The sequence below is a fragment of the Bacillus sp. 22190 genome (assembly GCF_052045575.1).
GTDB classification, from domain to species: Bacteria; Bacillota; Bacilli; order Bacillales; family Bacillaceae; genus Bacillus; species Bacillus altitudinis.
Map to the genome: position 1 here is coordinate 1 of NZ_JBQEPF010000009.1, position 115,343 is coordinate 115,343.

Genomic DNA, 115,343 nt, shown 5'->3' on the forward strand with positions numbered 1-115,343 from the left:
TTGAAGTGACCCCCTAAATTTAGACGCGGTTTTTTTATGAGACAGCTTTCGAGGCATGAGTTCTATATTGTATCGGACTCATGCCTTTTAGTTTTGTCTTTATACGTGTGTGATTGTAGTAGTCAATATATTGTTCAAGTTCTTGCTTGAAGTGTTCGATGTTCTCAAATTTTTTTAGGTATAGAAATTCAGACTTTAAGATACCAAAAAAGTTCTCGATAACTGCGTTATCGTAACAGTTACCTTTTCGGGACATAATCTGTGTAATCCCACGCTTTTTTAAGGCGTGTCTATATTGCTTCATTTGGTAATGCCATCCTTGATCAGAATGTATCATTGGTTTCTCCTCTTCATTTAAACGGTTGAACGCCTGATGAAGCATCGTTGAGACGAGTGAATAAACAGGTCTTGAACCGACTGTATAGGTAATGATCTCACCATTAAATAGATCTAATATGGGCGAAAGATAGAGCTTCTGACCAAATAACTTGAACTCCGTTATATCTGTGACCCATTTCTCATTTGGTCTATCAGCTTGAAAATGCCGAGCCAAAATATTAGGCGCTATTTTGTTCACTGTGCCTCTGTATGAACGATATTTCTTCACTCGGACCATGCATTTTAGCCCTAGAGCTTTCATGATGCGCTGGACTTTTTTGTGATTCACCTTTTGTCCCCGGTTGATTAGTTCATCACGAATCCGGCGATATCCATAACGTCCTTGATGTTCCTGATAAATGGTTTGAATCATCTTTTTCAGTTCGACATCCTGATCAGGACGGTCTAAATGCTTGATCAAGTAATAGTAGGTACTGCGTGGAATACATGCGAGCTTAAGAAGTGATTTCACCGGATATTGATGCCTTAAATCATAGACTACTTGCGCTTTGTCTTGTTTGGTGATTGTTCCTTGTTTTGAACTAAGGCATTCAACTTTTTTAAATACTCATTTTCCATGCGCAAATGTTCTACTTCTGCCTGTAACGCTTCCATTGATCCTTTCGTTATGTCTTGTTTTCCAGTTTTCTTTTTCATAGACGGACGCCCCTTTTTCTTAGATTGAAGGGCGTCTACTCCTTGTGTTTTCAAGATGCGCTTCCAGTTCCAAAGCGTGGTATCAGAAGGCAGGTTAAAGAGTGCAGCTGTTTCCAAGATAGACGTCCCATGTTCATTCATATAATCAAGTACGTCTAGTTTATATTGGACTGGATAATTTGTATATGACTTTGAAAAAGCTTTTTCGCCATGATATTGATACTTTCTGACCCAATATTGAAGTATGCTTTTGTGCACGCCAATCTGTTTTGCAATTCCAAGCAGGGGTTCGCGGTCAACGAGGTATCGTTTTACAGCTTTGATTTTATCTTCAATTGTAAATTTAGCCAAAAGAAAAGCACCTCCAAATGTTAGACTGTGTCTAATATTTGGGGTGCACTTCAATTTCACTTGGGCGGCCTTTAGTGCTATTGAAACAGGACATGCATCAGCTCATCAAATGTCTTTGCATGTGTCAAGGATTGAAGGCGGTCAGGACTGTCTAACAAATCGACAGCTTGTTCAAAAAATTGATTCATGCAGGCAGCGTCATCTTTCTGAATGGCTAATAAGAAAATCAGAGATACTTGATCTCCCTGCCAATCAATCGGCTGTTTCAATCGTGCAATTGCCACGCAGGAGGTGCCTTCATTTGTGATGAGCGGGTGAGGCATTGCAATTCCCTTGCCAAGATAGGTCGATGACATTTGCTCCCGCTCCAGCACGGAGGAACGAAAAGAAGATGAAACAAGCTGATGCGCCTCCAGCCGGCTGCAAAGCGTATCTAATACCTCTTCTTTGCTGGAAAGGTTCACATCCAACAAGGTCAATCGTTCTTGGAAAAAAGCCATCAGCTCCTGCGAAGGGAAACTGTGTCCGTTTAACAGGTGAATGACCTCACTCACACGCTGGACATCATGATGTTCAAAAAAAGCATTCACTTGAATGATTGGTTTCCCTTTTGGTGCGAGAGGTACGGTTGTAATAATCACATCACATGGCAAAGTGGTGCTAAAAGCGTAATCCTGATAAGAATAAAGCTCAACAATCTCAAGCTCATGTTGAAAGGCCGCCTTCAATTTAATTTCAAGCAGCCGTGCCGTTCCTAGTCCAGACCCGCATACAATAATGGCCCTCTTTTTTTGTGAGGTGTCAAGATGACTTCTTTCAAATGAAGCAGCAATATGTAAGGCAACATATGCAGCTTCATCTTCATTTGGCGTCCGCACCAGCTGTAAGGCATTGAGTCCGCTGACAGCCAAATCAAACGGATAAGGATAAGAAGTTTTGATCTCATGCAAAAGCGGATTTTGTAAAGACACGCCGTATTGAATTCGATTTAATAATGGCTTCATATGCAGCATCAAATCTTGACGCAGGATATCGTCATCTACAAAACGATGACCGCTTGTTTTTTCAATGTGCTGGAGAAATCGTGTCACCGCCTGACGCACTTCTTCTGTCGTTTGGTGCTCATCGATTTCTTTCCACGTTTGATTCGCTAAGAGATGCATCACCAAGTAATCTGTTTCATCCTCTGATAAGGTGACGTGAAACGTGTCACTTATTTGATGAGTGATCTTTTGAGCGATTCTTGTTAACACTGGCGGTCTTTGTGTGTGAGTGGTACTGGCGGGTATCCGCTGTTTTTTTTGCGTTTGCTGAATGGCAATCGCTAAGTGAATCACTAAATTCTTTAGGGCAATATCTTTAATGAGCAGTGATTCTTGATATAGATTTGTCAGCACAATGGATCGAATGGTTTCAAGTGAAATGTCAGGGAAATGAAGCTGTTCCCGCTCAGTTATATGAGATAGGGCGGGTTCTTCTTCAAGCAGTAAGTCTGCGTAGCACGTCCTTTTTTGCAATTCGTCTCCGTCTACTTTTAAGCCAAATCCGGGCTTTGAGACAAGGGTCATACCGTAACGGGCTAACAGCTCCCGTCCTTTTTTTAAATCACTGCTGACCGTCATACGGCTGATGAACAATTCTTCTGCTAATTGATCAATTTTTAAGTAGTCTGATTGAAGCAATAGTTTTCTCATCATAAATCGTATGCGCTCTTCTGCCATGACGGGTACGAGAGAGCGGGCAGGAAGCTTTTGCTGATGAAGCCAAAGCAGGAAAGCGTCTTGGTCACTTGTTAAGAGCGTATACCCTTTCCCGCGGATGGTCTTGATCATGGCTCCAGCTTGTGTTAACAGTTCGTTTGCTTCTTTGATTAAATTGCGGATGGAGCGGTCAGATAAGCGAAAAGAGGCAGTGAGCTCCTCCAGCTTCACGAACCCTTTCGTTTCAAATAGCCGCTGAATGAGCTGGTAGGTTCGAGTATCTGCCGTCATCATCATTGCGCTGCTCCTTGTTCTTTTAAGGCATCAGCTCCAAGGGCGATGGCTCCCATTAAACCAGATAATCCGTCAAAGGAAGGCTTTGTGACGATTTCATTTAATGGCTTTGGTAATTGTAAGTAACCATGAAGGCGCTCGTCTGTTTCTTCAAGGATGAGCGGCAGCAAGGCCGGCTGTTTCATGACACCTCCACCAAAAATAATGCGTTCTGGTGACAGGGTGAGTAATAAAATTGCGGTCATTTGCCCGAGATAATAAGCTTGAAGTGACCAGGCAGGGTGTTCCTCTGGCAGCATTTGTGCCAATGTATGATAGCGGCCTTCTATGGCAGGTCCCGATGCTAGTCCCTCTAAACAATCATGGTGGATCGGACAGCAGCCCCCATAGGTGTCATGAGGGTGGCGCTGAACGGTGATATGTCCCATTTCTGGATGAAGCAGTCCGTGAATGAGGCGGTTTTCAATATAGGCACCGCCGCCGATTCCCGTCCCAACCGTGATATAGATCAAGGAATTTGGTCTGTCTGTTTCTGTTGAAAAACGAGCTTCACCGAGCGCCGCACAGTTCACATCCGTATCAAGCTTCATAGGGAGACCGAGTGCTTGTTTTAAGGTTGAGAGTAATGGAAATTGGCGCCAAGCTGTTTTGGGTGTTTCGAGAATCGTTCCATAGCTGGGGCTGTGTTCTTTTACATCGACAGGTCCGAATGCGCCTATGCCAATCGCATCAACTGGATGCTCTGTAAAGTATTCGATCACTTGCCGGCATGTTTCTTCTGGGTTCCCTGTTGCAAAGGAAGTCATATGTTCAATCGTTCCGTCTGTTGTTCCGTAGCCGCAGACAAATTTTGTACCGCCTGCTTCGATGCCTCCAATTCGCATGATCAATGCCCTCCATTAAAGAGAGGCGGAATCCAAATGGATCCCGCCCCTACATGTTCATTTTTTCTTTACAATGTAGGTTTGTACCTGACAAGGTGTGAGCGGTTCAATGTGTAATGATCCATGTTGTGCTTTCAGTATATGTCCTTCAGGTGTTTCGCCTAAATTCGCTGTTTCTCCATGTTGTAGAGATGAACTATTGATTGAAGCGGCTGTTTGACGTGTTAAATATGGATTGAAGAGACGAATGACAATGCCTGTTCCATGCTCTTCTTTTTTCAAAGCGCTTAGAACGACCCCGTCTGTCTCAATGTCAAGCAGGCTATAAGTAGATTGTAAGTCTTCTTTTTCATCTCGGAAAGAGAAAATTAAACGACCGTTTAAAAAGTCTGCCCGCTCGTAGCACTGAACCGGGGTGGTGTAACGTTTAGCAAGCTGAGCCAAGTGTCCTTCATTCACCGCTTCTTGGCTATAGTGCATGCCAAAGGAGAATGATAGCGATCCTTGAAGCTGGGCGTCAGGTGTTTCTACGATTTTTTCTCCAGAAGCCCGGCCAGGACGATAAAGAAGGTTTTCTTTCCCCATTTTTCCGAAACAGCGGAAGAGTGTGTAAGCAATGGTTGTGTAGCCCGCGCCTGTGATTTGGTATTCTCTGACGCAGTCCGTCAAAAGAGAGACACCATATGCTTCATCGCGAAGTGCAACAAATGATTGCATGGGTTCAATGGTAATCGGTTTTTCTTCCCAATGTTCATTGTTCCACCATTCTAGCTCTTGCGTCAGCTCCGTTGGACGTTCGATGGTGCCAAACTGTTGATCGCTGAGTGATACGTTTGATGCAATACCTGTATCAAAGAGTACCCGTAGACGGTGGTCTAGCGCATGGTTGTCAACATTTACATGAAAACGGATGACCGCTTCATCTTTATTTAAAGCCACCTTCGCTGTGATCGGAAGGGAAGTCGTCACCTTTTGCTCCGAACGTTCCTCTAAATCATATGGGACAGTCAATTGAAGCTTGATGGTGAGCTCTTCCTGTAAACTGCTTTTAGATACGGTGATGTCAGCTGATGAGATATCTTTAGACGATACATAATGATCCTCACGCGGTGGTGAATAGTTATAAGAATCCCCATCATCTCCGTTGTCTTCAAAGATCATTTGCTCAGAGAAAGTTCGTCCGGTCTGTTTATCCGTAATTTCTAATGACCCATTGTCATTTGCTGCAATGCGGTAAAACGTATTTTCAATGACACGACCTTCTGTTTTTTCCAAAATGGATTCACTAAATTCATCGAACACCATGCTGACTTGTGTATAACCAACGGATGGCAAGTCGACTGCTTCAATGAGTAAAACAGCTTTCCATACTTGCTTTGGCATGTACACCTCTTTGCTTGGGTTAAGTGAAATCTGCTGTGCTAAGACATAATCTGTCACATCGGTTTTGCTTTTGACTGTGTAGTGAAGAGTTCGTCCATCAGCGTCTTTTAGTGTAAATGGACGTTCTGTGATAAAGGTTTCGACTTCAATGACTTCAGAGCGCTTTGAAGGCAGTGTGTTAAATAAAGTGAACGTGATTTCTTGCTCAGTTTGCAGCCGGATGGCGATGAGACGCATGTGTAAGTCCACAAGATTCTCGGCGATTTCCTTTGCCTGTTTATAGCGGAAGAAGACATCTTGATTCGTCGTATCACTGTTACAGCCACCAACGCTATCATGCGCTGCATTTTCAAACATGAGGTACCAAATATCACGTACGGTGTCATGCGGATAATCGTGTCCGAGAGAATAGCTGATTGTAAGGATCGGCTCCATCACATTGACAAGATAGTTTTCAATTTGATTGTTTAAGATTTTCAAATCTGCTCTTGTTGAAAAAATGGACTTATGAATTCGCATATGCTTGGCATGAATGAGCTCTCCTTCTAATGTCTCAAAAGAAGTCCGCTCTTTTTTCACTGCTGCAATGTAGTCTTCTAAACTGCTGATTTGATAGTGGTGCTCGTCTATTTCATTGGCTTTTTCTAATAAGTCAGGCAGGTTTTTACGAATAGGCGCCTGGTCAAAGCCATTTGGGAAATAGACATTCTTTGTCGTGGCTTTTGCTTGCAGCGCCCCGATTTTTTCAGAAAGAAAGGCTTGCAGGTCTTCATCCTTTTCAGGAATATTTCCTCCGTAGTAGTAGCCAAATGGCAGATTCACTGCAAACACTTCACTGCCATCAGCCCCGCGCCAATTAAATTCTGTGTGATTCGTCATATGATCAGAAACGCCGCGCCAAAAGGCTGTGTCGACAATACCAAAGCCTTGATAAATTTGAGGCATTTGTGCAGATTGACCGAAGGAATCAGGGACATAACCGACCTTCATGACATGTCCAAACTGCTGACAGCGCTCAATCCCATATTGCAGGTTTCGTACAATCGATTCCCCAGAAATAACGAGCTGATCCGTTTGTGTATACCACGGACCGATGATGAGGCGTTTTGCTGTGACGAGCTGTTTGATTCGATTTTCATCCTCTGGGCGCCATTTTAAGTAATCATCTAGCAAGGATGCTTGTGCATCGAGCATGAAGTAATGGAACCGTTCATCTGTTTCGAGGGTGTCCAATATGTCCATTACGCTTTTCATTAAGTAGATACGGGAGCGGGAGGTGGTAAAATACCATTCCCGGTCCCAGTGAGTATGTGGAATCACATGTACATTGACAGTCATTGTGTAACGACACCTTTCTTTGTTCAAATTATCCTTCTAGCACAAGGTCAAAATCATCTTCTTCTTTCTGCTTCTGATCATGTTCTGGCTTTTGGGGTTCTTTTTTCTCAGAGAAGTTCACAAGCAAGTTGGCGCCAATTCCAATAACAAGTGCGCCAGTTAGCGCGCCGATTAAATATGCCCACCAGTTTCCTACTGAGAAGAATCCGTATAGTCCGCCAATTGGCGGCATAATGTCATGGACACCTAATAAGGCAGCGACTCCGCTTCCAGCAGCACAAGCGACGACATTCAGCGGAATCAATTTCAAAGGATTGACGAGTGTAAAGGGAATGGCTCCTTCTGTAATCCCGATAATCCCCATCACAAGGCCGCCTCGTCCGGCTTCTCTGAAGGTAGGAGAGAAGTTGCGTTTTCGAATTAATGTCGCAAGCCCATATCCTAGCGGCGGAATGACAATCGCGATATTGACGAGAATGGCAGGAAGATAGACACCTGATAGGAAAAGCGCGTTACCAGCCATCCAAGCTGATTTATTCACTGGGCCGCCAAGATCAAAGCCAATCATGGCGCCTAGAATGAGAGCAAGTGCGAGTGTACTTGTTCCATCTGCGACCATGCCTTTGATCCATTCAATTAATGCGGTGTTCAAAGCCCCTAATGGACCGCCTAGCAGAACGGACATGAGAAGTCCGGTTAAGCCAACAGTAATGAGCGGTAAGATGAGCAGAGGGACGAGTCCAGCTGCGGAGCCTTGAATTTGAATTTTTCTTTTCACAAAGAGAGCGACATATCCGGCAAAGAAACCTGCAATGACGGCGCCGATAAAACCAGCATTTGTTGAGCTGGCAAGAGCTCCGCCGATAAAGCCGGCCGCAAGACCTGATTTATCCGCAATCGAATAGGCAATAAAGCCAGCGAGCAGTACGTTCATTAAGCCAATGCCTGTCCAGCCAACCTGTTCCATCAAATAGGCACCATGTAAAATGCCGCCTGCATCTTTATAGGCGTTTAAATCTGACACACCAAAACCTAACCCGACTAGTTTGGCTAAACCAACGATAAGTGAAGCTCCGATGATCACCGGAAGAATATAAGAAATACCGGTCATGAGGTGGCCTTCAATGACTTTTAATTTTGCTTTCATTCTGCTTTGCTCCTTTCTATATGGCATTGCTCTTGTTTATTGGGATTCAGATTTTTTCTTTTCAACCAGCGCAACGGCTTTTGTAATGATTTGCTCGGCATTTTTTAGGGCGCGTCCGATTTCGACACGAACAGTAGGAATACCTGAGAAGCGTTCAGCGTCGTTAATGTGCTGATTGGAGGCGATAATGCAAAGGTCTGCCTGCTTGGCTTCCTCTGCTGTAATGCCATTCACCTGTCCCATAATTCCTTGCTGTTCGATTTTAATCTCGTGTCCAAGCTGTTTACCCGCATTCTCTAATGCTTTTGCTGCCATTGGTGTATGAGCTAACCCTGCTGGGCATGAAGTGACACCGACAATTTTCATTGTGTAATCCCCTCTTTCAATTGTTGTTCAATGACTTCGTAATAATAGTCTGCTGTTTGACCGGGTTGAATCTTTTCGATGAAAGCAGGCTCCATTAAACTTGTGGCAATGCCAGACAGTAATTTGAGGTGTGTGACATTGGCCTCTTCAAGTGGAACGAGCAGTGTAAATAAATAACTTGTTGGCAAATCGTCGAAGCTTCCCCATTCAATGGGTTGTTCAAGTTCTAAAAAGAGAAGTGAAGCCGTTTGAACAGCAGAGCTTTTTGTATGAGGAATCGCAAAACCTTGCTGAAGTCCTGTTGAGACTTCGTCTTCGCGTTTCAACAAATCTGTTAATAACCCTGACTGATCGTTTGTAATGTGAAGGTCTTCAGCTTTCTCGGAAATGTATTGTAAAATCTCATTCTTTGATCGACCGTTTACTTGTGTAAAAACATGATCTTTTTGGAACAAGCTGATCCCTTCTCTCTTGTTTGTTAAGCGCTTACAATTTGATTGTAATGTACTTTTCGACATGGTTAAATAGCATCATTTTCCGTTTGAAATGGCAAAAAGTTTATGAAGCGATCAGACTAGCCATCTGAATATCTCAAATCCTAGCTTAAAACGAGTTTAATTATGTCAAAAATAGATTCTACTAAAAAGGATTCTGTGATATTCTTCCAAAATATTGTAAAAGATAAGGGGGTCTTTTCATGTTTAAAAAGCAGGTCAAATCCTGTGTGGTTGTACTCATGGCCATCATTCTATGTATGGCTGCATTACCTGGGTACGAAGCATCAGCAGTTAGTAAAGGCACAAGTGTCAATGAAGCCATTGGGTTGAAAGATGGTGAAGTCATCTCAGGTACATTACAGAATGAAAAAGAAGAGTCATGGTACCAAATCACGCCATCTGCGGATGATGTGGCAAAACATACACATATGCAAATTTCTGTCAAAAGCAAACAAGTGTTATCTGTATCGGTCTACCCAAGTAAGGATAGAGCGATAAAGGATGACACTTATTCGAGATATCGTGTGGACACAGCAAGTGGAGAGACAGAAATCAACTTCCCGCATGCATGGTCAGGTCCTTACTATGTCAAAGTGCTGTATTTAGGTTCAGAGGAAGACAGTCGTGATGAGGAAGAGGATGCAGCATATACAATCGGGTATAAAGGTGCGGATCTTCCGCCATCTGAACCGATTTTTCCTGAAGAAGAAGAACCAACGATCATCATTATTGAGAAAAAGCATGGACGTGAAATTCTTCAATCCATTCGTACGATCGAAGACAAACGATTCAATGAAACAGCCGATGGTCAGAAGCTTACACGTCTGCTACAAAAAACAAAGCCGTTTCTCAAATCTAAACTCATCAACAATCAAAAAAAGCAGCAAACGGTGTATAATCATTTGTTTACATTGAAATCATTGCTAAATGACGTAGAGAAAAATGGTGCATTCAGCGGTCATATCGTCACAGAGAAAGAGCAACAGGCAATCCGTTCCCTTTTTGATATGCTCAAAGAGGCGAGTCCAGCCTATTTAAAAAAGGAATTAGAAACAGTGGGGCAAAAAGTAGGAATCGATCAGCTTGAAGGAAAATCGATCGGTTATGTCCTCGAGAAACAAAAGCTTGTTCCAGAAGAAAAGGTCAACACAAACAAAATCATCTTTAAATTAAAGGATGGACAAACACTTCAATCCGCAAAAAAGAAGATGAAAAACTACGGAATTCAAGAAAATCGTGTGACATCTCAATCAGTAAATCCTTTATTTAAAGGAATGTATGTTTATGATGTACCGGCAGGGAAAGAATCAGCTGGCAAAACGCTTAAAGCAGGCAAAGCTGTGATCAAAAGCACGGCGAGAAAGCTTTCTAGTATGCCAAATGTTGAATTTGCAGAGCCTGTACAAACGTATCGTGCCCTCAGCAATGACGCGCAGTATGGTTATCAGTGGCCGCTGAAAAACAGTGCGCAGAACAGTGGGAAAAAAGGCGCTGATGTGAAGTTTGAACAAATGAATACATTGATTGGCACAAGCAAAATGAAGCAAACGTTAATCGCTGTTGTGGATACAGGTGTCGACAGCCGTTTGTCCGATTTAAGCGGAACGGTTCGCACAGACTTAGGTGCCAATCTGATCGGCCGTAATAAAGATGCAATTGATGACAATGGCCACGGTACCCATGTGGCAGGTATCATTGCAGCAAAAGCCGACAATCATTACTCCATGGCAGGGCTGAACCAACATACAGGTATCATCCCAGTCAAAGTACTGGATGCGTATGGAAATGGAGATACAGAGCATATTGCTCTTGGCATTAAACATGCAGTGGACAAAGGTGCAAAGGTCATCAACATGAGCCTTGGCGGCTACTACAGCAAGGTCATTGAATATGCGATGAACTATGCTGCACAAAAAAATGTATTAGTGGTAGTGGCGAGCGGAAACGATGGCATTCCAGAAATGGGTTATCCTGCGACTTCCAAATACGCCATGGCAGTTGGTGCAAGTAATCGCATGGATATTGCCGCTGAATTCTCAAGCTATGGGAAAGGATTAAGCATGTCTGCACCAGGGTCTGATATCCCAAGCTTAATGCCTGATGGGAATGTTTCATACCTGAGCGGGACATCGATGGCTACACCGTATGTTGCAGCAGCAGCAGGATTACTGCTTTCTAAAAATCCAACCCTGAAACCAAATCAAGTGAGAAATATTTTACAAAATACAGCGGATGATATTTCATTTAAAGCTGTTGATGGAACAGATGACGTTTTCTATGATGAAAATGACGAGCCTGTTGTCGATCCGAAAATTCCGGGTATCGATTGGATGACAGGACATGGCAGACTCAATGCTTTTGCCGCGTTAAGTGCTGTTGAATTAAACGCATCAGTTAACAAAGTAGAAGATCAGCATCAAAAGGTGACAGGAAAGGCGAAAGCCGGCGCTGCCATTTCTGTATATAGAGGCAAAACCCTGCTTGGAAAAGGCACGGCAAGCAAAAAGGGAACCTTTAGTGTGAAGATCAAGCATCAAAACAAAAATAAAGTGCTTCACATCAAGATATCAAAAGGAAAGGCTGCGACTTCGCTCAAAACGGTCGTGAAAAAGGGCAAAGCGCCAGCTAAGCCAAAGGTGAATCGAGTAACAGTGAAAAGTAAAACGGTCAAAGGAACTGCGGGTGCAGGCTTGACGATCAAGGTGAAGAACAAATCAAAGAAAGTCATTCAAACGGTCAAAACCAATAGCAAAGGCGCATTTACGGCTAAAATCAAGCCGCAAAAAGCCAAAACCGTCTTGTATGTGACGGCTTCAGATGTGAGAAAAAGAGAAAGTAAAGCAGTGAAAGTTGTTGTGAAAAAATAGTCTTGTAGCTTCCCTTTTGAATAAAAAGGGGAGTTTTTTGTTTTTTACTGGAAAAATGACAATAACTGTCGATAGTAATATAGTAGGAAAAAAAAGGAGGATTTATCGATGAAAAAAATCATGTTTGCTTTCTTTCTATCATTGCTTCTCGTCTTCCCAAGCTTTGCACATGCAGAGGAAACAGGAGCAGTACCAGCATCCGTACAAGTAACAGGCGTCACAGCAGCAGACGGTGGTATGGTCAATTACGGTTCTGGCAGTAAATATCGTGTAGGTTCATATTATCCAGCTACTTTTAAAGGAACATTAAAGGACACAAGTGGTCAACTCATGGCGAATCAGCCAATTCAGCTTTATTTTGAAGCAGCAATCAAATCATATGCTCAAACAGCGACAGGTACAACAGACGAGAATGGACAATTTTCACTAACGATTCAAGTTCCTGCAGGTGCAGGCTACCGTACATACAATAATGCAGGCTGGTCTACACATTACTACGATATCGTTCCAGTGACTTTCACTTCAAACGACATCACGCTATCTTCAAATGTGACAAGTGTGTACCATTTGGCATATACATCACGTTACTAATCTGCTAGAAGAGGCGACTTGGCGCAAGCCCTGTCGTTTTCATAGAAAAAAGGATGTCAGTTAGTGACATCCTTTTCTTTTTGTTAGCAAACCTGCTGGGCGGCAACCGAAAGAGTCGATAAACAAACACTCATGAGCCGTTTCTCCCAGATTCGATCGAGCGTTGAGCTTTACATCTTGAGCTTTGATGGATAAGAACTTTGAATACTTGAGCTTTCAGCTTTGAACGTTCAGCTTTGAGCTTTTATCATGGATCATCCTAAGATGATCATCAGATGAGGAGGGAATGACCTTTCCCTCGGAGGTGTTTAGTCCTATCGATTTTCGGCTCACTAACAAAATCGACTAGTCGATCTGTATTTTTGTCAAGGTATTGCTTTCTGACAAGGAGAAATCCACTTCCATTTGGAAATCTTCAATCTCTTTCGAAAGCTGTTCAATCTTCACTCGAAGACGAAGAGGGTCAATGATCGCCGCCTCATTTTCAGCTAGGAATGACTTGACGATCTCTTGGTTGGCAGCGGCTTGTGTTTTTCCGTCTTTCCCAAATAGTGTTTCTAAATGTTGATCCAGTCTCTTTTTCACATCCTCATTGATTTGTTCTGACCGGTCAACCAGCTCTGTATAGACCTTTTTTAATTTTCGTAAATAACGAATATCGTAATCTATGGATGTCTTGCGTTCAATAGCTTCTGCTACGGTCATGCTAACACCCGCCACCTCAATCGTTGTCGTAGCATTCGACACAACGATGGCTGATTTAATGGCATTTCGGCGTTTGATTAATGCTTGAATCGATTGGTCATCTGCTTTTGCCTTTTTTTCTACTTCTTCTTGATTTTGAAATCCGTTCTGTATATGTTTCCCGATGACCAAGCCACCGAGTACAGCTTCATCAATTGTTCGGTTGATTCTTTTATCTAACATTTTCAGTTCACTTAATGCTCTTGTAATGGTCATTTCCATATTAAAAACAGCTCCCTTGATTCGTCCTGAAAATCATAGATTCCTATCATATACCAAAATGTATTTGTTTTGCTAGTGATATCCTTTTTTGGGACAAACAAAAACCCTGGTGCTATACACCAGGGTTTTCTCGTTTTTTCTGAATCCATGTTGTCACGTAATAGGCAGCATAGCAGAGTGCGATAAAAGGGATACCGCAGATGAGAGCGATGCGCTGATTTGGATCAAAAGCAATGCCGATCACAGATGCAAGGCATAGGAGGAAGGCAGCAATCGGAACCACCGGATAGAGCGGGGTTCGGAAAGATAAATCATGAAGCTGTCCGCCATCCTGTAAGAATTTTTTGCGAAACATGAACTGTGAAGCTGCAATTCCCATCCATACAACAACAACGGCGAGTCCAGAGATTGAGACAAGAACCAGATACACCGTTTCAGGTGCGATGACACTCGATAGCAAAGAGAGAATGCCTCCAATCATACTCAAAATGAGTGCATTCAAAGGAATTCCCTTTGACGTCAATTTTGCCAGCTTTTTAGGTAATGTTCGTTCTTCAGAAAGGGACCATAGCATACGAGATGAGGCGTATAGCCCTGAGTTTGCAGCAGATAAAATCGCTGTCAGAATGACAAAATTCATGAAATCTGCCGCATAAGGAATACCGATGCGGTCAAATACCACAACGAAAGGACTTTTGATCACTCCGGCTTCTTCTACTGGAATTAAGCCGGCTAAGACCACGATCGTTCCGACAAAAAACAGGACAAGACGTAGCACAGTCGTGCGAATCGCCCGGGGAATGGTCTCATCTGGATTGACACTTTCGCCCGCAGCAATCCCAATCAGCTCAGTACCCGAAAAAGCAAAATTAACAGCCAACATGGTCATTAAAATCGGTAAAAAGCCGTTTGGGAAGAGACCCCCATCTCCAGTGAAGTTAGAGAAGAACGGAGCGGCCTCACCGCCTTTTAGTGGAATCAATCCAAACATCGCGGCTCCGCCAAGGATAATAAAGAGAATAATAGCCATGACTTTAATGCTAGAAAACCAAAATTCCGATTCTGCAAAAAATTTAACTGTAAAAGCATTGAGTAAAAAGATGAGAAGTGCAAAAACACCGCTCCACATCCAAACCGATGTGTCTGGGAACCAGCGCTGCATTAAAAGACCTGCCGCTGTAAATTCTGAACCAAGTGCCACGGTCCATGTCAGCCAATAAAGCCAAGCCACTGTATAGCCAGTGCCGGGCCCAATGTATTTTGTTGCATATGTGTGAAAAGCGCCTGTAACCGGCATTGCGACAGACAGTTCACCTAAACAGAGCATCACGAGGTACACAATTAATGCCCCAACCAGATAAGCTAAAATCGTTCCCGCAGGTCCGGCCTGATTGATCGTATATCCTGAACTTAAAAAGAGTCCTGTGCCAATCACGCCACCTAAAGAAAGCATGAACAGGTGACGGCTGGTCATTTTTCGTTGATATTGTTGTGACTGATCTTTTGCTTGTTCCATGTCTTCCCGCCCTTTTGCTTAGAAGTATGTGTGTTGAGTCATGATGCTACGATGTTGCCTGTTTTAAGATATCGGTAATATCCTCTGGTGTCGTCCGGCAGCAGCCGCCGATGATTTGTGCGCCGTCTTTATACCATTGCTGCGCACATTCACCAAATGTATGGTGAGACGTATCTCCGCTCCAAACCTTTTCTTCAGGATCATATAATTCCCCTGAGTTCGGATACACGACAATCGGTTTGCTCGTCCCTTTTTTCATCTCCTGAATAAGAGAAGACATATATTGCGGTGGTGTACAGTTTACGCCAACAGCAGCGATCTGCTCATATGGCTCGAGTGCTTGTACACAGTCTCTAAGTAAATCTCCTTCACTAATGTGCCGACCATCCTTTGCACTAAATGTAATCCACGCATATACACCGCTGAACTCATCCTCCAGCAGTTTAGCGATGGCGATTGCTTCAATGAGACAAGGGATGGTTTCACAAGCGAGAATATCTGCACCAGCCTCTACCAATGCTTGAATTCTTGGTCTGTGAAAATCAATGAGCGCCTGTTCTGTGAGTCCGTAATTTCCCTTATATTCTGAACCATCAGACAAATAAGCGCCGAAGGGCCCCACAGATCCAGCGACAAATGGTTTTGTCCGCTCTTTACGTTGTGTCTCATCCTGCCAAAACTGCTCGCACGCTTCTTTTGCTAACGTGACAGATCGTTTCATTAATTCGATGGCTTCTTCTTTTGTATAGCCTTTTTCAGCAAAGCCATCAATTGTCGTTTGGTAGCTGGCTGTTGTTGCACAGTCAGCACCTGCTTGGAAGTAGTCCAAGTGTACTTGCTGAATCAATTCTGGCTGTTCAATGAGGATTTTGGCTGACCATAAACTGTCGTTTAAATCACAGCCCTTTCGTTCAAGCTCCGTTGCAAGTGCACCATCTAAAATCAAAGGTGCGTGAGCCTGTAAACGGCTTTGAATAGGATTCATATAAATCAAACAGCCTCCTTTGTCGATCGGAAATAATGGATATGATATGAGGCAGTAGTTTAAATGACTAAAGTGTTTTTGTCAAGGAGAGGAATAAGCATCATATGACGGAAAAACCCTGAAAACATGCGGGTTTGAGTGCATAAACATACAGTTGAAATAATAGAAAACCAAGTCATTGACAGCCTTTAAAAAGAGATATATATTATGGAAAGGTTCATTTCAGAAAGCTTCATCAAAAGGCGCCGTCTTTTGATTTTTATTTTGTCCAACGACTGTCTTCTTTCGTGCAGAAAGAGGGTTTTTTATATGCTTAAAAAAAGGAGGAAAGAAGAAATTGAAAAAATGTGTAAAAGATATTGCAATGATTCTAGTTGGTTCTTTTTTATTTGCTGCAGCTGTGAACATGTTTGTCATTCCACTTGAGTTTGGTGAAGGCGGCGTAACGGGGCTGTCCATCATTTTCTACTATATGTTTGAGATTGCGCCGTGGCTGACAAACCTTGTGTTGAATGCGATTTTATTACTTGTGGGGTATAAATACTTGGACAAGAAGACCACGATCTACACAGTGGTAGCTGTCGCAAGTAACTCTCTATTTTTACATTTGACCACTACATGGGTGGTGAATGTCCATGAATTGATCATTGGTTCTATTTTCGCTGGGATCATCATTGGGATTGGTATTGGTCTTGTTTTAAGAGCGGGCGGTACAACAGCGGGATCTGCCATTCTTGGTCGAATTGCGAATAAGTATCTAGACTGGAACGTGAGCTACGCCATCTTGTTCTTTGATCTGATCGTTGTTTTTGCTTCTTACTTTATTATTGGTGCGGAAAAATTAATGTTTACGATTGTGATGCTGTATGTGGCGACTAAGGTGATGGACTTCGTCATAGAAGGGCTTAACACGAAAAAAGCGGTCACGATTATTTCTACATGCAAAGATGATATTGCAGAAGAAATCAATCACACCTTGGATCGAGGCGTGACCATTTTAAACGGTCGAGGTCACTATTCGAAGGAATCGAAGGAAATTCTCTATGCGGTCATTCAAAAACAGGAGCTGATGCGTTTAAAGAAAATCATTAAGAAAATTGATCGAGACGCATTCGTTGTTGTCCATGACGTGCGGGATGTGTTTGGAGAAGGATTTGTGAATATATAAAAAGTAAAAAAAGACACCTCCACTATAAAGTGGCGGTGTCTTTTCATATGTTGAGTGATCTTATGTTTAAGGGACTATTTTTTCAAGGTATCATCTTTTTTCTCGTTACTTTTCAGAAAGAAAAAACGTATACACTCAGCAATGGCGGCTCCCAGCACAAACAGGATGATGGGTGTAATGGTAAAAGGTTGTTTGAAGATGAACAAATACACGATATAACACAAAGTTAGTGTAATGACTAAAGTGAGATAATTACTCCACATTTTTTTCAAGGTTATCAGCTCCTCGTTTTTTAAGGTCTACCATTATTCGGTATTGGTTGGGTTGAAAAGAACTAGCCACTTTCAGCTGTTCTCATCACTTTAATTCGAGTTGAGTGTTCGTAAAACTTAGTATGATGATCATAAGGATAAGCCATTGTGAATGAACTTCTTAATTCCATAAAATTCAGCTTATCCCTTTAAAATAAAGAGATTAAATGAGTTGTTTCCTAATTTATTGATATTCGTTCTTGTTTATGTTTGTTGTTTACAATAGACACACGCTAGATTTATCTTGATCAGGTGAAGCCTTGAAGAAAGAGAAACTTCCTGTATGAATATTTATAGGGACGTTGAGTGTGAAAAGTTGCTAAATATACCTCTTGTCACATTATACTATGTATTGTATAGTATAAATGGTTAGGAGTTGTAATCATGAATGCACAATTAAAAAAAGGTTTACTTGAATTCTGTGTACTGGCGGTATTAAAGAAAGGCGATTCCTATGGTTATCAAATGATTAAAGATATGTCCCATTGTATTGAGATTTCAGAATCGACATTATATCCGATATTAAAGCGGTTAGAGCAAAACAATTATGTGGAGACCTATTCACAGGAACATAACAGTCGATTAAGAAAATACTACCGGATGACAACAAGTGGCCGTGAGCATATGGCACAGTTTTTAGCGGAATGGGATCAAGTGATGGCGATTTACGACTTTATTTCTGGAGGACAGAGCAATGAATAAAAAAGAATTTTTAGCCAGCTTGGAGAAGCATCTGCATCGTCTAGGCGAAAAAGAAAGTGATCGGTTCATCGAGTATTACGATGAAATAATCGAGGATTATCAGGAAGATGGCTACAGTGAACAGGAGGCAGTTCATCAAGTCGGTCAGCCTGCCATTATTGCTGAAGGGATTCTGAAGGAACAAGGAATCAAAACCATTCAGGTGCCGACGTTTGGAGAAAAAGCCACAAGACTCTCCATCCTCATTTTAGGCTTTCCGTTATGGGGCAGCATTCTAGCAACAGTCTTCCTGCTGTTTCTTTCTGTGTATATGGTGATTTGGTGCATTCCACTCGTGACAGGTACAATGACGCTAGTTGGTCTGCTCGGCGGTTTTTGGAGCATCATTGGTTCTCCGTTTATCTTTCAAGACGGTTTGCATGTGGTGGTGACGCAGATCGGAGTTGGTATTCTTCTATTAGGTGTCGGATTATTAAGCGGCATAGCCACGGCGTATTTGACAAAGCTATTTGTGCAAGGGACTGTTCAAACCACTAAGGCATTCATGGGAATGTTTAAAAAGAAGGTCGTGAGAGTATGAACGTGAATGATTTAAAAAAGCAATGCATCAAATGGGGGATCATCTTCACCGTTGTTGGAGGCATGATCATGGCAATTGGTTTTGGACTTTCAGGCTTTGACCTAGATGCATATCAAAACAATGACCAGAACAATGTGTTCCGCACGATCAATTGGAGCAAGCCATAAATGAAAGACCCGCTTATGCGGGTCTCAGCGTGTAGACAAACCCTCGCATTCGGTGTCAGTCCTGCGCTTCGGTGCTCACGAATGTCAAATTCGCTCCGCGCCGGTACTCGTCTTTCCTAGAATTCAAAGGTTTTCTATCACGCTGAAAAGAAGACAAAGGGCTAAAATCAAGTTCATTTTAGCCCTTTGTCAACAATCTGCGACCCGCTTATGCGGGTCTTTTTTTCGCTCTGGCAACAAAGAAAAAATAACAGCAAAGTGCGCCAAGGTCACAGAGCATAATAATCAGCCCCATGGGAAAGGCAGTCTGGCTTCCAGCTAAGCCGACAAGGGGTGTCATGCATGCGCCAAGAAGCATTTGTGCCACACCGATGAGGGCAGCGGCACTTCCAGCATGTGCGCCGTGATGCTGCATCGCAAGAGACGGTGCAGACGTGCCGACAATCCCAACGCTTGAGACCACAAAAAAGAGCGGAATGAGGATGCCATAAAGTCCTGCATCAATAGAGATCATTACACACAAGGTGACGCCTCCTAAAGCAGCTGTCAGCAGCCCAATGCGAAGAACTTTCTCCTCACCAATTTTCGCAGCAACGCGGGCAAATACTTGTCCGGCTGTGATGATGCCAAGACTATTCACCGCAAAGGCAGCGCTGAAGCCCTGCGGAGAAAGGTTGAAAATCTCCTGCAATACAAACGGTGATCCAGAGATATACGCAAACATGGCGGCGAAGACAAGTCCTTGTGAGAGAGCATATCCGACAAAGAGTCGATCGCTCGCTAGAATTTTCATCGCACCTAGGATCTGTTTGAAGCCTCCAGTCTGTCTACGTTCCACAGGTAAGCTTTCTTTCAATGAAAACATCGATCTTAGGAGCATGAGCGCCCCGAGGATTCCTAGCAGAACAAACACCCCCTGCCACGTCGTGAACCGTAACATTTGTCCGCCCACGATCGGTGCCGCTGCTGGAGCCACTCCGTTGACTAACATGAGCAAAGCAAAGAATTTCGTCATTTCTGAGCCTTCATAATGATCTCGCACGATGGCTCGTGCAATGACAATGCCTGCTGAACCAGCAAGTCCTTGAATCAGCCTTAAAAGAATGAATGTCCAAATTGATGTGACCACTGTACATAAAAGAGAGGCCGCAATAAAAATGATCAATCCAACCATCAGCGGCTTTCTTCTGCCAACTGTATCACTGATTGGACCTGCAATGAGCTGTCCAAGCGCAAGTCCAATCAAACAAGCCATGAGACTTAACTGAGACAGCGCCGTGCTTGCTTCAAAGTCACGGGCGATATTAGGTAAAGCAGGTAAATACATATCCATTGCCAGCGGTGCAAGGGCTGTTAAAGAGCCAAGAAGCGCGGCAAGGAGGAATCGATTTTTTTTCGATTCTTGGGGATAAGATAAAGAATTCATATGATGACACTCCTCGTATATGTCCTCAAATCAGCATAATGAATCAAGCTTTCCATTTCAATCAAAATTTTCAAAGAAAATTTCGTGCAAAATAATTGATCTTTAAAAGAAGACTCTTTACATTGAATGAGTAGAGAAAAGAATCAGATCATCGGCATGCAGTGATTGCATGATACGTATATCCATTCATAGACAAACAGGAGGTGCTGGCATGGAGCAGCAAGAGTTGATCATTCGTCAAGCGGTGAGTGAAGATCATGAGGCGATCACACATGTGCTGATCAAATCATACGCACAGTATGAGCCTCAATTTACAGAGGAAGGCTGGCAAAATTATTCTGCAGCGCTGCGAGCGGCTGTAGATAACCCAAACATGGAGTTGATGCTTGTGGCCGAGCTTGAGGGCAAGATCGTGGGGACCCTTCAAATGTTCCGATCATCAGAACAGGCATATGACAAGCCGGAGATGGGCATTACTTCAGCGATTGTCCGGTTTTTAGGGGTAGATCCTGATGTGAGAGGAAAAGGTATTGCAGAGTCATTGTTGCGTAAAAGTATAGAACTGACGCAATCGTGGGGCGAGAACGTCCTATATCTTCATACGTCGGATAAAATGCAGACCGCCATTCGTTTATATGAAAGAATGGGCTTTGAACGGGCACTTGATAAAGAATTTGTGAATCAAAATGGGACGCATGTGAAGAGCTATCAGTATGTGATCAAAAAAGAACAGCCGGCTGGCTCATAACACGCTGCATAAGAAGAGGAAGAGCATGTCCTGCATGGACGGGACTCTTCCTTTTTCTCATGACGCCCATACGTTCAGTGCCATATATGATAAGCACCATGAGATTAACCCGAACATGACAAAGAATTTCAACACATGTTCATAAGGGGTTAGCTTTCGATCTCTTTTCGTTTTCACAAGCCGCCAGTAAAGGGCATAACCACAAAAAACCAAGATGATTTGTCCGAGTTCTGCTACGGTTTCGATGATTGTGATTCCGTTCATTTGTTTTCACCTCACCATATGTCTTCCATAGGCAGCAGCAGTGAACCTTTATTTCTTCAAAAGAAAGCAGTGTATACTAGAATAAGAAGTAGATGCAGAAGGGGTTGTGACCGATTGTTTCCGCTATATGCAAATTCTTGGGATGACGTCATTGAGAGAAAAATCAAATACGATGATCAGGTTGTGGAACATACGTGTCAGCTGTTAGACGCACAGGAGCAGCAAGTCGTGTTGTTTCATAAAATTCAAGAACCATTTACAATGGTTGCTGGTGATGGCACTGTCACGATTCCAAAAGGGAGTTATACGACCGCCTATTATTGGACGGACCGGCCTTACAATGTCTATTTTTGGCGAGATGATCAAGGTAATGAACTTGGCTCTTATGTGAATATCGTCAGACATACATGGTTTGAAGAACGGGCGGTTGTTTTTGAAGATTTATTGATTGATCTACTCGTTCTTCCGAGTGGTGATTTCTTTGTTTTGGATGAAGATGAACTGCCGGAGAGTTTAGCTTCCTTTGAGCAGGGCTCGGTTCATCGGGCACTCCGTGATGTCATCCATTCGTTAGCGCACATCCTCGATCAAGTGAGGATGGATGCGAAAGGGAAATATCCTCACACCTTGTTTCAGAAGATGTTGAAATAGAAAAAACGATTCCTTTCAGCAAGGAATCGTTTTTTTATCAAACCTTGATCCGGTTTAGTCGTTTTTGTAAATCAGTTTTTGTTTTAGATGCTTTTAGTTGTTTGACCGCACTTTGAGCGGTTGCTTTTGTTTTCTTTGTTCGTTTGGCTTCGGCTTTTTTGACTTTTTGTTTGGCATCTGTCACTTTCTTTTGATAGGCGACTTGTTTTTTGACTTTGTCGAGCCGGTTTTGCAGGCTTGTTTTTTCTTTGCCTTTGGATAGCTTTTTAATGGCCGTTTGGGCACTTTTAATCGAGCCTTGGGTTTTATTTTTTTCAGCTGATTTGACCTTCGCTCGTGCGTCACGAATATCAATGGCTGTTTGGACTTTTTTGACTCGGTCAGTGAGTGCGGTTTTTTGCTTGCTGGCAGTCAGTCTGCCAATTTTCGTTTTGGCTTGATCAACATCTGTTTGTTTTTTAGATGTTTCGGCTGTCTTGACTGCGCTTGTCGCAGCCTTTAAAAAGGTTGACTGCGGCACATATTGCACGCGGCCATAGCCGAATTGTGGATCTTTTCCTTTTGCACCAAGATCCACTGTATAGCTGCGCAATAAAGTGCGGAGCTGAACATTTGTTTTCTTAGGATGTAGCTGTTTTAAGAGCGCCAGCATCCCTGTGACATGCGGTGCCGCTTGTGATGTACCCGTGGCATACCAATATTCATTTTTCAAATAGGTACTGATGACGTTCTCGCCGGGAGCGGAAAATTCAATTCCTTTCCCCGTATTAGAGATGGAGGCGAGTTTGTCTTTGTCTGTCGTTGCGGAAACAGCAATGACGCTATTGTATGCGGCAGGATAACTAATCCCATTCTTCTTTCCATCATTTCCACTTGCAGCAACGACCAGCAGTCCTTTTTTGTATGCTTCATCAACTGCTGAACGTAAAATCGGAATGTTATCTTCAAAAGCTAGACTTAGGTTGATGATGTCCATCTTATTGCTAATCGCCCAATCAATGCCTCGGAGCAGACTGTATAAGTCGCCTTCTCCTTTTTTATCTAATACTTTTACAGCATACAGCTTCACACCAGAAGCGACACCGACCGTACCGTAATCATTATTGAGCGCCCCAATTGTACCGGCGACATGTGTTCCATGTCCTTCATCATCTTTGTAAGAAGACGTGTAATTGACGAATGATTTACCGCCGGCTACCTTTAAATCTTCATGTGGGAAAATACCAGTATCGAGAACGGCTACTTTCACATTTTTCCCTGTCACGCCTTCTTTGATTGCTTGCTTTACATTGAGCTTATGCAGGTTATAAGATTTTTGTACCAAAGCATCCTGGCCAGTAGCAGCAGCCGTTTTTTTTACGGTAGTAGCAGCGAGTTTGACCCTAACGTTTTTTGAAACATAAGCGATGTTTGGGTCTTTTTTAAGTGAGGTGACAGCTTGCTCATCTGCTGTCACTGCTACAGCTGGAAGATGTATGTATTGAGCGTTCACTTTTTCACTTTCTTGAATAGCCGTCTGTTTTCCTTTTTGATTTTTATAGACGATGATGACATCTGTTTCTTTTGGTGGTGCAGCTGCCTGCGAATGGAAGGGCAAAGCAGTTGTCAAAGCAAGAAGAAACGCGATGACCACGACGATTTTCTTTTTCAAGGCAATGGCTCCTTGCATATGAGGTGACCTCCGTCTTTTTTTCTTTATTATATCGGAGAAATAAGATAGATGGTTAGAAGAATCATAGTCTAGAAAGAAAGTTTTTTTCACACGTATCCCGAAATTGAATTTCATAGAATTCTAGTAGACAATAGAGAGATCATAATATGAGAAAGAAGGACATGCCGATGAATGTAAAAGAGTATATGACGTATGATGCAACGGGACTGGCGTCACTTGTGCAGAAAAAGCAGGTCACGCCCGAAGAGCTTGTACAAGCTGCATTTACTAGATTGGAAGAAGTGAATCCAGTACTAAATGCGGTGATTCAGACAAGGCGAGATCAAGTGTTCAAAGACATGAAGTCACTAGATGCGGATCAGCCGTTTGCTGGTGTTCCGTTTGTGTTGAAAAATATATCGCAGGGGCTGGAACATGAACCTTTGACGGCGGGTGCTTTGCTGTTAAAGGATGTAAAGGCGCAAACAGATTCCCACTTTGTCCGTCGATTGAAGCAGGCTGGACTCCTCATGATCGGTCATACAAACACACCTGAATTCGGATTGCGAAATGTGACAGAACCCTTTTTATATGGTCCGACGAGAAACCCTTGGAATGCTGACTATTCTCCGGGCGGTTCAAGCGGCGGGACGGCAGCAGCTGTGGCAAGCGGCATCGTACCGGCGGGTGGAGCGAGTGATGGCGGAGGGTCTATTCGGATTCCGGCATCCTTTACTGGTTTATTTGGACTCAAGCCAACAAGGGGGAGAACACCGGTCGGCCCGGGTGCAGGAAGGCAGTGGCAAGGAGCTTCCATTGACTTTACGCTCACAAAAACAGTTCGAGACAGTGCAGCCCTGCTTGATTTGCTTCAAGTCATTCAGCCAGAGGCTGCGTTCCAAACGCCATTATATGACGGCAGCTATCAAGAGGATTTGGTGAAACGAACCTCTTCTATGCGAATTGCTTACAGTGTAGACTCTCCAGTAGGCACGAAGGTGAGTGAGGAAGCAAAGCAGGCAGTCTTGAACACTGTGAAATGGCTGAGTGAACAAGGGCATCAAATAGAGGAAGCGAAGCCGGACATTGATGGTGTCCATCTGATGCAGCAATATTATGTCATGAACAGCGGTGAAATGTCTGCCTTATTTACCTCTCTGGCTCGTTCATTCGGGCGTCCGGTGAAGCCTGAGGAGACAGATATTGTGGCATGGGTACTGGCGGAAGCAGGAAAAAATGTGACAGCTGCTGCTTATACAGAAAGTCTTGATGCATGGGATATGGCCGCTGCAAAAATGGCCGCATTTCATCAAACCTACGATCTATATGTGACCCCAGCTACTGCCTATTCGGCTCCAAAGGTTGGCGAGCTGATGCATAACGATCAAGAAATTGCTGCATTGTTACGTGTGTCATCCCTTTCAATGCAAGCACAGCAGGATTTGATTTATGAAATGTTCCTCAAGAGTTTGACCTATACACCATTTACACAGCTGGCTAACCTAACCGGCCAGCCATCTATGAGTGTGCCAGTTCATCTCACAGAAGCAGACATGCCTTTAGGCGTACAGGTGACAGCACCGAAAGGAAAAGAGGACTGGCTGCTCAGACTGGCGTCAGAAATAGAATCATCCTCATTATGGAAAGGAACGCATCCATTACTGAATCAATAATACAATGGCATCGACGTTGGTCTATGGAGGAAAGGAGTGTCACACGTGAGTACGAAGGACAAAATCATTCAAACGGCCGCACTTCTTTTACGTAAACAGGGGTATCATGCGACAGGGTTGAATCAAATCATTAGAGAGAGCGGCACGCCGAAAGGATCTCTTTATTATTACTTTCCAAATGGAAAAGAAGAGCTAGCCATAGCAGCCGTTGAATATATGAGTCAAAGGGTCATCGATCAAATTGAAGAAAGCTTTGCCTATTCTGATGACCCATATGTCGCCGTCGATCATTTTATGACAAATATTATTCGGGGTTTTATGGAGCAAGAAAGTGAAAGAGGGATACCGATTGTCTTACTGGCGGCTGAGTCAAAACCTGAACATACAAAACTTCATGCTGCATGCAAACAAGAAATGATCCGCTGGCAAGAGCTTGTCAAAGAAAAGCTGATGAATAGCGGATATGATGAAACAAAAGCGGATGAGCGGGCATCTCTCCTTCATTCAATGGTCATCGGCGGATTATCAATGACTACTGCATTAAAGCAAACGACACCTTTAGAGCACGTAAAATGTTACCTTAGACACTTATTTATGCGAGAAGAGTAAAATCTCTCGCATATTGCCTATCTATTATATCAATTGGTCTATATAATAAAGATAGTCAATTAGTCATGAGGAGTGATGGGATGTCGGAGCAACCACAATCGATCAAGCAATCCGAAGGTACCTCTTTTTATACCGTGTCTGGTTCGGGGGAGCTGTATGGTTTGGAAAATCAGCTTGTACATGTGCTGGCAGAAGCAAATCAAACAAATCAACTGTTTGAGCTTGTCTTAATCACAGGTGGGAAAGGTGCTTACTTTCCGCTGCATTGTCATGAGACGCTATTTGAAACCATCTTTGTGCTGGAAGGGAAGCTGGAAGTGATACTGGACGGTAAAAAGTATATGGTGACGGCCTGTGATTATATTCATATTCCGCCCAAAACAATTCATGGCTATAGAATGCATAGTCACAAAACACGGTTTATTTCTTATACATTGGGCGGGCAAATGACAGATGTCTATCAGCAAATCGGAAAGAGGCTGTTGCAGAATGAATGGCCGATGACTGATCACCCATTTGATGCAGACAGCTTTCATCAGGCTGAAAAAGAAAGCGATATCATGTTGATGCATGGCATTAGAGAGCTATCCAATACAACCAAGCCAGCTGTTTTGTTTCATAGTCAGCTCCCGCGCGCAGTGCAGCCATATGTGCTGGAGGCTGGTGAAGGAAAGCAATACATGGTCGAAGGTCAGCTTCATGAGCTGATTGCGACAACGGAAACAACAGGAGACGGATTTAGTTATTTTGTGATTGAAGGGACAAAGGGAAAAGGGTTACGTTCGCATTATCATGAAATGCATACAGAAGCACTTTATTGTGTTGAAGGCAGAATCAATCTTCAGTTAAACGGAGAAAATATTTGCTTGATGCCAGGGGATTTTGCCTATATTCCTCCAAATACCGTTCACTTGTATGAATTCGTGTCTCATTCAAATAAAATGTTGGTTTTGCTGCTGCCTGGCTATATTGAGCAAGTGTTTGAACAATTTGAAGAAGCACAAAGTCCAGGTATGTGCCCTTATTTTATACAGGACGGGAACAGGATGGAGGGTGGGGAGACCTCTGCTCAGTATGATTTGGTGTTTGTCGAAGAAAAATAGCTGTGTAACGCGTTACACATATTGAAGTAAACAACCTGCTGAATCAATCGGCGGGTTATTTTGTTTTCCCTTATGGAACAGCATCCATATTCATATGCATGAACCATCCATTCAAGGTGAAGCTATAGAAATGATGACTTGAACTAAAGGAGGAAATGCAGATGAGAGCTGTCACCTATCAAGGGAAAAGCCGCATTGCGGTGAAGGAAGTAGCTGCACCATCTATACAAGATCGTGAAGATGTCATCGTTCGGATAACATCTACAGCTATTTGTGGGTCAGATTTACATTTATATCAAGGGAATTTCCCGCTTCCTATCGGCTATGTGATTGGGCATGAACCGATGGGGGTGGTAGAGGAAGTCGGGCCGGATGTCACTGCGGTGAAAAAGGGAGATCGTGTCGTCATTCCATTTACCGTGGCATGTGGTCAATGCCAGTATTGCCATCATCATCTAGAAAGTCAATGCGATCACTCAAACCCCCATTATGATTCAGGCGGACTTTTTGGATACAGTGAGAAATATGGGAATTACCCCGGAGGACAGGCTGAATATTTACGTGTGCCCTTTGGAAACTATACACCATTTAAGGTACCGGATGATTGTGAGCTAGAGGATGAACAATTGCTGTTTTTATCAGATGTTCTGCCAACTGCTTATTGGAGTGTAGAACACGCAGGTGTAAAAAAGGGGGATACAGTCATTGTGCTGGGGTGTGGACCTGTTGGGTTAATGGCACAGCAATTTGCTTGGCAAAAGGGAGCAGAGCGGGTCATTGCTGTTGATTACATAGACTATCGCCTTCACCATGCAAAACGAATGAGCGGCGTAGAAGTATTTGATTTTACAGAAGACCCTGACATGGGAGAAACCCTAAAAGAGCTCACTAAAGGCGGGGCGGATGTTGTCATTGATTGTGTGGGGATGGATGGAAAAAAGTCACCGCTTGAAAAGATTGAACAGAAGCTCAAGCTGCAAGGCGGAACGATAGGGCCCATTCAAATTGCCACAAAAGCCGTGAGGAAATGCGGGACTGTTCAGCTGACGGGTGTGTATGGAGGTCTTTACAATATGTTCCCATTGGGTGCTTTTTTCGCAAGAAACGTCACGCTGAAAATGGGACAGGCACCGGCGAGAGGGTACATGTCAAAGCTTTATCAAAAAGTGACAACCGGGGAAATTGATCCTAGAGCGATCATCACGCATCAATTACCGCTAGATGATGCAGCTCATGCGTATCACATATTCAATGAAAAACAAGATGATTGTATAAAAGTCATCTTAAAGCCATAAAAAGAAGGCTTAGGATATTTCCTAAGCCTTTAATGTGCGCTCGTCCATCATTTTTTCGATTAATTCAAAAAATGTTTTTTTATCTTCTTCTGATAGGTGATTGAACAGTTGATTGACAAGCAGCTGACGATTGTCGATCATTTGTCTGGCGATTTGTTCACCTGATTCAGAGAGTGTAATCCATACCGTACGGCGGTCATTGTTATTTCTAGAGCGGATAATTAGCCCTTCATCTTCTAAGTGATTGAGAGCGGTTGTTGTTGCGGAGGGAGATAATGAAACTTCCTGCAGAATATTTTTCACAGTACATGATTGATGGCGGTAGATGATGCGTAAAATAAACCCTTTTACATTCGTGACGTTTTTGGGGATATTCTCTTCATCTATTCGTTTCGTCGCCTTTAAATACTTTGTCAGTGCATGGTCTAACAAACTTGCCTCTAGCTCGAAATGTTGCATTCTCCATACCTCTTTTCCTATTGCATTCGCATTTTCCGATCAATTACTAGGTCTATCTTATCATAATAAGCATCATCATTTAAACCAAAATGGAAGACGGCTATAAAATTACCTATATTATCAATTAATAAAAGGAACAATTCCAAAATGAAATGATTTTACTTTCACCTCTTTTTATTTTAGAATGTGAATGAGATAAAATCTGCCAATCCAATTCACTGGAAATTGGCTATTGGACATCAAACGTTTGGAGATGAAGATATTGAATACTTTACAGGCATTACTAAACGACAGAATGGAACGCTCTTCACAAATTGAAGCGGTAACTGGCGGAGGTGTGTCTTATACATTTGAAGAATATGCAAAACGCATTGATCAGCTAGCGCATTACTTACATCGTAAAGGAATTCGAAAAGGTGACCGGGTGTGCTTTATTTGTCAAAACCATCATCACTTTTCTACGATTATGCTGGCAGCCATTAAAGCAGGTGCAGTCGCCGTACCGCTTAGCTGGCAGCTTACCTCTTTTGAGCTAGAAGGTATCTTGAAAAAAGCAGAGCCAAAGGCTTTATTTTTTGACCGTGAATTCCGTGACATTATTGCGGCAGTGAATGTGTCTTTAGAAGATTGTCTCATGGTGGAATCTGGTGTCAATGCGAAAACAACACAGCTGTTTGAAGACATATTGGCGTCTAATGATGGAAGTGATCTTGCTGAACAGGTATCAGAAGAAGATTTGGCCATGATTTTATTCACTTCAGGTACAACAGGCAATCCAAAAGGCTGTATGGTCGGACATGGACGAATCTATCAATTTTTAACACGACGTGGGAATCGAGGATTTGATCTGAAAGGAAAACGATACTTGGCAAGTCATCCGCTGTATCATATGAGTTCTATTAATCACCTGATTGCAGCTGCAATTGAAGGGTATACGTTAGTCTTCTTACATGATGCAACACCGAAACGCATTTTAGAAACGATTGAGAAAGAAAGAATTACGTTTATGATGGCTTTCCCATCAGCTTATACGTACATGCTAGAAGAAATGAAGCGCAGTTCGTACGATCTCTCATCTTTTGAAATTGCGATTTCTGGTGGTACGAAGGTACCGGTACGCTTAATTAAAGATTACAAAGAAGTAGGCATTCAGATGATGCATGGCTACGGAAGTACAGAAGCGTGGGTTGTGAGTGCGTGGCATCCAGCGATGGGTGAGGATAAGATGGGCTCTGCTGGTAAAGTGGATCCGGATGTAGAAGTCAAAATCGTGCATCCTGAGACAGAGGAGGCGCTCCCAGCTGGAGAAATTGGTGAGGTCGTCATGAGAAGCCCATTTTATTTCTTAGGCTACTATCATCAACCTGAAGCGACAGAGAAAGTGCTCAAAGATGACTGGTTCCATATGGGAGATGCAGGCTATCTGGATGAAGACGGTTTTCTTTACATCACAGGGAGATACAAAGATGTGATTCTATACGGTGGGGATAATATTTATCCTGACCAAGTGGAAGAGGTCATTGATCAAATTCCAGGTGTAATTGAATCTGCTGTCATTGGGGTACCAGATGACTTATATGGCGAAGTACCAAGTGCGTATATCGTAAAAGACGAATCTGTCGATTTCTGCGAAGAAGATGTGTTGAATTACTGCAAGGAACGTTTAGCAGATTACAAAGTGCCATCCATTCATTTCACGCAGGATCTGCCAAAAAATAAACTTGGTAAAATCATGAAGAAAGATTTACGTGAATTGGTTGTGAATGCGTAGGACCTATTCTGCTATAATGAAATTTGAATGATTTTTTTGTTTTTCTAACGTTTTGGAGGGAAAGGGTTTGCGACATATACTTCGTAAGAAACACATTCACGATTTGTTAGAACAGAGCAGACAGCAAAAGGTAAAGAAAACACTGGGCGGGCTCGATCTCACGCTCCTTGGCATAGGGGCTGTGATTGGGACGGGGGTCATGGTGTTAACCGGAATTACAGCAGCTAAGGATGCAGGACCGGCTGTTATTTTCTCCTTTGCGATCGCAGCGATTGTGTGCAGTTTAGCGGCACTTTGTTATGCAGAAATGGCTTCCGCGCTGCCTGTGTTCGGCAGTGCGTACATTTATTCATATACCACAATGGGTGAGCTCGTAGGTCATCTCATGGGATGGACGTTATTATCTGTTTATATGCTGACTGCTTCAGCTGTAGCGAGTGGCTGGTCGAGTTATTTTAACAGCCTGCTGGAGGGGTTTGGAATCTCAATTCCACATCAATTTTTAGCTGGTCCAGAACAAGGCGGATATATGAATTTGCCAGCAATTATCATTGCTTTACTCATTGCGTGGATCCTATCTAGAGGAACGAAAGAAAGTAAAAAATTCAATAATATCATGGTGTTTGTGAAACTTGGCATTATTGTTCTTTTCATTGTAGTAGGTGGTTTTTATGTAGAACCAGCCAATTGGCAGCCGTTCATGCCGTTTGGTACGGAAGGGATTATTGCTGGTGCCGCTGCTGTGTTTTTTGCCTTTTTAGGATTCGATGCCATTTCGGCTTCTGCAGAAGAGGTGAAAAATCCACAGCGGAACCTGCCAATTGGCATTATTGGTTCATTGCTCATTTGTACGATCATTTATATTGTCGTTTGTTTGGTCATGACAGGTATGGTGCACTATACGAAGTTGAATGTGACAGAGGCAATGTCTTATGTATTGCAAAGTGTCCATCAACATAGCGTGGCTGGTATTATTTCTGTCGGAGCTGTCATTGGATTGATGGCTGTGATTTTCGCCAATAATTATGCGGCAACTCGAATTGCTTTTGCGATGGGGCGGGACGGGCTCTTGCCTAAAGTGTTTTCAAAAACAAACAAAAGTGATACACCTGTTGTAAGTATATGGGTGATTGGCGGGATGACAGCTGTTATTTCAGGGTTTATTGATTTGAAGGATCTGTCCAACCTAGCCAATATCGGTGCATTATTAACGTTTGCGATGGTGAGCTTATCCGTACTCATTTTGAGAAAGACACATAAACAGCTGGAAAGGGGATTCCGGGTTCCGTTTGTACCGGTTTTGCCAATTATCTCGATGGGCTGTTGTGTGTTCCTGATGCTCAATTTACCAGGCCGGACATGGCTGTACTTCGGGGTTTGGCTGATGATCGGTGTCGTCATGTACGCAGCATATTCTAACAAACACAGTGAATTAGCGAAATCTGCTTAAGAAAAAGGTGCAAATCCGTTGACGATTTGTGCCTTTTTTCATACGATTTGGGATAAGCTATATAAGAGATAATGAACGGAACAAGAGGAGGATGAGGGAAATGATCAGCGTTAGTCCTTATATTGTCGTAGAAGACGTCAAAGAATCTCTTCAATATTATCAAGGAATTTTTGGCGGAGATATTCGTATCTTAAATGAACATCAAGACCGTGTATTGCATGCTGAGCTGCACCTTGGAGAATCACTGCTCCACTTTTCAGATACATTTGGCCGCACACCAAAACCGGAGAATCTTCGATTGATCATGCAGTTTGACAATGAGGAAGAGTTAAAGGCTGTATACGAGGCGCTTGAAGCTGACGGAGATGTACTGGTCGAATTACAGGATACGTTTTTTGGCGCACTTCATGGACAAGTACAAGATCGGAAGAATGGTTTGATATGGGTGCTGAATTATATGAAATAAAGACGTTTTGCGTGAAGACAAACCCTCGCATTCGTTGTCAGTAATCTGAGACCTTCACCCTTGTGAAGGTTTTTTTGTGAGTGTTTTTATTTTCTGAAAAATGGAAAATATGCTATGTTGGAAGAATGATAAGACATGGGGAAAGGGTGGAAAAGGAATGGATCAAGTTGAGTTTCAATATATTCAAACAAACGGCATAAAGCTCCATACAGCAATGGATGGTCCTGAAGATGGCCCACTGCTGGTTCTGCTGCATGGATTTCCTGAGTTTTGGTATGGTTGGAAAAATCAAATCCGCCCCCTGGCTGAGGCAGGGTATCGTGTCGTTGTTCCTGATCAAAGGGGATACCATCTGAGTGACAAACCAGAAGGAGTCGAATCATACGTCTTAGACAAATTAAGAGATGATATCGTGGGATTAATTAAGGCACTGAGCCCAAATCAAAAGGCCATTGTCGGCGGACATGATTGGGGCGGAGCGGTTGCTTGGCACCTTGCTTCAACCCGTTCTCAATATGTAGAGAAATTAATCATCGTCAACATGCCGCATCCTCGTGTGATGATGAAGGTCCTTCCGTTTTATCCGCCGCAGTGGAAGAAGAGCTCTTATATCGCGTTCTTTCAGCTTCCAAATGTACCAGAGGCAGCCCTTCAAGAAAATCACTTTCAAAGACTGGATGAAGCAATTGGACTGTCTACAAGACCTCATTTGTTCACGAAGGAAGATGTCTCAAGCTATAAGCTGGCATGGACGCAGCCGGGAGCCATTACGTCCATGTTGAATTGGTATCGAGCGATTAAAAAAGGCGGCTTTGAAAAACCGATTTCCAAACGAATTCTCGTGCCTGTCCGCATGATCTGGGGAATGGAGGATAAGTTTCTAAGCAGAAAGCTCGCAAAAGAAACGATCAAAATTTGCCCAAATGGACAGCTGATTTTTGTCGATGATGCGACTCATTGGATCAATCATGAGAAACCAGATGTCGTGAATAAGCTCATTCTCGAATTTTTAGCATAAAGAAATAAGCTCTGATCATATGACCAGAGCTTTTTTGTTTTATCCGATTTGATTCTTTTTCAAGGAAACAGGTTCGTCGTCCCAGCATTCAATCTCTTCATTGTTTGGAACGGCATTTTTATAGAAAATAGGATCTTTGCCTTCTTTTTTCTGTCTCATGTAATCCTTCAGTGCTGCAAAGGCGACTTTGGACAACATGGTAATGGCAATGAGGTTGACGATGACCATGAGACCCATGAATAAGTCGGCTAGACCCCAAACGAGAGGAACAGTCGCAACAGCTCCGAAAAGAACCATGCCAATGACAGCCACACGATAGATGTTGAGCCAAATTTTATTCGCTCCCAAGAACTCAATGTTCGTTTCACCATAGTAATAGTTACCAATTAACGTACTAAAAGCGAATAAGAAAATCATAATGGCTAGGAATCCAGAAGCCCAAGGGCCAATGTGCTGGCTTAATGAAGCCTGAGTTAGCTCAATTCCTTCCAGATTGGTTGTTTTATACGCATCAGAGAACAAGACGAGAAAGGCTGTACTTGTACAAATAATTAACGTATCTGTTAACACACCAAATGCTTGGATTAACCCTTGTTTGACAGGGTGGCTCGTGACCGCAGTTGCTGCTGCGTTAGGGGCACTACCCATACCGGCTTCGTTTGAGAAGAGACCGCGTTTAATCCCTTGTAACAATGCTCCACCTAATGTACCGCCGGCAAACTGTTCAAATCCGAAAGCATGCTTCACAATCGTACTGATGACACCTGGTAGTTCAGTGATATTTGTGATAATGACAAAGAAAGCAATCCCGATGTAAGCAACGGCAAGAAAAACGACAATATATTCAGATGCTTTTGCAATCGCTTTGATTCCTTTGAAAATAATGAACGCAAAAATAACAGCCATAACGATTCCGACAGTTAAACGATCTAGGCCAAAAGAGTTTTTAAAAGCGACGGTGATTGTATTTGATTGCACTGCGTTAAAGACAATCCCAAAAGAGATCGTGATCAGGATGGCAAATAAAATCCCCATCCAGCGCTTATTTAACCCTTTTTCCATGTAATAAGCAGGTCCACCGCGGAATCCTGTTTTATCTTTTACTTTATACACCTGAGCTAGTGTACTTTCAACAAAGCTTGAAGCAGAACCGATAATCGCGACGATCCACATCCAGAAGATTGCGCCAGGTCCACCGATCGCAATAGCGATGGCAATCCCTGTGATATTCCCTGTTCCTACACGTGCTGCCATACTGATGGCAAAAGCTTGGAACGGTGAGATTCCCTCTTTTTCTTTTCTTCCTTCTTTTAGAACACGCAGCATTTCTTTCAGCATTCTGACTTGCAGGAAGCGTGATCTATATGTGAAGTAGACCCCTACTCCAAGTAACAGAGCAATGATTAGATAAGTCCAAATAAAATCATTTGTAGTTGTTAAATAAGATAGCAAAGCTTTTTCGTTCATAACATCACCTCTTCGAATTCATCACTGTTCTTTTTAAAAAATACTGAGATCCCACTCTTTGGCGAGTTTCTTCAGCATCATGACACCGGTAATACTATTTCCACAATCGTCAATGGCAGGACCATAAATGCCGATACCGCAGCCTGTCTGAAATGGGAATTCTCTTCTTGCGCTTGGCGGAACGCAAGCCATGATTCCTCCAGACACACCACTTTTGGCTGGAACGCCTACGAAAGCGGCAAAATTACCAGACGCATTGTACATGCCGCATGTCAGCATCAATGCCTTTGTTAGTCTTGCGATATCTTTTGGGATGACTTGGACTTGTTTAAAGGGATGGTAGCCATCACTTGAAATAATCAGTCCAATCAAGGCGATGTCCTCTGTTGTGACCTCAATGGAACATTGCTTTAAATACACTTCTAACGTGTCCTCGACATCTGATTCTAAGTAATTGGTTTCTTTTAAATAATAAGCAAGTGCCCGGTTGCGGTGTGCAGTTGCCCATTCTGATTGATAAACCTCTTCATTAACAGAAGGACGCTTACCTATTAAGTTTTCGATTAAATCGAAAATATATGCTAGCTTTTCTGTAGAAGTCTTTCCAGGAAGGATGGAGGATACGGTAATAGCTCCAGCATTAATCATTGGATTAAAGGGCTTCCCTGGTTTATGCATCTCAAGGCGGTAGATGGAATTAAATGCATCACCAGTTGGCTCTACATCTACCCGATCCAAGACGTACGCAACGCCTCTTCCTAAACAGGCAGCTATAAAGCTGATGACTTTTGAGATACTTTGCAGGGTAAAGGGAACGTCCCAATCACCATAACGTACAGATGATCCATCTGGGCCTATCACGCTGATACCAAGTTGAGAGGAATTTACTTTTCCGAGTGCTGGAATGTAGCCAGCGTTCTGCCCGTTTTTGTAATACGGACGTATTTCTTCTGCCCATTGATCAACAGAAGACTGGCATGCGTGTTGTGTATTATTAGAAATTGCTGTTTTCATACGATTCCTCCAATCAAAAATCAAAAAGTACCCTATTGAATTGGCGGATGACAAAAAATGCGATCAAATAGGCACGAAAACATGTTACACATCTTCAAAGAACTTGTCATGCGCTGCTTGTACCACTCCTTTACACCTAAATATATGTTCAAATGAAGGCTTTGGCGGCGAAACAACAAAAAGGGTTTTTAGTGAAAAGTAAGAAAACGCTTACATATAGTTTCACTAAAATTATTTATTCAATTTATCTTGGAAACTACACAATCTGACGAAAATCTACAGAAAAACTTACAAATAAAAAATCAGTCTGCATACAATTATCTAAACAATTCCCATTATTGTAGACAATCTCCAAATCGTAGGATAGCTGAAAGGTCACCATGCCTCCTCGGAGAATAGTCATAAAAAATGATTTTGAAGAGAGAAGTAGCCGTGAAAATAATTTTTTTGCTCATTGTGAAGCAAAGAGTCTCCTTGTATACTGTGGCTATGTAAACAGGGGAAGGGATGTCAGTCATTTGAGTTTAAACCAGCTTGTCAAAAAAGACGCATTTATTTTGATTTTTATGATCGTCATTGTGCCGCTTGCGGGAGAGCTGAAGTTTTATCCTGTGAATGAAACATTTCGCATTAGTTTTGGGGCACCTGCGTTTTTCTTTTGCTTATTACTTTTAAGAAAATCAAGACCATTGCTGCCAGGGTTTTTAACAGGCGCAGCCATTGTTCTATTTCGGGTAGGTTTAGACCTTATTCAGCAAAAAGCTGATTTGGCTCTGTCATTTTATCAGCAGTTTCCGAGCTTCTTTTTTTACTTTACTTATGCTTTTCTTTTCTTTGTTGTCCGTACAGGACGTTTCAAGCAGCGTTCCATTTTTATTGGGCTGATCGGACTGATGATTGAACTGCTTGCTGATTTTGTTGAGCTGTTTGTACAATTTTTAGTGTTTGATACAACCATGACTTTCTCAAAGCTGAGTGATATGATCCTCATTGCATTTGCTCACAGCTTCGTGGTCATCAGCTTTTTTAATATGATGAGGCTGTATGAGGCACAATCAAGAGAGAAACAAATCATGAAGCAAAATGAGCATATGATGATGGTCATTTCAAATTTATATGAGGAAACAGTTCATTTAAAGAAAACGTTAAATCATACAGAGCACATAACGCAAGAATCCTATCGGCTCTATCGTCTGCTGAATGAACATGAGGCAGGAAAGAAAGTGAGTCAGGAGCTGCTGAAACTTGCAGGGGAAATACATGAAGTCAAAAAGGACAATCAGCGTATTTACGCCGGGCTTTCAAAGCTGATTTCAAAGGAAAATATGCAAGATTATATGAGGGCAGAGGATCTTGTTCAAATCGTGATTCGCATTCAAGAGAAATATGCGCTATCTCTCGGGAAGAACATTTCCTTTACATCTGATATAAAAGGCATTCACTTGCATGAGTATCATGTGTTCATTTTCTTATCGCTGATTAATAATTTAATGGCAAATGCAGTTGAAGCAATTAAGCATGATGGAGCCATCTCACTCGTATTAAAAGGCAGTCATGATAAAATAGAGGTTCGGGTCGAGGATGATGGACCGGGTATTCCTGAGAAATTGAGAGAGATTGTATTTGATCCTGGATATACTTCAAAATTTGATGCATATGGAACACCGTCAACTGGGATTGGCTTATCCTATGTGAGAGAGCTGGTTCAAGAGCTGGACGGTCAAATCCAGATTGAGCAGAAAGAAACGAAAGGAACAGCTTTTCAGCTTGTCCTTCCGATAAAAAATTTAATACAGAGAGGGTGAGTGTATGCGATTTTTCATTGCAGATGATGATCGTGCAATACGCTCGATTTTAGGTCAGATCATCGAGGATGAGGATTTGGGAGAGGTCGTGGATGAGGCTGATGATGGTGTTGGATTAGAGGCGCATTCATTGAACCTGAAAAAAGTAGACATCCTTCTGATTGATCTTTTAATGCCAGCTAGAGACGGCATTCAAACCATACGTCATATTCACCCTGAATTCAAAGGCAAGGTCATCATGATATCTCAAGTAGAAGCAAAAGAGATGATGGCAGAAGCCTATGAACTTGGAATTGAATATTATATTCATAAACCTGTCAATCGAATTGAAATTGTCAGTGTCATTCGAAAGGTCATGGAGCGGATCAAGCTGGAAAAATCAATTTACGATATTCAAGCTTCTCTTCGACATGTGCTGCCATTAGAGCCAGTGATTTCTCATGAGACAGGTACTGGATTAAAGCGAAGAACGATGAAAGAGGCAGGAGAATTCCTCCTATCTGAATTAGGAATTGTCGGAGAGAGTGGCTCTAAGGATTTACTAGAGATATTGATCTACTTACATGAAACGCAGACAGCCAATTCTCATGAGGTGAATTTTCCGCCATTAAAGCAGCTATTTATCAAAACGGCGGAACGAAAGCTTGGTCGTGGTGCGTCGGATGTGGAAGTGATGCGGGAAGTGAAAGCAGCAGAGCAGCGAATTAGACGAGCCATCCATCATTCCTTAAATCATTTCGCATCACTAGGGCTTACAGATTTTTCAAACCCTAAATTTGAGCACTATGCGTCGAAGTTTTTTGATTTCACTGATGTCAGCCAAAGAATGAAAGAAATGCAGAAGACTTCTTCATCCGCAGGGTCAACAGGCAGAGTCAATACGAAAAAGTTCGTGCAAATCTTTTATTTTGAAGCAAAGCAGCTATTCGAAGGGATGAGCTGAGGGAAATCTATTGGAATGATTGGAGAAATTAAACAGAGACAGAGTGCTTTTGACTATGAGCCGCCTTGCTCTTTTAGACGTCTTTGTTATTTATCTGATCATTCTGATTTTTCTTTTTTCTTGAAAATAAAACTCTCCTGTGCAATCGTTTGTTAAAATAGTGAGGTTAGACTAGAATGTCGGAGGTTTTATTTTGGGAAAAATTAAACGAAATGCGCTCTGCCCATGCGGAAGCGGAAAAAAATATAAACATTGCTGTGGTCAAAAATCAGGCGGAGAACAAACGTCTGAGCTTGTGTTTAAGGAAGCTGTACAAGTTCAAAAGGATTTAATGAATTATGCGTTCTCTAAGCATCAGAGAGCGATCAATCAATTCATTAATGAGTTTTCTTTCCTAGCAGATATGGATAAAGAAACGCAACAAATCTCAGTCTTTCATTTGAGTGTATGGGGCATTTTCTTCCGCCCATTAACAGATAAGAAAGAGACCATCTTCCAAGAATTCCTGACAAAAAAAGCAGAAGATATTACCCGGCCTAAAACTAGACAAGTGGTTGAATCTTGGACAGATATGGAGCCATCTTTGCTTTTATTAAATGAAAAAACGGACGAATCTCTTTACTTTGAGAATATGGTGACAGCTGAGAAGGTTGAAGTTGATGTGAAGCCGGTTCAAACTGTGCTGCCAGAGAAAGGTAGTCTTGTTCTAGGTTTCCCTGTTCAGTTTGAAGAAAAGGCAGAGTTTTTCATTCAATATACGATGTTTGCGAAAGAGTTTACTGATACGCTTCTTCTTCAGGTTCGCCAGCTCGTTGAAGCACATGAGGTAAACGGAGGAGCACGCAGCACATTTATGAGAGAAGCCTTCCCTGAAGTGCTAAAGTGTATGTTTGCGAAGCAAGAAGTTGAAGAAACAGAAGCGCCTCCTCAAACAGAAGGAAGTACAGTAGGACTATCAGCAGATCGGATGGACTGGGCGAGTGACGTTCAGCTGGAAACAGCCAAGCTGATTGAAGACGGGATGAAAGAGCACGGTGACCAAAGCCTGACAGATGGCGCTTTAACAGTTTGGAAAGCTTACTGTGATCAGAAAGCACCTGTGATCCGTAAAGTGGCGTCATTTGCTGCTGGAATCGAATATTATATTCATTCACTTGCAAGCGATGCCCCGCTTTCTCAAGCACAAGTTGCTAAAAAGTATGGCATTAGTGCGTCCACTGTATCGAGCCGATTTAAAGACATTGAAAAAGCGGTGAAAGAAGAGCAAGAAACGACTGTATAACATTAGAAAAGACGCGGCCTTTAAGGGCCAGCGTCTTTTTTGTAAAACATTATTCTGTGATGATAAAACTGCTCATATATTCTTTTGTTTTAAAGTCGTTTAAATCTATCTTCCACTGACTCTCACCGTTTCGTTTCATTTTCACTTCAAATTCAGTAGGGCTTGATGCTGGAGGAAGCTTATCGAATTCACTCGCATATAGCTTTAAACTTTTTTTGTACAACTCTTTTTTGGTGATGTTCCCTTTGTAAAATTCTTTTGAAATATCGGCTAGCTTCTCCTCTAATTCAGATGCGTCAATGCCTGTAACTTTTGCAGCAACTTCAGCTTCATCATTTTTAATAGCTTTTACACTAGTTTCTACTTTGGTTTTGTTCTTTACTGTATTTTGAATGCTCTTGTACATGTTTAGAATATCTTCATCACTGACTTCGTTACCATAGATGCTTGCACTTCTTCTAAAGTCTTTAATAAACATTTCATTATATTTATTCACAATATCAGCTTTGTTGTCACCAGTTAATTCAGGGAACTGTTTATTCTCCTCACCGAATACAATGACATCTGTGTATGCATTAAGAGCTTTTGCTGGGTTGTCTAATTTTTCGGCTGTATCAAGAATTTTTTTACCGTCAAGGTCAATTTCGATAGGATCATTATTTTTATTGATTCTATTTTCATAAACGAGCTGATATTTTTCACCTTTATCTACCAAATAGTAAAGAGACCCTGTTACAGATTTTCCTGAATTTAATGAATTTGATTTGAGTTTATCTTTACTACTATAAAAATCTAATTCTGATACTTGTGAATCACCTTGATAAAGCGTGAAATGGCTGCTTGATAATGAAAGTGGTTTATTATCTTTGTTCGTAATAGTTAAGTTGACCTTTAATACGATTTCATTATCTCGGAGAGTAGTCGATGTGTCGTCAGGTAAAGTATATTCATAGTTATTCACTTTTATCTCTACCGTATTAGAAGATTGTTTTTCGGAAGCTGTTGTTTTTCCTGAGCTTTGACAAGCTGCAGAGAAAATGACCATTAATGAAATTACGAAAAGTACACTTATTTTTTTTACCATTTGATACTCCTTTTTTTATGTATTTATCCTTCCTTTAATGTCATCAGTCTAATATTAAAGTGATGTATTAAAAGGGATAATCGGGATTTTAAGGGTTAAATATCCTGACCTTAATTTACTTCATTTATTTTATCTATTTTATTCATGGTAAGGAATAGGTTTTAATTCCTATTTTAGTAAGTTTAGTTCCGAAAACGTGTGGATTTAGGAGGGTTTTAAGAGGAAAAGACTAGTAAAAAAGAAATAAATTTTAAATGAAAGCTATCCTTTAACAGAGACAATCGCTATGTGTCAATGGTCTGTCATCATACACACCTTCTATTTTCTCAGCGTCCACCTTCAGATTGATTGTCAGAGAGCAGAATACTTGAATGTTGAAAATGATTCATGGGAAAATAAGGATGATTAAGCAGATAAGGGAGATGAGCTTTTGAAAAAAGTAACGCTTGGACGAACTGATTTACAGGTGAATCCGATAGGGCTTGGAACAAATGCAGTAGGCGGGCATAATTTATTCCCGAATCTGAGTGAAGATGCAGGGCGGGAGCTAGTAGAAACTGCTCTTGATCATGGTGTCAATTTCTTAGATTCTGCTTTTATTTATGGGCTGGGCCGTTCAGAAGAATTGATTGGCGAGATCATTGCCAAAAGAGGCGGCAGAGACGAACTGGTTCTTGCGACAAAAGGGGCTCATAAAGAAGTAAACGGACAAATCGAACTGGATAATAGCCGTGATTTCTTAAGACAGCAGGTCGAAGACAGCCTGAAGAGGCTGCAAACCGATTATATTGATTTGTACTATATGCATTTCCCAGACGGTCGCACGCCGCTGGATGAAGTAGCCGGTACTTTAAAGGAATTGAAGGATGAGGGGAAAATCCGGGCAATTGGGGCATCAAACCTTGATTTTGAACAGCTTCAAACCTTTAATCGAGATGGATACCTAGACGTGCTTCAATCAGAGTATTCTCTGCTGAAACGTCAGGCCGAGCAAGACCTTCTCCCATACTGCGTGGAGCATGGGATTTCCTTTATCCCTTATTTTCCATTGGCGTCAGGCCTGTTGACCGGGAAGTTTACAAAGGATGCGACATTTGATGATATTCGAGCAAAGGACCCGCTTTTCCAAGGCGATGCTTTCCTTCAAAACCTCGAAAAAGTAGACAAACTGAAGGCCATTGCGCAATCAAAACATGCCGAAACAGCACATGTAGCGCTGGCGTGGCTATTGGCGCAGGATGGCATTGATGCCATTATTCCTGGTGCAAAACGAGCCGAGCAAGTCTTACAAAACTTGAAAACAAATGATGTTCAATTAACAAAAGAAGAAATCAACGAAATTGATCAGATCTTTTCATAATATAAAAAATAAGGTGCCAAGTAGCACCTTATTTTTTATGCCATTGTGAGAGGAATCTTGATCACGAGCCTCAGGTTTGGAGAACGATACGTAAAATCAAGCGTGCCGTCTGCCTTTTCAACAAGTTGATGAATGATATAAGTACCCACACCTTGATGATCACCGCCTTTTGTCGAGCGGCCAAACGTCTTGAACAGATGATCTAATACGTGTTTTTCCATTCCCTTCGTACTGTTTTCACAATGAATCAAAAAGAGCCCGCTCCGGATGGAAGTCGTGATCGAGATGCTTCCCTCGTTCCCAGCTTGCTTCGCTTCAATGGCGGCATCTAATGCGTTATCAAGCAGGTTGCCAGTAAAACTCACCTGATCCGCCTTAGAAAAAGGAAGAGAAGAAAAGGGTGCTTGAAGATCTAGTGAAAGGGCAATGTCCTCTTTTTCAGCCCGCTGGAAAAAGGAATGAAGGGTGGAGGCCAAATAAGCATTTTCCCCTTTGATCCAAGGGAAATGTTTCACGTATTGCTGAATCAAATCTTTGATCTCATGCTCGTCATTCGATGCGGAAAAGGCATTTAAATGTCTAGCTGTTTCATGGTGTTTACTTCGCAGCTCAAGCAGCAAGTCATTGGTTCTCGACTCAGCATGAATCAGCTCTTGAAGCCGTCCATTTAATCGTTGCTTTGTTTGCATCACCTTGAAGGAAAGGAGATCGGCTGTCAAAATGATAATGACAGTTAAAAGATGGCTGAGCCCATTTCCGTGATTGAGAAAAAGTGAAATGCCTGAACAGGTGATGAGCACAAAAGCGCCTAATATCACGTAACCACTCATAACTAGCCAAAACCTTTTGTAAATGAAAAAGGTGTAAAGGCACAAGATGCAAAAGGTCAGAAGCCACACTATGCTTGATGACAAAGGCAGAACAGCGTTAGCAGCAGCATGAACTGCAAGACCGAGCCAGATGAGCGTATATATGCGAAATCCAAGATAGAAAGCGTTCACGTTCGTTCTCCTTAAAAGTAGTATTTCTTAAAGTATTCTAATTGCTGCTTCGTCATCATGGCTTTTTTATCAGTCCCTTCAAAAGACACGATAAATGAATTTTTGGCATACGCCGAAAAGTTCTTGATGTAATGAATATTGATGATAAACGAGCGGTGGGAGCGGATAAAGTCTTTCTCAGCTAAATCACCTTTTAACTCGTTGAGAGTTTGGTATGTTTGAATATCTCCTGTTGTTGTGACAATGGTCGTCGACCTGCCAGTACGTTCAACAAAGATGACATCCTTTTTTTGCAGTACATGGATATCTGATTGCTGCTTGATGAGAAGCCGTCCGTGAATGCTTTTCTCCTGCTTGGTGGACATGTAGCGCTCTAAGGATTTGGCGATTCGATCAGCTTGATAAGGCTTCATAATATAATCATGGACATTCAAATCAAAGGCATGGACAGCATACCCACTGTTTCCTGTCACAAATACAACATCTACATTCAGTGCATGAGAGTGAATAAGGTCTGCTAATTCATAGCCTGACATGCCAGGCATCTCAATGTCTGCAAACAATAAATCAATGTCGCCCTGTTTGACCTTCTCATATGCCTCCTCCGCTGACTGCGTCACAAAAACGATGTCAACGGCATCCATTCTGCCGACAATGGCATGCAGCTTTTCTAAATCCACTCGGTAATCATCGACAAGACCTACTTTTATCATAAAAATCACCTATGACTCTTCTTATTATTTGTCTATTTTACCATTTGTTTTTTAAAATGGATCATTTCAAGACAGAAAAAGGACGTTTCGCGACATTTTTATGTCAGACAGGCGGTATTTTTTCTATCATAGACGTAGATAGTCGAAAGGGGCGAACCAAATGATTACTCTCAGCGATTGTAGTTGCTGGTTTACAGATAAGAAAAAAGTCGTAAAGGCGATGAAACATATGACGTTCTCCGTGAAGGAAGGAGAAGTCGTCGGCATCTTAGGAGAAAATGGTGCGGGGAAAACCACATTATTACGCGCCGTTGCGACATTATTGGAGCCTACTCATGGAACAGTCAATGTTGCAGGCTTTGATACAGTCAAAGAAGCAACTGAAGTGAAGAAGCGAATTGGGGTCTTATTTGGCGGCGAGACGGGACTTTATGACCGTTTGACGGCTCGTGAAAACCTTGAATACTTTGGGAAATTATATGGCTTAGATCAGCATGAAATCAAAGCAAGAATTGAGGATTTGGCAAAGCGATTCGGGATGAGGCAGTACATGGATCGCAAGGTAAAAGGATTTTCAAGAGGGATGAAGCAAAAGGTGGCGATTGCCAGAACATTGATTCATGACCCTGACATTATTTTGTTTGACGAACCGACAACAGGTTTAGATATCACATCGAGTAATATTTTCAGAGAGTTTATTCATCAGTTGAAACAGCAAAATAAAACGATTCTATTTTCAAGCCACATCATGGAAGAAGTCAGCCTGCTTTGTGATAGTGTCATGATGATTCATCAAGGGGAGCTCGTGTACAAAGGAACGCTTCCAGAATTATATGCACAGGAACAAAGTGAAGACTTGAATTACATCTTTATGTCGAAGCTCGCAAGGGGGAATGCATAATGTGGAAAACCGTCTTTTTAAAAGAAATGACAGATTCGCTCAGAGACAGGAAAACGTTGCTCTTAACAGTGTTGATCCCTCTTTTGACGATGCTCGGACTCGTGTTTTTCTACGAAAGCATGATCGCTGATCCAGGCGATAAAACGTATACAGTCGCAATCAATGAAAAGCTTCCGTCCGATATGAATGACATGATCAAAGAAGTGAAAAACCTGAAACTTGAAACTTTTGATGACCCGCAGCAAGCCGTTAAAGACGGTGAGGCAAATGCTTATCTAGAAATGCCAAAAGATGCAGGCGATATGCTTCAGCATCAAACATCGTTTGCCATTAAAGTCCATGGGTATCCAACAGATGATGATTCCGTGATTGCGGTTCAAATGCTGCAATCATTGCTTGAACAGTATCAAAACCAAGTCGTAGAAAAGCGTTTGGCACAGGATCAGATCAAATCGTCAGTGATTCATCCATTTGAGGTGCAATCGGTTGATGTGCAAGAAGGAGAGGACGGGGACGGAGAAAACGGTGTGACCACCATGCTGCTGTCGATTCTCCTTCCAATGATTTTAGTGACCTCTGTGATCTCAGGTGCTTTACCAGCTGCGCTTGATATCGTAGCAGGTGAAAAGGATAGAAAGTCAATCGAAGCTTTATTCCTGACACCGGCCAGCAGACTTCAGCTTTTGATTGGAAAATGGCTAGCTGTTTCTATGTTTGGTATATTAAGTGGCATTGTGGCGATTGGCATGCTGCTGCTCTCTACATTGCTCTTTACAGAAAAGCTGAAACAAGCGCTGAACTTCGGAGATCAAGTGTGGAGCATCATCGGTGTTATGTTTGCGGCATTAATTATTTTCTCATTCATGGTATCCATGATTGAACTGCTGCTCAGTGTCGTTTCAAGCTCAGTGAAAGAAGCACAATCGTACATGTCCATGATCATTACACTAGGTGTGATTCCGATGTTTTTCACCATGAGAGCAGGCGCTACGCAGCTAGATACGTATTACTTTGCGATCCCATTCCTTAATATTCACGCACTATGCAAGCAATTGATGTTTGGCATCGTTGATCCAATGTCGATTGGCCTGACGCTCGGCTCCTCGGCGCTGACAGTGATGATCTTGTTTGTCATCGTGAGAAGTTTGTTTATGAAAGAGAAATGGATGCTTGCGAAATAGAAAGAACATTTCATTGATAGAAATGAAGAACTTGTAGATTTTTTCTACAAGTTTTTTGTTTTGTATGTTTAAGTGAGTGATAAAAAAGGGATCACAATGTGAATGAGGTGATAGAATAAAAATGCTCAGTCGTGTAAAATTTTACTTAAAAGGGGTTTTGTATATGAGTTATCAAGTAGAAGACGATGATGTTTTGGGATTATGTAATATATATGCTCAGCAAACACATCATTTTGAAGCTTTCATTTTAGGGAATAAAAAAGGACTGATAGAATTGAGAAATGCAATTGATAGAGCTTTAGAAACAGGTAGTTCTGTTGCACATGTATTCCCATCTGATTATGAAGGCTATGAAACTTATATTGCTTTAGTAAACGATGAGCAAAGGTTCGAGAAATTAATCACTCCTTATGTAGAGGAATACATGCAAGAAGACGATGCCATTGATCCAATTGACATCATAAGAGAATATGATGCTGAAAAAGGGAATGCCTCTTCATAATATGCTTCCTTTTGTCAGTATAAGCCTTCCCGATAAGGAGATGAGAGAATTGCCAACAGTCTTCAGTTATGGAATCGCCTGCTTCATCGCTTTTCTATTAATCACTTTCGTCCATACCCATAAAAAACTAGAAAAGAAACTTGATCTGACGATTTTGATCATAGTAGCCATCATATTATTGATGGTGAATGTCTTGTGGATATGGGTCACGCTTTTCTTCTTTACTTGTATATATGTTGGAATCAAATATAGACATCAATCGAAAAAAGACTAAAAAAACCCCCGGGAACCGGGGGTTTTTCTTTAGTTCTTGATGAACTTTTCAACCAATGAGCTTGTTTTGTAGTCGTTCAAATCAAGTTTCCATTGGTCGATATCGTTTTTCTTCATGTTCACTTCTACTGTTTCTTCAGAAGATGATGGTCCTAATTTTTTAAATTCATCTGGATAGATAGAAAGTAGATATTTCTGTGCATCATCATAAGATGCTGTACGGTTTTTGCTGTAGAATTCAGTTGCTTTTTCTTTTAAACGATCGACAAGCGGGCTTGCATCAATTGGTGTAAGTGTCACAGTCACGACAGCTTTATCACCGCTGATTGATTTTGTTTTCGTTGATACTTTTGATTTTTCAGCTAATGTTTCTTTCACAGCTTTTAGAAGCTTATCAAGGTTTTCGTCTTTTGCTGAGCTAGATGAAATACCAGAAGAAGAAATATAGCCTTGTTTGAATGATTTATCAAATTCGTTTACGACAGTTGATTTGTTATCACCTGTTAGTTTTTCGAAATCGTCATTTTTCTTACCAAAAATCATGACATCAATATAAGAAGAAAGGGCTTTTGCAGACGCTTGAAGTGTATCTGCCTTTTTCATCAAGTCTTTTCCTTTAATATCGAATTCTAGTGTTTTGTCATCTTTTTTCGATCCAGAACCAGGCTCTGTGTAGACAAGTTGATAGTCTTTTTCTTTATCAACTACATAGAAAAGACCACCTTTTGATACTTTACCTGCATTTAGAGAGCTTGAAGATAATACTTCGTTGTAGTCATCAGGAGAGATGGTAGACACCTGAGCGTCATCTTGGTAAAGCGTAAAGTTGCTTTTATCCACATTCAATGGTTCTTTGCTGATGTTTTTTACAGATACATTCACTTTTAGGACATATTGATCATCCTGAACAGATGTATCGTATTGAGGTGGTAAAGTGTACTCAGCACTTTCTACTTTTACTTCAGCTGCATCAAGGGATTTTTTTGTATCGCTTTCTTTCGCAGCAGTTTTGTCTTTTCCACCACTACAAGCAGCAGCGACAACAGTTACACACAAAATCAGAAGAAACAGGGATAATTTCTTTTTAAACATGAGATGTTTTCCTCCTCGGGTTTTATGGTGAATTTCATTGGAAAGCTTTAGTTCATATCGTTCTTTTTGCACAAAAAGAAAAATACTGTATGTTTTTTACTGTAGAATGAAGCGAAAGTACTGTCAATACCTCAGTGCGTTCGAAAGGTTCATCCACTTCAAGTAGTAAAAATGACACTATGTTGAGAGGAGAAATGTGTATTTTATTGTTTGAAATCTCCTGTAAAAACTCAACATTTTATATTTTAAGGTTTTGAGTCGGATTATTGAATAGGTTCAAATGACTGTTTTTGAAGAAGATGTAGCAAATAGAAGGATTTTTATGACTTGTAAATGAGTCGTTAGTAATGAATATTTTTTCCTGTGATGTGTATGATCACTAGGTTTGTGTGTTGTTGACATAGAGACACTTGTCCAGCGAAATGTTGAGGTATTTAGACAGGCTCTCGACACGGAATGTGTCTTTTCCCTTCAAAATGGCAGTCATCTACACAGAAACCCTACATAAAATAAAAGAGAAATGAATGGGAGGTGGATGTATGGCAGTGGTAAGAGCGACAAGCTCTGATATTGATTTAATGGCCAGACTGCTGAGAGCCGAAGCGGAAGGTGAAGGGAAACAAGGGATGCTGCTTGTAGGAAATGTAGGCATCAATCGTTTGCGTGCCAACTGTTCTGACTTTAAAGGGCTGCGTACGATTCCACAAATGATTTATCAGGAGCATGCGTTTGAGGCGGTCACGCATGGCTATTTTTATCAGCGAGCACGAGAAAGTGAAAAGACACTTGCACGGAGGAACATTAATGGTGAACGATTTTGGCCTGCGAAATTCAGTCTTTGGTATTTTAAACCGCCTGGAAATTGTCCATCCACTTGGTACAATCAGCCGTTTGTGGCAAGGTATAAGTCACATTGCTTTTACCAGCCCACAGCTGAAACATGTGAGAATGTTTATAACACCTTTTAGTTTGATGAACAGCACAATCCTTTGTATTCAAGAGGATTGTGTTTTTCTTTTTTTCAAAATGGGTAACCATTGTGTATCAACAAGATGAAGCACGTGATTGGAGGAAATGAGAATGTATCAAGACTTAAAAGGGAAAACAGCCATTGTGACAGGTTCTTCTAAAGGCATAGGACAAGCCATCGCATTGAGGTTTGGACAAGAACAAATGAACGTGGTTGTGAATTATAAAGGTGATGAAGAGGGTGCTGAAGAAACAGTACAAGCCATCCAGCAGCATGGAGGTAGGGCGGTGAAAGTACACGCAGATGTCTCCAAAGAGGAAGGAATTCAGGCGTTAATGGATGCCGCGCTGGAGAATTTTAACGCACTAGACGTGTTCGTCAATAATTCGGGATTTAATGGTGAAGAAGCAATGCCGCATGAATTGACGCTGGAACAATGGCAAAAGGTCATTGATGTGAATATCACAGGCTCATTTTTAGGAGCAAAGGCAGCGATTGCCTATATGATGGAACATGATGTGAAAGGATCAATCTTGAATATATCCAGTGTCCATCAAGAGATCCCGCGTCCGTTTAATGTTCATTACTCTACTTCTAAAGGAGGAATGAATATGATGACGAAGACGCTGGCTCTTGATTATGCCGTAGCGGGTATTCGGGTCAATGCGATTGCACCAGGTACAATGGCAACGGAATCAAATGACGACCTTCAAGACGAACAGAAAAAACAAAAGCAGCTTGAGAAAATTCCAATGAGAACGTTTGGCGATCCGAAAGAGATTGGGTCTGCCGCTGCATTTCTCGTATCGAAAGAAGCTGCCTATATTACAGGTACTACATTATTTGTTGATGGAGGAATGACACTTTATCCATCTCAATTAAATGATGAATAATAGAAAAACATCCGCCCCATTAGCCGGCGGATGTTTTTTCTTTGTAGCGGTGTGCTGACTTTGCTGGTTTGCCGAGCAGCATAGGATACTTGCTCAAGAAAGAGATACATGGCACCATGAGCAGCAATGTACCGATCGTATAAAAGAGCGTCCAAGAAAGCTGCGCTGTATCAGAGATATTGATGCCTAGTCCGTAATAAACAAATGCCTTCATGATATCGATACCGGCAAATTGCAGGACGAGAATCACAATGGAATGACGTCCGAGATACGTCAATATCGTGGACGTTTTCAATTTGAAGCTTAAATAAATGACAGCAGCTGAACCGAGCAGTGCACAAGCATAAAAAATGAATAGATCTCCATAGTCATTGACCCGCATATCAATTCGTGAATTAAAGCTTTGCATATATGCAGTCAGTACAAGCAGACCTGTACATAACAGAAGGGTAGGATCTGTTTTTAATTCCACAAACCATTGTTTTGCTAAAAATCCGATTGAATAAAACACAACAGCCGTTAACGCAACGTTGGCATTCCAAGGGAGACTCTGGTTTAACAATAGCGTGGAAGCATATCCGGCTCCACCGCAAAGGACGGTCAGTAAAATCAATACAGCTGGTTTTCCTTTTGTCAGACGATGCATCAAGAAAAACAACATTTCCACTAAAAAGAGTGTCGTTAAAAACCAGATGGCTGGGTTATGTGTCAGTCTTGCTTCATCGGCATTTGAAATGAAAATTCCCGTAAATGGAACGAAGGGATCAATATCTGTTTGCCCTTTAAAGGCGAAAAATCGGGTCACCGTGAACCAGAAAACGTACGTAATAATGGAGAAATAGAGATAAGGTAAGAGCAAGCTTTTCGCTTTTTTCTGTATAAATGACATAGCAGGTTGTGAAGATGATCGAAACATCATACCTGATAGTAAAAAGAAGAGTGGCATATGAAAAGAGTATATAAATTGCTTGAATGAATCAGGAATGGGTACATGTGCCATAACGACGAGCAGAATGCCGATTCCTTTAGCCGCATCCACCCAGTCGAGTCGCTTATTCAAGGCCAGTCATCTCCTTCCTTCTCAGCATTGTAAACCGTTACTTCATATGTACCTCTACTATATAAAAGGTACACCTACAATGCGTTTACAGTTCGCTAACGATTAGAAGACACATTTGCGATCAGATGACAGAAGGAAGCGTTTTGACATCTCGATGTTACATTTCCCATTTTTTATGACAATGTAAAAAAGAAGCCAACGAAAGATTGGCTTCAAAATAGTTCTGCGATTCGTTCAAAGGAACGCTGCTTTTCCATTGGATCAAATGAATTGTTTAATATCATGATCTCGCCTGTTTGATAGCGGTCCATTAAGATTTGCAGCTGTTCTTTCACTGTTTGCTTTGAGCCAACAATCATTCGCTGGCGGTTTTGTAACACTTTTTTCTTTTCTTGCTCAGTGTAATGATAGTTCTCTGCTTCTTCTATAGAAGGAACGCGACTGTCCAGCCCTTTTTCAACCCGAAGCAGCCATAAATCTGTACTGGTGGAAATGCGGCTTGCTTCCTCGTCTGTGTCTGCGCAGATCACAAAGACAGCAAACATAGACTGAGGCTGACGTGAGAAAACGGATGGAGAAAAGTGTGACCGATACGCTTCAAAAGCTTGCCGGCCTCGTGCAGGATGAATAAAATGTCCGAAAATATAGTTGATTCCAAGTGATGCCGCCTGGATGGCACTGTTTTCCCCGAGTCCAAGCAGCCAGACTGGCGGATAAGAATCAACGAGCGGAGCCGCTTTCACTCCTGCATGCCGATGACCAGAAGGCAGGCTGTCAGATAAGTAAAAAAGAAGGTCCTCCAACTGGCGGTCAAATTGAGACAGTTCTTTCTTCACGCCGTCTGTCAAAGCGAGTCTCGTCCGTTCAATTCCGCCTGGGGATTTACCAACCCCGATCTCAATCCGCCCAGGGTAAAGGGCTTCAAGCTGGCGGGTGACTTCTGCTACTTTAAAAGGGCTGTACTGCGGGAGTAAAATCCCCCCAGAGCCTGTGCGCAATGTCGATGTGTGTGAAGCAATATGTGCCATTAATATTTCAGGCGCTGTACTCGCGAGTCCTCTCGTGCTGTGGTGTTCAGCAAACCAATACCGCTCATACCCCAGTGTTTCCGCAAGCTTGGCCAGCTCTGTCGTATGAACCAATGTTTCTTGTGCGGACTGGCCTTTAGGGATGGCGACTTGATCTAATATATGAAGTGATGGCATCATCAACACCCTTTCATCAATACGTTGAATTCTATTCATAAGTATAAAGAAAGTCATGAACGGAAGGAAATGAAAGGGTTTATCACAGCTATGTATGTGAATTTTCTATATCAACATATGAAGTGGAGGCGAGCTCTGTTTTTAAGCGAGAGGCTGTATAACGGGAACATTCGACAATGTTTCACATGAAACACTTCTTTTACGACATGAATCATTTTTGTCATGGATCTTTCTTTAAAAAAATATCATCATATTGAAACCTCTTTTATACATAGATCGTATATACTAGTAAATAGAAAAAAGAGTAAGAGGCTCCAATGTCATTTCATGAATTTTGTCGAATTTTCATGTATGATGATTTTAATAGGGTCCATCGCTTAATAAATAGATTTTTATTATGCTGGAGGAGTGATTGATTTGGCGATTACATTAGAAAAAGGTCAACGTATTGATTTAACAAAAGGAAAAGCAGGACTAACCAATATTCTAGTTGGACTTGGCTGGGACCCTGTGTCACAAGGCGGCGGTTTTCTTGGAAAGCTGTTTGGCGGCGGAGGCGGCGCTGATATTGATTGTGACGCTTCAGTGCTGATGCTGAAAAATGATAAGTTTGTTGAAAATAAAGATTTGATTTACTTTGGCAATTTGAAAAGCAAATGCGGCAGTGTTGAGCATACAGGTGACAACCTGACAGGTGAAGGAGACGGAGATGATGAACAAGTCCTCGTCAACTTAAGCAAGGTGCCAGGCAATGTGAATAAATTGGTGTTCGTTGTGAACATTTATGATGCACTTAGAAGAAACCAACACTTTGGTATGATTCAAAATGCTTACATCCGAATTGTTGACCGTTCAAACAATCAAGAATTAGTGAAATATAATTTGAAAGATGAATATGCAGGTAAAACATCATTAATCGTTGGAGAGCTTTATCGCCACGAGAATGAGTGGAAGTTTGCAGCTGTAGGAAATGGTACAAACGATGCGAAGCTTGCCGATATTACGAGAAACTACATTTAATTTAGAAGGGAGAGGTTCCTAGTGGGAATTTCTTTAGCGAAAGGTCAAAAAATTGATTTAACAAAAACGAATCCAGGTTTAACAAAAGTAGTCGTAGGTCTTGGCTGGGATGTAAACAAGTATGATGGCGGACATGACTTTGATCTAGACGCAAGCGTATTCCTTTTAGATGCAGCAGGGAAAGCAAACTCTCCATCTGACTTTGTCTTCTACAATCAAACAACTGGCGGTGGCGGAAGTATCGTACATACAGGCGATAACCGTACAGGTGAAGGAGACGGAGATGACGAGCAGGTCAATGTTGATCTTTCAACTGTACCAGCAAGTATTGAGAAAATCTCCTTCGTCATTACAATCCATGATGCAGAAGCACGCAGCCAAAACTTTGGACAGGTGTCTAACGCTTACGTCCGTATTTTAAATGCGGCATCAAATGAAGAGCTCATTCGCTATGATTTGGCGGAAGACTTTTCAATTGAAACAGCGATTATTGTAGGTGAATTATACCGTCATGGCGGAGAGTGGAAATTCTCAGCTGTTGGATCAGGTTATCAAGGCGGACTTGCCCGCATTGCAACAGACTTCGGCTTAGATATCGGGTAACGCCCGTTTTCATATTTTCAGGAGATAGGAGAGATACGAATATGGCGATTCAGCTTTCAAAAGGACAACGTGTCGATTTAACGAAAACCAATCCAGGGCTGACAAAAGTGATGATCGGACTTGGCTGGGATACGAATAAATATTCAGGCGGAGCCGAATTTGATTTGGACGCTTCGGCTTTCTTAGTAGATGCAAACAATCGTTGTCAACAAGATACAGACTTTGTGTTCTATAATAATCTGCAGCATCCAAGCGGCAGTGTCACTCATACCGGTGATAACCGTACGGGTGAAGGAGATGGAGATGACGAGCAAATTCTCGTTGATTTCTCGAAAATTCCTGCTAACATTGATCGTATCGGAATTACAGTGACGATTCATGATGCAGAGGCACGTAGCCAGAATTTTGGACAAGTCTCTAATGCATTTGTTCGTGTTGTAAATGAAGAGGGCGGGGAAGAATTGATTCGTTTTGATTTAGGGGAGGACTTCTCAATTGAAACAGCTGTCGTCGTATGCGAACTATACAGACACGGCAGCGATTGGAAGTTTAACGCAATCGGAAGCGGATTCTCTGGCGGACTTGCAGCTCTTTGTCAAAATTATGGGTTAGAAGTGTAAAGAGAAGAAACAACTTCATTCAAGAGGCGCTGCCAATGACTCATATGAGGGTATTTTCCAAAGTGAGAAAGAAACAGCGATCAAGAATAACAGCAGGCGAAAGCCTGCTGATGCTTCTACACTTATAGGAGGAAAACCAGTTGGACATTTTGAAACATATGTTGGACACGTATGCCTCGTTTTTTGATTGGCATATGTGGGCAGAGGTATTAACAGACCCTGTCTCTTGGGGGCTTATTGGGACCCTTGTCGTGCTTGAAGGTTTGTTGTCAGCGGATAACGCACTTGTATTAGCTGTTATGGTGAAACATTTACCTGAAAAGCAGCGTAAAAAGGCATTAACCTACGGATTAATTGGCGCTTATTTCTTCCGTTTTCTATTCATTGGCGTAGGGATGCTGCTTATTAAGTTTTGGTGGATTAAGGTTCTAGGCGCTGCATACTTAGCTTGGCTGGTCATTAAGCACTTCTGGTTAGGTGACGGAGATGACGAAGCGAAGGAATTGAAAAAAGAAGGCTGGATGATTCGTGTATTTGGCGTCTTCTGGGCAACTGTTATTTCTGTAGAAATTATGGACCTTGCCTTCTCGGTAGATAGTATTCTTGCTGCATTCGCTGTATCTGAGGAAGTATGGATTCTTCTTTTAGGTGGAATGCTTGGAATTCTCATGATGCGTACAGTGGCACAATTATTCCTTGTGCTCATCGACCGTATACCAGAGCTTGAGAATACGGCATTTATTCTCATTGGAATTATTGCCATCAAAATGGGCTTAAGTGCTGCTCATATTGAAATCCCGCATCTCGCATTCTTTGCGATTATTATCCTAGCGTTTATCGGAACGTTTATTGTTCATAAAATCAATAAGAAGAAGCATCAAGGTGTAACAAACGAAGCTGCGGCTTCAAAAGAAGAATAGGACGATCAAAAAGGAATGGAGTTGACTAGCGGCTCCATCCTTTTTTGAATCATCAAGTCATTACAACAGGAGGTGGCACTGCATGCGATATTTTCGTTTTTTATCAGAGACGAGGCAGCACGATATTTTTTTTAAGCGGCCGGCGGCAGTTCATTCATTGACGCCAAGGCATGTACTTGCGCATGCATTAGGTGCTACTTTGTATATGCCTGCGACAAGACAGGATGTAGCAGACATGCTGCTTTCGCAGAAATATGAAGCGCTTTGCTCTGTTGTGTTTTGCTTGGAGGACGCCATTGGTGATCAGGAAGTGGACATGGCTGAACAGAATATAGTGGCACAATTGACCTGCCTTTCTGAGACAATTCATCAATCTCCAGAAATGGCTGAGCATTTGCCGCTTTTATTTATTCGGGTTCGTTCGCCCAAACAGCTGCTCAAAATGGCAGGTTTGCTCGGTCCCTCTCTTCATTTACTGACTGGTTTTGTGTTTCCAAAGTGCTCCGTTCACAATGCAAAGGAATATGTGGACAGTTTGAAACAGGCTTCAGCACAAACTCAGAAAACACTATACGGAATGCCCATTTTAGAAACACCAGATTTATTAGAAAAAGAAACGAGATATCAGGTGTTGTCTGAATTAAAGCAGATCATGCTGAATGATGAGGAATATATTTTGAATATTCGCATTGGGGCAACGGATCTGTGTGGATTATACGGCATTCGCCGTGATCGCGAGACCACCATTTATGAGATCAGAGTCATTTCTGAGTTGATCACAGATATCATCAATTATTTTGGTCGTTCATTTGTGATATCAGGTGCTGTATGGGAGCATTTTGGACCGGCACGAAAAGAACTAAATCCATTCATCCGTGCAATTTCTAAGAGCGGTGAATCTTCCTCATTTGAACTCGATCATATGCAAGGTCTGCTCAAAGAGACAAAGCTGGATGTGGTAAACGGTATTCATGGCAAGACAGTCATCCATCCAACACATCTCAAGCCAGTTCAAAGCATGTACGTTGTCACAAAGGAAGAGTACATGGATGCATTAAGTATTTTAGAGCATGCAGATGGTACAGTCGGCGTGATGAAGAGTACCTTTTCTAATAAAATGAACGAAACGAAGCCGCACTATCGCTGGGCGGAAAATATTTTAATGAAGTCAGACATTTACGGGGTGTTTCATGAAAATAGAAGCTATATCGACATACTCACAGAAGCAGAAGCCGCATACGCTGAACATCTTGGAACATATGGAGGTGGAGCTTAACCTCAAAGAGGGTACGCTTCAGCTTGAAAAAGAACATCTTTTTGACATGGCGGCACGGGTGAACAAAAAGAGAGCCTTTTTATTTGTTAGTAAGGTGCTCGGGAAACATATGCCTGTTCACCCGTTGAAACCACTCCTCGTCTCAGGTCTTTTGGCAATGGCTTATGCAAAAGAACAAACAGGCAAGACGCCCCCGCACCAAGACTGTGTAGTAGATGCTCTAAAAACGGATGATCATGCTAAGTTAATTGAAGCCTATGCAGCGCTCAAACAAGAGAAGCTGCCGGCAAGTAACGAGCCGATAGTAATCGGCTTTGCTGAAACGGCAACTGCGCTTGGTCATGGTGTGTATGACGTCATAGAAGGAGCATCTTACATTCATACGACACGTGAACAGCTGTTGGATCTTGATCCTTCACTCGTATTTGAAGAGGAACATTCTCATGCGACAGATCAGCTTTGCTACGCAGACGACGCCTTACTTCGTACGGATCGTCCAATTGTGCTAGTAGATGATGAGGTCACGACAGGCCGGACAAATATGAATATTATTCGGGATCTGCACGCAAAGCACCCTAGATCCTCTTATACGATTCTATCCATTTTAGATTGGAGAACAGAGGAGCACGAGGAAGCGATGCTCCAGCTTCAAGAGGAGCTGGGGGTAAATATCACATCATTATCTTTATTAAAAGGGCAGATGATGTTTCGGGGGACAACACTGGATGAGCCTACTTATTCATATGAGATTGCTGCGCAAGAGAAAAGACCTGAACTCTCTTTTCATTCTCTTCAATCCTTCTTTAAGCAAGTGCCATATTCACTTTCCCATGCAGTCAATCCGGCGGGGCATTCGCCGTATATCCATGAAACAGGTCGTTTCGGTTTAAGCGCAGCGGACACGGATGCTATTGATCAAGCAGCTGCTGAGGCTGGGCTGAAGCTTCAGCGAGAACGAAAAGGAAAACAGACACTCTGCTTAGGGACAGGAGAATTGATGTATGTGCCGATGAGGCTTGCAGCTCATATGGGCGAAGGTGTCCTTTTTCATTCGACGACAAGAAGTCCGATTCATCCGGTTGAAAAGGAAGGGTACGCTGTCCAAAACGGATTCGCATTTTTGAGTCCAGAGGATGCCCGCATTCAGCACTACGTGTACAATATCCCTAAAGATCAGTACGATGATGTCTTTTTGTTTTTTGAGAAAAAGGTGTCTCAAGAAGCTTTGATGCCGCTGATCCACTTATTTGCTGAGCGGCATGTGAAGCATGTGCATATTGTGACTTTATCAGATGAGGTGAAGGTGAATGGCTAACGTGTATACAAAGATGGGAAGCTATCCAGAGCAGGACGTAACCTTCTTACTCAAGGATTTATCGTCGATTGAGATGGAGAAAAGTACTGAGGAGCGGGAGCGCTCTATTCAAAGCGGTGCCCATTACTCAGAAATGCTGCCAATTGAATATAAGCCGACGGCATCTTATATGGACTTATTCTATCAATCTCTTGAAGAAAGTAAGCAAAAGGTAGCGGAAGCCGTAGCGGTTGTCGCAGAACAAATTGTGAAAAAGCGAGGATTTCAAACCGTTCTGTGCAGCTTGGCACGGGCCGGGACACCAATCGGGGTGCTCATTAAACGGTATATCAGAAAGACGTATGGTCTCGATTTGCCGCATTATAGCATCTCTATTATTCGTGACCGTGGAATAGATGAGAATGCGCTGCATTATATACTCAAAGAACATCCAGGTTTTGAGATTGCCTTTATTGACGGTTGGACCGGAAAGGGTGCTATTTCCAAAGAGCTTCAACAAGCGGTGCTTGATTTTGAACAGAAATATGGAATTCGTCTTTCGAGTGAGCTGGCTGTGCTTGCTGATCCTGGTTATTGTACGAGTGTTTACGGAACGAGAGAGGATTTCCTCATTCCAAGTGCCTGCTTGAATTCAACGGTATCTGGCCTAGTTAGTCGAACGGTGCTAAACAACCGCTGGATCCATGCCGATGATTTCCATGGGGCCAAGTATTATGAAGAGCTCATTGATGAGGATGTCTCTAATCTGTACGTTAATACAATTGAAGAAGCATTTTCTGAACTTAATGCAAATGTACAAGAGAAAGCAGAGACCCTGCTCGCACAAGGAACGCCTCCTGACTGGCGGGGGATGACCTCCATTGAAGCAATTGGTCAGGAGTTCCAAATTGACAATACGCATTTGATTAAGCCGGGCGTCGGTGAGACGACCCGTGTGCTGCTCAGAAGAGTTCCTTGGAAAATACTCATTCAGCCAGGATCTCGGGAAAAGCTCAAGCACATTTTACTACTCGCAGAGGACAGAGGCGTGCCCGTGATTGAATATGCCAACATGTCCTACACATGCTGTGGGCTCATCCGCCCGTTGGAGCAATCGTCATGAAGAACATGGCATTTGCCAGTGACTTAGACCGGACACTGATATACTCACATCGAATGCTGGAGCAGTATGCATACAAGGGAGCATACGAATTAATTGAGGTGCTGGACGACCGGCCGCTTTCCTACATGTCTATTGAAACGAAAGCCTCCTTACAGGCAATTCATCAAGCAGGCTGGTTTATCCCAGTGACGACAAGAACGACAGCACAATTTGAACGAATCACTCTCTTTCAGCAAGAGATCAAACCAGAGTATGCCGTCACGACAAACGGCGGCTGTATTCTTCATCACGGCAAGCCGCTTGAGGAGTGGCAGGCGATTGTAGATGAGAGACTGCAAGAGTGTATGCCAGTGATAGATATGCTGCGGGCGATCTCTGAACTTCCGGTTGCCGCTTGGGTGAAACGTACTCGAACAGCTGAGGGAAGATTTCTTTATTTAATTATGAAAGACGAGTTTCTTTCTCATATTCCGCTCGCTGAATTAAGGCTGTGGGGTGAGGAGAGAGGCTGGCAAGTTTCCCTTCAAGGCCGAAAGCTGTATTTTATTCCAAAGCCGCTCAATAAGTGGGCTGCTGTTGCTTTTCTAAAAGAAAGGCTACACCTTGAATATGTATATGGTGCGGGCGACTCCTTGTTAGATGCTGATCTCATACGTCAAGCGGATAAAGGCTTCGCTCCGAGTCATGGGGAAGTCTTAGATGTTGATTTATCGCTTGAACCGACGACAGCCTCTGGCATGGCGGCGGCAGACGAAATCGCCGCTTCTGTCGCAAAGAAGATGAACACAGCAAAAAAGCCTTCGATTCGATAGCAGAAGTAGAAGGCTGAATGATATGATAGTAGTAGCTTTCGAGAAAATATAGGAGAAAGGAAGGAGCGGCGTGAGTTATAAAGAAATCAATGTAACCCAGACACGGGCGAAACAGGAAGCCTGGAAAAACCTGCTGAAAAAGCCGCTCCCTGAACGAGACGGCTACGTCAAGGACGAGCACACCTTATCCTTGCCGCGTCTCGCCGCCCGTGTCCTTGGAACTCCGCATGATGCAACCGATTATTTTATTTATTTACATGAATTATACGAAACTGACGGCATGCATATTTTAAGTGAAACCCTCAACCGGCATATTGAGCCGGAGCACTTTCAAGCGCTCCAGCGGATTCATATGATCAATCAGGAAGAAAAGGGATTGTCCGTGAATCGATTTGTGGCTTTCTTAGACGGTGAACAGCTCATTGTCCGTCATCCAAACCCAGTGATGAACCGGCATATTCGCCTTTCGTTAATCCAGGTGTTTGAACATTTCAAGCAGCTGCATGAAGGGGGATTCCAGCATCCTGATTTCCGCCGCGTGCTGCTAGATGTAGTGAAGTTTTCAAATAATCATCTAGGACCATGGCTGAAGGAAGGAAATTTGGAAGAAAAAATGCCAGCTGTCATTTGGTATGGAGAGGCGAATAAAAGTCAGCTTTATTTTCTTTACTATGTCATGCTGATTGGCTGTGATGTGGTGCTGTTTCATCCAGAGGGCAAGGATCAATTTCGTGAATTAGATCCAGAAGAAAAGCTGACTTTTATTGATCAGTATCCAGGGACGTCAAAGCTTGAACCGTTCCCTACTGAAAAGCCTGAGAGGAAATCAACGGTGGCGTACCGTTCGACAAGAGAGCTTGAAGAGGTACTTCACACAGAAGATTCCATGCTGTATAAGCCATGGCAATTCAGAGATCATACCCCTCATTCCATTACGCTAAAGACAACGTATGATGAGTTGTTTTTAATTGCAAAGGAACGGTCGTTTATCCGCCCGAATTTCAAAGCAGACCGTGACACCATACAGATTCCGAATCTTTTTGCGAAGATGATGGGGGTGACGAGAGACAAGCGAGAATATTGGGACCGTATCCATACGCTAATGGAGGGGAAAGAAACGAAAACGATTCGTCATTTCCCTTTCACACAAGAAGTGTCTTCAAATTATCAATTTCATTATCAGCATGCACTTTCTAAAGCAGGAGAGGTTGACCCTGATTTGTTAATGAAAAGCAATGTGTGGCAGTTCTCGCATTTGTATGAGGGCACGCAGCGTGCGATCGCAGAGGCCATTTCTCGAATTTGTCAGCATCCGAAGCTGTTAAAAGAAGGCCATGAGACCGAATTAGATGTACGTATTTATTTATTCAAGCAGCTTTTGCATATGAATCAAGATGTAATTGAACTCATTCAAACCTTTGATTATGCCCAGACTGTACCGAAAGTGATTTTATACCATACGGAATATAATGGTGAGCTGACTCGTTCTGATGCGGCTGCCCTGATTTTCCTAAATGAAATGGGTGTGGATCTCTTCGTCTATCATCCCGCCGGCTATCAGTGTATAGAGCGGTATATAGACGATCAATTATTTGATACACATTGGCTTGATGAAATGGTCATGAACCAAGAGTTTAAAGAGCCGTCCATTGTGAGAAAGTTATTTCAATCCATTAAAAACCGATAAGGAGATCAAAGCTTATGACAAATACAAACGGAAATGACATCATTTCAATTGATAAAGAGGAAATCACGATTGAAAAGGCAGACGATATTCGCGTTCAGCTGCGCAATGAACCAGAAGTCCAAAACATTGCGAGACAGATTGATGCCAAAAATCAGCTTGAACTGCTTGAATACGGAAAACAGCCGGCTGTCGAAATCTCTAAGTTTTCTGACCGTATCCTCTCTATGATGCGTTCAACAAGTGTCACAGACTCAGGAACGATGCTTACACAGCTTGGAAAGATTATGGATCGTTTTGATAAAAATGATTTTGACGAGCCTAAGGGCGGTTTGTTATCAAAAATCTTTAAACGCGGCGGCAGCATGATCGAGAAGATTTTCAGCAAATATCAAACGCTCGGTGCAGAAATTGAAAAAATCAACGTGGAAATTAGTAAATACAAAGATGAAATGACCAAATCGACGGTTACGCTTGAAGAAATGTATGAGCATAACATTCAATACTATATGGAGCTTGAAAAATATGTCGTCGCAGGGCAAATGAAGATCGAAGAATTAAAACAATTGGTTCCTTCTTATGAAGAAAAAGCGGCGGGGGGAAACCAGCTGGCACAAATGGAGCTAGATACGCTTCGTAATGGAATTCAAGCGCTTGAGGAACGTGTATATGATCTTGATATGGCACGGATGGTGGCACTTCAAACCGCACCACAAATCCGTTTGTTGCAGCGTGGTAATACGAAATTAATCGGGAAAATTAACTCTGCCTTCATCATTACGATTCCAATTTTCAAAAATGGAATCATTCAAGCGGTAACAGCGAAGAGACAAAAGCTTGTGGCTGATTCCATGAGTGAGCTGGACAGAAGAACGAACGAAATGCTGAAACGAAATGCTGAAAATATCTCAAGTCAAAGTGTTGAGATTGCTAAATTATCAGGTCGTCCAAGCATCGACATTGAAACGATCGAATCATCCTTTAATACGATTGTACAAGGGATGAAAGAGACGAAGCAGATTGAAGAAGAAAACAAACGATTACGTGAGGACGGAACAAAACGTATGCTTGAACTTCAAGATAATATTAAGAGAGCTGCCCTAGAGTCCTAAAAAAACAGGCTGTCTGTAACGAAAGTTGCAGGCAGTTTTTTCATGAATTTGATTAAAATTTGAGAAAAAAGGTTTTTATGTGACCTTTTTCGGGTAAATCCTGTTCAGGGGCATGGTTCACCCATGAAAGAAAAAGCCCGCTATCACAAGGATTCGACTTATTTTTTAGCACAATAAGGAATTTCCAGTAAAATATTGTCTGGTGAGAGAAAATACCCCGTAAAATATGTAGTTTATGAAGCATTCTATAGGATTTACGAGTAATACGGCGTATAAACTGTAATCACCAGACCTCTATATGGAATTCATACATATTGTACGGAAATAAGCGAATTCTAAAGATTGTTCGCATCATAACGCTTATGTTACGGTTATAAAGATGCTAATTTGGAGGGAAAAAATGAATTCTGAAGAGAGAAAGATCAAAATCAAGATAAATAATGTATCTAAAATTTTCGGTAAAAATGCTAAAAAAGCATCTCAAATGCTTGAAAAAGGGAAGACAAAGAGAGACATCCTAAAAGAGACCGGCGCAACAGTTGGTGTCAATCGAGCAAATTTTGATGTGTATGACGGCGAGATATTTGTCATCATGGGGCTATCAGGGAGCGGAAAGTCCACACTTGTGCGGCTGCTAAATAGGTTAATCGAACCAACCTCCGGCGAAATTTATATTGATGGGGATATGATAACAAATATGTCAAAGGATCAATTGCGTGAAGTTAGACGGAAAAAGATCAGCATGGTCTTCCAAAACTTCGCATTGTTCCCGCATCGTACCATTCTGGAGAATACAGAATACGGGCTTGAATTGCAAGGTGTAGAAAAAGAACAGCGCCGCTCTAAAGCGCTTGAATCTTTAAAGCTTGTTGGACTTGAAGGTTTTGAAGAGCAGTACCCAAATCAATTAAGTGGCGGTATGCAGCAGCGTGTTGGATTGGCACGTGCACTAGCTAATGACCCTGATATTTTGTTAATGGATGAAGCATTCAGCGCACTAGATCCATTAATTCGTAAAGACATGCAGGATGAATTGCTTGAGCTTCATACGTCTGTAGGAAAAACAATTATTTTCATCACGCATGATTTAGATGAAGCGCTTCGTATTGGCGACCGCATTGTCCTCATGAAAGACGGGAATATCGTTCAAATCGGAACACCAGAAGAAATTCTGATGAACCCATCGAACGAGTATGTTGAACGTTTCGTTGAAGATGTAGACCTTTCTAAAGTATTAACCGCTGGTCACATTATGAAACGTGCAGAAACAGTTCAGCTTGATAAAGGGGCACGTGTTGCGCTCACGCTCATGAAGAACCTTGGTATTTCGTCTATCTATGCAGTAGATAAGAAAAAGCATTTATTAGGTGTTATTTCTGCACAAGCAGCGAAAAAAGCGGCAGAAACGGGTGCGTCGCTAGAAACTGTTCTTGATAAAGAATTTACGACAGTATTGGAATCAACGTATTTAACAGAGATCTTTGACGCGGTGTCTGATGCGAACATTCCAATTGCCGTTGTAGATGAGAAAAACAGAATGAAGGGTATTGTGGTCAGAGGTGCATTGATTGGTGCATTATCAGGTAATGATGAATATATCAACATGTCTTCTAACGAGCTAGAGGAAATTAAAGCACAAGAGCCTTCTGCACAGGAGGTAGAATAAGATGTTTAGTATGAGTGATTTACCTAGAATTCCGTTCGCGGATTATATCGATCAATTTGTTGACTGGTTAACATTAACCTTTGGTGGTTTCTTTGATGGCATCACAAATGGATTAGCTGGAACAGTAAATGGTATTGTAGCTGCACTTGGCGTCATTCCATCCATTATTTTAACGCTTATCTTTGCCGGCATTGCTTGGTGGATCAGTACAAGAGGAGTTGCTCTTTTCACACTTATTGGATTCTTACTGATCGACTATTTAGGCTACTGGCAGCCAATGCTGCAAACACTTGCGCTCGTTCTGACAGCTGTGGTCATTTCTATCGTGATCGGGGTTCCGATCGGTATTTGGGCATCACAGAAGGAAACGGTGCGTAAAATTGTCACACCTATTTTAGACTTAATGCAGACAATGCCTGCATTCGTATACCTTTTGCCAGCGATCTTCTTCTTTAATATTGGAGTTGTTCCTGGGGTTGTGGCATCGGTTATTTTCTCTATGCCGCCAACGATTCGTATGACCATTCTTGGGATTAAACAAGTACCATCTGATTTAATTGAAGCAACAGAGGCTTTTGGTTCTACGACATTCCAGCGTTTGTTCAAAGTTCAGCTTCCACTTGCTACAAAAACCATCTTAGCTGGGATTAACCAAAGTATCATGCTTGCTCTATCCATGGTCGTCATTGCGGCAATGGTTGGTGCACCAGGACTTGGTTCGGAAGTATATAGTGCAGTAACGCAGCTGAAAACAGGGATTGGTTTTGAAGCTGGTATTGCCATTGTTATTGTAGCGATCACACTGGATCGTATTACACAAAACATTAAAACGAAAAAAACCAGGGGGAATGCTTAATGTGGAAAAAGTCTCTCTACATTGGGATGACCGCCCTGCTCGTCTTTTTACTAGCGGCTTGTGGTGCACAATCAGATTCAAATGCAAGTGCAGCACAGCAGGTCAATAAAACGATTATCGGGATTGATCCGGGTTCAGGTATTATGGCCTTAACCGATCAAGCGAAAAAGGATTACGGTTTAGAGGATTGGACGGTTGTATCTGCCTCAAGTGCAGCGATGACAGCGACATTGAAGAAATCGTATGATCGTAAAAAACCGATTATCATCACTGGCTGGAATCCTCACTGGATGTTTTCCCGCTACGATTTGAAATATTTAGATGATCCGAAAAAATCATATGGTGACGAAGAAGAAATTCACACCATTTCTCGTAAAGGATTTGCGAAGGATCAGCCGGAAGCAGCCAAAATGCTCAGTCAGTTTAAATGGTCTCAAGATGACATGGGTGAAGTGATGCTTGATATTCAGGATGGCGTCAAACCAAAGGATGCTGCAGTTAAATATGTGAAAAAGCATAAAGATCAAGTAGCGAAATGGACAAAAGGCGTGAAAAAGTCAAACGGTGACAAAATCAATCTTGCCTACGTTGCGTGGGATAGTGAGATTGCAAGTACCAATGTGGCCGCAGAGGTATTGCGTGAACTTGGCTTTAAAGTGACCTTGACTCAGGTTGAAGCGGGCCCAATGTGGACAGCAATTGCAACCGGAAGTGCTGATGCATCATTATCTGCATGGCTTCCAAATACGCATAAAACGTATGCAGCGAAGTTTAAAGGAAAATATGATGATCTCGGTACAAGTATGAAGGGTCTTCGCATGGGTCTCGTTGTTCCGACTTATATGAAAAACGTCAACTCGATCGAAGATTTGAAAAAATAGCCAATTGTATAACAGTTCCCTTATAATAGAAGGGAGCATATGGAAAAAGCAGTCTGCTCAAAAAGCGACTGCTTTTTCTTATATATAAGGATGGTGGATGAGTTGTCGATGGTGGAAAAACCAATGATGATTTTCCTGCACGGTGGAGGCGTAAGCAGCTGGATGTGGCAGGAGCATATGGAAATATTCAAGGAAACGTATGAATGCTATACCCCTGATTTTATTGGTCACGGGACAAGAGCAAATGAAACGTCGTTTTCCATGCGAGAAAGTGCTTATGAAATCATTTCATGGATAAAGGAGCATGCACATGGCCGTACAGTCATTCTAATTGGCTTCTCTCTAGGTGCACAGGTAGCCGTTGATGTGTTATCGAGAGAGCCAGACATCGCAGACATCGCCATCATCAATAGCGCCCTTGTGTTGCCATTACCATGGCTCTATTTGATGGTAAGACCCATTTTACCTCTTACATATCCGTTATTAAAGAAAGATTGGTTCATCCAGCTGCAAGCAGAAAAGATGGGACTTCCAAACGATGTACTGGATCATTATGCAGCGGATTCCAAACAATTGCAGAAGAAGACGCTGCTTACGATGTTTCAAGAAAACCTTCATTACAAGCTCCCTGACACGTTTCAACAAGCGAAGGCACGGATTCTTGTGACAGTGGGAGAAAAGGAAAAGGGCATTATGACTCGGTCAGCAGAAAAAATCACGAATGCACACCCGAATGCAGCGGGGGTCATCGTTCCTGACATTGGACATACGTTTACTTTTGAAAAGAAAGAACTTTTTGTCGACATGATCAAAAGCTTTATAGAAGCGCGTGCGTTACCAGAGGAATTAAAGGAAATAAGGAAGCTAGGCCATTTAGAAAGTGAAGATGAGCATAAAAGGGGCAGGCATGTATAAGACACTGTATGATATAGGTATAAAACGCTTACAGATGAATGGGTGTATGGATGGAAGCTCGTAAGTGAGCCATGAAGGAGGAAGCATGAGTAAAAACTATATCATATTCGGTGCGAGTCAAGGATTAGGGGATGCCTTTGTAAAAGGTCTTCCTTCAAGTGGAGATACAGTATGGATTGTGTCACGAAGTGAACCAAGCAGTTTGAACATAGACGATGGGGTGCGTAGAATTTGGCTGAAGATCGATTTATCAAGCCAAACCCATATCCCTTTTATGCTCGAAGCATTGAAGAATCAAACAATTGATGTACTTATTTATAACGTAGGCTTATGGGAGAAACGCGGCTTTGAAGATGATTATTCTTTCGATCTTGATCAACCGGAGGATATCGCTCATTTAATCAATGTGAACGTTACCTCAACGATTACCTACATCCAAGCTCTGCTTCCGCACGTAAGGACATCTGAGAATGGAAAGATCATCGTCATTGGTTCTACTGCGGGACTTGACCATACGAATTTGTCTCAGGTTTCTTTTGTTGCTTCTAAATTTGGGCTTCGTGGTATTGTGAACGCACTAAGAGAGCACGTGAGGAAAGATAAAATATCCGTTACCTGTATCAATCCAGGAGAGCTAGCGGCAGAAGTTCCATACGAAGATGGCGCTGAAAAAGCCATTGCTCTGTATGATGAAACGAGAATACCTGTACAAGATATTGTCGAGCTGGCGAGATGTGTCATTCATCTATCAAGGGTGTCCTGTGTGAAAGAAATCAATGTACCGGCAATGACAGATGTGAATGCGTAAAATAAAGGAGGCCACCCGCTTCAGGAAAGACGGGTGGTTTTTTTATTTTACGATGAATGCTGCTGAAGTGTTTCGTATACAGCTTCCGTCAAAATCTCAATGCCGGTAAAAATGGCAGAGCGGTCAAATGTCATATAAGGATGGTGAAGCCCTGGTTTTAAATCACAGCCTAAACCGAGCATCGTCGATTTCATATGAGGAAGCTTTGCTGCATAAAAATGAAAGTCCTCTCCGCCTGTCGTCACGATCGGTGGATCGAGCTGTTCTTTGCCTAGCACTTGCTCTATAGCATGTGACATGATCTCCACAGCTTCTTCATTTAATGTCGCAGCTGGAAGACGATGATCAGTTGAAAGTGTGATAGAGGCGCCAAAAGCATCCGCTACAGAATGGCATGCTCTTTCAATTTCCTTTTCTAATTCATCCATCACTTCGTTTGTCTGTGCCCGAACGTCGAGTGTAAAAGAGGCCTTGCCAGGTATGATGTTTGAGCTGCCGCCGCCTGCATTTAAATTGGTCATTTTCACAGAATGGGCGACTCGTGGATCGACATGGATATGCGCCAGTCTCTGCACAAGCGTAGATGCAACTTCGATGACGTTGACCCCAAGGTGCGGGCGTGCACCGTGAGCTTCCTCCCCTAGAATGGTCCCGACGTAATGATTACTTGATCCGTGCAAAATGGCAGGAGCGCAGCGTCCGTTTAAGGTTTCTTGAATTGGGCGCACATGCACCCCGTATAAATAATCGACGTCAGCTAACACACCTTTTTCGATCATCTTTAAAGCGCCGCCGCCTCTTTCTTCGGCAGGCTGAAAAATGAATCGGATCGTGCCACTCGGAAGTTCTTTTTCTTTCAATGCCATGAATGTCCCAAGTGCCATCGTCATATGAGCATCGTGTCCGCATGAATGGTTGGCTTGAAATACGCCATCTACTTCCTGCCACAATGCGTCAATATCGGCTCTCACAGCAACCACTGGTGCGCCTTCCCCAATTTCACCGATTACCCCTGTACAGTCTTCAAATGTTCTCGTTTTACAGCCTGCTTTCTTTAATAGATCTTCAATATAAGCCGTCGTATTTGTCTCTTCCCAGCTGATTTCTGGATGGGCGTGCAGATGTTCAAAGATGTCTGTCACGGTTTGTTTCATCTCGTTTGTCAAAGTTGTCATGAGAAGCCTCCTTGCTGACAGATAATCTGCCAAAACATTCTTTTAGTGAAATAATATTGATCTTAAATATCATCAGTGTTTATAATATAACACATCATTTGATTATTCAGAAAATTAAGTGAAATTCCGATCGGGACAAAGGGGTTTTGACAGATGAAAACAGCGACAGTATCAGCACCTGAGAAACAAAAAAGAAAACTTCAGATGCCGGATGCATATGTACTCTTATTTATGATTGCTTTAATTTGTACGATCGCAACGTATTTTGTACCAGCCGGTGAATTTGATCGGAAAACGTCAGGAGAGATCACAACAGCTGTTCCTGGCAGTTATCACCGTATTGATCAATCACCAGTTAGTCCGGTTGGTTTTTTTACAGCGATTCAAGAAGGGATGGTTGGTTCATCCTCTATTATTTTTCTGATTCTTTTTACTGGCGGAACCATTGCGATTTTGGAAAAGACAGGTGCCATTAACGGGATGATTCACAATGTCATCAGCCGGTTCCAAACGAAACAGCTATTGTTTATTTGTATTGTTGGCGGATTGTTTTCTGTACTTGGGACGACCGGAATTGTGGTGAACTCGGTCATTGGTTTTATTCCTATTGGAATCATTGTGGCACGTTCTTTAAAGTGGGATGCAGTGGCGGGAGCGGCGGTTATTTACATCGGCTGTTATGCAGGTTTTAACGCAACCATTTTGTCTCCATCTCCATTAGGTTTATCACAAACGATTGCAGAACTGCCGATTTTTTCTGGTATTGGGCTGCGTGTCATCATTTATCTTTGTTTTCTCTTATCTAGTATTGTGTACATCTATTTATATACAAAACGCTTGAAAAATAAAGAGAAGGGAAGTCTTCTTGGTGACGAGTGGTTTCCAGCTAAAGGGCTAGGAGGAGCTGATGCGGAATCTGTGGACAAGCCTGAATTCACCGGCAGACATAAGCTGATTTTAGCGGTTTGCGGTTTGTCGCTTGGGGGGTTCTTATATGGTGCGCTTCAGCTTGGCTGGACTGATAAGGAAATGGCTGGTGTGTTTATTTTCATGGCCATTGCTGCTGGACTGCTTGGGGGATTAGCTGCCAATGATATTGCAAAAACGTTTATTGTCGGCTGTCAAAGCCTTGTATACGGCGCACTCATTGTCGGCATGGCACGCTGCATTTCAGTCATTTTGGAAAACGGCAAGCTGCTTGATACTGTGGTGAATGGGCTTGCGAGTATGCTGACAGGGTTTAGTCCAATCGCTGGTGCGATCGGCATGTATATCGCCAGTGCGCTCCTTCACTTTTTGATTTCATCAGGATCAGGAGAAGCGGTTGTCTTTATACCGATTCTTGCGCCGCTTGCTGATTTAATGGGTATCACGAGACAAGTAGCGGTAGAAGCAGTGATGCTCGGTGAAGGGGTGGTCAACTGCGTGAATCCGACTTCAGGTGTGTTGATGGCTGTCTTGGCTGCAAGTGGGATTCCATACGTGAAATGGCTGCGTTTTATGGTGCCGCTTGCGCTCATCTGGTTCGTCATCGGCCTTGTCTTTATTTGTATCGGTGTCATGATCAATTGGGGACCTTATTAAATAAGAGAGAAGCCACCAAAGAGTGTTTGGTGGCTTTTTTCTTATGAGAACATGTATGGGGACAGCGGTTTAAAACCACAATATGAGTGTTCACAAAATGGCTACATTATTTTTTTGAGCAATCCCCTTGCAAAAGTTTGTGAAGTGTTGCACAATAAGAATGTGAAATACTTCACATAAGAAAAACAACCTAGTTTTACTCAGGAGGATGAGATAAATGACAAACGAAAAAGTAAACAAAGTAGCACTTATTGGAGCAGGTTTTGTCGGCAGCAGTTATGCCTTTACATTAATAAATCAAGCAATCACAGATGAATTGGTAGTCATCGATTTGAATCAAGATAAAGCAATGGGTGACGTCATGGATTTAAACCACGGGAAAGCATTCGCCCCGCATCCTGTGAATACTTGGTATGGAGATTATGAGGATTGTCAGGATGCTGACATTGTATGTATCTGCGCTGGTGCAAACCAAAAGCCAGGTGAAACGAGACTTGATCTTGTTGAGAAAAATTTAAATATATTTAAAGGCATTGTAGACAATGTGATGAAAAGCGGATTCGATGGTATTTTCTTAGTTGCTACGAACCCAGTTGATATTTTGACATATGCGACTTGGAAATTCAGCGGACTGCCAAAAGAACGAGTGATTGGTAGTGGAACAACGCTTGATACGGCAAGATTCAGATACATGCTTAGTGAGTACTTTGAAGCAGCGGCGCACAATGTGCATGCGTACATCATTGGAGAGCATGGAGATACAGAGCTTGCTGTTTGGAGCCATGCGAATATCGGAAGTGTACCGATCACAGAATTAATGAAGAGAAATGACCAATACAAACAAGAAGATTTAGACGACATCATGGAGAATGTCCGTCATGCTGCTTACCAAATCATTGAGAAAAAAGGAGCGACTTATTACGGCGTAGCGATGAGTTTAGCCCGTATTACTAGAGCCATTTTACACAATGAAAACAGTATTTTGACTGTCAGCACTTATTTAGATGGGGAATACGGAGCAGAAGATGTCTACATTGGTGTACCTGCCCTCGTGAACCGAAATGGTGCAACAGAAGTGATGGAGCTCGCACTGAACGACACAGAAAAAGAAAAATTCGCACATAGTGTGAATGTGTTAAAAGAAATTTTAGCTCCTCATTTTTAATCAATCAAAGGCAACCTATCTGAGCAGAAAAGGATGAATCACTATGTGGCAGCAAATATATGATCCGTTTGGTAATGAGTTCGTCAGTGCATTGGTGGCCATGCTTCCAATCTTGTTTTTCCTACTTGCATTGACTGTATTTAAGTTAAAAGGGGTATTAGCCGCTTGTTTTACCTTGATCGTCAGTTTTGTAACAGCTGTTTTCTTCTTTCATATGCCAATTGAAAAAGCATTATCTGCTGTGGTGCTCGGTGTATCTAATGGGCTGTGGCCGATTGGATATATCGTCATCATGGCCGTATGGCTCTATAAAATTGCTGTGAAGTCTGGAAAGTTTGATGTCATTCGTTCTAGTATTGCAGGAATTTCTCAAGATCAACGGTTACAGCTCTTATTAATTGGTTTTAGTTTTAACGCATTTTTAGAGGGAGCCGCTGGATTCGGTGTACCGATTGCGATTAGTGCCGCTCTTTTAACAGAGCTTGGGTTTAAACCACTAAAAGCCGCCATGCTCTGCTTGATTGCAAATGCTGCGTCTGGCGCTTTTGGTGCAGTAGGTATCCCAGTTATTACTGGAGCACAAATGGGGAATATGACGCCGCTTGAGCTGTCTCAAACCCTTGTGTACACCATTCCGTTTATTTCTTTCTGTATCCCATTTCTGCTGATTCTCATTGTAGACGGCTTTAAGGGAATCAAAGAAACACTACCAGCCTTGCTTGTTGTGAGTGGAAGCTATGCGATTCTGCAGGCTGTTACAATGGTCACGATGGGTCCTGAGCTTGCCAATATTATTTCAGCTTTAGCGAGTATGGGAATTCTGGCACTATTTCTTCGAAAATGGCAGCCAAAACACATTTACCGTGAAGAAGGCGCACCGGCCATTGAACAAAAACAAACGTTTAGCGGAGTTGAGGTGCTGAAAGCATGGTCTCCGTTTTATATTTTAACTGCCGTCATTACTGTATGGAGCCTACCAGCTTTTAAAGCATTATTTGCTGTAGGAGGACCGCTTAACTGGACAACCATTTTAGTGAAAATGCCGTTTCTGCATCAGCAAATTGTGAAATTACCACCAATTGCCCAAACAGAAACACCGATTGATGCGATCTTTAAAATTGATGTTATTAGTGCAACAGGTACCGCCATTCTAATTGCGGTGATGCTGACAGGGTTGTTCAGCAGACATATTACATTAAAAGAAGGGGCTGCCTGCTTAAATGCAGCGGTCAAAGAGCTTTGGGTCCCTGTTCTTACGATTTGTTTTGTCATGGGCTTTGCCAACTTGGCGAACTTTGCAGGCCTAAGTTCTGCTATCGGACTAGCACTTGCTAAAACAGGCGATTTATTCCCGCTTGTCAGCCCAGTGCTTGGCTGGATCGGCGTGTTTATTACGGGATCTGTTGTGAGTAACAATGCCTTATTTGGTAACCTTCAAGCAGTCACCGCTTCTCAAATCGGCTCTCAGGCAGGTTTGTTAATCGGGGCAAATACGACCGGTGGTGTAATGGCGAAATTAATTTCTCCACAATCTATCGCTATTGCAACAGCAGCTGTTGGAGAAACAGGTAAAGAATCTGAGCTCTTCCAAAAAACAGTGAAGTACAGCTTCATTTTGCTCGGCATCGTATGTATATGGACATTCATTCTTGCTCAATTTATATAGGTTGATCGATTGATTGAAAAATGGAAGACTGAGAGATTTCTCAGTCTCAGCGTGTAGACAAACCCTCGCATTCGGTGTCAGTCCTGCGTGCCGGTGCTCACGAATGTCAAATTCGCTCCGCGCCGGTACTCGTCCTTCCTAGACTGCAAAGGTTTTCTATCACGCTGAAAAGAAGACAAAGGGCTAAAATCAAGTTCATTTTAGCCCTTTGTCAACAATCTGAGACTGAGAGATTTCTCAGTCTTTTTTTTATGTAGATTCTCGTGTGACAAGCCGAGTAGGTAGCTGAATATGTTCACGTTGTAATGGTTTTTGATCTTGCAACAGCTGAATCATTTGTTTGACAGACTGCTGGCCAAGCTCGACGATAGGGATGTCGATGGTCGTGATCGTTGGAGCTGTCACCTCGCAAATGTCTTGATTGTCATAACCGATCACCGCTAAATCTTTAGGAATGTCATATCCATATGAAATGGCTTGTTTAATGAGACCTGCTGCCACTTGATCATTGCCGGTGAAAATCGCATCCGGCGCATCCGGCATCCGGTGGATTAAGTCCATCAAACGAAAGCCGTCTTCAATGGTAAAAGCCTCGCCAAACAGCCAATCTTCTTTAAGCGGCAAACCGTGATCAGAAAGCGCATCAAGATAGCCTTGCTTTCTTTGTTTTTGTGCTTCACTGCTTTCTGTATCAAAGCAAAATCCAATGGATGTACGCCCTGATTGAATCAAGTAGTCAACCGCTTTATAGGCAGCTTCCCGCTCATCATATCCGATAATCGGAATGTCTGCTGTTTGATGAAATTCATTTGCCATGACGATTGGGCCGTTTGCTAAAAATGGCTCGATTGTTTCCCACTTATTTTCTAACGCCCCCAATATGACACCATCTACTTCTTTTCTTTTTAATAATTGAAGCCCTTCAAGTTCTACTGATTCTTGATAAAACGTCTGGAGCACGATGGCTTTATACCCTTGATCCAGTGCTTCCTTTGAAATGCCTTTAATCAATTGTGCAAAAAAAGGATGGTCCACAGCTGGAACAGACACAGCAATGGTTTTTGTCTGATGTGACCGAAGGGTGCGGGCTGCTGAGCTTGGTGTATACTCCATTTCCTTCATCACCTGTAAAATGTGCTGGCGCTTTTCTTCGGATACATATGGATGGTTGTTCAGCACCCGAGAAACAGTGGTCGTTGAAACCCCGCAGCGTTTGGCAATTTCATAAATTGTACACATATTAACAAATCCTTTACACAAAGTTATTGTTCTGAAATCGATAACATCATTTACAATGTGAAACAAGTTAAATATTAACAAATGGAATTGATTAATTGGAGGGAATGGAATGCAAATATTGACGAAGATATCAGGTAAAAGCAAGGATTATCTACCGTTGCTGGATATGATCAATCAAGGTGTTCAAGTAAAGGCTGATTCAGTTGAAAAGAATCTAGCGAATGATAAGCTTGCTGCGTTCCTTGAGCAAGATATTGCGCGTACGGGTTTGGAAAAAATTCTCTTCCATTATAAACAAAATAAGGAAAAAAAGATACCGTTCCTGCCGGTCGATAAACTGATTTCAGAGGATGAGATCGATGATATTATGCAGGTGCTGAAAGAAGTATTAAGTTCAGGCCGTTTTACATCAGGCCCTTATATTCCAAAGTTTGAAAAGACGCTCGCAGCGTACTTAGGGAAAAAATATGTCATTGCCACATCAAGTGGAACAGATGCCTTGATGATCAGTTTAATATCAGCAGGCGTCCATCCTGGAGATGAGGTCATCCTGCCTGCCAACAGCTTTGCTGCAACAGAAAATGCAGTGCTTGCGATTGGTGCGATTCCAGTCTATGCCGATATTGATCCAGACACCTACTGCCTAGCGGCGAATGAAATAGAAAAGCATATCACAGATAAGACAGTATGTATTCTCCCGGTTCATTTGTATGGAAAGCAAGCGGATATGAAGGCCATTTCGACGATTGCAAAACGGCATGGTCTATCGATCATTGAGGATGGCTGTCAGGCGATTGGCAGCAGCGGGCTTGGGGCATTTGGGGATGGACTTGTTCTCAGCTTTAATCCTTACAAAAACCTTGGAGTTTGCGGGAAGGCAGGAGCCATCGCGACAAATGATGAAGCCCTAGCAGAAAAATGCATGGAAATCAGCTATCACGGTTTTGAACCAGGAAAGAAAAACGTGAAGCGCAGTGACTATGGCTTTAATTCTAAGATTGATAACTTACAGGCCGCAATCGGGCTAGAACGAATGAAATATTTAGGTTTACAAAACTTTAAACGCTTTTACTTGGCAAAGAGATACATAGATCAGCTGCAAACGCTGGAAGACGAAGGCTATATTAAGCTTCCGAAGCTGACAGACGATCATGTATGGCATCTATTCCCGATCAGAGTGGTGAAGGGAAGCCGAGATGAGCTGGCAGAGAAATTACTGGAAATGGGCATAGAAACAGATGTCTATTACCCGATTTTATCGCATCAGCATCAAACGAATCTTGTTTCTCAAAAGTATAGACAAACGGAACTACCACATACGGAAAAAGCCGTACAGCAATTACTTCACTTGCCGCTTTACCCAGGAATGCCGCTGCAAGATCAGGAGAAAGTCATCGAGGGGGTCCATCATGTTATCAAATCTTCCATTCAATAAAAAGCTTGTGCATCAACCGCAACATCCGCAGTGGATCGTCTTCTGTGATTTCGATGAGACCTATTATTCTCACGGAATGACCGAGGAGCAGAGAGAGGATGTAAAACGGCTGGAAGCTTTTGTGGCAGAAAAGAGCGAAACCGGACAGCTCATGCTGGGCTGGGTGACTGGAAGCAGCCTCGATTCTGTTACGAGCAAAATGGAGAAAGGCGGTTTCTATCAATTCCCGCATTTCATTGCGTCGAATTTAGGAACTGAAATCGTGTATACATCAGATGGGAAATTTGGACAGCCGGATGCAGAATGGATGAAACGGCTTGATGCACAGGGCTTTTCGGACGAAAAAATTGAAGATATTCTGCAAGCCGTACGTGAAAAGGGGATCACCCTTAGGCCGCAAACGCAGCTAGGCAGCTCTGGGTATAAAAAGAATTTCTATTATCAGGAGCAGGATGAACGAACAGATCTCCATCATCTATCGTTCATCCAAACACTTGCGAAGGAGCGGGGTGTGGCGGTGAACATCAACAAATGCAACCCGCTTGCGGGTGACCCTGCGGATTGCTATGACGTTGATTTTTTACCAGTGGGAACAGGTAAGGATGAAATCGTTCGGTTTATGCTGAATCAATATAACCTGTCAAAAGATAAGGGTTTTGCTTTTGGTGATAGTGGGAATGATCTGCGGATGCTTCAATCCGTCACGCACGGCTTTCTTGTCCAAAATGCAACAGCCGAAGCCAAACGGCACCATCATCAAATTTGTCATCATGGGTATGCAAAAGGAATCTATGAAACATTGAAAACAGTGATGTATAAACATGAGGAGGCACATTCATGAAGAAAATTGGAATTGTTGGAGCAGGGAATATTGCAAAAGCACATGCTAGAGCATTATCAACGATCAAAGGTGCAGAATTATCTGGGGTCTATGACTTGCACGAATCCGTCGCACAAGGATTTATTAAACAGTACGGCGGACGGGTGTATGCCAGTATCGAAACACTAGCGGATGCATCAGATGGATTGATCATTGCTTCCCCTAACTTCTGTCACAAGGACCATGCCCTTCAGGCACTTAGAGCGGGACAGCCGATTTTATGCGAAAAACCGATGGCTGTATCGTTAAAAGAAGCGAAGGAAATGGTGGAGACAGCCAAACAGTTCCAGGTTCAAGCCAGTATGGGCTTTAACTATCGCTATTTATCCTTTGTGAATATTTTGAAGAACTTGATCGCCAATGGTGAATTAGGACGCGTTTTGACAGTACGGACACATTTTAAGAAAAATAGTGCCCTTAGAAGAAAGACATTTTCGTGGAGAGACAGCGGCGAAAGTCTGCGTACAAGCGGTGCATTAGGAGATTTAGGGATTCATTTGATTGATATGCTGTGGTACTTATTTGGCAGTGAAATGAAAAAAGAATCCCTTAATACGAAGATGCTGACACATGTAAAGGAAAAAGAAGAGAAAAAGGTACAGGTTGATGACCATACCGAAATTTTTGGGCAAATGGAGAATCAAGTGTTCTTTCATTTGGTGACGTCCAAAAGTACGCAGCCGGAGGAATGTGGATTTAGTGTAGAAGTGGTGGGGCATGACAAGGTTTTTAAATACCATACAAACATGAAAAACGAATATGAGATCAGTGATGGCTTGTGTGTAGAGCGTCATCAAATGCCGCAAACATTGCTGACAGATCCACCAAATGAATTTTATGGATGGTCTGATACATTCCGTGATCAGCTGATGCATTGGGTAAATACAAACTCATATCCATCTCATATGAAGGTAGCTGATTTTGCAGATGGTTATCGCGCGCAGGCTGCACTGAATACGTGCTTCGAGAGGGAAGAGGCTGTCGTCTCCGCCCGCGCATATTAATGAAAATGAAGAGGTGGAGCGGAGGATATCATGACTCCGCTCCTTTTTAGAGGAAGTGAAAAGATGAAAAAGGTGTTTTATTTTGGCTGTATCTTTTATTTTTTTATTGGGACCATTCATGTGTTTTTTGGCAGTTTAACGCCTTATTTGCTGTCTAGTTATGAGAAGGGCCCTGGGGAATTATCTTCTTTAATCTTCTTTCAGTTTATTGGCTTTTTGACAGGCGTTCTTTTGTCGCCCATTCTTGTGAGGAAAAAAGGCTACGGCACTGTTCTGACGATGGGATTGCTGCTGATGATCGGAGCGCTTCTTCTTGGCCTTTTGGTACCAGGTTGGACGATTCTTGTGGTGGCAGGTTTTTTCCTTGGGAGCGGTGCTGGCAGTCTTGAGACGACGGCCGGGGCGTATGTCATTTCAATGGCAAACAGTGCAAAGCGAATCAGCATCATGGAGGTCTTTTTTGGATTAGGTGCATTATTATTTCCTCTATTGATTCTGCTGACTGTGACAGAGGAAACGTGGCATTATGTGTTTTTATTTCAAGTCGGTGCACTGACTTTTTTCCTTATGCTGTGGCTTACTTTTATGAATAAACTCCCTCAAGGACAGATGGCAGCTCCTTCTCAAGACATGAAGAAACCATCTTTGCTGTTTGATCGAGGGAATCGAATGATTGTGGTGCTTATGATCTGTTTTGCGTTTTTCTACGCAGGAATTGAAACGAACTTTGCGAACTTTTTACCGTCGATCATGCTAGAAAAAGGGGGAGACAACTGGGGTCTTTTTGCGGTCTCTACTTTTTGGACAGCGATCGTCATTGGCAGAACTGTCATTGCAAGAAAAGCCGATCAGCTGCATCCGCTGCGTTTTTTAAAGTTAAGCGCAGCGCTGATGATTGTGCTGCTCGCCGTATTTGCTCTAGCCACCCACATCGCCGCACAGCTAATTCTGATCTTTTTCATCGGTCTGTGCGCAGCTGGCATGTTCCCCATTGCCTTGACGGCTTCTGCATTAATGATTGAAAATGCCATCGATGAGGCCACGAGTTATTTTATTGCCGCCGCTAGTTTAGGTGGAGCTTGTTTGTCCTTTTTGATTGGGTTTAGCCTTGAGTGGGCAGGTGCGGCAAGCGCCGTCTTTGTTTTCGCCTTTTTAGCTGTTCTCCTTTTTGCGGCTGCCATTCAAATGAATCGATCTCGGAAAAAAGAAACCATACCCACACAGCCGCCGGCGATGAAAGCCGATCGATAAGCAGCTGATCTGGTGGCTCCTCCTTTTGTATAGCTTATCTTCAGAAAAGGTAACGAAGGACTTGTACTAAAACAACGAAAGCGTGAATAACATGTACAAGTCAGCATCAAAAGGAGGACGTCTATGTGGCGGTGTTTTTTGGTTATATCTTTTTAGGGTTGTCACTTTCAGCGCCTGTTGGGCCAGTCAATGCAGCCCAAATCGACAGAGGAATTAAAAGTGGATTTTGGCACGCTTGGATTTTTGGTGTGGGGGCTATGGCTGCGGATATTGTCTATATGCTCCTCATTTATTTTGGTGTCGCCCAGCTTTTGACTGCACCTCTTGTGAAAACTTTTTTGTGGCTGTTCGGCTTTTTCGTTCTGACCTATACCGGTATTGAAAGCCTTCGTAAAATCAATTTGCAGGAAAGCCCAAAGAAGGATGGAGGAAACACGTCGATCGGGCATTCGTTCATGACGGGATTTTTTATTTCTCTTTCCAATCCGCTTAGTATTTTATTTTGGCTTGGGATCTATGGCAGTATTTTGGCCAATACGATTGAAAAGTATGGAGCATCTCAAATGCTGATGTACAGCATGGCTATTTTTATCGGCATGCTCATATGGGATTTCTGTATGGCGCTGCTTGCGAGTACGTTTAGACGGTATTTAAATGAACGAATTTTGCACGGCTTATCCGTTCTGGCAGGTCTCTCTTTACTTGGCTTCGGTGCCTATTTTGGATATCAAGGAATCATGGCGCTCATTGGATAGAATGGTTGATCAGAAAAAGGGCTAAAATCTAAATCATTTTAGCCCTTTTTCATATTTGACAGAAATAGGACACTCTTCAATAATGATGGAAGATACATAAAATTGAAGGGGTTTTTGTCATGCGTATGTTCCTGCCAGCATTCAACTATGTGTGTATGCTGATGTTGTCTGTGATCACAGCGACATTTGTTTATACCATGTTGTTTGTCCCACCTGAATCCAGATTCAGTTATGTGGAGGTCACCAGTCTTTTCATTTTGATCGCTTATGTGCTATTTGCTGCACCTATCCAAATGGTTTTACACCGTCATCCTGAGAAGTTTCGACGCCGTGATTTATTGGTTTATTTTATCGGGGCGTGGGTGGTTTGTACGGCGCTTGCTTTATGGATTGATTATGGTGTTGTCGTCTTTATTAGCTACAAAGTTTATCTATTTAGCTTTTGCGCGGCCTTTATTTATTGGCTACTTGATTCCGTCTTTTTAAAGAAGAAACAATCATAAAGGCTTTTCCCGTTTTTTCTCTTGAATATGAACGTGTATGACCTTCGAGAATCCGCTTGATACAAAAGCAAGAGCCGTCATCAGAAGGACCCAATATAGATTGCTAAGGTCAAATCCAGTATAAGCGAAGATGAAAATCATCGAAATCACGGACGTTAATATGAGGACAGGCCATATCCGTTTAAATAGCAGATAACCAACAAATCCCCAAAGGAAAGCCATCACTGGTAGTGTAAATAAGATCAGATACATCGGATGGAGAAAAAGAAGACGCATGTCATTCACCCATTTCTTTTATAATGACCAACTCTATTAGATAGAGGCGGCTAAATGATGATATGCAGAAGCATACTCATACATGATTAGATAAATGGAAGTGAATTCCTGCCTCATCCGGCAAATCAACCACCTTGTGAATGTCCAGTGAAAGTCGTTGAAGGACAGTCACCACAGCTTTTTCCTCCTCATAGGCTATGGGAGAAGACGCTAAAACGAGGTGGAAGAAAATGGCCCAGCTGTATGCAAAAAGTTGCCTTGATCAAAATCTACGATCACTCGAAGAATGGAAGCAGGATGCCTTCACACAGTTTGGAGAGATGGTCGGTGATGAGGCAGATACATTTCCGTGTGTACCAGGCAGACAAGGATTTTTTCTCGATCATTTGCGTTATGGGTTTGTCGGTGATCCGCGGGGAGAAGAGGCCGTGAATGAATTAGCAGAGCTTTTAAGGGAATACCAAAGCTGCTCTAGGGAAACCGGTCAATATGCTTCGTTCATTTGCTTTTTTGAAACACCGCAGGATATGAAGGAGTATTCGCTCGAAGAGTATGAGGAGCAGTTTTGGTCGATGGTTCAGCAATTACATCAAAAGGATGAAATGAAATGGCCAGAGGAAATTCCATCAGATCCTGAAAATCATGAATGGGAATTTTGTTTTCATGGGGAGCCTTATTTTATTTTATGCGCGACACCAGCGCATAAGCTAAGAAAAAGCCGTCATTTTCCTTATGTGATGTGGGCCTTTCAACCAAGGTGGGTGTTTGAAAAGATGAACGGTTCCACCACATTTGGTCAAAAAATGAGTAAACTCGTTCGGAAGAGGCTGAAGGCGTATGATCAAGTTGATGTACATCCAGCATTAAAATGGTATGGGGATCAGAAAAATTTAGAATGGAAACAATATTTTCTCTCAGATGATGAGGCGGAGAAACCAGCCTCCGCCAAATGTCCATTTACTGCTTTAAAAAACATGATGAAATTATGATGCGGCCTGATCCTGTTTCCACTTTTTTCTCATAAAGAGTACCATGATGCCAATGACAGCAATGATCCCAAGGCTTATAAAAAAGCCGGGTCGTCCGCTTGCCTCTGTCAGAGTGCCTGAAACGGCGGCACCGATTAAGATCAGGGCAAGAACCATTTCGCACGTTTGGCGAGTGGATGGCTTTGACAGCTTTTTGCTTGAAAGCAGAATAAACACCCATGTGTATAAAAGAGTTAAGCCGGCTGCTGTTGTGAGATGCTCATATATGTGTTTGGACAAAAAGAGTGCCAGCAAAATCGAGACAATCAACCCTGCAGCAGTTAAAAGAATTGAAGACCATCTGACATGAGATGGTTCTTTTTGTTTAAAACAAGCAGGTGCATCCTGATGTTCCGACATCGTGCCAAGCAGTGTTGTGACCGCATAGAGGGAGGCAACCAATGTGGAAAACCCGGCAATAATGAAAATGCCATTAAAGATATGAAGGAAAATCGATAAATGAAATGGCTCCAGTGATGTAATAAATGGACTGCTATTCTCGTTAAAGGCTGTCACTGGCACAAGCAAAAGCGCAAGTCCGATGGAGACGATATAAATGACAGCAAGAATGATCAGCATCACACGTCCAGATTTTGCGGCGTCTTTCGGGTCTTTTAAATGAACCGCCATCAGCCCCATGACTTCAATTCCCCCGAAAGCATAAAACGCATAAATCAGCCCATTCCATAGACCGAGCGGGCCGAGCGGCATCCATTCATGGTCTTTATTTGGCAGGTGGAGGGTGGGCCTATGCTCTGTGAGAATGCCACATAAAACAAGAACCGCAAGGACGACAAACAATAGGATCGCCCCGGTTTTCAGCACGGCAAGGACATTTTCCGTCTTTTGAAAAGAAGAAAGCCCAATGATAATCACAAGCAGGGCAAGAGCGGAATAAATCGCTGAAAACACCCATAGTGGAATGGATGGAAACCAGTGACGAGTAAAAAGAGAAATCGCCGTCAGCTGACTCCCTGTGATGAGCATTTCTGAAAACCAATACACCCAGCCATTACTAAATCCCGCCCAGCGCCCATAGGCTTTTCGGGCATAGGAACAAAATGATCCTTTATCTGGGTTTTCGGCTGTCATCGCAGCCAGGTGTTTAAAGACGAGATATGTGCCGACTGCCGCAAGCAAAAATGAAATGCAGACGGAATAACCGGATTTTGTAATGGCGATGCTGGAACCAAGGAAGAAACCAGTGCCGATTGTACAGCCGACTCCGATAAGAGAAAGCTGCCACCAAGATAAAGATTGTTCTTCTTTCAATTTGTGTGCAACACCTTTCCGATTCAATAGCATTAGCTTGTGACCGCCTCTTTTTTTTATACATGATCAAGAGGACGTTTTGGGCATACTGTCAACATGGAAAGGAGTGCATGTGATGAACGGAGAATACGTGATTTTACCAAAGGATGGATTTGGCTTTCGGTTAGGAAAAGGACAATGTATGCGAGTGGTTGATGTCGAAGGGCAGCAAGTAGCAGACGTGATGGCCTATCATGAAAAGGATTTTTATGAAAAATTTGATCAAGGCGCTACAATGGATAGCCTGTTCTCTTCCAAGGTGAAAAAGGGAGATCAGCTATATTCTAATTTATATAAACCAATGTTTACGGTCATCGAAGATACAGTCGAATGTCATGATTTATATATGCCTGCGTGCCGGCAAGAAATGTATCAGCTCTTATACGGCAGGACGCACCTAGAGGTCATGCATACATGCTACGATAATCTCAGGACGGCCTTTGAGCCATTCGGGATTCCAAAGGAGGATATGTATTATCCTTTTAATGCGTTTATGAATACAGTTATTGATGAGAAAGGAAAACTGTCTGTCGAGCTACCAAAATCGCTCCCTGGTGATTACATTCGTCTGCGTGCAGAAATGGACCTCATCGTCGCCGTGTCTGCCTGTCCTGCCGACATTGGAAAATGCAATGGATCAAGCTGTACATCCATCCGGGTGGAGATTGATTGAAAAGGAAAGACCAGTCAAAGAGACTTGGTCTATTTCGTTTGTGAATGTTTGATCATTTATGAAAAAGGGGAACGTCTAAAAAATATCTTTTTTCAAAACATGATATAATAAAGTGGCTTAAATCGTAGGTAAATCAATTGAAATGGAAGTAAAACCTGTTCTCTTCATGTAGAGGATGCTTAGGAGGAAAAGTGTATGAGTTTGCAGAAAAAAATCAGCCAAGAGTTGCATGTGCAGCCCTCAATTGACCCAAAGCAGGAGATCGAAAAACGGGTTGGATTTCTAAAGGCTTACTTGAAAAAGACCGGTGCAAAAGGATTCGTTCTCGGTATTAGCGGCGGACAGGATTCAACGCTTGCCGGCCGTCTCGCTCAGCTCGCTGTAAGTGAGCTTCGTCAAGAAGGAAAAGAGGATGCTGTCTTTATTGCAGTCCGTCTTCCGCATGGCACGCAGCAAGATGAAGACGATGCGCAGCTGGCTCTATCATTTATTCAGCCGGACAAGTCTTGGAAATATGATATCGCGCCTGCCGTGACGGCATTCAGTGAACAATACCAAAAGGAAACAGGCGGTGCGCTGTCTGATTTTAATAAAGGGAACGTCAAAGCACGCATGAGAATGATCGCACAGTATGCCGTCGGTGGACAGGAAGGCTTACTTGTCATTGGAACGGATCATGCAGCTGAAGCTGTGACTGGGTTCTTCACGAAGTATGGTGATGGCGGTGCAGATGTTCTTCCGCTCACAGGTCTGACGAAACGCCAAGGACGGTTGTTGCTTGAGACCCTTCAGGCGCCGGAGCGATTATACTTAAAGAAACCGACAGCCGATCTGCTGGATGACAAGCCTCAGCAAACGGATGAAACAGAACTTGGTATTACGTACAATGAAATTGATGATTACTTAGAAGGAAAACCAGTTTCAGATCAAGCAGCAGAAGCGATTGAAAAACGCTATGTTCAATCAGAACATAAACGTCAAGTACCAGCTTCTATGTTTGATGACTGGTGGAAATAAAATATGTGACCTCTCCAGAAGATGGAGAGGTTTCAGGCTGTCGAGAAAATCTCGACAGCTTTAATTTTTCCTTAAAGTTTCCATATCCAAAATTTATAATAGAGATACAACATCAATCTGTAAAGGATTTATCCGATCGCCGCATTTTTGGTGTCATCGCACATAGACGCTTTCATCGAACAAGAGGAAATTCCAGTATCATTTTGAACATGATCATTACATATGCCCAAATGGTGAAAAGCTATCATATACGACAACTGACCGAAAAGGTTATAGGTACTATAAATCAGACCCTAAAAAATGCGTTTCTTGTCCTTTCCTTGAAAGCTGTACAAGATCGAAAAATTATCAAAAAGTGATCTCAAGACATGTATGGGAGGAACAAGAAGAAAAGATTAGACAAAATCGTCTGTCTATCTCTGGAAAAAAATAATATAAAAAGAGAAAAGAAAAAATAGAGCGAAGCTTTGCAGATTCAAAACAACTGCATGGGCTTCGCTACTGTTGGTTGAGGGGAAAACAGAATGTGAGTGTGCAAGTTCTCCTCACAGCTACGTACCAGAACATGAAAAAGATTGCCACAGACCTAGCCAAGCTAGGCTAGGTCTGTGGGAGGCCTTTTTTATTTATTGTTGCTTAACAGTAATTTTTAAGGTATTTTTACAGTATATGCTAAATTAACAAACATAATATTTACGCCTACATCAACTTTCTTATATTTGTTTTTAACTGCCCATGCAACAGCACCAGAAGTTCCAGCAGTAATAGCCGCAGCGGCTCCAGCACCCCATGGTCCAGCAGCAGCAATTCGACTTGTGTACCAACCGATATATCCGGCTGCAAATCCACCTGCTACTATGGCATTCATGCTTCTAACTTTCGGTCCTAATTTGAGGTGTAAACCTACAAAACCTAATGTCTGCATGTCACCTTTTTTCTCATTCTCTTCAAAGCTAAATTCTTCTGATTTCATTGAAGTCATTAGTAGACTGTCGTGTTCTGAAATTCCCATTTCCATAAGGGTTTCTTTATCAGCTGTAAAATGAATATTTCCATCCGCATCTAATTCAAAGAAATTAGATAGTTTTTCTGCTAATTCCAATTGTTTTTTAGCTACACTGACTGGGGGGTTCTCATTATTACCTTGACTGGCATGACTAATCATTGGAGAAGAGAAAACAAATGTAATAGTAAGCACACATAACACTACTAGAAATTTTTTAAACATAGGTACCACTCCTATTTGTTTTTTGGGTAACGCATACATGATATTTCCTTCTATTGGGGTGGAATACTTAGAGGTTAAGGAGAGTAATAAAATGTATTTATTCTTATTTACTTTGATTTATTGTGTAATCACACAAATGTTGAGTTTTTCCTTTGAGATGTCTTTTGGTGTGTACTTGATAGGGTTAGCTTTAATCAAAGGACTTTCCAGTGGGGAAATTAAAGACATCTTTAATTTCAAAAAGACAAGTGACGTGTTCAAAGAAAACAGATTTATAGATTCTTTGATGGAATTGTTTTCTTTGGTAATAGTGTTTATTAATGCATACTTAATTGATTATGAACCATTCTCTCCCTTTGAGTTTGTTTATACTTTTTTCTTGCTTGTAGTTCTGTACAGGTTCCTATTTTGGGGGATCATAAGAGAGTCTAAAAAATGGTTGCATAAAGAGTCATAAGAGACATGGGCTTATAAAAATCACTCACTTTCTTTGATACATTCCAATGCTACCATTTATTTCTATATAATTGGTAATATGGTGGGAATTTTATTTTTCAGTTGCGGTGTCCGCAATTATGGTTCTTTTAATTGGGAGGAGAAATTTCGAATAGAGAAGAATTAGATTGTCAATTATCGCTAATGAACAGGCTGGAGAGCCTGTTTTTAAAAAAAATATTATGTTTTTGTTGAAAAATCCTATTTTGCTTGCGATGTCCGCAAGCATTTTTTTTATTTTTCAGTGCTTCATTTTGACGGATTTTTTTGTGATAAAATCCAGTCACTGCGGAGGTGAATCATGTGAAGATAGAAGTAGGAATAAACCTGTTTGAGATAGGATTTCTCATTCTAGGTGTTTCAGTTTTGTTTTTAATCAAAGCTAATGAGGAACGAAAAAGAAAGAGCTAGGCTGCTTCTTGAAAGGCGCTTGACGGAAATCAAGAGATTTTAACACTCACATAGAGGTTTACTTAAAAATTTCAGTTGAGATCGCTCAGATTTGATTCTGATCGCTTTTTTGTTTAGGTATTAAAAGTAGGGGTGGTGTGTCAAAAACGCTTATAAGGGCTTTAAATGTGTTTTTTCGTTTTGGCTACTGAAATCAGTTTGAAAATCTGTTTGCGAGATACAGAAAATTTCCAAAATTGGAACTAAAATGGACTTTGGGCGTATTTCATGTGCTAGGATTTAACATAAAACGGCAAAAATTGAGGGGGATGAATGAATGGCAGCTGTATCTTCAGCGAAAATCGGTCAGAAGATTAATGAATGGTATCAGAATATCAAGGGGCTGAATGTAACAGATGCGGAAATGCTTCGGAGTGAGATCAGAAGGGATTTAGACATCATGGAGGAAGATGAGCAAGCTGTTCTTTATTTTCAGCTTATGGAATTCCGCCACGAACAAATGCTTGAATACATGAATCTAGGAGCTCGGAAATTAAATAAAGCGGAGTACCTGCGATCAGTTGAAGGGCAAGGGCGGAAGCTTACTGGAATCCTGGAATACTATTTTAATTTTTTCAAAGGGATGTATGAGTTTTCGCAAGGTGATTACATTACTGCGATTACTTTTTATCGACAGGCAGAAAAACGGTTGGATCGAGTGGCGGATGAAGTTGAAAGAGCAGAGTTTTACTTCAAGATGGCAGAGATTTTCTATCACATGAAGCAAACTCAAATGTCTATGTATTACATCATGCTAGCCCTTGATACATATAAGGCGCACCCGACTTATCTTGTCCGAGAAATTCAGTCTTGTTTTGTTGTTTCAGGAAATTATATTGATCTTAACAGTTCTGAAAAGTCTCTCCCGCATTTAGACAAAGCATTAGAAAAATCACATGCGATTAAGGATGAATTAATGATTGGTATAAGTTTGATGAACTTGGGTCACTGTTATTCTAGTTTGGAAAAATATCAGTTGGCATTAGATCATTTGGAGGAAGCTAAAATTTATTTGAAACGTCATTCTCACATACGAGCAATCCTTTATCAGCAGGCTCTGATCCATTTTAAATTGGGTAACGATGAATTGGCCAAGGAATATTTGCAGCGTGGCATAGATTATCTAAAATCAAACCCTGATCAATTATTCGGATCTTTGTACGATTTTCTTGTAAACCTATATATAAAGCCACTTAATCTTGATGATCTCAAGGATATTTTGAAACGATTTGATAACATTAGGGGTTATCCATATTTAGAAGAACTGGCATTAGAGTCCGCAGAATTTTATACTAAATGTGAGCGTATGGAGGAATCTGTATATTTGTATCAGCAAATGGTGTACGCTCAAAAACAAATTCGAAGGGGCGACTGTTTGTATGAACATTAGAAAAAGCTTTGTTTTAGCTGGTCTTGCGATCATGATGTTGGTTGGTGGTTCATATCTGAATCATACCGTGACTGCTATGGAGTTGGCTATTCGATTAGGTACATGAAAAATGGCAGACCTTTTGGGTCTGTCTATTTGGAAATTCTTCTGGAACAACACCAATGCACTAACAGACACTCAGAAAAAATCCCTTCCAATTGGATAGGGATTTTTTGAATAAGCTGTGATCTAATTCAAAGTTGCATAACCCTAATCAACAACAAACAGTACGGCCGTTCCATCTTCGGATTCATTTAGTTGGTGGGACACCCAAGATCCCGCACCTCGATTGTCTGAAGGAGATATTTATTCTATATCGGCTCCTGCACCGCCTTCTTCACAAATAGCCATAGGGAATTCATCTCGATCATATCCCCTTTTTGTTGGTATGTCTTTCAATGATTCTTCTCTATTTTTATCGGCACCTTCTTTATCAATCGTGCAGACGGCAGAAGCGCCCTTTTTTATAGCATTTTTTATGTCTCGTGCTCTTTCTGGATACTTATCAAACGGAAACTTCAATTTCACATCATACTGAGACCTCTCCAGAAGAAGGAGAGGTTTTTTTATGTCGAAGTGGGTTTGACAAAACAACCAAAAATTCATTAAATTAGTAGAACGATATACTTAATTCCATTTAACTAAATATCAATTTTTTGATTGAAAAAAGCAAATATAATTAGTTCGATTCACTTAATTTCTCATCAAAAGACAGTATTTTCAGAAAAAATGATTGACGATAAAAACGAATGCGCTTACAATGAAAACACATTCCAAAAAGTGAAATTGAATTCCACTAGACGGAATAAAAGGAGTCGTTCATCTCCAAATAAGTGGCTAAAGGAATGATTCACACAATGAAAAATCGAAGTGCACTGGAAATATACAAAGAAGGAGGCGCTTGGTGGGAGACTGAGATTAGTCATATTCAAAAAAATTCAATTGAACTTCGGGGCTATCCAATTGAAGAGCTTATTGGTGAATTGTCGTATCCACAGATGCTGTATCTACTGCTTGTTGGTGAATTACTAGATGATTCGAAGGCAGGCCTTTTTGAAAGTGTTCTTGTCGCAGGTGCGGATCATGGGCCAAGAGCACCGTCTATTGCAGCGGCAAGAATGGCGGTTACGTGCGGCATTTCGTTTAATTCTTCTGTTGCAACAGGGGTGAATCTATTAGGTGATATTCATGGCGGAGCCGGAGAAAAGGCGATGCGTATGTTATACGAAGCCAAAGCGGTTTATGATGCACAAAAAGATATGAAGTCTGCTGCAAAGCAAGTATGTCAGACGTGGTTAGACCGCAAGGAAAAAATTCCGGGAATCGGTCATCAGCTGCATGATGATGATCCGAGAGTGAGACGGCTGTATGAGCTGAGTCAAACATATGTGCAGCAAGGTGATATCAGCGGAACATACTTACGGTTAGCTGAGGCGATTAGACATGAACTAGAACAATTAAAAGGGAAAAAAATCACGATGAACATAGATGGTGTATCTGCTGCGATCCAATGTGAATTAAACATTCCAGCAGAAGCGGCAAAAGGCATCTTTTCCTTATCGAGAGGAATGGGCATCGTGGCGCATGCATATGAAGAGCTGACAAAAGGTGCCCTAGTGAAAGGTCCTTGTCCGAATGAAGAAAGACTTGTTCGTTATGCGGGGGTCGGGACGCGTCACTTGAAGGAGGGTGAGAGAATTTGAGTGAATTGAAAGCGTTGTCATATATAAACGGCAAATGGCTGGATGCAAACCATGTCAAAGAAGACATTATCAATCCATACTCTGGGGAAATGATCGGTACATCCTATCTTGCCTCCTCAGAAGATATAGAACAGGCGCTTTCTATTGCGCAGCAAGCTAAAAAACAATTAGCGGCAATATCAGCATTAGAACGCTCAACGCTTCTAACAAAGGCAGCCGCCTTATTGGAAGAACAAAAAGAGCATTTTTCAAAACTCATTTCTTTAGAATTAGGCAAACCGCTTAAAAATACAAGAGATGAAGTCTCACGATCAATTGAAACGTTGGCGCAGTCAGCCGAAGAAGCCAATCGACTAATCGGTGAGACCATTCCTGGCAATGTATCTTCCCGTGGGCAGAGAGCAATGGCGATGACATTTAAAGTGCCGGTTGGGGTAGTGCTGGCGATTACGCCTTTTAATGCGCCTCTCAACTTAATTTGTCACAAAATCGGTCCAGCTTTTGCGGCAGGGAATGCGATTATTTTAAAACCAGCACCGCAAACATCGGCTGTTGCCACAGCGTTTGTTAAGCTCCTGCTTGAAGCAGGGTTTCCTGAAAAGAGCCTGCAGCTTGTGATTGGAGGAGTAGACGCCGGCAGACAGTTAGTCACGGATGAAAGAACCAATCTTGTTTCTTTTACTGGCGGTGCGGTGGGCGGAGAACATATTTCAAACTCGGCTGGATTAAAAAAGGTACTGCTGGAACTCGGAGGAAATGGAGCGACGATTGTTCATCATGATGCAGATATCGAGCAAGCCGCCTCTCTTTGTGCCAAAACTGGCTTTAGCAACTCTGGTCAAAGCTGTATTTCTGTTCAAAGAATTTATGTCCACAAGCAAATTTTGTCGACATTTACTGAGACACTTAAACAAAAAGTAGAACAGCTCGTCGTTGGAGATCCGCTGTCTAATGAAAGTGATATCGGCTGTATGGTTGATGTACAGGCAGCAAAACGTGTGGAGGCATGGATACAAGAGGCAGAGAAAATGGGTGCCGAGCTTCTATCTGGAGGACAACGAAATGGCGCAAGCATCACACCGGCTATTTTGCTAAACCCGCCAAAACAAGCCAAGGTCGTCTGTGAAGAAGTGTTCGGTCCAGTTGTCAGCATTCTCCCATATGAGGAGCTGGATGAGGCAATCAAAGAAGCAAACGATAGTCGATATGGTTTGCAGGCAGGTGTCTTTACGAATCAGTTGGATGTTGCGTTACACGCAGCAAAAGAGCTTGAAACTGGCGGCGTAGTCATCAATGGGACATCGAATTTCAGACTAGATCACTGGCCATATGGCGGGATTAAACGAAGCGGTATTGGAAGGGAAGGCCCGCGTTTCGCCATCGAAGAGATGACCGAAACCAAAATGGTTGTGCTGCCAAATGGTCTATAAAGGGGGCAGATGGACGTGAATGTCTTTCAGCAAAAGGTGAAAAGTGCGCAGACAGGCGGTCAGCCAATGATTTGTACGCCGCTCATTGGACAAACAAAGGAAGAATTGTTTCTTGAAGTTGAGGTGTTAGCTGAGAAGAAGCCTGATGTGATAGAGTGGCGAGCGGATTTTTTCAATCACCTCAATGACAAGGAACAAGTCATCACCACCCTGAAAGGGATGATCGAAAAGGCAGATAGCATCCCATTTCTATTCACCATTCGTTCTGAAAAAGAGGGCGGCGAACGCATCTCACTCTCAGAGGATGAAAAAGTTTCCCTGCTTGTCGAGCTTTGTGCCACTCAGCTTGTGGCTGCCGTTGATTTTGAATTAATGCATGATGTCTCGCATATCCAGCAAGTCAGTCAGGCGGCTAAGAGAAACGGGGTCATCTTGATTGTGTCGTACCACGATTTCCAGCGTACCCCGGAGGCGGATCGGCTCGTGGAACTATTCACCAATGCAGAATCGGTCGGTGCCGACATTGCAAAGATCGCCGTCATGCCGCATTCCTATGAGGATGCACTGACACTGCTCTCTGCGACAGGCAAGGCGAAAAAGCATCTGTCCATCCCCGTTATTTCGATGGCGATGGGGGAATATGGCGCCTTCACAAGAATGGTAGGTGGACTCTTTGGGTCTGTCATGACCTTTGCTGTAGGGAAAGAAAGCTCGGCACCTGGACAAGTTGCGATACAGGATTTGAATACCGTTCTATCGATTGTGTTTTCAAAGAATCAGTGAGTAGCAGATTCATAGCTGCACCGTGAGAGGAGAGAAACATGAAGAAGAATATATCTACACAGGTCATTCAGTATTTAGAAAATAGAGGAGTTGAGCATATCTTCGGTCTGTGCGGTCATACGAATATTGCTTTTTTATCAGCGCTAGAAAAAAGCCGTATTCAATTTGTGAATGTCAGACATGAACAGATAGCGGCGCATGCAGCAGACGGTTATGCACGAGCGAAAAAACAGACGGCTGTTGTGCTCAGTCACTTAGGTCCTGGACTCACCAATGCGACAACAGGCGTAGCGAATGCCGCACTCGATTCCATTCCAATGGTTGTCATTGCAGGAGATGTTCCAAGTCATTACTACGGAAAGCACCCACACCAAGAAATCAATCTTCATTCCGATGCTTCTCAATACGAAATTTATCGCCCGTTTGTGAAAAGAGCATGGCGAGTCGACATTCCAGAATTATTTCCAGAAATTTTATCAAAAGCGTTTCAGTTAGCTGAAAGCGGCCGCCCTGGGCCAGTCCTGATTTCAGTTCCGATGGATGTGTTCTCAAAAGACTTAGATGTGTCGTTATTTGAACAAATCGCTCATCATACACACACCGTTGAAAAACCATCTATTGATGATCAAACAGCGAATCGGATAATAGATCGATTGCTGCAGGCAGACAAACCGCTTTTATATGTAGGGGGAGGCATTTTACTAGCCGATGCAGCAGAAGAGTTAAAGGCATTTTCTGATCATTTGAGTATCCCTGTTGCCCATTCTTTGATGGGGAAAGGGGCGATGCCAGATGATCATCCAATGACCCTTGGCATGACAGGGTTTTGGGGGACGAAATTTATCAATGATCAGTGTAAAGCAGCGGATTATATATTGGCATTAGGCACCCGTTTTGCTGAAGCAGATGCGAGTTCGTGGGAATCGGAGTATACGTTCAATTTCCAATCAACCAAGCTCATCCATATTGACATTGATCCGAATGAAATTGGCCGAAATTATCCTGTGGAAATTGGAGCAGTAGCAGATCTCAAGCAGGCGCTGACTGTACTTAATCGTGTGGCGAAAGAAAGGCTGCCAGAAGGTCTGGATCGCCCTCAATTGAAAAAGGACATTGCGGCATATCGTGAGGAATTTCAGAAGAGCAATTTGACGAATATTCAAGACGAGTCTTTCCCAATGAAACCACAGCGTATTTTGCAGGAAGTGCGGGAAGTATTGCCACCTGATGCCTTCATTACAACCGATGTTGGCTGGAATAAAAATGGGGTCGGACAGCAATTTCCTGTATACACGCCAGGCACTATTTTAACCCCAGGTGGTTTTGCGACGATGGGATTTGGCGCTCCTGCTGCACTTGGAGCAAAGATTGCCCAACCTGACCGTGTCGTTGTATCACTTGTTGGGGACGGCGGTTTCGGTCAAAATCCATCTGTTCTCGCAACAGCCATGGAAGAAAACATTCCTGTCGTGTGGATTGTGATGAACAACAGTGCGTTTGGGACGATCGCCGGCTTGCAAATGGCACACTATGAAACGACTTACGGCACTGTTTTTAGAAAAGATGGAGAAAGCTATTCGCCTGATTTTGCAGCCATTGCAAGAGGTTATGGGATGAAGGGGATCAAAATTACGGCGGCTTCTGAATTCAAAGAAGCTTTGGCTGAAGCAATCGCTTCTCAGGAGCCATGTGTCATTGATGTAGCGATGAAAAATGATCCAGTGCCTACTGATGGACATTGGAACATTAATGATATTTATTCACCAAATACAAAACGTTCACATGTCAGTGTGAACTAAACATGACTAGGGAGGAATCAACAATGAAAATTAAAGTATTAAATCCATTTCAAGACGGTCATCCATTATGGTTAGGTTTAGATCATCCAGAAGAGAAAATGATTCGGAAAGTGTTTCAAACGATCACACCAGATACCGTAGGGTCAGAGCATATGATGGCAGGTCTCACTATTTTTGAGCCGGGCGAAGCAAGCTCGGTACACAATCACCCGGGTTCAGAGGAATTTGATTATGTGATTAAAGGGTCTGGCGAAGTCATTTGCGATGGAGAAAGACAATCATTTAAACAAAATGACTTTATGTTTATTCCAGATGGTGTCTCACATCAGCATGTGAACACAGGGGACGAACCTTTATGGCTGATTTGGCTCTATACACCGCAAGGGCAGCTTCCGAAGGACTAAAAAAACCTTGCACGAGAGAAAGAAGCAAAGGGGCTAAAATAGAAAGCATTTTAGCCCTTTATCAATTGAATGAAAGGGAGTCAAGCAATGAATAAGAATACACCGCTTGAAGGAATCAAAATATTAGATGTTTCTACGATGATTGCTGCACCATACGGCGCGGTGCTTCTAGGGGATTTTGGTGCAGAGGTCATTAAAGTCGAGATTCCTGGAAAAGGGGATACACTGCGGCATGTTGGTCCTTTTGCAGATGGTGAACCTTTGAGATGGTCTGGGCTTTCAAGGAATAAGAAATCTCTTACACTCGATTTGCACAAAGAAGAAGCAAAAGACATTTTTAAAAAGCTTGCAGCGCAGGTTGATGTGATCATTGAAAATTTTCGTCCAGGAACACTAGAAAAATGGGACGTTGGGTACGATGTATTAAAAGAAATCAACCCTCGTTTAATTATGATTCGTGTTTCGGGTTATGGGCAAACCGGTCCGTTTAAGGACAAGGCGGGATTTGGTACACCTGCGACGGCGTTTAGCGGCTTTACATATATTCAAGGGTTTCCAGATCGGCATCCAGTCAGCCCTTCCTTTTCCCTTACGGATTATATCGCAGGAATTTATGTGGCGTTTGCCACTGTGACAGCGATGTATTACCGTGACACACATTCAGAAGGAACTGGGCAAATGGTGGATTTGGCTCTCTATGAATCTGTGTTCCGCATGTTAGAATTTTTGGTTGCTGAATATGACAAGCTAGGGAAGGTGCGTGAGCGTTCACCAGGGTTAAGCGGTCATTCAAGCCCTGCTGGCACCTACGAGACAAAGGACGGGCATTATTTGGTTCTTGTGACGAGTACTGATTCGACCTTTAATCGATTGGCAGAGGCGATGAATCGCTTAGATTTACTTGAGAACGAGAAATTCTCTGTGAATGCAGCCAGGCTGAAGCATAACGATGAAATGGATGCGATCGTCTCGCAGTGGATTGCGTCCAAAACAAGAGATGACGTCCTAGACATTCTAGATACACATGGTGTGCCTGTGAGTCCGATTCTAAGCATTCGGGATATCTTTGAGCATCCGCAATTTAAAGCACGAGAAAATATTGTCGAGGTGCATCATCCGCGTCTTGGAAAAGTGAAGGTGCCTGGGATCATTCCGAAGTTTGAAAAAACCCCCGGCCGTATTCGCCATATTGCGCCTGATTTAGGTGAACATAATTATGAAATTTTAACGAAAATGCTTGGCTTCACAGAAGAAGAGTGTAAACAGTTAGAAGAAAAAGGGGTCATTTAAGACACTCAACCGATCCGCACGCTGCGGAAACAAAGGAGGATGGTTATGAAAGTGCATTCAGAACTGAAGGGGAACGACTTGCGGCCTGCTTATGCGAAACCAACAAAAGCTCGTTTCGGCATCTTGATTCTGTTGTTTTTTATTACCGCTATTAATTATATTGATCGAGCCAGTGTATCCATTGTTGCACCTGCGATTCAGTCTTCATTGCAATTAAACCCTGCCTTATTAGGCCTCATCTTTTCAGCATTTAGCTGGACCTATACAGCCATGCAGATCCCTGGCGGCTTTATTCTTGATAAGTTTGGATCAAAGGTAACGTATGGAATATCACTCATTACTTGGTCTATTTTCACCGGTTTACAGGCGTTTGCGAACAGCTTTGCCTTCTTATTTGGCTGCCGTTTGTTTATCGGAATTACAGAATCTCCCGCATTTCCTGCGAATAACCGCATTGTGACCACTTGGTTTCCAAGGCGGGAACGCGCATTTGCAACAGGGGTTTATACCGCTGGAGAGTATGTGGGGCTTGCATTTGCGACACCTCTTCTTTTTTGGATCATGACAACTTTCGATTGGAGAACCGTCTTTATCACTGCTGGTGCGCTCGGTATTATATTTGCTTTCTTTTGGTACAAGTATTATCACGAACCGAAAGAGCATCCGAAGATCAATGAAGATGAGTTAGAATTGATCCGTCAAGGCGAAGGGCTGACAGTGGCATCACAGGAGAAACTGAAATGGGCAGACTTTGCCGCACTTTTGAAATATCGTAAATTGATTGGACTCTATATTGGTCAATTTTCTGTCGCGTCTACCCTCTTTTTCTTTTTAACATGGTTTCCGACCTATTTAGCAGAGGCGAAAAATATGGCCTTTCTCAAAGTGGGTTTTGCGGCATCTCTGCCATACATTGCTGCATTCTTTGGGGTACTGTTTGGAGGATATGTGTCTGACTGGCTGCTTAAAAAGGGTGTATCGGTCAATATAGCGAGAAAGCTACCGGTTGTGGTCGGCTTGCTTCTGACAAGTACCATTGTTTTAGCGAATTTTACAACGAATATTCCGCTTGTGCTGACCATTTTATCCATCGCTTCCTTTGCACAAGGACTGTCTAATATCTCCTGGACCATGCTGTCTGAGGTAGCACCAAGAGAAATGGTCGGTCTGGCTGGCGGCGTATTCAACTTTTTTGCTAACTTATCCGGTATCATCACCCCGCTGATCATCGGATTCATTGTATCGGCGACAGGCTCTTACAACGGCGGTATTTTATTCGTCAGCCTAGTGGCATTAGGGGGAGCGTTGTCGTATATCTTTATTGTAGGTAAGATTGAACGGATTCAATTAAAATAATAGAGAGTAAGAAAAAGAGAACTCATTGGGTTCTCTTTCAGCGTGTAGACAAACCCTCGCATTCGGTGTCAGTCCTGCGTGCCGGTGCTCACGAATGTCAAATTCGCTCCGCGCCGGTACTCGTCCTTCCTAGGCTGCAAAGGTTTTCTATCACGCTGAAAAGAAGACAAAGGGCTAAAATCAAGTTCATTTTAGCCCTTTGTCAACAATCTTAAAAGAGAACTCATTGGGTTCTCTTTTTCTATGAATAAAAGATGACGGTGATGATCGTTGCACATGCGATACCCATGCTGATATAAAAACCAGCAAACCAGATATTCCATCGAGTGATTCGGTAAGGGTTGACCTTCATTAAATCGGCTAATAGGGAGACAGATACATTATATGGGCTAAACATGACCGTTGAGGTTCCAGCGATAATGAGCATGATGGCGATGGGAAGTGCAGGCAATTCATGAATGACAGGTGCCATCAAGCTCACTAATAGAGCAAGCGAAACAAGCGGGTGAAATCCGCAAAGAGCGGTGATGAGAAAATACAGCCCGATGACCCCATAAACCCAAATGGCATGATCTGATATACTGACGATAAATGCTTGAATCGGTTGCAGGCTGTTTGTGACAAGCAGCATATCGACAAAGAAGCCCGCGCTTAAAAATAGACACATATAATTCGAGAGCTGACGGGTTCGTTCTTTCCAATGGGGAATAGAGACGGCTACATATTGTTTTCGTTTTTTGATGATAGACGAGAATAATAGAGCGAAAGGAATAATCGTCAGCACAACAGCGAACAGATAACCTTTCCCAATCCAGGCGTCAACAAGCGAAACGACTGTCATAAAACTGAGCAGCATGAAAGCAAGCTGAAGGGTTTTTCTCTTGATGCGATGAGGGTTGGAGTGAGCTTCCGCCGGCTGGATGATATGCGGCAATCGTTTGCTTTGACGAGAAAACAGCAACCAATCCGTCAACAGTACAAGCACCATTAAACAAAACGTAACGGGTGCAATCTGATAATATTTCAATTTGGTTGCATCAATGGTGACACTCACCAGTACTTCGACAGGACTCCAGCTAAGACATAGCGCATATGACCTTAAAAGATTGCGCGTATAAAGGTGCTGTTTGACTTGTTCCTGAAGGGCGTTCAGCGATGGTTTCAAGGATGTATATAATAAGGGAATCGTTGCGATATTTAAAAACATGCCAAGAACATGAGTGACAAATGAACTCTTGCGATAAAGCTGATTTGTACTCGTTGTATGTAGGGTAAGCAGTTTATTTAATTGAGTATCGAAATGCCCAACATGTATGAGAGAATGAATAAATGGCAACATGAAAAATAAAGAAAGCAAGCCTAGCATGGAATGAAAATGAAGAAAAAGCGTATGCAAAGGCTGTTCTGACCAAAAAAATAACACCAATCCAATCAAGAGAAACATAGCACCCGTTTTCAAATAAAGCCCACTTGCCTTCTTAAAGGAAATGGTGAGCGAAGCAGCCGCCAGCAGACCAACCAAATAGGAGAGAATGGGAGCAGGGAATAGTTGATGAACGATGTATAAGCTAATAAGAAGTGTGAAAAGTAGTAGGTAGATCATGATATCTCCTCCATCAAAACATCTATCGGTTTTATTCCGTACAGTGGAATTTGTTTTCTTTTAATGGAACATTTAAAATGGATTATAGCAAAATTGGTCAATCATGTCGATAAGAAATCAAAGAGGAAAAGGAGAAAGTGAACATGGCTGATAAGAAGTCAAAAGAAGAATCAGGATTGCGTACCGTTCAGCGCGCTTTGGATATTCTTTCTTGCTTTAGCGAAGAACGTCAAGAGCTGACGCTAACGGACATTTCAAAAGAGATGAACTTAGCAATGTCTACCACAACAAGACTGCTCAAGGCACTTGAAATGAATCATTTTGTGGAAAAGAACCAAGAGACAATGAAGTACCGGCTCGGTCAAAGACTTTATCTTCTCGGTTATATTGCTGGGAAGTCCATCAAATTGAGGGAACTGGCAAAACCGCTCATGTACACACTTCGTGATGAAACAAAGGAAACCGTCAACCTGTATGTGCTCGATCACAAAAGCAGGGTATGTATTGAACAAGCCGAAGGGCTGCAATCGATTCGGCATCTTGTGAAAATCGGTGAGAAGCTGCCGTTATACGCTGGTGCTGGTGGAAAGGTGCTGCTTGCTTTCCAAAGCGAAGAGTTTCAACAGCAAGTTTTTGCATCTGAGGCTGATCACATGACGATGGAGGAATGGCAAAAAGAATGTCGGCATATTCTTGAAACGCATACCGCTTGCAGTATTGATGAACGGGAAGTCGGATCGGCGGCAGTGGCGGCACCGATCTTTAACATTCATGGGGAGGTGCAGGCATGTTTATCCATATCTGGACCGACCCAACGATTTACTGAAGATGTCATCCCTCAGCTGCAGCAAAAAGTGAAAGAGCATGCCGAGAAGCTCTCCGAACAGCTCGGTTACGTCGTCAAACACAATTTTTAAGAATGCCTATCTTTTCTCAGCCCATTTATCATATAATAGAAACATTATGTAGCATTCCTTGTCGTAAGGAGGACGTGTCACGAACATGAAAAACAATAGAGAGATTCCTGTGAGACAGCGAAATATTGTCCTCATTGGCTTTATGGGCGTTGGGAAAACAACCATTGGGCAGCTGGTTGCCAAAAAGTTATATAGAGATTTTATTGATGTTGATCAGGAGATTGAGAAAAAGTACAACATGACGATTCCAGAAATGTTTCAGCAAAAAGGAGAAGCGTTCTTCAGGCAGGCTGAAAAGGACTATATCGTCGATTTATGTGAACATACTCAGCTAAAGATCGTGTCTCTTGGAGGCGGTGCGTTTAAACAGGAAGAAATCAAACGATCTTGCTTAAAGCATTGTACGGTTCTTTTCCTTGACCTATCTTGGGAGAATTGGAAGCAGCGGCTGGATATTTTAATTGAAAACCGTCCTGTTCTTCATAACCGCACGCTTGACGAGATGAAAGAGCTGTTTGAAGAGCGCCGGGAAATTTATTCCCTTCATAACTCAAGAGTGGAAACAGATCATCTAGAAGCTGAAGAAGTCGCCAATTATATTGTCGACACACTCAAGCTTGGCTGGGATCTATATTCGAAATAAAAAAGTCTATCCTAAGGGGTAGACTTTTTCTATTAGATCAGGAGTAGTCAAAGAAATCACAGTCTAAGTTGGATGATGGATGAAAAAAAAGAAGAAAAGATGTTTTTTTCTTCGTCATTATATCAAAATGTATGCATCCTTTATGTGGTGTGTCTAGCCGTTTGAAAAAAGTGGTGATCAGACTACAACTAGGTCAAGATGATGAGGTTATTTGATTGATGTGGGAAACGACATATATCTCTCATTTTCTTTTTTTGAAAAAATAAAATAGTATCTAAATTCCAATAATAGTTTTTTGAATTATTATAATTTTTAAAAATCTGGTTGACACCTTCGGTTATATCATTCTATGATCATTAACGTAAACGCTTACCGTAAACGTTTACTATAACGGATGGGGAGGAATTTGTTGATGAAAAATAAAGAAAAATGGAGCGGTGTATTCCCGGCAGTCTTAATTCCTTTTAAAGATGACTATTCAATTGATGAACCTGCTTTTCGTAAGCTTGTTCGCTGGGTGGCGGGGCACGAAGGGATTAATGGGATCGTTGTCAATGGACATACTGGCGAGATTATGACTTTGCTGCCACATGAACGAGCTGAAGCTGTGCGTATTGCAGCCGACGAATTAAAGGGAGAAATTCCTGTCATTTCTGGGGTTTCTGCTGAAGGGACAATTGAAGCGATCCAGCATGCAAAAGCAGTGGAGGAAGCTGGTGGAGAAGGTATTCTTCTTATGCCGCCACATTCATGGCTGAGATTCGGTATGCAGTCTGAGTCACCTGTCCAATTCTTTCAAGATGTTGCAGAAGCAATTGACATTTCAATCATCGTCCATCAGTATCCAACATGGACAAAAACCTCTTATACAACCAGTCAATTATTAGAAATGTCGGAGATTCCAAACGTTGTCTCATTTAAAATCGGTCAAAGAGACATGGCGCAATATGAAGTCGATGTGCGCGCACTGAAAAAGCATGCACCAGATGTATCGTTGCTCACATGTCATGATGAATATTTATTGCCAACATTAGTTCAAGGAATTGATGGGGCGCTTGTAGGTTTCGGCTGTTTTGTACCAGATTTGATTGCTGAGCTTGTGAAATGTGTGGAAGAACAAGACCTTGTAGCGGCTAATAAAGTGTACGATAGAATCTTTGAATTAAAGCATGCTGTGTATAAAATGGATGAACCTTCCTCTACCTCTCATCTGCGAATGAAGGAAGCGATGTTCCAGCGAGGTTTGATCAGCAGTTCGCTTGCGAGGAAGCCAGTATTACCTTTAACTCAAAAGGAAAAAGAAGAGATTCGTCAGGGCCTTCAAAGTGTTGGTTTACTTAAGGAAAACGTTAGTAAATAACAGACCATTGATTTCATGATGAAGGTGAGTCAGGTTATAATAGAGTATAAAACAACAGACTCCCGGAGGTATGAAATGTGTCAGTAAGTATTAAAGATGTCGCATTGAAAGCTGGAGTATCTATCGCCTCTGTTTCCCGAGTATTAAGTGGCAAACCAGGAGTAGGTGCTCAAACGGCTGAAAGAATTAAACAAGTGATTGATGAATTAGGCTATCGTCCTAATTTAGGAGCTAGAGGGCTCGTTAAAAGAAAGACTGGCAATATTGCTGTCGTGGTTCCTCGTGGTTCATATATTTTGAATAATCCATTTTTTTCGACGATATTAGATGGGATAGCGAAGGAATTAGATGAGACTGAATTCAATATGTTGATGTCATTTACATCTGTACAGCAGCAGCGATTACTTGAAACGCAGGCTGTAGATGGTGCCATTTTATTTTCTCCAAGAAATGAAGAATTGAGCATGGATTGGTTAAAAAGTTTAGCTATTCCCATTATCGTTGTCGGAAGTTACTTAGAGGATTCTCCATTTCCATGTGTCAGGCCTGATGATGAAGAAGGTGTGTGCCAATCTGTCACGGCCTTATTTGATAAAGGTCATCGAACCATTGGACTGGTCAATGGTCCAATGAGTTCGATGCATAGTGTGAGGTATTACAAGGGGTATGAGCGTACACTGAAAAGTTTAGGATTAACAATGAACAAAGAGCTTGTGTTTGAGTTAGATGAATTTGATGGGGGAAAAGTAGTAGAAGTGGTTTCTCAATTTCTCCAAGGAAACCAGCACATGACTGGAGTTGTTTGCTCTTCAGATTTTTTGGCGATAGGGGTCATGAAAGCGGCAGATATCGCAAATGTGTCAATACCTCATGATTTGTCTGTCGTTGGTGCTGATGATGTGCCCATTGCAAGTTTTCTAACCCCTTCTTTATCTTCTGTTCATGTTGATTTAGTTGGAATGGGAAGAAAAGCGGTTTCTTTACTAACGCAGTTAGTAGAAGGAGAACAGTTAGAGAAGATGGAACATATCTTCCCGATGTACTATGTAGATCGTGGCACCACGGGAACGCCAAAAAAGAAATGATAGATGCTGAAAACTCATATGATCGCTTTAGAATGTCTCTTCATTTAAAATGTAAGCGATTTCTTTTGTGCTCATCAGCATGTACTTTTGCATCATTTCCTCTATTAAGGAGGAGATATCATGACGTTAGAACTCAGCGGAAATTCAAATTCTCATGATGAGCAAGTTGTTGATAGAGCTTCACAACTATTGACTAGGATGGAAAGTGTACCTTTTTCGAGATGGCATTTAAAACCTCGTATCATTATGGGATCTGCTACCTTTTTTGATGCTTTTGATGCACTATCTTTAGCGTTTGTTCTCCCAGTTCTCATCGGCATGTGGAATTTATCACCTGCTCAAATTGGTCTTCTTATTGGGTCTGGTTATATCGGACAAGCGATTGGTGCTATTTTCTTTGGATGGTTAGCAGAAAGACGTGGCCGTGTATTTAGTGCAAAGTGGACTGTGTTTCTCATGTCTATTATGAGTATCGCATGTGTATTTTCAGGTAACTTTATGGCCCTTTTTATTTTTCGTTTTATACAGGGGATTGGAGTAGGAGGAGAAGTGCCAGTAGCGGCCTCATATATTAATGAGTTGTCCCGGGCCCAAGGTAGAGGGAGATTTTTTATGCTCTATGAGATGATTTTTCCATTAGGATTAATGATCTCAGCTCAAATTGGTGCATTTGTTGTACCTAGCTTTGGGTGGAAATGGATGTTCTTGATTGGTGGAATTGGCGGTTTAATCGTCTTTGTCTTCTTTTTCATGTTGCGTGAATCTCCAAGATGGCTTATTTCAAAAGGCAGGTTAGATGAAGCCGAAAGAATCATTGAAGAGATTGAAGCTAGTACGGACAAACGAATGCCTGTTGCAAAGCAAGTGTCCAGCAGCACTGAAAAAGGCGACTGGAAAGAGCTCTTTTCTACTTTTTATCGTAAAAGAACATTGATCGTATGGGGACTATGGTTTTCTGCCTACTTTGTATCGAATGGATTAAATAACTGGTTACCGAGTCTTTATAATACGGTTTACAATTTGCCAGTTGGAGATTCATTAAGGGCAGCCTCTCTCACAAATATTTTACAGACCATAGGGGTATTCGCTTGTGCATTTTTAATCGATAAAGTAGGACGGAAGCGCTGGGCAACCATTGCATTTATCGTAACAGGTGCTTTATTAACGGCTTTATGGATCAGCGGAGCAAATTCTCCAGAAAGCGTTATTTATTTAGGGTCCGCTGCCTACGGAATGATGGGGACCATTACAGTTCTTCTCTATTTATATACACCTGAAATCTATCCAACCCGTATGAGGGTAATTGGTACGGCATTTGCTACAGCGTGGCTTAGGCTGGCCTCAGCGATCGCTCCTATTATGATAGGTTTTATTTTAGAGGTGAGCGGTGTTTCAACTATTTTTATTCTTTTTGCAAGTGTGACTGTAGTGGGAGCAATTCTTGCTTTTAAAATGATCGAAACGCGAGAGAAAGTATTAGAAGATATTGCACCGTAAGTGATGCATGCAGTGAAGAACTTATTCTAAAGAGGGTAGGTTCTTTTTTTATTCAGAGGATTTACGTACACTTTTGAAAAAGCCTAACCTACCTCAGTTCAATTATCTTATAATAGAAACATTATCAGCACTCCTTGTCACGAACATGAAAAGTAATATCTATCAGATAGTGGAAATGTAGAATCAAAATATAAAAGTCTACCAGCTAGGGTAGACTTTTTCGATCAGTTTAATGTTTGATCCCTTGAAGCAGTGCGGCTTTTAGGCAAAAGGATATTGGCTGACGATGTTCGTCGAATTGCAGTTGAAACAGCTGTTTCGTTTCATCGTCTGCAGCATGAAGGTGGGCAACGATTTCCTTTTGAACATTCTCTGGTGTACGTCCTCGTATGATCCAGTCCTGATAATCAATATGCAGATCCCAGTAACGGATATCTTCTTTCGTCAGATGGTTGTCAGCGAAAAGCTCTTTCCATTCTGATAACGAGCTTTCTCGCACATGGGAAGGATCTCTCAGTCTATTTAAATGATTAATAAAGTCATCCTGTGCTTGGTTTTCAGGTGCATAATGATCGACAAGTAGAAATTTGCCGCCTTTCTTTAAGACTCGGCTGATTTCAGACATGGCTGCCGGGAGATGTGGGAAGTGATGAGCAGCAAATCGGCATGTGACGAGATCAAATGATGCATCAGAAAAGGGCAATGCGTCTGCGGATGCCTGCTCAAACGTAATGTGGTTCAGCTGTCGCTCTTCCGCAAGTGCTGTAGCAACCTCGATCATTTTGGGTGTGACATCAATCCCGATTCCTTTAGAGATGACGTCTGAAAAGGAAAACACGGTATGACCTGCCGCGCAGCCGATATCAAGTAGATGCTCATCGCCCTTTGCCTTCGCCGCCGTTTTCATCCATTCAAGTTCTTTTCCAGCTGCAAAGATGAGTGAATCTCGGTAGTTCTCTGCATTTTGTGAGAATTGTTTCTCGGCTTTTGAATATGGATTCATTCCTTTACCCCCTTTTTGTTGTTTCTTTATCGTAGGGTTCTTCCCGTGATTTGTCTAAGACATAAAAGATATGATATGAATAGTTAAAACCTATGAGGTGAGAGAAGTGGATATACGAATGATGGAATATGTCATGGAAGTGTACCGGCAGCAAAGCTTTACAAAAGCAGCGGAAAAACTTCACATTGCACAGCCCTCATTAAGTCAGCAAATTAAAAAACTTGAGGAGGAATTAGATACTCCTCTGTTTATTCGGAAGTATGGACAAGTCACTCCTACACCTCAAGGAAACCGATTGATCAAAAGAGCAGAGACCATTTTGAAGGAACGAGATGATTTGTTACGTGAGATGGGGGAAGCTGCTTATGAGGTAGGGAAAGAACTGAAGATCGGTGCGCCAGCTGTCACAGGGGGATATGTCCTGCCAAGTTTATTAAAAACCTATTGTCAAACGTATCCGCACGTTCACGTTCATTTGATAGAAGAATCGCCTCGTGAGCTAGAAAGACGTTTACTCGCTGGGAAACTGGATCTTGCGATTCTTTCTCTGCCTGTCGAGCATGAATCATTGAAAACAAAACAAATGCTGACAGAGCCGCTTCTCCTCGCCATTCCGCAAACGGCTCAACCGTGGTTGACGGATGAACTCAATGAAATCATCAATCAAGCGGATCAAGAAGGGTCTGTCCCGTTTCATCTTCTGGAAGATGCCCCATTTATTATGCTGAAAGAGGGATATGGCTTTCGGCAAGTGGTCACGGAACTGTGCCGTCATCATGGCTTTCGGCCTAGGATTGCATTTGAAACAAGTCATATTCAAACAGCTCAGGCATTGGTTGAAAATGAGCTAGGGGTGACAGTGGTGCCGAAAATGGTGGCACAAGAGGAAAGGAAAGCAGTCACTTATTTACACATTGATTCATGCCCAACCCGCACACTTGTGTTTGCATATGTGGAAGAAAGATATTTAACGAAAGCCGCTCAAGCCTTCATGGACCTTCAACAGAATCAAGGAAAAGCTTAAACAAACGTTTAATTAAACGCAAAAAGCAGGGGAGTCCCCTGCTTTTACCTTTTTTCAGCGTGATAGAAAACCTTTGCAGTTTAGGAAGGACGAGTACCGACGCGGAGCGAATTTGACATTCGTGAGCACCGGCACGCAGGACTGACACCGAATGCGAGGGTTTGTCTACACGCTGAAAGCAGGGGAGTCCCCTGCTTTCTAATATAAATCCAGCCGCTGATCTGTCATGACGGGGATTTGTTGTCTCACTTCATCTACGAGCTGAAGATCAATGTTTGCATAATAAATGTCTTCTTCATCATTTGTCTCAAGTAGAATGCGTCCGAGCGGGTCAATCACCATGGAGTGACCAGGGAATTCAGTGTCTCTGCTTGTGCCTGTCCGGTTCACCGCAATCACAAATGACTGATTCTCAATGGCTCTTGCGATGAGCAGACTGCGCCAATGGTTCACTCTTGCTGACGGCCATTGAGCGGTATTAACAAGCACCTTCGCCCCTTTGTTCACGAGCGTCCTAGAAAGCTGAGGGAAGCGGAGGTCATAGCAGATCATGGTGCCAATCTTGACATCTTCATCATAGTTAAATAAACCAAGCTGATGACCGGCGGTTAAATAGTTGTGTTCATCCATTAAGCGGAATAAATGAATTTTATCATAATCTAACAAAAGCTCACCTTGGCGGTTAAAGACATACATTGTATTGGTGATGTTTTCATCTTCTGTCCTCTTATTTAAAACACTGCCTGCGATGAGATACACTTGGTGCTTGCGGGCAAAGGAAGAGAAGAGTTGTTTTGTTCGCTCGCCATCTGCATCGGCAAGCTCATCCGCTTGTTCCAGCGCATAGCCGGTATTCCACATTTCAGGTAGAATAATCAAATCAGGCTGTTGGCGGATGGCCTCTTCTAAAAACGCTTCTGCTTTCTGAAAGTTTACATCAGGTTCTCCTATTTGTACGTCCATTTGAATCAGGGCGATGTTCATGTCGGTCTTCCTCCTTTATTCGTTTCATGCAATGAATGGTTCGGGTGATATTGCCTGAAACATCTAGTCTTCAAGCCAGTTTCTTTATCATAAAGCTTTCCGCTATCTTTGCCAATAGAAATGTCAGAAGGTTTTGTTAAATGACTTTCTCAATCAAGAAATGAGTGGTATGATACTCATAACTAATAAAACAAAGGGGAATAGTATGATATGCAATTGTTCGATTTATCACTAGAAGAGCTAAAAAAATATAAACCAAAGAAAACAGCACGTCCTGATTTCTCAGACTTTTGGAAGAAATCGCTCGAAGAACTGCACCAAGTGGAGGCAGAGCCAACACTTGAATCTTATGACTATCCAGTGAAAGGCGTCAAGGTGTACCGCCTGACGTATCAAAGCTTTGGACATTCTAAAATTGAAGGCTTTTATGCTGTGCCTGATCAAACTGGTCCGCATCCAGCGCTCGTTCGTTTTCATGGCTATAATGCCAGCTATGACGGCGGCATTCACGACATCGTCAACTGGGCGCTGCATGGCTATGCGACGTTTGGAATGCTTGTCCGTGGTCAAGGTGGCAGTGAAGACACATCAGTGACGCCAGGCGGGCATGCATTAGGGTGGATGACAAAAGGCATTTTATCGAAGGATACGTACTATTATCGAGGTGTTTATCTAGATGCTGTTCGTGCACTCGAAGTCATTCAGTCTTTCCCCGAAGTAGATGAACACCGTATCGGCGTGATCGGTGGAAGTCAGGGGGGTGCGTTAGCGATTGCGGCCGCAGCCCTTTCAGATATTCCAAAAGTCGTTGTGGCAGACTATCCTTACTTATCAAATTTTGAGCGTGCAGTTGATGTTGCCTTGGAGCAGCCTTATTTAGAAATCAATTCATACTTTCGCAGAAACAGTGATCCTGAAGCTGAAGAAAAGGGATTTGAGACATTAAGTTACTTTGATTTAATCAATTTAGCCGGCTGGGTGAAACAGCCAACATTGATGGCGATCGGTCTGATTGATCAAGTGACACCGCCATCCACCGTGTTTGCGGCATACAATCATTTAGAAACAGATAAAGAGCTGAAAGTGTACCGATATTTTGGGCACGAGTTTATTCCTGCTTTTCAAACAGAGAAGCTGTCCTTTTTACAAAAGCATTTGCTTCTATCAACATAAGAGCATGACAAAGAGCTAAAATGACATTCATTTTAGCTCTTTGTCTTTTTCAGCTATTGGAGCGTTCAGCTTAATAACTGGTGTTCTGTCTTGTTTTTTCATCAGGTACTAATGCTGTAACGATCAGGGCAAGGGCTGTGATGATGTGAAGGATGAATCCGAGAATCGGAATCCATGCAAGGCAGGATGTGACAATTCCAATGATACTTCCGATCATTGGTCCCTGGTCTCGCTTCGATAAGACGAGTGTGATAATATGCAGAATAAGCATGACCATGAGCGGTGAATAGCCATTGCTGATAACGAATAGACCTCCGATCACAGGGATAGCAAGGCAAGCTTCAAAAATCCCAGTGATCCATTTCATAATGCGAGATATAGACATCAGATCCAACTCCTTTTTCATATATGTCTTATTCGTATTTTCCCAAAAGGTGAAGAAGTCATGCAGAATTCTATAGAAAGAGTTGATGGACACTTGAGAGAAAGAATTAAGGAAGAGCTGAAAATCATCGAAGAAACGTATGACATCAAGATTTGTCTCGCCGTTGAATCGGGCAGCAGGGCATGGGGATTTCCTTCAACTGACAGTGATTATGATGTTCGCTTTTTATACGTTCCCCGGAAGGAATGGTACTGGGCGATGGAGGAGCATCGTGATGTCATTGAACGGCCAATTGATGACATGCTTGATATAAGCGGCTGGGAGCTGCGAAAGGCGTTGCGTTTATTCAATAAATCGAATCCATCCATTATGGAATGGCTGTCTTCTGACATCATTTATGCTGAATCTTTCTCTTTGGCAAAGCAGCTAAGAGAATTAAAGGATCGAGCGTTTTACCCTGCGGCTTTGATGTATCATTACCTCAATATGGCGAAGCGGAATGAAAGCCGGCATTTACGAGGGGAGCAGGTGCGAATCAAGAAGTATTTCTATGTGCTTCGTCCGCTGCTTGCCTGCCAGTGGATTGAACGTTACCGAACAGTTCCACCAATGGACTTTCATGAATTACTCAAGGAGCTAGTGGAGGAAGGCCCGCTGTTAGCAGAAATTCACGAACTGCTCAAACGTAAAATGGACGGAGAAGAAATGGATGTAGAGAACCGTCTCGCTCATGTCCATCCATTTATTGATCAAGAGCTGGTGCGTTTTGATGAATTGGTGAAAAGCTACAATCAGCCGAAAGACAATCTGATGCAAGAATTAAATGAGCTTTTGCAGTCTACCCTTGATGAGGTGTGGGCGTAAGCATGAAAGAGCCAGCCGGTTAGCGGCAGGCTCTTTTTTATCTCTTATTGTGATAAAACCACAAAAAAAGTCAGAATTTTTGTCATCTTCAAATATTGTAGCGGACAGCTCATGAGCCTTACAATAAAGACATAGCTTACAAAGAGTGGGAGGTGCCCTTTATGGAGTCGGTCACAAGAAATTTCTTCTTGTTTTTGTCAAAGAGCAGTCTCTTGAACCATATTGCTCGTAATTGGGGAAGTGCTGTTGCATCAAAGAAAATCATCGGTGGGAAGGATTTTGAGAGCGCTATCCCTGTCATCAAACGATTAAATGATCAAGGTATGGCCGTAACGGTCGATCACCTCGGTGAGTTTGTCACAAAGGCAGAGATTGCAAATGAGCGGACGAATGAGTGTATTCAAACCATTCAGCGAATTGCAGAGGCGGGACTCAATTCCCACGTCTCACTTAAAATGACATCGCTTGGCTTAGATATTGACGATGATCTCGTGTATCGCAATATGAAAAGCATTTTAGATACGGCAGAGAAACACCGTATTATGGTGACAATTGATATGGAGGATGAACAGCGCTGTCAAAAAACGCTGGACATTTTTAAAGAAATGAAATCTCAATATGAGTATGTCAGTACGGTTTTGCAGGCGTATTTGTACAGAACAGAACAAGATCTTGATGACCTAAATGAGTTGCAGCCATTTTTAAGACTTGTAAAGGGTGCCTATAAGGAATCCGCCGAAGTGGCGTATCCAAACAAAAAAGACGTCGATCAGAATTACAAGAAGCTGATCGAAAAGCAATTACTCTCAGGGAACTATACAGCCATTGCGACACATGACGATCAAATGATCGAATTTACGAAACATATTGTGAAAAAACACAATATACAGACAGATCAGTTCGAATTTCAAATGCTGTATGGCATGAGATCAGAAACGCAGCAAGCACTCGTAAAGGAAGGCTATCAAATGAGGGTCTACACCCCGTATGGACGAGAGTGGTATGGCTACTACATGAGACGTCTTGCAGAACGACCGGCAAACATTGCATTTGCTTTAAAAGGGATGACGAGAAAATAATTTGAAACGGGAGCGTGACAAAGATGACAACACCTTACAAGCATGAACCATTCACGGATTTTAGCCAGGAAGAAAATCGCCAAGCGTTTGAACAAGCATTAGCCAAAGTAACAGAATCACTTGGGCAAACCTATCCGCTTGTGATTAATGGAGAAAGAATCGAAACAACAGACAAGATTGTCTCGATCAATCCGGCGAAGAAGGAAGAAGTCGTGGGTACCGTATCAAAAGCTGGGAAAGAAGAGGCAGAGCAAGCGATTCAAGCTGCGGCAAAAGCGTTTGAAACATGGCGCTACACGTCTCCAGAAGAAAGAGCCGGCGTCTTATTCCGCGCTGCGGCAAGCATTCGCCGTAAAAAGCATGAGTATTCAGCCCTTCTCGTAAAAGAAGCAGGGAAGCCTTGGAATGAAGCGGATGCAGATACAGCAGAAGCCATTGACTTCCTAGAGTATTATGCCCGTCAAATGCTAGAGCTTGCGAAAGGCAAACCGGTGAACAGCCGCGAAGGGGAACGCAATCAATATGTGTACACACCAACTGGCGTGACGCTTGTCATTCCACCATGGAACTTCTTGTTTGCGATCATGGCAGGAACAACCGTTGCACCAATCGTCACAGGGAATACAGTTGTTTTAAAACCAGCAAGTGCGACGCCTGTCATTGCAGCCCGCTTTGTAGAAGAACTGGAGCAAGCAGGTCTTCCGAAAGGTGTTGTCAACTTCGTGCCAGGTAGCGGAGCAGAAGTAGGAGATTACTTAGTAGATCATCCGAAAACAAGCCTTATTACATTCACTGGATCAAGAGAAGTGGGCACACGTATTTTTGAACGTGCGGCAAAAGTACAGCAAGGACAACAGCATTTAAAGCGTGTCATTGCTGAAATGGGCGGTAAAGATACAGTCGTTGTAGATGAGGATGCAGATGTTGAATTAGCGGCTAACGCCATTTTCACATCAGCCTTCGGATTCTCAGGTCAAAAATGTTCAGCTGGATCTCGTGCTGTCGTCCACGAGAAGCTGTATGACCAAGTCGTTGAGCGAGTGAAGGAAATCACAGAAACGAAAACAACAGCGAATCCGTTATCAGCTGATGTGTACATGGGACCTGTCATTGATCAAGCTTCCTTTGACAAGATCACAGAATATATCGAGATTGGCAAGCAAGAAGGCCGTCTAGTCACTGGCGGAACAAGTGATGATTCAGAAGGGTACTTCATTCATCCAACCGTGTTTGCAGATCTAGAGCCAACATCTCGTTTAATGCAAGAAGAAATCTTTGGACCTGTCCTAGCTTTCTCAAAAGTCTCAAGCTTTGATGAGGCGCTTGAAGTAGCCAACAACACAGAATACGGGTTAACCGGTGCGGTCATTACAAATAATCGTGATCACATCAACCGTGCGAAGCAGGAGTTCCATGTCGGGAACCTTTACTTTAACCGTAACTGTACGGGAGCGATTGTGGGTTACCACCCATTTGGCGGCTTTAAAATGTCAGGAACTGATTCAAAAGCAGGCGGTCCAGATTACCTTGCTCTGCACATGCAGGCCAAAACGATCAGCGAAATGTTTTAATATGGAAAAGCATGAACTCGTGCAGGCGAGTTCATGCTTTTTTTACCTGTCTACGACTTGTTTCTATACAAATATGACTGGAAAGAAGTATGATAAATGTATCACTTATTCAGGGAGCAATCGGGATGGAAGAGATATTAGAAAAGCTTCATACATTTTTTGATGTCGATAAATTAATTGCATTTATTAGTGGTTATTTAAAGAAACCAGTCATTTTAGAAAGTACTGAATGTCAGCTGCTTGCTTATAATTCTTACAGCATCCAGCAGTTCGATCCAGTCAATCAGCAAACCATTTTCTCAAAGGAATGTCCGGGAGCTGTGGTGGATTGGTTAAAAAAAACAGGGGTCATTGAGCAGCTATATACAGATTCAAATCCTTTTTATGTGAATGGTCATGAGGAGCTCGGGTTTAATCGACGAGTGGCTGTGAGCGCCAAGCACAAACAAGAGGTTGTCGGCTTTATTTGGGTGCAGGACATTGAAGATTCTCTCTCTCAAGAGGAGCTGCAATTTTTACACGAGGCATCGTTTCAGGTTGGAAAAGTTATTTATAAAAATAAGAAACAGTTGGAGAAAAAGGAAGGCAAGATTGAAGAGTTCTTCAAAAAGGTCATGGATGATCATTTTTATACAGAAGAAGAGCTGAAATGGGAAGCTGAGAATTTAAGCATTCCACTGCCAGCTGTCTTTACGGTGATGGTTGTTCATGCCGCCGATAATAAAAGTGAGACGGCAGAAGATGTGAAGGATATGATTAGAACCTATTTACAGCTAGAAGACAAGGTCAATCACGTCTACTCTGTGCAAGCAGACATCGTCGTGATATTAGGCAGTTTGTCAGATCGACACTCACCAAAAGCGACCGCTGCGGATGTCGTCGCCCATCTTCAATCGAAAACGCATACACACCCATCTCCTTTATATATTGGGATGGGAAGAGAATATCGAGATGTCATGAAAATGAGCACAAGTCGATTTGAAGCGATAGAAGTCGTGAAAGCAGTGAAGATTGTCGGGGGGCAGGAATTGATTCCATACGATTACGAGCATTTGGGGGTCTTCCGGTTCTTAGACTCGATTTACAGTCACCAAAAAAAGAAAAACGACTTTAATCCAGATTTGTTGCGCCTAAAGGAAAAAGACCGTGACAGCCAAACATCATTTTTAAAAACCTTAGAGGTCTACTTATTGAATAATTGCAAGCTAAAGCCAGCTGCAGAGCAGTTGTTTATTCATCAAAATACACTAAACTATCGAATGAAACAAATTTTTGAAATGACGTCTATCGATTTAAGTCATTTTAGCCAGCGTTGTGAGTTATTTATTGAATTGATGCTGATGAAAAAAGATCAATAGGCGTGGACTCCGCAGGTGCAAAGGCTGACCTGCGGATTCATGCTAGATGATAAAATGGCATACAATTGCCTTATTTCGTTGTATGATAGATAAAGATTTTATAAGGAAAGTGAAAGGAGGGCCACCTTTGGGATCAGTCACCTTGGCCATTTTGATTTTCATCATGACCCTCGTCCTTGTCATTTGGCAGCCAGGACGTTTAACCATTGGATGGTCAGCGTGCGGGGGAGCGATTCTTGCTCTTGCTTTTGGGGTCGTTCATTTGGGCGATGTATGGGAAGTTACCCAAATTGTCTGGAACGCCACCTTTGCATTTATTGGAATTATCATCATTTCATTGATTTTAGATGAGATTGGTTTTTTTGAATGGGCGGCACTTCATATGGCAAAAGCCGCAAGAGGGAACGGGGTCCGCATGTTTATTTATTTAACATTGCTCGGCGCTGTGGTAGCCGCTTTTTTTGCCAACGATGGAGCGGCACTTATCTTAACCCCGATCGTTTTATCTGTGGTCAGAGCGTTGAAGCTGGATGAGCGTATGATCCTGCCATTTGTTATGGCAAGCGGCTTTATTGCAGATACGACGTCTTTGCCATTTGTCATTAGTAACTTGGTCAATATCGTATCAGCCGATTATTTTCATATTGGCTTTCTTGAATATACAGCAAACATGTTCGTCCCAAACCTTGTATCGCTTGGCGCTAGTATGCTTGTGCTGTATGTGTTTTATCGGAAACTCATCCCGAAAACGTACGATGTTTCGCAGGCGAAGGAACCAGCTTCGGCCATTCGTGATCTGCGCATGTTCCGGTTATCTTGGTATGTGTTAGGGTGCTTGCTTGTTGGATATTTTGCTGGGGAATTGGCAGGCATTCCGGTGTCAATCATTGTAGGAGGCATTGCCATTGCTTTCTTATGGCTGGCGAAACGGAGTCCACAAGTGGCGACAAAACGAGTCGTCAAAGAAGCACCGTGGTCGATTGTGTTTTTCTCTATCGGCATGTATGTCGTGGTGTATGGGCTGAAAAATGTCGGCCTGACAGAAATTTTAGCGGCATGGATTGAACAGGGGGCGTCACACGGTTTACTTGCGGGAACGATGTTTATGGGGGTTCTGGCAGCCGTGTTATCCTCTGTCATGAACAACCTCCCAACCGTTTTAATTGATGCGATTGCCATCGGTCACACAGATACAGCAGGTGTGATGAGAGATGCACTGATTTATGCCAACGTCATCGGCTCAAACCTTGGTCCGAAAATGACCCCAATCGGTTCATTGGCGACATTGCTGTGGCTTCATGTCTTGAAGAAAAAAGGTGTGCATATTTCTTGGGGGGCATACATGAAAGCTGGAATCATTCTAACCATACCGACGCTGATCATCACGTTATTGGGGTTGTATGTGTGGTTATGGTTGATACATTAAAAAGCAGATCCAATGGATCTGCTTTTTGTTGTTATAGATATTTTGCATAGCGTTTTTCCAAAAAGTCTTGGAGCAATGAGACCACACTGCATATGCCCCAGTAAATCAAGGCAACCAATATATACATGGTCATATAATCGAATTCTCTTCCGCCCACAATTTTTGCTTGCTGGAAGAGTTCGGGCACAGTAATCATTGCTGCTAGTGAGGAAGCTTTGATTAAATCAAGCATGACGTTGGTCAGGGGCGGCAGTGCAATGCGCACGGATTGAGG

Annotated in this window: 104 protein-coding genes and 2 pseudogenes (1 of these 106 running past the window's edge); 74 read left to right on the forward strand and 32 right to left on the reverse strand. The window is 42.4% G+C overall.

Translation table 11 applies throughout. The features are described from left to right. Positions 1–34: 34 nt before the first annotated feature. The 7 genes from ACTJKA_RS13080 to ACTJKA_RS13110 form a co-directional block, all read right to left on the reverse strand. Positions 35–1,386, reverse strand: a protein-coding gene (locus ACTJKA_RS13080; protein ID WP_440607764.1) for an IS3 family transposase whose coding sequence is annotated in 2 segments (ribosomal slippage) — positions 35–942 and positions 942–1,386 — 1,353 coding nt in all. Because the reading frame shifts where the segments join, the coding sequence is not laid out codon by codon here. 77 nt (positions 1,387–1,463) lie between these two features. Further along, positions 1,464–3,383, reverse strand: coding sequence for a BglG family transcription antiterminator (locus tag ACTJKA_RS13085; protein ID WP_050826881.1), 1,920 nt, complete (start codon positions 3,381–3,383; stop codon positions 1,464–1,466). Next, complete coding sequence (locus ACTJKA_RS13090; RefSeq protein ID WP_440607791.1) at positions 3,380–4,264, reverse strand: ROK family protein; 885 nt, start codon at positions 4,262–4,264, stop codon at positions 3,380–3,382. Before ACTJKA_RS13090 ends, ACTJKA_RS13085 begins: the two co-directional genes overlap by 4 nt. A 57-nt stretch (positions 4,265–4,321) precedes the next feature. After that, positions 4,322–6,985 carry a mannosylglycerate hydrolase gene (gene mngB / locus ACTJKA_RS13095; RefSeq protein WP_322536193.1) on the reverse strand — a complete coding sequence of 888 codons (2,664 nt, stop codon included), beginning with the start codon at positions 6,983–6,985 and terminating at the stop codon, positions 4,322–4,324. Between the two features lie 28 nt (positions 6,986–7,013). Next, on the reverse strand, positions 7,014–8,132 hold the full coding sequence (locus ACTJKA_RS13100; protein ID WP_017358746.1) for a PTS fructose transporter subunit IIC: 1,119 nt from the start codon (positions 8,130–8,132) through the stop codon (positions 7,014–7,016). Between the two features lie 36 nt (positions 8,133–8,168). Next, positions 8,169–8,498: a PTS fructose transporter subunit IIB gene (locus ACTJKA_RS13105; RefSeq protein ID WP_007498438.1), complete on the reverse strand. Its 330-nt coding sequence runs from the start codon at positions 8,496–8,498 to the stop codon at positions 8,169–8,171. After that, complete coding sequence (locus ACTJKA_RS13110; protein ID WP_024719036.1) at positions 8,495–8,953, reverse strand: PTS sugar transporter subunit IIA; 459 nt, start codon at positions 8,951–8,953, stop codon at positions 8,495–8,497. Before ACTJKA_RS13110 ends, ACTJKA_RS13105 begins: the two co-directional genes overlap by 4 nt. A gap of 242 nt (positions 8,954–9,195) precedes the next feature. On the opposite strand from ACTJKA_RS13110, the gene ACTJKA_RS13115 reads away from it, so the two are divergent. Both ACTJKA_RS13115 and ACTJKA_RS13120 read left to right on the forward strand, forming a co-directional pair. Beyond that, entirely contained in the window at positions 9,196–11,862 is a 2,667-nt protein-coding gene (locus tag ACTJKA_RS13115; RefSeq protein WP_322536194.1) for a S8 family peptidase, read from the forward strand. 108 nt (positions 11,863–11,970) lie between these two features. Beyond that, positions 11,971–12,453, forward strand: coding sequence for a hypothetical protein (locus ACTJKA_RS13120; protein WP_007498435.1), 483 nt, complete (start codon positions 11,971–11,973; stop codon positions 12,451–12,453). 345 nt (positions 12,454–12,798) lie between these two features. On the opposite strand, the gene ACTJKA_RS13125 is transcribed toward ACTJKA_RS13120, so the two are convergent. From ACTJKA_RS13125 to mmuM, 3 genes are all read right to left on the reverse strand, one after another. After that, complete coding sequence (locus ACTJKA_RS13125) at positions 12,799–13,419, reverse strand: hypothetical protein (protein ID WP_017360397.1); 621 nt, start codon at positions 13,417–13,419, stop codon at positions 12,799–12,801. A 112-nt stretch (positions 13,420–13,531) separates the two neighbouring features. Next, positions 13,532–14,935 carry an S-methylmethionine permease gene (gene mmuP, locus ACTJKA_RS13130; protein ID WP_008342173.1) on the reverse strand — a complete coding sequence of 468 codons (1,404 nt, stop codon included), beginning with the start codon at positions 14,933–14,935 and terminating at the stop codon, positions 13,532–13,534. Between the two features lie 46 nt (positions 14,936–14,981). Continuing rightward, complete coding sequence (gene mmuM / locus ACTJKA_RS13135; protein ID WP_171464937.1) at positions 14,982–15,920, reverse strand: homocysteine S-methyltransferase; 939 nt, start codon at positions 15,918–15,920, stop codon at positions 14,982–14,984. A 337-nt stretch (positions 15,921–16,257) separates the two neighbouring features. On the opposite strand from mmuM, the gene ACTJKA_RS13140 reads away from it, so the two are divergent. The 4 genes from ACTJKA_RS13140 to ACTJKA_RS13155 all read left to right on the forward strand — a co-directional run bounded on the left by ACTJKA_RS13140 (position 16,258) and on the right by ACTJKA_RS13155 (position 18,848). Further along, on the forward strand, positions 16,258–17,088 hold the full coding sequence (locus ACTJKA_RS13140; RefSeq protein WP_206752527.1) for a YitT family protein: 831 nt from the start codon (positions 16,258–16,260) through the stop codon (positions 17,086–17,088). 695 nt (positions 17,089–17,783) lie between these two features. Continuing rightward, entirely contained in the window at positions 17,784–18,101 is a 318-nt protein-coding gene (locus ACTJKA_RS13145; RefSeq protein WP_017366535.1) for a PadR family transcriptional regulator, read from the forward strand. Further along, a complete protein-coding gene (locus ACTJKA_RS13150; RefSeq protein WP_035703046.1) occupies positions 18,094–18,681 on the forward strand; it encodes a DUF1700 domain-containing protein in 588 nt (195 codons plus the stop codon). The genes ACTJKA_RS13145 and ACTJKA_RS13150 overlap by 8 nt, the downstream gene beginning before the upstream one ends. After that, positions 18,678–18,848: a hypothetical protein gene (locus ACTJKA_RS13155; RefSeq protein ID WP_170861584.1), complete on the forward strand. Its 171-nt coding sequence runs from the start codon at positions 18,678–18,680 to the stop codon at positions 18,846–18,848. Before ACTJKA_RS13150 ends, ACTJKA_RS13155 begins: the two co-directional genes overlap by 4 nt. Positions 18,849–19,056: 208 nt before the next feature. Here the strand turns inward: ACTJKA_RS13155 and ACTJKA_RS13160 are convergent, their stop codons facing one another. Next, positions 19,057–20,274, reverse strand: a complete 1,218-nt coding sequence (locus ACTJKA_RS13160; protein WP_024719029.1) for a multidrug effflux MFS transporter — start codon at positions 20,272–20,274, stop codon at positions 19,057–19,059. Between the two features lie 211 nt (positions 20,275–20,485). Here ACTJKA_RS13160 and ACTJKA_RS13165 point away from each other — a divergent pair, with 211 nt between their 5' ends. Then, a complete protein-coding gene (locus tag ACTJKA_RS13165; protein WP_440607792.1) occupies positions 20,486–21,022 on the forward strand; it encodes a GNAT family N-acetyltransferase in 537 nt (178 codons plus the stop codon). Between the two features lie 57 nt (positions 21,023–21,079). Here ACTJKA_RS13165 and ACTJKA_RS13170 read toward each other — a convergent pair whose 3' ends face one another. Beyond that, complete coding sequence (locus tag ACTJKA_RS13170) at positions 21,080–21,286, reverse strand: hypothetical protein (RefSeq protein WP_171464939.1); 207 nt, start codon at positions 21,284–21,286, stop codon at positions 21,080–21,082. A gap of 114 nt (positions 21,287–21,400) precedes the next feature. Here ACTJKA_RS13170 and ACTJKA_RS13175 point away from each other — a divergent pair, with 114 nt between their 5' ends. Next, positions 21,401–21,937: a DUF402 domain-containing protein gene (locus tag ACTJKA_RS13175; RefSeq protein WP_171464940.1), complete on the forward strand. Its 537-nt coding sequence runs from the start codon at positions 21,401–21,403 to the stop codon at positions 21,935–21,937. 37 nt (positions 21,938–21,974) lie between these two features. On the opposite strand, the gene ACTJKA_RS13180 is transcribed toward ACTJKA_RS13175, so the two are convergent. After that, positions 21,975–23,588, reverse strand: a complete 1,614-nt coding sequence (locus tag ACTJKA_RS13180) for a S8 family peptidase (protein ID WP_234900650.1) — start codon at positions 23,586–23,588, stop codon at positions 21,975–21,977. 188 nt (positions 23,589–23,776) lie between these two features. Between ACTJKA_RS13180 and ACTJKA_RS13185 the strand changes: the two genes are divergently transcribed. From ACTJKA_RS13185 to ACTJKA_RS13200, 4 genes are all read left to right on the forward strand, one after another. Beyond that, positions 23,777–25,261, forward strand: a complete 1,485-nt coding sequence (locus ACTJKA_RS13185) for an amidase (RefSeq protein ID WP_336750167.1) — start codon at positions 23,777–23,779, stop codon at positions 25,259–25,261. Positions 25,262–25,306: 45 nt separating this feature from the next. Further along, on the forward strand, positions 25,307–25,870 hold the full coding sequence (locus ACTJKA_RS13190; RefSeq protein ID WP_025206681.1) for a TetR/AcrR family transcriptional regulator: 564 nt from the start codon (positions 25,307–25,309) through the stop codon (positions 25,868–25,870). 80 nt (positions 25,871–25,950) lie between these two features. Further along, positions 25,951–26,973 (forward strand): quercetin 2,3-dioxygenase, encoded by a 1,023-nt coding sequence (locus ACTJKA_RS13195; RefSeq protein ID WP_060780726.1) that lies wholly within the window; start codon positions 25,951–25,953, stop codon positions 26,971–26,973. Positions 26,974–27,134: 161 nt separating this feature from the next. Then, positions 27,135–28,268: a zinc-dependent alcohol dehydrogenase gene (locus tag ACTJKA_RS13200; protein ID WP_035390568.1), complete on the forward strand. Its 1,134-nt coding sequence runs from the start codon at positions 27,135–27,137 to the stop codon at positions 28,266–28,268. A 21-nt stretch (positions 28,269–28,289) separates the two neighbouring features. Here ACTJKA_RS13200 and ACTJKA_RS13205 read toward each other — a convergent pair whose 3' ends face one another. After that, the gene (locus ACTJKA_RS13205) at positions 28,290–28,727 is read right to left on the reverse strand and encodes a MarR family winged helix-turn-helix transcriptional regulator (protein ID WP_007498406.1); all 438 of its coding nucleotides are present in this window, start codon (positions 28,725–28,727) and stop codon (positions 28,290–28,292) included. A gap of 262 nt (positions 28,728–28,989) precedes the next feature. Here ACTJKA_RS13205 and ACTJKA_RS13210 point away from each other — a divergent pair, with 262 nt between their 5' ends. The 4 genes from ACTJKA_RS13210 to ACTJKA_RS13225 all read left to right on the forward strand — a co-directional run bounded on the left by ACTJKA_RS13210 (position 28,990) and on the right by ACTJKA_RS13225 (position 33,432). Continuing rightward, the gene (locus ACTJKA_RS13210) at positions 28,990–30,498 is read left to right on the forward strand and encodes a class I adenylate-forming enzyme family protein (RefSeq protein ID WP_171464943.1); all 1,509 of its coding nucleotides are present in this window, start codon (positions 28,990–28,992) and stop codon (positions 30,496–30,498) included. A gap of 67 nt (positions 30,499–30,565) precedes the next feature. After that, on the forward strand, positions 30,566–31,948 hold the full coding sequence (locus ACTJKA_RS13215; protein WP_057078617.1) for an amino acid permease: 1,383 nt from the start codon (positions 30,566–30,568) through the stop codon (positions 31,946–31,948). Between the two features lie 100 nt (positions 31,949–32,048). After that, positions 32,049–32,414, forward strand: a complete 366-nt coding sequence (locus ACTJKA_RS13220) for a VOC family protein (RefSeq protein ID WP_008342155.1) — start codon at positions 32,049–32,051, stop codon at positions 32,412–32,414. 157 nt (positions 32,415–32,571) lie between these two features. Next, on the forward strand, positions 32,572–33,432 hold the full coding sequence (locus tag ACTJKA_RS13225) for an alpha/beta fold hydrolase (RefSeq protein ID WP_171464944.1): 861 nt from the start codon (positions 32,572–32,574) through the stop codon (positions 33,430–33,432). 39 nt (positions 33,433–33,471) lie between these two features. Here ACTJKA_RS13225 and ACTJKA_RS13230 read toward each other — a convergent pair whose 3' ends face one another. Beyond that, complete coding sequence (locus tag ACTJKA_RS13230; protein WP_171464945.1) at positions 33,472–34,899, reverse strand: alanine/glycine:cation symporter family protein; 1,428 nt, start codon at positions 34,897–34,899, stop codon at positions 33,472–33,474. A gap of 33 nt (positions 34,900–34,932) precedes the next feature. Beyond that, complete coding sequence (locus ACTJKA_RS13235; RefSeq protein ID WP_017366545.1) at positions 34,933–35,913, reverse strand: glutaminase; 981 nt, start codon at positions 35,911–35,913, stop codon at positions 34,933–34,935. Positions 35,914–36,431: 518 nt separating this feature from the next. Here ACTJKA_RS13235 and ACTJKA_RS13240 point away from each other — a divergent pair. From ACTJKA_RS13240 to ACTJKA_RS13250, 3 genes are all read left to right on the forward strand, one after another. Further along, complete coding sequence (locus ACTJKA_RS13240; RefSeq protein ID WP_039963229.1) at positions 36,432–37,718, forward strand: ATP-binding protein; 1,287 nt, start codon at positions 36,432–36,434, stop codon at positions 37,716–37,718. A gap of 4 nt (positions 37,719–37,722) precedes the next feature. Beyond that, positions 37,723–38,661 (forward strand): response regulator, encoded by a 939-nt coding sequence (locus tag ACTJKA_RS13245; protein ID WP_254000979.1) that lies wholly within the window; start codon positions 37,723–37,725, stop codon positions 38,659–38,661. 193 nt (positions 38,662–38,854) lie between these two features. Next, a complete protein-coding gene (locus ACTJKA_RS13250) occupies positions 38,855–39,943 on the forward strand; it encodes an SEC-C metal-binding domain-containing protein (RefSeq protein WP_171464947.1) in 1,089 nt (362 codons plus the stop codon). 49 nt (positions 39,944–39,992) lie between these two features. Here the strand turns inward: ACTJKA_RS13250 and ACTJKA_RS13255 are convergent, their stop codons facing one another. Continuing rightward, on the reverse strand, positions 39,993–41,027 hold the full coding sequence (locus tag ACTJKA_RS13255) for a DUF4352 domain-containing protein (protein ID WP_171464948.1): 1,035 nt from the start codon (positions 41,025–41,027) through the stop codon (positions 39,993–39,995). Between the two features lie 430 nt (positions 41,028–41,457). Between ACTJKA_RS13255 and ACTJKA_RS13260 the strand changes: the two genes are divergently transcribed. Then, positions 41,458–42,387: an aldo/keto reductase gene (locus ACTJKA_RS13260; RefSeq protein WP_007498377.1), complete on the forward strand. Its 930-nt coding sequence runs from the start codon at positions 41,458–41,460 to the stop codon at positions 42,385–42,387. 35 nt (positions 42,388–42,422) lie between these two features. Here ACTJKA_RS13260 and ACTJKA_RS13265 read toward each other — a convergent pair whose 3' ends face one another. After that, positions 42,423–43,217: a sensor histidine kinase gene (locus ACTJKA_RS13265; protein ID WP_336750166.1), complete on the reverse strand. Its 795-nt coding sequence runs from the start codon at positions 43,215–43,217 to the stop codon at positions 42,423–42,425. A 182-nt stretch (positions 43,218–43,399) separates the two neighbouring features. Further along, positions 43,400–44,101 carry a LytR/AlgR family response regulator transcription factor gene (locus ACTJKA_RS13270; protein ID WP_017358602.1) on the reverse strand — a complete coding sequence of 234 codons (702 nt, stop codon included), beginning with the start codon at positions 44,099–44,101 and terminating at the stop codon, positions 43,400–43,402. Between the two features lie 160 nt (positions 44,102–44,261). Between ACTJKA_RS13270 and ACTJKA_RS13275 the strand changes: the two genes are divergently transcribed. The 4 genes from ACTJKA_RS13275 (at position 44,262) to ACTJKA_RS13290 (ending at position 46,959) form a co-directional block, all read left to right on the forward strand. Then, positions 44,262–45,002, forward strand: coding sequence for an ATP-binding cassette domain-containing protein (locus ACTJKA_RS13275; protein WP_007498365.1), 741 nt, complete (start codon positions 44,262–44,264; stop codon positions 45,000–45,002). Next, positions 45,002–46,183: an ABC transporter permease gene (locus ACTJKA_RS13280; protein ID WP_007498363.1), complete on the forward strand. Its 1,182-nt coding sequence runs from the start codon at positions 45,002–45,004 to the stop codon at positions 46,181–46,183. Before ACTJKA_RS13275 ends, ACTJKA_RS13280 begins: the two co-directional genes overlap by 1 nt. A gap of 163 nt (positions 46,184–46,346) precedes the next feature. Next, positions 46,347–46,685, forward strand: coding sequence for a hypothetical protein (locus ACTJKA_RS13285; RefSeq protein ID WP_048001329.1), 339 nt, complete (start codon positions 46,347–46,349; stop codon positions 46,683–46,685). 40 nt (positions 46,686–46,725) lie between these two features. Further along, positions 46,726–46,959: a hypothetical protein gene (locus ACTJKA_RS13290; RefSeq protein ID WP_232516950.1), complete on the forward strand. Its 234-nt coding sequence runs from the start codon at positions 46,726–46,728 to the stop codon at positions 46,957–46,959. 29 nt (positions 46,960–46,988) lie between these two features. On the opposite strand, the gene ACTJKA_RS13295 is transcribed toward ACTJKA_RS13290, so the two are convergent. Then, positions 46,989–48,050, reverse strand: a complete 1,062-nt coding sequence (locus tag ACTJKA_RS13295) for a DUF4352 domain-containing protein (RefSeq protein WP_035390550.1) — start codon at positions 48,048–48,050, stop codon at positions 46,989–46,991. A gap of 539 nt (positions 48,051–48,589) precedes the next feature. Between ACTJKA_RS13295 and ACTJKA_RS13300 the strand changes: the two genes are divergently transcribed. Together ACTJKA_RS13300 and ACTJKA_RS13305 are read left to right on the forward strand one after the other, a co-directional pair. After that, positions 48,590–49,018, forward strand: a complete 429-nt coding sequence (locus ACTJKA_RS13300; protein WP_008342138.1) for a cell wall hydrolase — start codon at positions 48,590–48,592, stop codon at positions 49,016–49,018. Positions 49,019–49,130: 112 nt separating this feature from the next. Next, positions 49,131–49,913, forward strand: a complete 783-nt coding sequence (locus ACTJKA_RS13305) for a glucose 1-dehydrogenase (protein ID WP_046526597.1) — start codon at positions 49,131–49,133, stop codon at positions 49,911–49,913. A gap of 19 nt (positions 49,914–49,932) precedes the next feature. Here the strand turns inward: ACTJKA_RS13305 and ACTJKA_RS13310 are convergent, their stop codons facing one another. Then, positions 49,933–50,973, reverse strand: coding sequence for an acyltransferase family protein (locus tag ACTJKA_RS13310; protein ID WP_017358596.1), 1,041 nt, complete (start codon positions 50,971–50,973; stop codon positions 49,933–49,935). A 212-nt stretch (positions 50,974–51,185) separates the two neighbouring features. Beyond that, complete coding sequence (locus tag ACTJKA_RS13315; RefSeq protein WP_035703092.1) at positions 51,186–52,178, reverse strand: LLM class flavin-dependent oxidoreductase; 993 nt, start codon at positions 52,176–52,178, stop codon at positions 51,186–51,188. A gap of 417 nt (positions 52,179–52,595) precedes the next feature. Here ACTJKA_RS13315 and ACTJKA_RS13320 point away from each other — a divergent pair, with 417 nt between their 5' ends. The 15 genes from ACTJKA_RS13320 (at position 52,596) to ACTJKA_RS13390 (ending at position 67,768) form a co-directional block, all read left to right on the forward strand. Further along, positions 52,596–53,198, forward strand: a complete 603-nt coding sequence (locus tag ACTJKA_RS13320) for a TerD family protein (RefSeq protein WP_017358594.1) — start codon at positions 52,596–52,598, stop codon at positions 53,196–53,198. A 21-nt stretch (positions 53,199–53,219) separates the two neighbouring features. Next, positions 53,220–53,801, forward strand: coding sequence for a TerD family protein (locus tag ACTJKA_RS13325; protein WP_008342133.1), 582 nt, complete (start codon positions 53,220–53,222; stop codon positions 53,799–53,801). Positions 53,802–53,842: 41 nt separating this feature from the next. Continuing rightward, a complete protein-coding gene (locus ACTJKA_RS13330) occupies positions 53,843–54,421 on the forward strand; it encodes a TerD family protein (RefSeq protein ID WP_007498343.1) in 579 nt (192 codons plus the stop codon). Positions 54,422–54,561: 140 nt separating this feature from the next. Next, on the forward strand, positions 54,562–55,341 hold the full coding sequence (locus tag ACTJKA_RS13335; protein ID WP_008342130.1) for a TerC family protein: 780 nt from the start codon (positions 54,562–54,564) through the stop codon (positions 55,339–55,341). Between the two features lie 82 nt (positions 55,342–55,423). Then, the gene (locus ACTJKA_RS13340; protein ID WP_213406365.1) at positions 55,424–56,617 is read left to right on the forward strand and encodes an HpcH/HpaI aldolase/citrate lyase family protein; all 1,194 of its coding nucleotides are present in this window, start codon (positions 55,424–55,426) and stop codon (positions 56,615–56,617) included. Beyond that, positions 56,601–57,932, forward strand: a complete 1,332-nt coding sequence (locus ACTJKA_RS13345; protein ID WP_336750189.1) for a phosphoribosyltransferase family protein — start codon at positions 56,601–56,603, stop codon at positions 57,930–57,932. Before ACTJKA_RS13340 ends, ACTJKA_RS13345 begins: the two co-directional genes overlap by 17 nt. Next, the gene (locus ACTJKA_RS13350) at positions 57,925–59,034 is read left to right on the forward strand and encodes a cysteine protease StiP family protein (RefSeq protein WP_007498339.1); all 1,110 of its coding nucleotides are present in this window, start codon (positions 57,925–57,927) and stop codon (positions 59,032–59,034) included. The genes ACTJKA_RS13345 and ACTJKA_RS13350 overlap by 8 nt, the downstream gene beginning before the upstream one ends. After that, positions 59,031–59,846 carry an HAD family hydrolase gene (locus tag ACTJKA_RS13355; protein ID WP_282900418.1) on the forward strand — a complete coding sequence of 272 codons (816 nt, stop codon included), beginning with the start codon at positions 59,031–59,033 and terminating at the stop codon, positions 59,844–59,846. The genes ACTJKA_RS13350 and ACTJKA_RS13355 overlap by 4 nt, the downstream gene beginning before the upstream one ends. A 70-nt stretch (positions 59,847–59,916) precedes the next feature. Then, positions 59,917–61,533, forward strand: a complete 1,617-nt coding sequence (locus tag ACTJKA_RS13360) for a YceG family protein (protein WP_035703101.1) — start codon at positions 59,917–59,919, stop codon at positions 61,531–61,533. 14 nt (positions 61,534–61,547) lie between these two features. Continuing rightward, positions 61,548–62,642 carry a toxic anion resistance protein gene (locus ACTJKA_RS13365; protein ID WP_024719000.1) on the forward strand — a complete coding sequence of 365 codons (1,095 nt, stop codon included), beginning with the start codon at positions 61,548–61,550 and terminating at the stop codon, positions 62,640–62,642. 400 nt (positions 62,643–63,042) lie between these two features. After that, entirely contained in the window at positions 63,043–64,308 is a 1,266-nt protein-coding gene (gene opuAA, locus ACTJKA_RS13370; RefSeq protein ID WP_367638226.1) for a glycine/proline betaine ABC transporter ATP-binding protein OpuAA, read from the forward strand. 10 nt (positions 64,309–64,318) lie between these two features. Then, positions 64,319–65,164, forward strand: coding sequence for a glycine/proline betaine ABC transporter permease subunit OpuAB (gene opuAB / locus ACTJKA_RS13375; RefSeq protein ID WP_024718999.1), 846 nt, complete (start codon positions 64,319–64,321; stop codon positions 65,162–65,164). Then, positions 65,164–66,045 (forward strand): glycine betaine ABC transporter substrate-binding protein, encoded by an 882-nt coding sequence (locus ACTJKA_RS13380; protein WP_008342122.1) that lies wholly within the window; start codon positions 65,164–65,166, stop codon positions 66,043–66,045. Before opuAB ends, ACTJKA_RS13380 begins: the two co-directional genes overlap by 1 nt. Positions 66,046–66,153: 108 nt before the next feature. Further along, positions 66,154–66,960, forward strand: coding sequence for an alpha/beta fold hydrolase (locus ACTJKA_RS13385; RefSeq protein ID WP_235184541.1), 807 nt, complete (start codon positions 66,154–66,156; stop codon positions 66,958–66,960). Between the two features lie 85 nt (positions 66,961–67,045). Then, positions 67,046–67,768: an SDR family NAD(P)-dependent oxidoreductase gene (locus ACTJKA_RS13390; protein ID WP_039166374.1), complete on the forward strand. Its 723-nt coding sequence runs from the start codon at positions 67,046–67,048 to the stop codon at positions 67,766–67,768. A gap of 47 nt (positions 67,769–67,815) precedes the next feature. On the opposite strand, the gene ACTJKA_RS13395 is transcribed toward ACTJKA_RS13390, so the two are convergent. Further along, a complete protein-coding gene (locus ACTJKA_RS13395) occupies positions 67,816–68,943 on the reverse strand; it encodes a M20 peptidase aminoacylase family protein (protein WP_440607793.1) in 1,128 nt (375 codons plus the stop codon). Between the two features lie 153 nt (positions 68,944–69,096). Here ACTJKA_RS13395 and ACTJKA_RS13400 point away from each other — a divergent pair, with 153 nt between their 5' ends. The 3 genes from ACTJKA_RS13400 to ACTJKA_RS13410 all read left to right on the forward strand — a co-directional run bounded on the left by ACTJKA_RS13400 (position 69,097) and on the right by ACTJKA_RS13410 (position 73,358). Next, positions 69,097–70,527 carry a YfcC family protein gene (locus ACTJKA_RS13400; protein WP_007498311.1) on the forward strand — a complete coding sequence of 477 codons (1,431 nt, stop codon included), beginning with the start codon at positions 69,097–69,099 and terminating at the stop codon, positions 70,525–70,527. Between the two features lie 217 nt (positions 70,528–70,744). Then, positions 70,745–71,692 (forward strand): L-lactate dehydrogenase, encoded by a 948-nt coding sequence (locus ACTJKA_RS13405; RefSeq protein ID WP_007498309.1) that lies wholly within the window; start codon positions 70,745–70,747, stop codon positions 71,690–71,692. Between the two features lie 43 nt (positions 71,693–71,735). Beyond that, positions 71,736–73,358: an L-lactate permease gene (locus ACTJKA_RS13410; RefSeq protein ID WP_046342560.1), complete on the forward strand. Its 1,623-nt coding sequence runs from the start codon at positions 71,736–71,738 to the stop codon at positions 73,356–73,358. A gap of 249 nt (positions 73,359–73,607) precedes the next feature. Here ACTJKA_RS13410 and ACTJKA_RS13415 read toward each other — a convergent pair whose 3' ends face one another. Beyond that, positions 73,608–74,597, reverse strand: coding sequence for a LacI family DNA-binding transcriptional regulator (locus tag ACTJKA_RS13415; protein ID WP_098680984.1), 990 nt, complete (start codon positions 74,595–74,597; stop codon positions 73,608–73,610). 109 nt (positions 74,598–74,706) lie between these two features. On the opposite strand from ACTJKA_RS13415, the gene ACTJKA_RS13420 reads away from it, so the two are divergent. The 7 genes from ACTJKA_RS13420 (at position 74,707) to ACTJKA_RS13450 (ending at position 81,690) form a co-directional block, all read left to right on the forward strand. Next, entirely contained in the window at positions 74,707–76,032 is a 1,326-nt protein-coding gene (locus tag ACTJKA_RS13420; RefSeq protein WP_017358580.1) for a DegT/DnrJ/EryC1/StrS family aminotransferase, read from the forward strand. Continuing rightward, positions 76,007–76,873: an HAD-IIB family hydrolase gene (locus tag ACTJKA_RS13425; protein WP_212357393.1), complete on the forward strand. Its 867-nt coding sequence runs from the start codon at positions 76,007–76,009 to the stop codon at positions 76,871–76,873. Before ACTJKA_RS13420 ends, ACTJKA_RS13425 begins: the two co-directional genes overlap by 26 nt. Continuing rightward, a complete protein-coding gene (locus ACTJKA_RS13430; protein ID WP_017358578.1) occupies positions 76,870–77,916 on the forward strand; it encodes a Gfo/Idh/MocA family protein in 1,047 nt (348 codons plus the stop codon). Before ACTJKA_RS13425 ends, ACTJKA_RS13430 begins: the two co-directional genes overlap by 4 nt. 63 nt (positions 77,917–77,979) lie before the next feature. After that, the gene (locus tag ACTJKA_RS13435; protein ID WP_138825014.1) at positions 77,980–79,167 is read left to right on the forward strand and encodes an MFS transporter; all 1,188 of its coding nucleotides are present in this window, start codon (positions 77,980–77,982) and stop codon (positions 79,165–79,167) included. A 125-nt stretch (positions 79,168–79,292) separates the two neighbouring features. Further along, positions 79,293–79,922: a LysE family translocator gene (locus ACTJKA_RS13440; RefSeq protein WP_081114636.1), complete on the forward strand. Its 630-nt coding sequence runs from the start codon at positions 79,293–79,295 to the stop codon at positions 79,920–79,922. Positions 79,923–80,041: 119 nt separating this feature from the next. Further along, entirely contained in the window at positions 80,042–80,425 is a 384-nt protein-coding gene (locus ACTJKA_RS13445) for a UPF0715 family protein (protein ID WP_025206705.1), read from the forward strand. A gap of 506 nt (positions 80,426–80,931) precedes the next feature. Further along, positions 80,932–81,690, forward strand: a complete 759-nt coding sequence (locus ACTJKA_RS13450; protein ID WP_035390524.1) for a YqcI/YcgG family protein — start codon at positions 80,932–80,934, stop codon at positions 81,688–81,690. Here ACTJKA_RS13450 and ACTJKA_RS13455 read toward each other — a convergent pair. Then, on the reverse strand, positions 81,685–83,034 hold the full coding sequence (locus tag ACTJKA_RS13455; RefSeq protein ID WP_046527187.1) for an amino acid permease: 1,350 nt from the start codon (positions 83,032–83,034) through the stop codon (positions 81,685–81,687). The two genes, ACTJKA_RS13450 and ACTJKA_RS13455, sit on opposite strands and share 6 nt — an antisense overlap. An 82-nt stretch (positions 83,035–83,116) precedes the next feature. On the opposite strand from ACTJKA_RS13455, the gene ACTJKA_RS13460 reads away from it, so the two are divergent. From ACTJKA_RS13460 to ACTJKA_RS13470, 3 genes and pseudogenes are all read left to right on the forward strand, one after another. Then, positions 83,117–83,713, forward strand: coding sequence for a DUF1989 domain-containing protein (locus ACTJKA_RS13460; protein WP_024718981.1), 597 nt, complete (start codon positions 83,117–83,119; stop codon positions 83,711–83,713). A 195-nt stretch (positions 83,714–83,908) separates the two neighbouring features. Further along, entirely contained in the window at positions 83,909–84,730 is an 822-nt protein-coding gene (nadE, locus tag ACTJKA_RS13465) for an ammonia-dependent NAD(+) synthetase (protein ID WP_007498287.1), read from the forward strand. Positions 84,731–84,836: 106 nt separating this feature from the next. Next, a pseudogene (locus tag ACTJKA_RS13470) lies at positions 84,837–85,334 on the forward strand (transposase); the annotation flags it as partial. Between the two features lie 45 nt (positions 85,335–85,379). Here ACTJKA_RS13470 and ACTJKA_RS13475 read toward each other — a convergent pair. Further along, positions 85,380–85,997, reverse strand: coding sequence for a hypothetical protein (locus ACTJKA_RS13475; RefSeq protein WP_440607794.1), 618 nt, complete (start codon positions 85,995–85,997; stop codon positions 85,380–85,382). A gap of 1,183 nt (positions 85,998–87,180) precedes the next feature. Between ACTJKA_RS13475 and ACTJKA_RS13480 the strand changes: the two genes are divergently transcribed. Then, positions 87,181–88,293, forward strand: coding sequence for an aspartate phosphatase (locus ACTJKA_RS13480; RefSeq protein ID WP_440607795.1), 1,113 nt, complete (start codon positions 87,181–87,183; stop codon positions 88,291–88,293). A gap of 249 nt (positions 88,294–88,542) precedes the next feature. On the opposite strand, the pseudogene ACTJKA_RS13485 reads toward ACTJKA_RS13480, so the two are convergent. Then, positions 88,543–88,872, reverse strand: a pseudogene (locus tag ACTJKA_RS13485) (NucA/NucB deoxyribonuclease domain-containing protein); the annotation flags it as partial. A gap of 305 nt (positions 88,873–89,177) precedes the next feature. Between ACTJKA_RS13485 and ACTJKA_RS13490 the strand changes: the two are divergent. The 7 genes from ACTJKA_RS13490 to ACTJKA_RS13520 all read left to right on the forward strand — a co-directional run bounded on the left by ACTJKA_RS13490 (position 89,178) and on the right by ACTJKA_RS13520 (position 97,097). After that, positions 89,178–90,035 (forward strand): citryl-CoA lyase, encoded by an 858-nt coding sequence (locus tag ACTJKA_RS13490; RefSeq protein WP_138825024.1) that lies wholly within the window; start codon positions 89,178–89,180, stop codon positions 90,033–90,035. Beyond that, on the forward strand, positions 90,032–91,465 hold the full coding sequence (locus tag ACTJKA_RS13495) for an aldehyde dehydrogenase family protein (protein WP_144684511.1): 1,434 nt from the start codon (positions 90,032–90,034) through the stop codon (positions 91,463–91,465). Before ACTJKA_RS13490 ends, ACTJKA_RS13495 begins: the two co-directional genes overlap by 4 nt. A 9-nt stretch (positions 91,466–91,474) precedes the next feature. Beyond that, positions 91,475–92,248 (forward strand): type I 3-dehydroquinate dehydratase, encoded by a 774-nt coding sequence (aroD, locus tag ACTJKA_RS13500; protein WP_079920446.1) that lies wholly within the window; start codon positions 91,475–91,477, stop codon positions 92,246–92,248. Between the two features lie 38 nt (positions 92,249–92,286). Next, positions 92,287–94,047, forward strand: a complete 1,761-nt coding sequence (locus tag ACTJKA_RS13505; RefSeq protein WP_440607796.1) for a thiamine pyrophosphate-binding protein — start codon at positions 92,287–92,289, stop codon at positions 94,045–94,047. Between the two features lie 23 nt (positions 94,048–94,070). Continuing rightward, entirely contained in the window at positions 94,071–94,451 is a 381-nt protein-coding gene (locus tag ACTJKA_RS13510) for a cupin domain-containing protein (RefSeq protein WP_008342095.1), read from the forward strand. Positions 94,452–94,538: 87 nt separating this feature from the next. Next, positions 94,539–95,741, forward strand: coding sequence for a CaiB/BaiF CoA transferase family protein (locus ACTJKA_RS13515; RefSeq protein ID WP_017358567.1), 1,203 nt, complete (start codon positions 94,539–94,541; stop codon positions 95,739–95,741). A 45-nt stretch (positions 95,742–95,786) separates the two neighbouring features. After that, positions 95,787–97,097, forward strand: a complete 1,311-nt coding sequence (locus ACTJKA_RS13520) for an MFS transporter (RefSeq protein WP_035703133.1) — start codon at positions 95,787–95,789, stop codon at positions 97,095–97,097. A gap of 241 nt (positions 97,098–97,338) precedes the next feature. On the opposite strand, the gene ACTJKA_RS13525 is transcribed toward ACTJKA_RS13520, so the two are convergent. Beyond that, on the reverse strand, positions 97,339–98,700 hold the full coding sequence (locus ACTJKA_RS13525; RefSeq protein WP_025206714.1) for a hypothetical protein: 1,362 nt from the start codon (positions 98,698–98,700) through the stop codon (positions 97,339–97,341). A gap of 143 nt (positions 98,701–98,843) precedes the next feature. Here ACTJKA_RS13525 and ACTJKA_RS13530 point away from each other — a divergent pair, with 143 nt between their 5' ends. The 5 genes from ACTJKA_RS13530 to ACTJKA_RS13550 all read left to right on the forward strand — a co-directional run bounded on the left by ACTJKA_RS13530 (position 98,844) and on the right by ACTJKA_RS13550 (position 104,202). Continuing rightward, positions 98,844–99,617, forward strand: a complete 774-nt coding sequence (locus ACTJKA_RS13530) for an IclR family transcriptional regulator (protein ID WP_017366579.1) — start codon at positions 98,844–98,846, stop codon at positions 99,615–99,617. Positions 99,618–99,702: 85 nt separating this feature from the next. Beyond that, positions 99,703–100,260: a shikimate kinase gene (locus ACTJKA_RS13535; RefSeq protein WP_007498270.1), complete on the forward strand. Its 558-nt coding sequence runs from the start codon at positions 99,703–99,705 to the stop codon at positions 100,258–100,260. Between the two features lie 412 nt (positions 100,261–100,672). Next, the gene (locus ACTJKA_RS13540) at positions 100,673–101,620 is read left to right on the forward strand and encodes a dihydrodipicolinate synthase family protein (RefSeq protein ID WP_345911952.1); all 948 of its coding nucleotides are present in this window, start codon (positions 100,673–100,675) and stop codon (positions 101,618–101,620) included. A 77-nt stretch (positions 101,621–101,697) separates the two neighbouring features. Then, positions 101,698–102,705: a LacI family DNA-binding transcriptional regulator gene (locus ACTJKA_RS13545; protein ID WP_017358562.1), complete on the forward strand. Its 1,008-nt coding sequence runs from the start codon at positions 101,698–101,700 to the stop codon at positions 102,703–102,705. Positions 102,706–102,825: 120 nt separating this feature from the next. Continuing rightward, positions 102,826–104,202, forward strand: coding sequence for an MFS transporter (locus ACTJKA_RS13550; protein ID WP_024718969.1), 1,377 nt, complete (start codon positions 102,826–102,828; stop codon positions 104,200–104,202). 229 nt (positions 104,203–104,431) lie between these two features. Here the strand turns inward: ACTJKA_RS13550 and ACTJKA_RS13555 are convergent, their stop codons facing one another. After that, positions 104,432–105,205: a class I SAM-dependent methyltransferase gene (locus ACTJKA_RS13555; protein WP_216943121.1), complete on the reverse strand. Its 774-nt coding sequence runs from the start codon at positions 105,203–105,205 to the stop codon at positions 104,432–104,434. A gap of 118 nt (positions 105,206–105,323) precedes the next feature. Here ACTJKA_RS13555 and ACTJKA_RS13560 point away from each other — a divergent pair, with 118 nt between their 5' ends. Next, positions 105,324–106,229 (forward strand): LysR family transcriptional regulator, encoded by a 906-nt coding sequence (locus ACTJKA_RS13560; RefSeq protein WP_017366581.1) that lies wholly within the window; start codon positions 105,324–105,326, stop codon positions 106,227–106,229. A 198-nt stretch (positions 106,230–106,427) separates the two neighbouring features. Here ACTJKA_RS13560 and ACTJKA_RS13565 read toward each other — a convergent pair whose 3' ends face one another. Beyond that, positions 106,428–107,213 (reverse strand): carbon-nitrogen family hydrolase, encoded by a 786-nt coding sequence (locus ACTJKA_RS13565; RefSeq protein WP_057078570.1) that lies wholly within the window; start codon positions 107,211–107,213, stop codon positions 106,428–106,430. Between the two features lie 210 nt (positions 107,214–107,423). Between ACTJKA_RS13565 and ACTJKA_RS13570 the strand changes: the two genes are divergently transcribed. Beyond that, entirely contained in the window at positions 107,424–108,386 is a 963-nt protein-coding gene (locus ACTJKA_RS13570; RefSeq protein ID WP_035703150.1) for an acetylxylan esterase, read from the forward strand. A 70-nt stretch (positions 108,387–108,456) separates the two neighbouring features. On the opposite strand, the gene ACTJKA_RS13575 is transcribed toward ACTJKA_RS13570, so the two are convergent. After that, positions 108,457–108,771 carry a hypothetical protein gene (locus ACTJKA_RS13575; protein ID WP_008342068.1) on the reverse strand — a complete coding sequence of 105 codons (315 nt, stop codon included), beginning with the start codon at positions 108,769–108,771 and terminating at the stop codon, positions 108,457–108,459. A 60-nt stretch (positions 108,772–108,831) separates the two neighbouring features. Here ACTJKA_RS13575 and ACTJKA_RS13580 point away from each other — a divergent pair, with 60 nt between their 5' ends. The 5 genes from ACTJKA_RS13580 (at position 108,832) to ACTJKA_RS13600 (ending at position 115,069) form a co-directional block, all read left to right on the forward strand. Beyond that, positions 108,832–109,635: a nucleotidyltransferase domain-containing protein gene (locus tag ACTJKA_RS13580; RefSeq protein WP_079920380.1), complete on the forward strand. Its 804-nt coding sequence runs from the start codon at positions 108,832–108,834 to the stop codon at positions 109,633–109,635. A 161-nt stretch (positions 109,636–109,796) separates the two neighbouring features. Next, the gene (locus ACTJKA_RS13585; protein ID WP_007498256.1) at positions 109,797–110,714 is read left to right on the forward strand and encodes a proline dehydrogenase family protein; all 918 of its coding nucleotides are present in this window, start codon (positions 109,797–109,799) and stop codon (positions 110,712–110,714) included. A 23-nt stretch (positions 110,715–110,737) separates the two neighbouring features. Further along, positions 110,738–112,285, forward strand: coding sequence for an L-glutamate gamma-semialdehyde dehydrogenase (gene pruA, locus ACTJKA_RS13590; protein ID WP_108611504.1), 1,548 nt, complete (start codon positions 110,738–110,740; stop codon positions 112,283–112,285). Positions 112,286–112,410: 125 nt separating this feature from the next. Further along, the gene (locus ACTJKA_RS13595) at positions 112,411–113,643 is read left to right on the forward strand and encodes a PucR family transcriptional regulator (protein WP_008342058.1); all 1,233 of its coding nucleotides are present in this window, start codon (positions 112,411–112,413) and stop codon (positions 113,641–113,643) included. A gap of 127 nt (positions 113,644–113,770) precedes the next feature. Continuing rightward, the gene (locus ACTJKA_RS13600; RefSeq protein WP_008342056.1) at positions 113,771–115,069 is read left to right on the forward strand and encodes an arsenic transporter; all 1,299 of its coding nucleotides are present in this window, start codon (positions 113,771–113,773) and stop codon (positions 115,067–115,069) included. A gap of 31 nt (positions 115,070–115,100) precedes the next feature. Here ACTJKA_RS13600 and ACTJKA_RS13605 read toward each other — a convergent pair whose 3' ends face one another. After that, positions 115,101–115,343: the 3' portion of an amino acid ABC transporter permease gene (locus tag ACTJKA_RS13605; RefSeq protein WP_008347854.1), read on the reverse strand. The gene runs 435 nt beyond the window's last position; 243 of the gene's 678 nt are visible here — the last part of the coding sequence; its start codon lies off the right edge, out of view; its stop codon occupies positions 115,101–115,103.

What these genes read in the sequence shown, in the direction of transcription:
- ACTJKA_RS13540 (WP_345911952.1), top strand. Translation starts at nt 100,673, where the DNA reads ATGAAAAATAAAGAAAAATGGAGCGGTGTATTCCCGGCAGTCTTAATT.
- ACTJKA_RS13205 (WP_007498406.1), bottom strand. Translation starts at nt 28,727, where the DNA reads ATGCAACATTTCGAGCTAGAGGCAAGTTTGTTAGACCATGCACTGACA.
- ACTJKA_RS13315 (WP_035703092.1), bottom strand. Translation starts at nt 52,178, where the DNA reads ATGCCATCACTTCATATATTAGATCAAGTCGCCATCCCTAAAGGCCAG.
- ACTJKA_RS13235 (WP_017366545.1), bottom strand. Translation starts at nt 35,913, where the DNA reads ATGAAAACAGCAATTTCTAATAATACACAACACGCATGCCAGTCTTCT.
- ACTJKA_RS13255 (WP_171464948.1), bottom strand. Translation starts at nt 41,027, where the DNA reads ATGGTAAAAAAAATAAGTGTACTTTTCGTAATTTCATTAATGGTCATT.
- ACTJKA_RS13355 (WP_282900418.1), top strand. Translation starts at nt 59,031, where the DNA reads ATGAAGAACATGGCATTTGCCAGTGACTTAGACCGGACACTGATATAC.
- ACTJKA_RS13560 (WP_017366581.1), top strand. Translation starts at nt 105,324, where the DNA reads ATGATGGAATATGTCATGGAAGTGTACCGGCAGCAAAGCTTTACAAAA.
- ACTJKA_RS13305 (WP_046526597.1), top strand. Translation starts at nt 49,131, where the DNA reads ATGTATCAAGACTTAAAAGGGAAAACAGCCATTGTGACAGGTTCTTCT.
- nadE (WP_007498287.1), top strand. Translation starts at nt 83,909, where the DNA reads ATGAGTTTGCAGAAAAAAATCAGCCAAGAGTTGCATGTGCAGCCCTCA.
- ACTJKA_RS13085 (WP_050826881.1), bottom strand. Translation starts at nt 3,383, where the DNA reads ATGATGATGACGGCAGATACTCGAACCTACCAGCTCATTCAGCGGCTA.
- ACTJKA_RS13400 (WP_007498311.1), top strand. Translation starts at nt 69,097, where the DNA reads ATGAAAACAGCGACAGTATCAGCACCTGAGAAACAAAAAAGAAAACTT.
- ACTJKA_RS13575 (WP_008342068.1), bottom strand. Translation starts at nt 108,771, where the DNA reads ATGTCTATATCTCGCATTATGAAATGGATCACTGGGATTTTTGAAGCT.
- ACTJKA_RS13345 (WP_336750189.1), top strand. Translation starts at nt 56,601, where the DNA reads ATGGAGGTGGAGCTTAACCTCAAAGAGGGTACGCTTCAGCTTGAAAAA.
- ACTJKA_RS13515 (WP_017358567.1), top strand. Translation starts at nt 94,539, where the DNA reads ATGAATAAGAATACACCGCTTGAAGGAATCAAAATATTAGATGTTTCT.
- ACTJKA_RS13100 (WP_017358746.1), bottom strand. Translation starts at nt 8,132, where the DNA reads ATGAAAGCAAAATTAAAAGTCATTGAAGGCCACCTCATGACCGGTATT.
- ACTJKA_RS13200 (WP_035390568.1), top strand. Translation starts at nt 27,135, where the DNA reads ATGAGAGCTGTCACCTATCAAGGGAAAAGCCGCATTGCGGTGAAGGAA.
- ACTJKA_RS13340 (WP_213406365.1), top strand. Translation starts at nt 55,424, where the DNA reads ATGCGATATTTTCGTTTTTTATCAGAGACGAGGCAGCACGATATTTTT.
- ACTJKA_RS13565 (WP_057078570.1), bottom strand. Translation starts at nt 107,213, where the DNA reads ATGAACATCGCCCTGATTCAAATGGACGTACAAATAGGAGAACCTGAT.
- ACTJKA_RS13220 (WP_008342155.1), top strand. Translation starts at nt 32,049, where the DNA reads ATGATCAGCGTTAGTCCTTATATTGTCGTAGAAGACGTCAAAGAATCT.
- mmuP (WP_008342173.1), bottom strand. Translation starts at nt 14,935, where the DNA reads ATGGAACAAGCAAAAGATCAGTCACAACAATATCAACGAAAAATGACC.
- ACTJKA_RS13530 (WP_017366579.1), top strand. Translation starts at nt 98,844, where the DNA reads ATGGCTGATAAGAAGTCAAAAGAAGAATCAGGATTGCGTACCGTTCAG.
- ACTJKA_RS13555 (WP_216943121.1), bottom strand. Translation starts at nt 105,205, where the DNA reads ATGAATCCATATTCAAAAGCCGAGAAACAATTCTCACAAAATGCAGAG.
- ACTJKA_RS13475 (WP_440607794.1), bottom strand. Translation starts at nt 85,997, where the DNA reads ATGTATGCGTTACCCAAAAAACAAATAGGAGTGGTACCTATGTTTAAA.
- ACTJKA_RS13265 (WP_336750166.1), bottom strand. Translation starts at nt 43,217, where the DNA reads ATGAGTGGTTACGTGATATTAGGCGCTTTTGTGCTCATCACCTGTTCA.
- mmuM (WP_171464937.1), bottom strand. Translation starts at nt 15,920, where the DNA reads ATGAATCCTATTCAAAGCCGTTTACAGGCTCACGCACCTTTGATTTTA.
- ACTJKA_RS13480 (WP_440607795.1), top strand. Translation starts at nt 87,181, where the DNA reads ATGGCAGCTGTATCTTCAGCGAAAATCGGTCAGAAGATTAATGAATGG.
- ACTJKA_RS13430 (WP_017358578.1), top strand. Translation starts at nt 76,870, where the DNA reads ATGAAGAAAATTGGAATTGTTGGAGCAGGGAATATTGCAAAAGCACAT.
- ACTJKA_RS13510 (WP_008342095.1), top strand. Translation starts at nt 94,071, where the DNA reads ATGAAAATTAAAGTATTAAATCCATTTCAAGACGGTCATCCATTATGG.
- ACTJKA_RS13535 (WP_007498270.1), top strand. Translation starts at nt 99,703, where the DNA reads ATGAAAAACAATAGAGAGATTCCTGTGAGACAGCGAAATATTGTCCTC.
- ACTJKA_RS13285 (WP_048001329.1), top strand. Translation starts at nt 46,347, where the DNA reads ATGAGTTATCAAGTAGAAGACGATGATGTTTTGGGATTATGTAATATA.
- ACTJKA_RS13425 (WP_212357393.1), top strand. Translation starts at nt 76,007, where the DNA reads ATGTTATCAAATCTTCCATTCAATAAAAAGCTTGTGCATCAACCGCAA.
- ACTJKA_RS13275 (WP_007498365.1), top strand. Translation starts at nt 44,262, where the DNA reads ATGATTACTCTCAGCGATTGTAGTTGCTGGTTTACAGATAAGAAAAAA.
- ACTJKA_RS13230 (WP_171464945.1), bottom strand. Translation starts at nt 34,899, where the DNA reads ATGAACGAAAAAGCTTTGCTATCTTATTTAACAACTACAAATGATTTT.
- ACTJKA_RS13585 (WP_007498256.1), top strand. Translation starts at nt 109,797, where the DNA reads ATGGAGTCGGTCACAAGAAATTTCTTCTTGTTTTTGTCAAAGAGCAGT.
- ACTJKA_RS13410 (WP_046342560.1), top strand. Translation starts at nt 71,736, where the DNA reads ATGTGGCAGCAAATATATGATCCGTTTGGTAATGAGTTCGTCAGTGCA.
- ACTJKA_RS13125 (WP_017360397.1), bottom strand. Translation starts at nt 13,419, where the DNA reads ATGGAAATGACCATTACAAGAGCATTAAGTGAACTGAAAATGTTAGAT.
- ACTJKA_RS13445 (WP_025206705.1), top strand. Translation starts at nt 80,042, where the DNA reads ATGCGTATGTTCCTGCCAGCATTCAACTATGTGTGTATGCTGATGTTG.
- ACTJKA_RS13195 (WP_060780726.1), top strand. Translation starts at nt 25,951, where the DNA reads ATGTCGGAGCAACCACAATCGATCAAGCAATCCGAAGGTACCTCTTTT.
- ACTJKA_RS13455 (WP_046527187.1), bottom strand. Translation starts at nt 83,034, where the DNA reads ATGCTATTGAATCGGAAAGGTGTTGCACACAAATTGAAAGAAGAACAA.
- ACTJKA_RS13280 (WP_007498363.1), top strand. Translation starts at nt 45,002, where the DNA reads ATGTGGAAAACCGTCTTTTTAAAAGAAATGACAGATTCGCTCAGAGAC.
- ACTJKA_RS13115 (WP_322536194.1), top strand. Translation starts at nt 9,196, where the DNA reads ATGTTTAAAAAGCAGGTCAAATCCTGTGTGGTTGTACTCATGGCCATC.
- ACTJKA_RS13290 (WP_232516950.1), top strand. Translation starts at nt 46,726, where the DNA reads ATGAGAGAATTGCCAACAGTCTTCAGTTATGGAATCGCCTGCTTCATC.
- ACTJKA_RS13435 (WP_138825014.1), top strand. Translation starts at nt 77,980, where the DNA reads ATGAAAAAGGTGTTTTATTTTGGCTGTATCTTTTATTTTTTTATTGGG.
- aroD (WP_079920446.1), top strand. Translation starts at nt 91,475, where the DNA reads ATGGACGTGAATGTCTTTCAGCAAAAGGTGAAAAGTGCGCAGACAGGC.
- ACTJKA_RS13520 (WP_035703133.1), top strand. Translation starts at nt 95,787, where the DNA reads ATGAAAGTGCATTCAGAACTGAAGGGGAACGACTTGCGGCCTGCTTAT.
- ACTJKA_RS13580 (WP_079920380.1), top strand. Translation starts at nt 108,832, where the DNA reads ATGCAGAATTCTATAGAAAGAGTTGATGGACACTTGAGAGAAAGAATT.
- ACTJKA_RS13295 (WP_035390550.1), bottom strand. Translation starts at nt 48,050, where the DNA reads ATGTTTAAAAAGAAATTATCCCTGTTTCTTCTGATTTTGTGTGTAACT.
- ACTJKA_RS13390 (WP_039166374.1), top strand. Translation starts at nt 67,046, where the DNA reads ATGAGTAAAAACTATATCATATTCGGTGCGAGTCAAGGATTAGGGGAT.
- ACTJKA_RS13160 (WP_024719029.1), bottom strand. Translation starts at nt 20,274, where the DNA reads ATGAATTCTTTATCTTATCCCCAAGAATCGAAAAAAAATCGATTCCTC.
- ACTJKA_RS13415 (WP_098680984.1), bottom strand. Translation starts at nt 74,597, where the DNA reads ATGTGTACAATTTATGAAATTGCCAAACGCTGCGGGGTTTCAACGACC.
- ACTJKA_RS13460 (WP_024718981.1), top strand. Translation starts at nt 83,117, where the DNA reads ATGAACGGAGAATACGTGATTTTACCAAAGGATGGATTTGGCTTTCGG.
- ACTJKA_RS13595 (WP_008342058.1), top strand. Translation starts at nt 112,411, where the DNA reads ATGGAAGAGATATTAGAAAAGCTTCATACATTTTTTGATGTCGATAAA.
- ACTJKA_RS13525 (WP_025206714.1), bottom strand. Translation starts at nt 98,700, where the DNA reads ATGATCTACCTACTACTTTTCACACTTCTTATTAGCTTATACATCGTT.
- ACTJKA_RS13380 (WP_008342122.1), top strand. Translation starts at nt 65,164, where the DNA reads ATGTGGAAAAAGTCTCTCTACATTGGGATGACCGCCCTGCTCGTCTTT.
- ACTJKA_RS13270 (WP_017358602.1), bottom strand. Translation starts at nt 44,101, where the DNA reads ATGATAAAAGTAGGTCTTGTCGATGATTACCGAGTGGATTTAGAAAAG.
- ACTJKA_RS13170 (WP_171464939.1), bottom strand. Translation starts at nt 21,286, where the DNA reads ATGAACGGAATCACAATCATCGAAACCGTAGCAGAACTCGGACAAATC.
- ACTJKA_RS13405 (WP_007498309.1), top strand. Translation starts at nt 70,745, where the DNA reads ATGACAAACGAAAAAGTAAACAAAGTAGCACTTATTGGAGCAGGTTTT.
- ACTJKA_RS13330 (WP_007498343.1), top strand. Translation starts at nt 53,843, where the DNA reads ATGGCGATTCAGCTTTCAAAAGGACAACGTGTCGATTTAACGAAAACC.
- ACTJKA_RS13225 (WP_171464944.1), top strand. Translation starts at nt 32,572, where the DNA reads ATGGATCAAGTTGAGTTTCAATATATTCAAACAAACGGCATAAAGCTC.
- opuAA (WP_367638226.1), top strand. Translation starts at nt 63,043, where the DNA reads ATGAATTCTGAAGAGAGAAAGATCAAAATCAAGATAAATAATGTATCT.
- ACTJKA_RS13490 (WP_138825024.1), top strand. Translation starts at nt 89,178, where the DNA reads ATGATTCACACAATGAAAAATCGAAGTGCACTGGAAATATACAAAGAA.
- ACTJKA_RS13300 (WP_008342138.1), top strand. Translation starts at nt 48,590, where the DNA reads ATGGCAGTGGTAAGAGCGACAAGCTCTGATATTGATTTAATGGCCAGA.
- ACTJKA_RS13420 (WP_017358580.1), top strand. Translation starts at nt 74,707, where the DNA reads ATGCAAATATTGACGAAGATATCAGGTAAAAGCAAGGATTATCTACCG.
- ACTJKA_RS13185 (WP_336750167.1), top strand. Translation starts at nt 23,777, where the DNA reads ATGAATGTAAAAGAGTATATGACGTATGATGCAACGGGACTGGCGTCA.
- ACTJKA_RS13450 (WP_035390524.1), top strand. Translation starts at nt 80,932, where the DNA reads ATGGCCCAGCTGTATGCAAAAAGTTGCCTTGATCAAAATCTACGATCA.
- opuAB (WP_024718999.1), top strand. Translation starts at nt 64,319, where the DNA reads ATGAGTGATTTACCTAGAATTCCGTTCGCGGATTATATCGATCAATTT.
- ACTJKA_RS13105 (WP_007498438.1), bottom strand. Translation starts at nt 8,498, where the DNA reads ATGAAAATTGTCGGTGTCACTTCATGCCCAGCAGGGTTAGCTCATACA.
- mngB (WP_322536193.1), bottom strand. Translation starts at nt 6,985, where the DNA reads ATGACTGTCAATGTACATGTGATTCCACATACTCACTGGGACCGGGAA.
- ACTJKA_RS13570 (WP_035703150.1), top strand. Translation starts at nt 107,424, where the DNA reads ATGCAATTGTTCGATTTATCACTAGAAGAGCTAAAAAAATATAAACCA.
- ACTJKA_RS13550 (WP_024718969.1), top strand. Translation starts at nt 102,826, where the DNA reads ATGACGTTAGAACTCAGCGGAAATTCAAATTCTCATGATGAGCAAGTT.
- ACTJKA_RS13350 (WP_007498339.1), top strand. Translation starts at nt 57,925, where the DNA reads ATGGCTAACGTGTATACAAAGATGGGAAGCTATCCAGAGCAGGACGTA.
- ACTJKA_RS13150 (WP_035703046.1), top strand. Translation starts at nt 18,094, where the DNA reads ATGAATAAAAAAGAATTTTTAGCCAGCTTGGAGAAGCATCTGCATCGT.
- ACTJKA_RS13155 (WP_170861584.1), top strand. Translation starts at nt 18,678, where the DNA reads ATGAACGTGAATGATTTAAAAAAGCAATGCATCAAATGGGGGATCATC.
- ACTJKA_RS13505 (WP_440607796.1), top strand. Translation starts at nt 92,287, where the DNA reads ATGAAGAAGAATATATCTACACAGGTCATTCAGTATTTAGAAAATAGA.
- ACTJKA_RS13395 (WP_440607793.1), bottom strand. Translation starts at nt 68,943, where the DNA reads ATGACAACTTTGACAAACGAGATGAAACAAACCGTGACAGACATCTTT.
- ACTJKA_RS13145 (WP_017366535.1), top strand. Translation starts at nt 17,784, where the DNA reads ATGAATGCACAATTAAAAAAAGGTTTACTTGAATTCTGTGTACTGGCG.
- ACTJKA_RS13120 (WP_007498435.1), top strand. Translation starts at nt 11,971, where the DNA reads ATGAAAAAAATCATGTTTGCTTTCTTTCTATCATTGCTTCTCGTCTTC.
- ACTJKA_RS13165 (WP_440607792.1), top strand. Translation starts at nt 20,486, where the DNA reads ATGGAGCAGCAAGAGTTGATCATTCGTCAAGCGGTGAGTGAAGATCAT.
- ACTJKA_RS13090 (WP_440607791.1), bottom strand. Translation starts at nt 4,264, where the DNA reads ATGCGAATTGGAGGCATCGAAGCAGGCGGTACAAAATTTGTCTGCGGC.
- ACTJKA_RS13385 (WP_235184541.1), top strand. Translation starts at nt 66,154, where the DNA reads ATGGTGGAAAAACCAATGATGATTTTCCTGCACGGTGGAGGCGTAAGC.
- pruA (WP_108611504.1), top strand. Translation starts at nt 110,738, where the DNA reads ATGACAACACCTTACAAGCATGAACCATTCACGGATTTTAGCCAGGAA.
- ACTJKA_RS13245 (WP_254000979.1), top strand. Translation starts at nt 37,723, where the DNA reads ATGCGATTTTTCATTGCAGATGATGATCGTGCAATACGCTCGATTTTA.
- ACTJKA_RS13365 (WP_024719000.1), top strand. Translation starts at nt 61,548, where the DNA reads ATGACAAATACAAACGGAAATGACATCATTTCAATTGATAAAGAGGAA.